Origin of the sequence: Asanoa siamensis, assembly GCF_016862555.1 — a bacterium.
Lineage (GTDB): Bacteria > Actinomycetota > Actinomycetes > Mycobacteriales > Micromonosporaceae > Asanoa > Asanoa siamensis.
This window is the reverse complement of record NZ_BONE01000035.1, coordinates 1-88,627: the sequence shown is the minus strand read 5'-3', so window position 1 is coordinate 88,627 and position 88,627 is coordinate 1. Positions and strand designations below refer to the sequence as shown.

Sequence of the window (88,627 nt, the reverse complement as noted above, 5' to 3'; positions counted from 1 at the left end):
CTGCCGGGCGCCGACCTCGCCGACGAAGAGCTGACGGTCAAGGTGCTGCCGATGCAGCAGGACGAGTTCCGCTGTGCGCGCTGTTTCCTTGTCCACCACCGCAGTCAGCTCGCCTTCGAGCGCAACGGCGACCTGATCTGCCGGGAATGCGCCTGACCGGGGATCGACAACCCAGGGCGGCGGCCCACGCGGTCGCCGCCGCCGACTTCGACCTGCGGGCGTGGCCGCGACCTGCTTGACTCGTAATGGACGAGACCGAGCTGGAGGGTACGGATGAGCCACGCCGAGCGGTCCACGGGCGAGCCGGACTCCGCGGCGCAGGAGTCCACGCCCGCGGCCGACGTTCCGGCCGAACCGCCCAGCAACGACGAGCTCGGCGACACGGTCGCCAAGCTCACCGCCGACGACCTCGAGCCCGGGCAGCGCAACAGGCTGCTCGGCCGGCTGATCAGCCAGGTCCGCGCCCGTGGCGTCGGTGACCTGTTCAACCCGCGCGCGGCCCTGCGATGGATCGCCGACGCGGTCGACGACGTCGCCCCCTACCTGCCGGTGCGCGACCTCGAGACGCTCCGCAAGCACCATCCCGGCCTCGACGACGACAAGCTCGCCGAACGCCTCGTCCGCAACGCCAGCCTGGGCACCGCCGGGGTCGGCGCCGCGGGCGGCGGGGTCGCCGCGATCGAGTGGGCCGCGACCCCGACCCTGCTGACGGCGCCGGTGCTGCTGGCCGCCGAGACCGTGACCGTCGTGGCCATCGAGATCAAGCTGATCGGCGAGCTGCACGAGGTCTACGGGCAGCCGGTGCCCGGCAACGGCGCGCAGCGCGCCATCCCCCTGGCCATGGCCTGGTCACAGCAGCGCGGGGTCAACCCGATGGTGCCGGGCGTCGGCATCGGCGCGGTGCTCGGCACCGCCGCCCGCAAGGAGATGCGCGACCGGCTGCTGCGCCGGTTCGGCCGCAACCTGACCACGCTCGGCCCGTTCCTGACGGGGGCGGCGGTCGCCAGCTACCTCAACCGGCGGGCCACGAAGTCGCTCGGCGACCAGGTGATCGACGACCTCAAGAAGCGCCGCCGCAAGATCATCGAGGGAGAGGCGCGCTGACCCTCGCCTTGTCGATGGCGGCCGCCAGCTTGACCGGGTCGCGGGAGCTGACCAGCCAGTACGGGGTCGGGTCGGCCGGATCGTCGATGATCACCTGGACGGCGCCGGAGACCCACGGCCGCTGCACGACGAACGCCAGCTCGTGGCTCCCGACGCCGAGCAGCTCGCGCTTGCCGGCCGCGTCCAGGGGCACCGCGTCGGTGACGAACGTCAGCGGGATGTGCGCGTCGTCGACGACGAGCTCCCCGCCGCGGACGGCGACCAGGATCCGGCCGGCCCGCCAGAGCCCGAACAGGGCGAGCGGGACCAGCACCACGAACGGGAGCCAGGCCCGCACGCCGGGCGCGCCCATCCACAGCTCGAACGCCAGGAGCAGCGCGACCGCCAACCCGCACAGCCACAGCCACCAGGGGAGCCGTAACCGCTCGGCGTAGTCATCGGTAGCCACGATGTCCGAGGGTACGGCGCGCCGTACGCTCGGCACCCGGCAGGATAGGAGGGACCGCTCCCCGCGGGCCCAGACAGAAAGCTGACACCGTGACCGACGCCGCCGTCCGGGTGGCCGTGCGCCAGCTCGACCCGGACCTCCCGCTCCCGACGTACGCCCACCCAGGTGACGCGGGCGCCGACCTGTCGGCGGCCGCCGACGTCGAGATCCCACCCGGTGGCCGGGCGCTGGTGCCGACCGGCGTCGCCATCGCGCTGCCGGACGGTTTCGTCGGCCTGGTGCACCCGCGTTCCGGCCTGGCGACGCGGCTGGGCGTGACGGTGCTCAACGCGCCCGGCACGGTCGACGCGGGCTACCGCGGCGAGATCTTGGTCAACCTGGTCAACCACGACCCGTCGGCGCCGGCGAAGATCTCGCGGGGCGACCGCATCGCCCAGCTTGTCGTGCAGCGCGTCGAGCGGGCACACTTCCACGTCGTCGAGGAACTGCCCGGGTCCGTCCGTGGATCGGGCGGGCACGGCTCCACCGGCGGGGTGGCGACAGCTCCGGCGGCAACGGGTGAAAGGCGGGCGGACTGATGTTCTCGCGAGGTGGATCCGGGCGGCACGCCCGCGACGACCGCGGCCGGTCCGAGCGTCCGGCCCGGGGCAGCGCGGCGGTCCCCCAGCCGGACGACCGGCGCCACGGCCCCTACGACGTCTCCGAGGCACCGTCCGGTGTGGAGCGGCTCGACCTGGGCAGCCTGCAGATCCCGGCCGTGCCCGAGGTCGAGATCCGCGTCCAGGCCAACCCCGACGGTGCCGTGCAGCAGGTGGTGCTGGTCAACGGCGACAACGCGCTGCAGGTCGGCGTGTTCGCCGCGCCGCGGTCCGAGGGCATCTGGGACGAGGTGCGCGAGGAGATCCGCAAGTCGCTGTTCAGCGAGGGTGTCGCGGCGCAGGAGTCCCAGGGGGAATATGGCGTCGAGTTGCGCGCCCGGGTGCGCACCGCCGACGGCCTGACCGACCTGCGGTTCCTCGGCATCGACGGCCCGCGCTGGATGGTCCGCGGCGTGTTCCAGGGCCCGGCCGCGACCGACCCCGGCCAGGCGGGCGTGCTGGTGGAGTGCCTGCACGGCCTGGTGGTCGACCGCGGCCAGGAGGCCCGGCCGGTGCGTGAGCCACTGCCGCTGCGGCTGCCCAAGGACGCCACCGACCAGGTGCACGACGAGCAGGAAGCGGCCGCCGCGCAGCCGCCGCTCGCGCCGCCGACCAACGGGTCCGGCCCGGGCGGTGCCGGCCCGGCACCGCGCCGCCGGCCCTCGCCCCGGCCACGCTGAGCGATCGACGCCGCTCTCCGCGTCGACGGGCTCGGCGCGGGGAGATGCGTGACGGCGGTCACGCGTACGCTGAAGGTGGCGCGCGTCCTGCCGGGGGCGTCGAGGAGAGTGAGCCCGAAGGCCATGGCCATCGACCAGAGCCGCACGTCGCTGCGGCGGTTCCTGCAGCGACTGACGGCTGACGAGGAGACCCTGGAGGCCGAGAGCCTCCAGCGGGAAAGCGCGAAGTCCGGCTGCATGCCGGCCGGGCTGTGCATGCGGGGGCAGGTCGTGACGCTCACCGGGCGTCTCAAGACCGTCGTCTACACCCCGCGCACCAACCTTCCCACGCTCGAGGCCGACCTCTACGACGGCAGTGACGTGGTGACGCTGGTGTGGCTGGGCCGGCGGCACATCGCGGGGATCGAGCCGGGGCGACAGTTGAGCGCGCGTGGTCGCGTCGCGGTGCGGGATGACCGTAAAGTCATCTACAACCCGTACTACGAGCTGGAAGCCACCAGATGACGTCTCCGCCACGTGCCGCCGACGAGTCCACCCGCGACCCCGACGGCGAGGAGCCGCTGCCGCCCTTCGGCGAGATGGTGTCGCAGCAGCTCGGCGGCTGGCGCGGCCTCGTCGAGTCCAGCGTCCCGGTCGTGGTGTTCGTCGTCGTCAACATCATCTGGGAGCTCAACCCGGCGCTGATCGCCTCGGTCGGCGTCGCGCTGGTCATCGGCGCGGTCCGGCTGGCCCAGAAGCGCCCGGTCCGGCACGCCGTCAACGGCCTGTTCGGCATCGGCCTGGGCGCGATCATCGCCTGGCGCACGGGCGAGGCCCGCGACTTCTACCTGCCGGGCATCATCCAGAGCTACGTCTTCGCCCTGGCCCTGTTGATCTCCGCCGCGGTGCGCCAGCCACTGGTGGGCTGGGGCTGGTCGGTGATCATGGCCGGCGGCAAGTCCGACTGGCGCCAGGACCGCCGCCTGATGCGCACGTTCATCTGGCTCACGGTCGTCTGGGCGGTGGTCTGGATCCTCAAGGTCAGCGCGCAGGCCTGGCTCTGGTGGGACAAGCAGGACGACCTGCTCGGCATCGCCCGCCTGGTCCTCGGCACGCCGCCCTACGTGCTGCTGGCCCTGTTCACGGTGGCGGTGGTCCGCCGCGTGACCCGCGACCGCCCACCGGCGCCCGCGGTCGAGAACGCCTGACCGGACGCCCTGACCTGGCCTCGCTTTCCGGCGGGACGCGGCGGCGGACTCCCGGAGCCGCTGGAAAGATCAGGGTCGACTCACGGAGCCGCTGGAAAGATCAGGGTCTTTGCTCGGGTCCGCGTTGGTCGCGGGCCGCTCCTCCCGCGAGGGACCGCTTCGCTTGCCAGGTCCGTCGCGTGGCGCGCTCCGGGCGTGTCGCGCCGGCGGCGGGTCCGTGCGCGGGAGCGTACACGCGAAATCATGTACGTACATGCTTTCGCATGTACGGCTTGGCGGAGACCTGTGCGGGGCCGCAGGCGGTTCGGCTCGTTCCGGGGCGGCGGATCTGGGAGCACGATCGACGAGACACCAGGCCGGCCCGGACCCGCCACCGGCCGCAGGCCCGCGTCTGCGAGGTGACCCCAGACGAAGCGTGCCAAGCCGCGGTCGAACCCGCTAGCCGACCGCGCGGCGGTCCGCCGCGTCCGGGCCCAGGATCACCGCGCGGACCGCGTCCTCGACCTCGGCCGTACACACGAAGATCAGCTCGTCGCCCGCCTCCAGCGGGTCGTCCGGCGTCGGCACCAGGACCCGGCGGCCCCGCAGGATCGCCACCAGGGCCGAGTCGCGGGGGAGCGGCACGTTGCGCACCGGCAGGCCCACGTAGGGCGCCGTCGGGGGCAGGGTGATCTCCACCAGGTTGGCCTCGCCCTGGCGGAACGTCATCAGCCGGACCAGGTCGCCGACCGTGACCGCCTCCTCGACCAGCGCGGCCATCAGCCGCGGCTTGCTGACCGAGACGTCGACGCCCCACTGCTCGGTGAACAGCCACTCGTTCTCGGCGCGGTTGACCCGGGCGACCACCCGCGGCACCGCGAACTCGGTCTTGGCGAGCAGCGAGACGACCAGGTTGACCTTGTCGTCGCCGGTCGCGGCGACCACCACGTCGCAGCTCGCGACGTTGGACTCCTCGAGGCTGGCCAGCTCGCAGGCGTCGGCCAGGATCCACTCCGCGGCCGGCACCCGCTCCGGGCGCAGCATCTTCGGCGACCGCTCGATGAGCATCACCTCGTGGCCGTTGCCGACGAGCTCGGCGGCGATCGAGCGGCCCACGTTGCCCGCCCCGGCGATGGCGACCCGCATGGTCAGTGCCCCCCTTCCGGAGCGGCGGCGGCGACGTCGGTCACCGACCGGGCGATGTCGTCGGTGACCAGCATGAAGAGCTGGTCACCCTCCTGGATCACGGTCGAGGCCGTGGGCAGGGTGCCGATCCCGAACCGCATCAGGTACGCGGTCCGGGCCCCGACCGCGTCCTCCACGGAGCGCAGCAGGCGGCCGATCCAGTCCTTGTGCACCGGCACCTCGATGATCGAGACGGTGCTGGTCGGGTCCCGGAAGATCTCGACGTGCCCCTCGGGGATCAGGTGCCGGATCATCCGGTCGGCGGTCCACCGGACGGTGGCCACCGTCGGGATGCCGAGGCGCTCGTACACCTCGGCGCGTTTCTGGTCGTAGATCCGGGCCGCGACCCGGGTCACGCCGAAGGTCTCGCGGGCCAGCCGGGCCGAGATGATGTTGGAGTTGTCACCGCTGGAGACGGCGGCGAACGCGTCGGCCCGCTCGATGCCCGCGTCCCGCAGCACCTCGCGGTCGAAGCCCACCCCGGCGACCGTGATGCCGCCGAACTCCGGGCCCAGCCGGCGGAAGGCGTCGGGGTTCTGGTCGATCACGGAGACCGAGTGGCCCCGCTCCTCGAGGGTGTGCGCGAGCGTCGAGCCGACGCGACCACAGCCCATGATCACGACGTGCACCGGTGACACCCCTTCCACGGCGGATTACGGCCGATTGACCGTACCGCCTGCATCAGAAATACCGTGCGGGCCTACCGGGCGATGACGCTTTCCTGACGGCCGTACCCTTACCCGTTGTGGCCAGACCCACCTCGGTGATGAAGCGTCTGCTGCTGGGGAGACCGTTCCGCTCCGACCGGCTGCAGCACACGCTGTTACCCAAGCGCATCGCCCTGCCGGTGTTCGCCTCCGACGCGCTCTCCTCGGTGGCCTACGCGCCGGACGAGATCCTGCTGACCCTCTCGATCGCCGGCGCCTCGGCCTACGTGTTCTCGCCGTGGGTGGCACTCGCCGTGGTCGTGGTGATGCTGACCGTGGTCGCCAGCTACCGCCAGAACGTGCACGCCTACCCGTCCGGCGGCGGCGACTACGAGGTGGCCACCGTCAACCTGGGCCCGAAGTTCGGCATCGGGGTGGCCAGCGCGCTGCTGGTCGACTACGTGCTGACCGTGGCCGTGTCGGTCTCGTCGGGCGTGGCCAACCTCGGGTCCGTGGTGCCGTGGGTGGCCACGCACAAGATCGCCGTCGCGGTCGGCGCTGTCATCCTGCTCACCGCGGTCAACCTGCGCGGCCTGCGGGAGTCGGGCACGGCGTTCGCGATCCCGACGTACGGCTTCATGATCGTCATCATCGGCATGCTCCTGACCGGTTTCTTCCGGATATTCGTCCTGGGTGACGATCTCCGGGCGCCCAGCGCGGGGTTGACCATCGCGGCCGAGCACGACGTGACCGGCTTCGCGATGGTCTTCTTGCTGTTACGGACGTTCTCGTCCGGCGCGGCGGCCCTGACCGGTGTCGAGGCCATCTCCAACGGCGTGCCGGCGTTCAAGCCCCCGAAGAGCCGCAACGCGGCGACCACCCTGCTGCTCCTCGGCACCGCGGCGGTCAGCATGCTGGTCGGCATCGTCTACCTGTCCCGCCTGACGCACCTGCAGTTCATGGAGGACCCGGCACGGCAGATCGTCGGCGGCACCGGCGAGTACGTGCAGAAGACCGTCACCACCCAGCTCGGCGAGACCGTGTTCGGCTCCGGCTCGATCCTGCTGTACGTGGTGGCCGGCGCCACGGCCCTGATCCTCTTCCTGGCGGCGAACACCGCGTTCAACGGCTTCCCGGTGCTCGGCTCGATCCTGGCCCAGGACCGCTATCTGCCCCGGCAGCTGCACACCCGGGGCGACCGGCTGGCGTTCTCCAACGGCATCATCTTCCTGGCCGTCTGTGCGGTCGTGCTGATCGTCGCGTTCCAGGCCGAGGTGACCCGGCTGATCCAGCTCTACATCGTGGGCGTGTTCGTCTCGTTCACGCTCTCGCAGAGCGGCATGATCCGGCACTGGAACCGGCTGCTGCCCCGGGAGCGCGATCCCGAGGCCCGGCGCCGCATGCACCGGGCCCGGGCGATCAACACCTTCGGCGCCTTCCTGACCGGCACCGTCCTGGTCATCGTCCTGATCACGAAGTTCCTGCTCGGTGCCTGGATCGCGATCGCCGCGATGCTGGTGATCTACGTGGTGATGCTGGCCATCCGGTCGCACTACGACCGGGTCGCGCGGGAGCTGGCCCCCGAGGAGGGCCGGCCCATGCTGCCGGCCCGCAACCACGCCGTCGTGCTGGTCTCCAAGGTGCACCTGCCGACGCTGCGCGCCGTCGCGTACGCCCAGGCGACCCGCCCCGACACGCTGACCGCGGTGACCGTCAACGTCGACGACAAGGACACCCGGGCCGTGCAGGCGGAGTGGGAGCGGCGGGACGTGCCGGTGCCGCTGACCGTGATCGACTCGCCCTACCGGGAGATCACCCGGCCGATCATCGACTTCGTCAAGCGGGTCCGCCGGGACTCGCCGCGCGACGTGGTCACGGTCTTCATCCCGGAGTACGTCGTGGGCCACTGGTGGGAGAACCTGCTGCACAACCAGAGCGCGCTGCGGCTCAAGGGCCGGCTGCTGTTCGAGCCCGGAGTGATGGTCACCAGCGTGCCGTGGCAGCTCGCGTCGAGCCAGACGCGCAACCTGGAGCGGATGGACGCGACCCTGATCCGGACACCGGCCCGCGGCCCCCGCAACCGGGGTGGCCACAAGCACGGCGGGCCGCCGCCGAGTGCCCCGCCGGCCCAGCCCGGCTCCGGCACGCCGGCCGACAGCCCCGGCGTCGGCAGCGACACCGCGGAGCGATCATGAGCGAGGAGCGGGTCGCGGTCGACCAGGAAGAGCTGATCACGGTCACCGTCGGCGCCCCGGCGCACGGTGGGCACTGCGTCGCGCGGCTCGACGGCCAGGTCGTCTTCGTCCGGCACGCGCTGCCGGGCGAGCGGGTCACCGCGGTGGTCACCGAGGTGCACAGTGGATACCTGCGGGCCGACGCGGTCGAGATCCTCGAGCCGTCGCCGGACCGGGTCACGCCGCCCTGCCCATACGCCGGGCCCGGCCGCTGCGGCGGCTGCGACCTGCAGCACGTGACCCCGGCCGGCCAGCTCGACTGGAAGACCGCGGTGCTCCGCGAGCAGCTCACCCGGCTCGGCCGGCTGGCGCCCGACGAGGTCGACGCGCTCGGCGTCGCGGTCACCGCCCTGCCCGGCGGGCCGACGGGCTGGCGCAGCCGCGTCCGCTACGCGGTGGACGCGGCCGGCCGCCCCGGCCTGCTCAAGCACCGCTCGCACGAGGTCGTGCCGATCGACCGCTGCCTGATCGCGCGTCCGGAGATCCAGGCGCTGCCGGTGCTGCGCCAGTCGTGGCCCACCGCCGAGTCCGTGGAGACCGTGGCCTCCTCCGCCGGCGACGTCGTCGTGGTCGAGCATCCGGGTGCGGAACCCGGCACGGTGCGTGAGCGGGCGCTCGGTCGCACGTGGACGCTCGGTGCCGAGACGTTCTGGCAGGTGCACCCCGCGGCGGCCGAGACGCTGGTCGGCGCGGCGCTGGAGATGGTCGCGCCGCGGCCGGGCGAGCGCGCCTGGGACCTCTACGGCGGTGCCGGGCTGTTCGCCGCGGCGCTGGCCGAACGGGTCGGGCCGGACGGCCGGGTCACCATCGTCGAGTCGGCCCCGGACGGTGTGCGGGCGGCGCGGGAGAACCTCACGGACCTGCCCTGGGTCGAGGTCGTGGCCGCCCGGGTCGAGACCGCGTTGGCCCGCCGGCGGGTCGCCGGGCCCGTCGACATCGTGGTGCTCGACCCGCCGCGCAGTGGCGCGGGAGCCCGGGTGGTCGAGGCGCTGGTCGCGTCCGGCGCCCGCGCGGTCGGTTACGTGGCGTGCGACCCGGCCTCGTTCGCCCGCGACGTGCGCACGTTCCGCGACCACGGTTGGCGGCTGGCGGAACTGCGCGGCTACGACTGTTTCCCGATGACGCACCATCTCGAATGCGTCGGCCTGCTGGTCCCGAATTAGTTTTCGGAATATGTTTCCGTAATTGACCCCCGATCGGGGGTCATCGCTGTGCCGCGATGACCCGCCGACCCGGAGTGGGGACCGGGCTGCCCTCCGATTCCTGGCCGGACGCGCGGGACGCCGCACGCCGGTCACGGAGCCGGATCCAGCCGATGACGAGCAGGATCAGCGGGAGCAACGGCAACGCGATGATCGCCACGACGATCAGCGCGATCAGTTGTCCCACGGCGTACTTTCCGGAAACGCGCGAGGAACCTGACATGTGGGCATACCTTTTGGGGAGGGAAATCTCTGCCGCCATCGTACGTCTCCGCACGCTTGTGCCCTATTTATCACGCGCCGGAATTTATCCGCCTTCGCGGCCGGCCGTGACCCATCGATCATGGCCTTAGCGTGCGGTTTCGAAGATCCTTGCCGCGAAATATCGCGATGTGGCCGGCCGACCAGCCCGAAAAAGTGTCGCGGTCCCGTCAGCAAGACTTGCCCGATCGGCCTGCCAGGCCACCCGTTCGGGGGGACGGTGGGCGCCCCGTGCCGATGGTCCCGTGCACGGGAGTCGTTCGCGAGAACTCCTCCGGTCACCGAGCGCGCCCGGCCGAGCGCGCACCGTCCACAAGGCGGAGACGCGGCTACCCAGCGTGATCGTGACATCCGCTGCGCGCTTTGCGGAAAGGGAGATTCGGTGAAGACGATCTCGGATCGGGGTGCGGCAGGTGCGTACCCGATTACACTTGCCGGTCATGAGCGTTGAAGAGGGTCGGGCCAGTCTGTTGTCCGCCATCCGCGGCCCGCAGGACCTCAAACGGCTCTCCCACGAGGAGTTGGTCCTGCTCGCGGCCGAGATCCGGGACTTCCTGGTCGCGAAGGTCTCCCGCACCGGTGGACATCTCGGCCCCAACCTCGGCGTCGTCGAGTTGACGCTGGCGATGCACCGGGTCTTCGACTCGCCGCGCGACAAGTTCCTCTTCGACACGGGCCACCAGTCCTACGTTCACAAGATCGTTACGGGCCGGCAGGCCGGCTTCGACCAGCTCCGCCAGCGGGGTGGCCTCTCGGGCTACCCGAGCCAGGCCGAGAGCGAGCACGACCTCATCGAGAACTCGCACGCGTCGACGGCGCTGAGCTACGCCGACGGCATGGCCAAGGCCTACGCGCTGCGCGGCGAGGACCGCAACGTGGTCGCCGTGGTCGGCGACGGCGCACTGACCGGCGGCATGTGCTGGGAGGCGCTCAACAACATCGCCGCCGCCCGCAACCCGCTGGTCATCGTGGTCAACGACAACCAGCGCTCCTACGCGCCGACGATCGGCGGCCTCGCCGACCACCTCTCCTCGCTGCGGCTCAACCCCGGCTACGAGAAGGTGCTCGACCTCGTCAAGGAGTCGCTGGGCTCGACCCCGCTGGTCGGCAAGCCGCTCTACGAGGTTTTGCACGCGGTGAAGAAGGGCATCAAGGATGCCGTGGCGCCGCAGGCCATGTTCGAGGATCTCGGCATCAAATACGTCGGGCCGGTCGACGGCCACGACACCGTCGCCGTGGAATCCGCGCTGCGCCGCGCCAAGGGCTTCCGCGGCCCGGTCATCGTGCACGCGGTGACCCGCAAGGGCTACGGCTACCGGCCCGCGGAAGAGGACGACGCCGACTGCCTGCACGGCCCGAGCAGCGCGTTCGACGTCGAGACCGGCAAGCTGCTGGCGGCGCCGAGCGTCAAGTGGACCCACGTCTTCGCCGAGGAGCTGGTCGCGGTCGCCGACGAGCGGCCCGACATCGTCGGCATCACCGCCGCGATGGCCGAGCCGACCGGCATCGCGTCGCTCGCCCGCAAGCACCCCGACCGCGTCTACGACGTCGGCATCGCCGAGCAACACGCGGCCACCTCGGCGGCCGGCCTCGCGCTGGGCGGCCTGCACCCGGTGGTCGCGGTCTACGCGACCTTCCTCAACCGCGCGTTCGACCAGGTGCTGCTCGACGTCGCGATGCACAAGCTGCCCGTGACCTTCGTGCTCGACCGCGCCGGCATCACCGGTCCCGACGGGCCGAGTCACTACGGCATCTGGGACATGTCGGTCTTCGGTGTCGTGCCGGGCCTCCGCCTGGCCGCCCCGCGTGACGCCGCCACCCTGCGCGAGGAGCTGCGCGAGGCCGTGGCCGTCGACGACGGGCCGACGATCCTGCGCTTCCCGACCGGGTCCGTCGCCGCCGACCTGCCGGCGGTCCGCCGCATCGGCCAGGTCGACGTGCTCACCGAGAGCCGCCAGAAAGACGTGCTGCTGGTCGCGGTCGGCGCCTTCGGGCACCTCGGCGTCGAGGTCGCGACCCGGCTCGCCGAGCAGGGCTACGGCGTGACCGTGGTCGACCCGCGCTGGGTCCGCCCGGTCGCCCCCGAGCTCGTCACGCTGGCCGCCGGGCACCGCCTGGTCGTCACCGTCGAGGACGGCGTGCGCGACGGCGGCGTCGGCGACGCCCTGGCCAAGGCCATGCGCGACGCCGACGTCCGGGTCCCGCTGCGCGACCTGGGCGTGCCCGCCGCCTGGCACCCGCAGGGCAACCGCGCCCAGATCCTGGCCGACATCGGCCTCACCGCCCAGGACGTGGCCCGCGAGGTCACCGGCTGGGTGTCCCGGCTCGACGACACCACCGAGCCGCTGAGCGCGGCCGCGCCCGAGCCGGCGCGGCGGGACAACGTCACCTCCTAGGCCCTGGGATGTCGCAGCGGCCGGGCGAGTGGGTGGTGATCGACCTCGGCACCGCCCACGGCACGGTCGACGAGGAGCGGCTGCTTCCCGACCCTCGCGCCCGCGGCCGTTCCTGGCGCCGGCGCCTCGCCGCGGCGACCGCCGGCCTCGTGCTCGTCTGCGGCGGCGCCGCCACGGCCAGCCCGCCGTTCCGGCCCACCGCGGCCGTGCCGGTCGAGGCCGGCTCCAGCGTCTCCGTGGCGGGCGACCTGCTGGTGGTCGCCGATCCGGCACCACCGGCCGGCATCGCACCGACCAGCTCGGCCGGTGGCACGGCCGGCGGCGACGCGGTCGAGGGCCTGGTCGAGCTGCGCGGCTACGACCTGCCGGCCGGCACCCAGCGGTGGCGGCTGCGGCTGCCCGCCGCGATGTCGCAGTCGGCGAGCCGGGTCGGCGACCTGGTGCTGGTGGCCTCCCGCGACTCGATCCGCCGGCAGACCGGCACCACCGCGATCGACGCGGCCACCGGCGCGGTGCGGTGGAGCCGCGACGACGCGCTGCTGACCGTGCCGGGCGTCGAGACCGGCCTCGCCGTCGAGGAGGTGCGCAGCGCCAGCGGCGCCGGGCGCCGGGTGGCCGGGCGGATCGACGCGGTCGATCTCACCACCGGCCGCAGCCGCTGGCACACCCGGGTGCCGTCGACCGCGGTCGCGCACGTCGTGGCCGGCGACCGGCCGCTGGCCGTGCTCGTGCTCGACTCCGGCCGCACCGAGGTGCGTGACCTGGCCGGCGGCGCGCTGCTGCGGGCCGGCTCGCTGCCGCCCGCGGACTACGCGCCCGACAACCCGCGCCTCGTGGCCGACGCGTTCGTGCTCCGCCACCCCGACAGCCGGCTGGGGCAGCGGTCGGCACTCAGCGCCTACAACCTCGACGACGTCGGCCTCGAGTGGAGCCGGCCCGACCGCGCCCGCGACGTCCGCTGGGCCGACTGCGACGGCAAGCTGTGCGGGCGTACGCCCGAGGGGATCTGGACCCTCGACCTCGACAACGGCGGGCTGGCCTTCGCGACCGGCGACGGCCTGCCCTGGCTGCCCGTCCGGGGCAGCGCCGACCAGCTCGTCTTCCGGCTGCTGCCGGACGAGCGGGTGGCGGTGGCCAGCGGCGGCACCACCACGTCGCCGCGACCGCTCGGCACGCTGCCGGCCGGCAGCCGCGACTGCCGCGCCGGCGAAACGGCGCTGGTCTGCCGCGGCGGCGACGGCCACGAGCTGGCGATCTACTCCCTTCCGTCGCCGTAGGACAGCCATGCAGCCGGCGGGCACCATCGACCTCGGCCCGGTCGCCGACCGGCCGGCCGATCCGGACGAGCGCGAGCTGCCCCGCCGGCGACCGTTCGGCGCCCTCGTCGGCGTGCTGGTCGCAGTGTCCCTGACGCTGGGCGGCTCGCTGGTGCCGGCGCCACCGCTGACCGCCACGGCCACCCAGCTCGGCGGCGTCGGCTCCTCGTTCGCGGTCGCCGGTGACCGGCTCTACGTCGTGCGCCGGGTCAGCGACGCGGCCGGCTCGCTGACCGCGGTGCGGCTGCCGGGCGGGGAGGAGCTGTGGACGTCCCCGTACGCGCCGACCGGCGAGCGGATCATCCGCGTCGACACGGCTGGCCCGGTCGTGCTGATCTCCGGCGGCGAGACCACCGGGCGGATCCGCCGGACCGACGCGTACGACGCCGGGACCGGCGAGCGGCTCTGGTGGGTGCCGGCCGAGCTCGTGGTCGACGCGGCGGCGGGCACCGGCTACGCGAGCACGGCCGACCCGCCCCGGCTGCGGGCGCTGGACCTGGCGACCGGGCGGGCGCTGTGGTCGGCGGAGCCGGGTGACCGGTTCACCTTCACCGCCGTCGGCGGCCCCGCGCCGGCCGCCGGGCGGATACCGCCCCGGGACGCGCCGAAGTCCGAGACCGACGCGGTGGGCGGCGCCGGCGGGGCCACCGTGGCCACGGGCGCGGCCGGGTCCGGCGGCCGGCTCGCGCTGTTCGTCCGGTCGGGGCGGGTCGAGCTGCGCGACGCCCGCACCGGCGCCGTGCTCCGGCAGGCCAACCCGCTCGGTGCCGAGGCGCTACCGCTCGCGGGCCTGAGCGTCGGCGGCGTTCTCGTGTTCTGGTACGCCGAACGCGGCGGCACCGGCCTCGCCGGCCTCGACCCGGGCACCCTCGACGTGCGCTGGCGGATGCCGTACGACATCGACGGCGGCGGCATCGGCCGGTGCCTGGCCCTGGTCTGCCTGAGCAGCCACGGCGACGTGCTGGCCGTGGACCCGGCCACCGGCGAGCCGCGCTGGCGCGTACCCGGGGTCAGTTATGTGGTCGAAGCGCGGGGGCAGCTGATCGGACTCGGTGCCGTGCCCGGCGGGCTGGGCCCGGTGCGCTCCGTCGACCCCGCCACCGGCGCCGAGGTCGCCGACCTGCACGGCTGGCGGACCGGCGCGCGCGGCGACTCCGTGGTCACCCGGATCCCGATCGGCGCCCAGCACACGATCATCGGCCTGCTCGGCCCGCCCTCCGGCGCGCTGCGCCCGCTCGGCACCGCACCCGAGGTGCTGCTCACCTGCCAGTCCGGCCCCAGCGCCATCGTCTGCCGCACGGCCACGGGCACACTGCGGATCTGGGCCGTACGCGCGGAGCGCTAGCTTTGCTCACACGGACTTGACGTGGGGTGAGGGAGGCTTTCGCCGTGCGGGTGCTGGTGGTGGAGGACGAGCGCAACCTGGCCGACGCGATCGCGCGCGGGTTGCGACGGCACGGGCTGGCCGTCGACGTCGCCTACGACGGCACGGCGGGCCACGAGATGGCGTTCGTGACCAGGTACGACGTGGTCGTGCTGGACCGCGACCTGCCCGGCGTGCACGGCGACCAGATCTGCGCCGACCTGGTGTCCTCCGGGGCGCTGACCCGGGTGCTGATGCTGACGGCGAGTGGCACCGTCGCCGACCGGGTCGACGGGCTGCAGCTCGGCGCCGACGACTACCTGCCCAAGCCGTTCGCCTTCGACGAGCTGGTCGCCCGCGTGCGTGCGCTCGGCCGGCGGGCCACGCCGCCCGCGCCGCCGGTGCTCGCGATCGCCGACCTGGTGCTCGACCCGGCCCGCCGGGTGGCCACCCGGGCCGGGGCGGCGGTCGACCTGACCCGCAAGGAGTTCGGCGTGCTCGAGGAGCTGCTCAAGGCGCGCGGCGCGGTGGTGTCCAGCGAGGAGCTGCTGGAGCGGGTCTGGGACGCCAACACGGATCCCTTCACGACGACGGTCCGGGTGACGGTTATGACGCTGCGCAAGAAGCTGGGCGAGCCGCCCTTGATCGAGACGGTGGTCGGCGCCGGTTACCGGATGCCGGGGGAGCTGGTGTCATGACGGTTTATGCGGCCGACCGGCAGCGCGGGCCCCGACCGACGTTGCGGTTGCGGCTCACCCTGCTCAACGGCGTCGTCGTGGTGGCGACCGGGCTCGTCCTGATCCTGCTCGCCTGGGTGCTGGTCGGCGACGCCATCCACCCCGCCGACCAGCTCCAGCCGGGCGCGTTCGTCGACCTGGCCGACGGGCGCCGGCTCGACGCGGCCGCCTGGCAGGCCCAGGTGGTCGACTCCGCCTCGCGTGAGCTGCTCGTCAAGGGCCTGCTGGCGCTGCTGGTGACCAGCCTGGTCGGCATCGTGGCGGCCTACGCGGTGGCCGGGCGGGCGCTGCGCCCGCTGCACCGCGTCACCGCGACCGCCCGCCGGTTGAGCGAGCAGACGCTCGACCAGCGCATCCGCTACACGGGCGCCGACGACGAGATCGCCGAGCTCGCCCGTACGTTCGACGCGATGCTCGACCGCCTCGGCGCGGCCTTCGACGCGCAGAAGCGGTTCGTCGCCAACGCCTCGCACGAGTTGCGCACGCCGCTGGCCGTGATGCGCACCGAGATCGACGTGACGCTGGCCGACGACGAGGCCGACGCGACCGAGTTCCGCCGGATGGCCACCGTCGTGCGGGACGCCTCGGAGCGGGCCAACGGGCTGGTCGACGCCCTGCTGGTGCTGGCCCGCAGCGAGGGGCAGCGGGGCCGGCGGCTGGGTCGCAAGGTCCCGGCGGACCTGGCCGACGGGCTGCGCGCCGCGCTGTCGGCGATGCGCGGCGAGGTCGACCGGCTCGGGCTCGTCGTGGAGACCGACCTCGCACCGGCCCCGGTGGTGGGCGACCCCGGCCTGCTCGAGCGGCTCGCCGGCAACCTCGTCGAGAACGCGGTGCGCTACAACCACCTGCACGGCCGGCTCTGGGCCCGCGCCGGCACCGAGGGCGACCAGGTGTTCCTGGTGGTCGGCAACACCGGCTTCGAGGTGGACGCCGGCGACGTGCCGGGGCTGTTCGAGCCGTTCCGCCGGGGCGGCCGCGAGCGCACCGGGGCCCGCGGGTCGGGGCTGGGCCTGTCGATCGTGCGCGCGGTGTGCGACGCGCACGGCGGCAGCGTGACGGCGACACCGCAGGAGGACGGCGGTCTCGAGGTGCGGGTGACCCTGCCGGCGGCGAGCGTCACGCCCGTCGCCGCGGGCTCGGCCACCGTCGGTGACGCGAAACCGCGTTGATCCGCGGGGTCGCCTCTGCCACGGTGACCGCCATGACCAACCGCATCCATCACGTCAACGTCGACAGCCACGACCCGTACGCCCTGGCCGGCTGGTGGTCCGACGTGCTCGGCTACCCACGCTCCGAAGACGACTTCCCGGGCGATCCGGAGGCGCTGCTGATCGCGCCGGAAGGCGCCGGCCCGAGCGTGCTGTTCTGCCGCGTCCCCGACGACAAGACCACCAAGAACCGCCTGCACTTCGACCTCCAGCCGACCGACCACGGCCGTGACGCGGAGGTCGAGCGCCTGCTCGGCATCGGTGCCACCCTGGTCGGCGACCACCGCCGCCCCGACGGCACGGGCTGGGTCACGCTGGCCGACCCGGAGGGCAACGAGTTCTGCGTGGAGCGCAGCGCGGCCGAGCGGGCGGCGAGTTGACCTGGTCACGATCGAGGCAAGAGTTGTGTCCCGTGGCTGACGCAGGGTGCGCGGCGGGTGCACAGGGTCGCTACGATCCGGCAGTCCACCTGTGACCCCCGGGGAGCCGTGATGTCCGACCCTTACTCGCAGCCGCCGCCCTACGGCTCCCAGCCGCCTTACGGCGACCAGCCGCAGCCGCCCTACGGCCAGCAGCCCGGCTACGGCCAGCAGCAGCCGCAGTACGGGCAGCAGCCCAACTACGGCGAGCAGCCGCCGCAGTACGGCCAGCCGTACGGCGACCAGCCGCCCGGGCAGACCTACGGCCAGCCGCAGCCGGGCACCTACGGGCAGCCGCCGCAGCAGCCCACCTACGGCCAGCAGCCCGGTTACGGCCAGCAGCCCGGTTACGGCCAGCCCGGCTACGGGCAGCAGCCCGGCTACGGCGACTACGGCCAGCAGCAGCCGTCCTCGGGCGCGCCCTACGGCCAGCCGCCGTCCTCGCCGGCGCCCTACGGGCAGCAGCCCGGTTACCCGCAGCCCGGTTACGGCCAGCCGCCGCAGCAGCCGACCTACGGTGAGCAGCCGTTCGGCGGCCCGCCGATGCCGCCGACCGCGCCGCCGAAGAAGAGCCGCGCCGGCCGCATCGTGCTCATCGTGCTCGCGGTCGTGCTGGTGCTCTGTGTCGGCGGTGGCGTCGGGCTCTTCTTCCTGCTCAAGGACGACGTGGGCGACGTCGTCACGGCGGCGAACACCCGCGTGGTCGCGCCCGCGACGCTGGGCGGCAAGCCGAAGATCAGCGACCCGTCGTTGCAGGGCGTGGTCGACAGCATGAAGAACGAGCTCAACACCGACCTGCCCGACACGAGCAGCACGGCGGCCGCGTTCTACGGCGACCTGAAGAGCGGCGACCTGATCATGCTGGTGGCGGCGTCCGGCCTGGTCACCGATCCCAAGCAGGAGCTCGACGAGGCGTTCGGCGGCGTCGGCCAGGGCGGCTTCACGATGAAGAACGTGAAGGACGTCGACCCGGGCCCGCTGGGCGGCGAGGCCCGCTGCGCCGACGCCACGATCAGCGACAGCGGCGCCGAGGTGCCGATGGGCATCTGCGCCTGGGCCGACAAGGGCAGCGTCGGCATGATCGGCATCTACAAGACCGACGGCACCAACGCCTACAAGAGCTTCGTGGCCATGCGCGGCGAGGTCGAGAAGCAGTAGTGCGACGACGCGAAGGGCCCCGGGGGATTCCCCGGGGCCCTTCGTCGTCCGTCAGAGCCGGCCCGTGGCCGCCAGGTGCGGCGTGATGCCGCCCAGGTGGAACGGCCAGCCCGCGCCCAGCACCAGGCACAGGTCGATGTCCTTGGCGTCGGCGACCACGCCGTCGGCCAGCATGAGCTTGACCTCCTCGGCGATCGCGTCGAGGGCCCGGTCGCGCACCTGTTCGGCCGTCAGCGGGGCGTCGCCGACCTCGAGCAGCGCGACCACCGACTCGTCGATGTTGCCCTCGCGGTCGGTCAGCGACTTCCCGCTCTCGACGATCCGGCCCAGGTTGGCGCTGACGCCGAACCGGTCCGGGAACGCCGCGTGCATGGTCTTCGACACGTGCAGCGCGACCGCCGGCCCGACCATCGTGAGCAGCGCGAGCGGCCGCATCGGCAGGCCCAGCGGGTCGAGGGCGGTGTTGGCCACCTCGACCGGGGTGCCGGCGTCGATCGCCGCGTAGATCTCGCCGAGGAACCGGGTCAGCAGCCGGTTGACCACGAACGACGGGGCGTCCTTGACCAGCACGCAGGACTTGCGCAACTGCCTGCCGACCGCGAACGCCGTGGCCAGCGCCGGGTCGTCGGTCTTGCCGGCCCGGACGATCTCGACCAGCGGCATCACCGACACCGGGTTGAAGAAGTGGAAGCCGACGACCCGCTCCGGGTGCTCGAGGTCGGCGGCCATCTCCGTGACCGACAGCGACGAGGTGTTGGTGGCCAGCACCGCCTCGGGCGAGACGACCTTCTCCAGCTCGGCGAAGACCTGCTTCTTGACGGCCAGGTCCTCGAACACCGCCTCGATGACGAAGTCGGCGTCGGCGAACACGGCCTTGTCGACCGAGCCGCTGACGAGACCGTGCAGCTTGGCCGCCGTGCCCTCGTCGATCCGGCCCTTGCCCCGCAGCTTGTCGATCTCGCCGTGCACGTAGGCGACGCCCTTGTCGACCCGCTCTTGGTCGAGGTCGGTGAGCACCACCGGCACCTCAAGGCGGCGGGCGAACAGCAGCGCCATCTGCCCGGCCATCAGCCCGGCGCCGACGACGCCGACCTTGGTGACATCGCGGGCCAGCGCCTTGTCCGGCGCGCCGGCCGGCTTCTTCGCGCGGCGCTGCACGAGGTCGAACGCGTACAGGCTGTTGCGCAGCTGCGGGCCGGTGACCAGGTCGCCGAGCGCCTCGTCCTCGGCGGCGGTGCCGGTCGCGAAGTCGGCGTCCTTGGCCAGCGCCAGCAGCTCCAGCGCCTTCTCGGCCGAGGCCACCGCGCCGTGCAGCTTCTCGTCGAGCTGCAGCTTCGCGAAGTAGAGCACGCCGTCCCACATGTCGCGGTCGATCTCCGGCCGCTCGACGGTGATCTCGCCCGCGACCACGCCGGCCGCCCACTCGAGCGAGCGCTCCAGGAAGTCGGCCGGCTCCAGCAGCACGTCGGCGATGCCCAGCTCGCGGGCCTGCGCCGGGCGCAGCGTCTTCTGGGTGAGCGGGTTCTGGATGATCACCTGGGCGGCGGGCGCGATGCCGATCAGGTTGGGCAGGAGCTGCGTGCCGCCCCAGGCCGGCACGAGGCCGAGCGAGACCTCGGGCAGCGCGAGCGCGTTGGCCCCGCCCGAGAGCGTGCGGTAGTGGCAGTGCAGCGCCACCTCCAGGCCGCCGCCCATCGCGACGCCGTTGACGAACGCGAACGTCGGGATCGCCGACTCGCGCAGGCGGTTGAACACGCGGTGCCCGTACCGGCCGAGCTCGACCGCCTGTTCCCTTGATTTGATCATCGGCATCCCGGTGATGTCGGCGCCGACCGAGAAGATGTACGGCTTGCCGGTGATCGCGATAAACGCGGGCTCCAGGGCCGTGGCCGCCGTGATCGCCTCGTCGAGGCTGGCCAGGCCGCCCGGGCCGAAGCTGTTGGGCTTGGTGTGGTCGAGCCCGTTGTCGAGCGTGATCAGGGCGGCCTTGTGCCCGTTGACGGTGACGGCGCGTACCAGCGCCTTGGTCACGACCTCGCTGCTCACTTGGCGCCCTCCCAGGCCGGGTTCTCCCAGATGACCGAGCCGCCCATGCCGATGCCGATGCACATGGCGGTGATGCCGTACCGCACCTCGGGGTGCTCCGCGAACTGGCGCGCGAGCTGCGTCATCAGCCGCACGCCGGACGAGGCCAGCGGGTGGCCGACGGCGATCGCGCCGCCCCACGGGTTGACCCGCGGGTCGTCGTCGGCGATGCCGAAGTGATCGAGGAACGCCAGCACCTGCACGGCGAACGCCTCGTTGAGCTCGAACAGCCCGATGTCCTCGATGGACAGCCCGGCGATCCGCAGCGCCTTCTCGGTCGCCGGGATCGGGCCGACGCCCATGACCTCCGGCTCGACGCCGACGAAGCCGTACGAGACGAGCCGCATGGCCACCGGCAGGCCGAGCTCGCGGGCGGTCTCCTCGGCGGCGATGATGCTCGCGGTCGCGCCGTCGTTGAGGCCGGCCGAGTTGCCGGCGGTGACCCGGCCGTGCGGGCGGAACGGGGTCTTCAGCGTGGCGAGCTTGGCCAGGCTGGTGTCGCGCGGCGCCTCGTCCACGGTGGCCAGACCCCAGCCGTTCTCCGGGTCGCGGATCGCCACCGGCACGAGGTCGTCCTGCAGCTTGCCGTTCGCGTACGCCTTGGCCGTCCTGACCTGGCTCGCCAGGCCGAACGCGTCCGCACGCTCCCTGGTGACCGCCGGCAGCCGGTCGTGCAGGTTCTCGGCGGTCTTGCCCATCACCAGCGCGGACGGGTCGACGAGCTTCTCGGCGAGGATGCGCGGGTTGGGGTCGACGCCCTCGCCCATGGGGTGGCGGCCCATGTGCTCGACGCCGCCGGCGACCGCGACGTCGTAGGCGCCCATCGCGATGCCGCCCGCGACGGTGGTCACCGCGGTCATCGCGCCCGCGCACATGCGGTCGATGGCGAAGCCGGGCACGGTCTTGGGCAGGCCGGCCAGCAGTGCGGCGGTGCGGCCGATGGTCAGGCCCTGGTCGCCGATCTGGGTGGTCGCGGCGATCGCGACCTCCTCCACCCTTTCCGGTGGCAGCGACGGGTTGCGGCGGAGCAGCTCGCGGATGCAGCGGATGACGAGGTCGTCGGCGCGGGTGTGCGCGTACATGCCACCCGCCTTTCCGAACGGGGTGCGAATGCCGTCGACGAACACGACGTCGCGGACAGATCGGGGCACGGGTCGGGCCTCCTCCAGAACGGGGTACTGACCAGTATGCTACTCATGAGTAACCTCGCGCGGAGCGTGGAGTGGGACACAAGCACGCGGTTGGTAGGGTCCTGCCCATGAAGGTCTTGATCGCGGGTGGCGCGGGTTTCATCGGCAGCACGGTCGCGTCGGCGTGCCTCGACGCCGGGATCACCCCGGTCGTCCTGGACAGCCTGGTGACGGGCCGCGCGGAATACGTCCGCGACCGGATCTTCTACGAGGGTGACATCGCCGACGGCGCTCTCATCGACCGGATCTTCGCCGATCACCCGGACATCTCGGCTGTCGTGCACGCCGCCGCGCTGATCGTGGTGCCGGAGTCGGTGTCATCGCCGCTCCGCTACTACCGGGAGAACGTCGCCAAGTCGCTCGACCTGATCGCGCACGTGACCCGCAACGGCTGCGAGCGCTACCTGTTCTCGTCGTCGGCCTCGATCTACGCGCCGGGCGCCGACTTCACCGTCGACGAGTCGTCGGCGCTGCGCCCCGAGTCGCCGTACGCCCGGACCAAGGCCGTCATGGAGTGGGTCCTCGAGGACGCCACCAACGCGTACGACCTGCGGGTCATCTCGCTGCGCTACTTCAACCCGATCGGCGCCGACCCGAAGATGCGCACGGGCCTGCAGCACGCGAAGCCGACCCACCTGCTCGGCCGCCTGATCACGGCGCTGGAGCAGGACGAGGAGTTCCAGATCACGGGCACCGACTGGCCGACCCGCGACGGCAGCGGCATCCGCGACTTCATCCACGTCTGGGACCTGGCCCGCGCCCACGTCGAGGCCCTGCGCCGTTTCGACCAGGTGCTGCCGGCGGGCGGTGACCGTCGCTACGACGTGCTGAACCTGGGCTCGGGCACGGGCACGACGGTCCGCGAGTTCGTCGACGCCTTCCGCCGGGTCGCCGACCGCCCCCTGCGGGTGGCGGAGGCCCCGTCCCGCCCGGGCGACGTGGTCGGCTCCTACACCCGCACCGACAAGGCCGCGGCGGCCCTGGACTGGTCCTGCGACTACACGGTCGAGGACGGCATCCGCCACTCCCTCGAGTGGTCGACCCACCGCTCGGCCGTACTCGGCGAGTAGCCCGGGTGGTCGGTCGGTCCGGCGTCAGGCCGGCTTCGGGTCGGTCAGCGCGTTGGCCAGGTCGGTCGAGAGCAGGCCGACCTGCCAGGCGCGGGCGCCGTAGCCGCGCAGCGTGGCCGAGACCGTCTCCGGGGTGACATCTTCCGGCGGGGTCCAGGCCAGGCGGCGGATCGAGTCCGGGGTGATCAGGTTTTCGGGCGGCAGCCGGTGGGCGCCCGCCGTCGTCGTGACCACCTCGCGGCAGCGGGCCAGCCGGGCTGCCGCCACCGGGTCGCGTTCCGCCCAGCGGTGCGGCGGGGGCGGGCCGTCGATCGGCGGGTTGGTCGGCAGCGCGTCGTCGGGCAGGCCGCGGGCCGTGTCGAGGGCGTCGAGCCAGACCCGGGCCAGCCGGCGCACCGAGCGGCCGCCGAAGCCCGGCAGCGTGAGCAGGGTGCGCTCGTCCTTCGGGTCGATCTCGGCCGCCGCGATGATCGCCGAGTCCGGCAGCACCCGGCCGGGGGCCGAGTCGCGGCGGGCGGCGATGTCGTCGCGGGCGTACCAGATCGCCCGGACCCGCGCCTGCGCCCGTGCCCCGCGGATGCGGTGGATGCCGGACGTGCGGCGCCACGGGTCGGGGCGGCTGCGCGGCGGCTGGGCGCCCCAGGCCACCAGCGCGGCGAACTCCTCGGCCGCCCAGTCCTGCTTGCCCTGGGCGACCAGCTCGGCCGCCAGCGCGTCGCGGAGGTCGACGAGCAGCTCCACGTCGAGGGCGGCGTAGCTCAGCCACGACTCCGGCAGCGGGCGGCTCGACCAGTCGGCGGCCGAGTGGTGCTTCTCCAGGGCGTACCCGAGAAGCTGCTCCGTCAGGGCCGCCAGGCCCACGCGTTCGAAGCCCGCCAGCCGGCCGGCCAGCTCGGTGTCGAACAGCCGGCGTGGACGCAGGCCCAGGTCGCTCAGGCACGGCAGGTCCTGGCTGGCCGCGTGCAGCACCCACTCGGCGTCGGCGATCGCGGCGTCGAGCGTGCGCAGGTCGCCCAGCGGCAGCGGGTCGATCAGCACGGTGCCGGAGCCGCCGCGGCGGAGCTGGACCAGGTAGGCCCGTTGGCTGTAGCGGTAGCCGGAGGCGCGCTCGGCGTCGATGGCCACGGGGCCGGTGCCGGCCGCGAAGCGGGCGACGGCGTCGGCCAGGTCGTCGGGCGACTCCACGGGCGCGGGAGTGCCCTCCCGGGGCGCGGTGAGCAGCTGCGCGGCGGGGCTGTCCGCGAGGGGCGCGGAGGCCGCCGGGCCGTCGGGGGAGCCGGTGGAGGGGCCGTCCGCTTCGGGGGAGGTGGGCGACTCGTCCCCCGCTCGGCGTGCGGCCCGACGGCGCAGGGGTGGTTCGTCGGTCACCTGCCAACCCTAGTAGGCGCGCCGTCACGCATCGGACAGCCGGGTCGGCGCGTCGGGAGGTGCGGTACGGTCTCGCGGGGGCCCAGTCCGGTGCGACGGGAGGGAGCGGCAATGTCCGCCGGGGACGAGCGCACAACCTGGCCCGAAACTTCACCCGGGTACGGCGACCCGCCGGCACCCCAACAGCGGGTCGTTCCCGCGGACGGGCCGATCTACCGGCCGTCCGAGCGGCCGGCCCCGCCCTATGCCCCACCAGGGCCGCGAGGTCCGGCCGAGCCGCCGCCCGCTGCCTACGGGACGCTGTGGGCACCGCCGCCACCCGAGTTCGCACCGCCACCATCCGAGTTCGCACCGCCGGCGCCGCGCGCGCCGATGGACGCCGCGCCGTCGCGGCCGGTGCCGACCCACCCCGCTCCGCGGCTCGAGCCCGTCGTGCCCTTCGAACCGGGCGTGCCGTTCGGCCCCGGAGTGGTCGGCCCTCCGCCGGTGGACACCCGCAAAGGTGAAAAGCGCGGCTGGGCCTTCGGTCTCTCGCTCGGCCTGATCGTGCTCCTGGCCGGGGTCGCGGCCTGGCAGGCGGTCCGCATCGACCAGCTCGGCGACCGGCTCACCGCGAGCGAGCGCGTCCGCGACGAGCAGCAGACCCGCACCGCCGGCCAGCTCGAGGAGCTCGACGGCCGGGCCACCGAGCTCGAGCAGCGGGCCGGCGCGGCCTTCGACCCGGAGGCGATCTCCACCGCCGCGCTGCCCAGCGTCCTGCGGGTCGACGCCGGCAACGTCAGCGGCACCGCGTTCGCGGTCGGCAAGCCGGCCGGCGGGGGGAAGACAAACCTGATCACCAACTTCCACGTGGTCGAGGACGTCTACGACGGCGGTGGCCGGCAGGTGTTCCTGGAGCGGTCCGGCAAGCGGTACGCGGCCCAGATCATCGCCGTGAACCGCGACCGGGACGTGGCCCACCTGCGGTCGAACACCAAGCTCAACGGCCTGGTGACCGCCAAGGGCGACGTCAAATCGGGCCAGCAGATCGTGGTCGTCGGCGCCCCGCTGGGCCTGAGCGACTCGGTGACCACCGGCGTCGTGAGCGCGGTCCGCGAGCTGCCGGACAGCAACGGCCCGCTGATCCAGTTCGACGCGCCCATCAACCCGGGCAACTCCGGCGGCCCGGTGATCAACTCGGCCAAGCAGGTGGTCGGCATCGCGACGGCCAAGGCCGAGAACGCGGAGGGCATCGGCCTGGCCGTTCCGATCAAGGTCGCCTGCGACAACTTCAAGATCTGCTGAACGGCGTCGGGCACGGCGAGAGCGGAGATCGCCTCGTGACACGATGGGGGCGATGACGACGACGACCCACACCGACTCCGCCCTCGTCCGCGCCGCCCGGGGCGAGGCCGTGCCGCACACGCCCGTCTGGTTCATGCGGCAGGCCGGCCGTTCGCTCCCCGAATACCGGGAGCTGCGCGCGGGCATCGGCATGCTGGACACCATCCGCCGGCCGGACCTGGTCACGGAGATCACCCTGCAGCCGGTACGCCGGCACGGTGTCGACGCCGCGGTCCTGTTCAGCGACATCGTGGTGCCCATCGCGGCCGCCGGGGTCGACGTCGACATCGTGGCCGGCACCGGCCCGGTCGTCGCGGAGCCGATCCGCACCACCGCGGACGTGGCCCGGCTGCGCCGCCTCGAGCCCACCGACGTGGACCACGTCGCCGAGGCTGTCCGGCTGACCACCGCGGAGCTCGGCGACACCCCGCTGATCGGCTTCGCGGGCGCGCCGTTCACGCTGGCCAGCTACCTCGTCGAAGGCGGCCCGTCGCGGAACCACCTCAAGACCAAGGCGCTGATGTACGGCGACCCGGACACGTGGCACGCCCTGCTCGACCGGCTGGCCGACAACGCGCTGACGTTCCTGCGCGTCCAGGTCGGCGCCGGCGCCGCGGCGGTCCAGCTCTTCGACTCGTGGATCGGCGCGCTGTCCGAGGCCGACTACCGCCGCTTCGTGCTCCCGCACTCCGCGAAGGTGCTGCGGGGCCTGGACGACGCGGGCGTGCCCCGGATCCACTTCGGCGTCGGCACCGGTGAGCTGCTCGGCGCCATCGGCGAGGCGGGCGCCGACGTGGTCGGGGTCGACTGGCGGACCCCGCTCGACGTCGCCACCGGCCGGATCGGCCCCGACAAGGCCGTGCAGGGCAACCTCGACCCGGCCACGCTGTTCGCGCCGTGGGAGGTCGTCGAAGCCGAGGTGCGCCGGGTGCTCGAGCAGGGCCGGGCCGCGCCGGGGCACATCTTCAACCTTGGCCACGGGGTGCCTCCGGAGACCGACCCGACGGTGCTGACCCGGGTCACCGCGTTGGTCCACGAGCTCACCGCGAGCTAACTGTCGCATTTCGGGGGCAATGTCGGTTCAGGCGAGCCGATCATGGCCGGGCGCCCGGCGTGCCCTACCCCCATCGCGCCCCACGGAATGCATAGGCTGCGGTCATGGCTCCGACAGCGGTTCCCGACGTCTTCGCGAACGCCGTCGCCAGCCTTCGCGCCGCGACCCCCCGCGCCGAGATCGTGCTCGAGGAGGTCGGCGCACCCCAGCGGCTCGCGCCCTTCACGTTCGCCCTGAGCGCCTCGGTGACCAGGCCCGACGACGACGAGATGGCCACCGGCCGGCTGATCCTGCTGCACGACCCGGCCGGCCACGAGGCCTGGGAGGGCACGATGCGGCTGGTCACCTATGTGACCGCCGAGGTCGACGTCGACATGGCCGCCGACCCGCTGCTGCCGACGGTCGGCTGGACCTGGCTCACCGACGCGCTGGACGCGCAGGACGCGCACTACCGGGCGATCGGCGGCACGGTCACCCAGACCATGTCGACCCGGTTCGGCGACCTCGCCGGCCCGCCCACGGCCGCCGACATCGAGATCCGGGCGAGCTGGACCCCGACCGACGAGGATCTGGGCGCCCACCTGCTGGCCTGGTCGACGCTGCTGGCCTCGACCGCGGGCCTGCCCCCGCCGGGAGTGACGGCGCTCCCTGCCCGCCGCACCGCCTGACCGAGCGCCGAACGGTCCGCCATAGGGTGGACGCCATGGCGCACGGGTGGCGGGTCGCGGTGATCGGCGGCGGGATCGCGGGGCTGTCCGCCGCGCTCCGGATCCACGACGCGGCGCCGGACGTCCACGTCACCGTCTTCGAGCAGGGCCCCGCGCTCGGCGGCAAGCTGCGCACCGGCGAGCTGGCCGGGTCGCCGGTCGAGCTGGGTGCCGAGGCGTTCCTGGTGCGCGACGCCGCCACCGGCGCGGACTCGCCCGCGGTCACGCTGGCCCGCCGCGTCGGGCTCGGCGACGACCTGGTCAACCCCGCGGTCGGCGCGGCCGCGCTCGCGGTCGACGGCAAGCTGGTGCCGATGCCGCGCGGCACGCTGACCGGCGTGCCCGGCGACGTCGACGCGCTCGCCGGGGTCGCCCGCGTCGAGCCCGACCACGACCTGGACGCGGGCCACCCGCTGCTCGCCGAGGGCGAGGACGTCGCCGTCGGCGAGCTGGTCCGCCGCCGGCTCGGCGACCAGGTCGTCGACCGGCTGGTCGACCCGATGCTCGGCGGCGTCTACGCGGGGCGCGCGGACACGCTCTCCCTGGCCGCCACCATGCCGGCGCTGGCGCGGCAGGCGCGGGTCGAGGGCACGCTCACAGGCGCCGTGAAGGCGGCCCAGGCCGCGTTCCCCCGGGTGCCGGGCGGCGCCGTCTTCGCCACCGTGCGCGGCGGCGTGAGCCGGCTCGTCGCGGCCACGGCCGCCGCCGGCGGCGCCGAGATCCGGCTGGGCGCCACGGTCCGCGCGCTGGCCCCCGCGCCCGCGGGCTGGCGGCTGACGGTCGGGCCGACCCGCGACCCCGAGCACCTGACCGTCGACGCCGTGGTGCTGGCCGTGCCCGCCCGCCCGGCGGCGCGCCTGCTCGCCGGCGTCGACCCGACCGCCGCGACCGGTGTCGGCGCGCTCGACTACGCCAGCGTGGCGCTGGTGACGCTCGCCCTGCCCCGGCCCGAGCTGCCGGCGCTGTCGGGCTTCCTGGTGCCGGCCGAGAACGGCACTGCGATCAAGGCCGCCACCTTCTTCTCCACCAAGTGGGCCCACCAGGCGCGGGCGGACGGCGTCGCGCTGGTGCGCGCGTCGGTCGGGCGCTACGGCGACGAGCACGTGCTGCAGCGCGACGACGCCGAGCTGGTCGGCATCGTCCACAGGGAACTGTCCAACCTGGTCGACCACAGCCTGCCCAGGCCGGTGGAGACCAGGGTGCAGCGCTGGGGCGGGGCGCTGCCGCAGTACGCGCCCGGCCACCTCGACCGGGTCGCCACGGCCCGGGCCGCGCTGCGCCGGGGAGCGCCGACGGTCGCGCTGGCGGGCGCCGGCTACGACGGGGTCGGCATCCCGATCTGCGTACGCTCGGGTGAGGCCGCCGCCGACGCCGTGCTCGCCGCCCTGCGGGATCGCGCACAGACCGCCTGAGAGGATTGTTCGCATGACGGACCAGACCAACGCCGCCCGGATCCGGGAGCTCAACGACACCATCCGCTACACCATGTGGTCGGTGTTCCGGGTCTCCGAGCCGCTGCGAGCGGCCCGCACCGAGCTGGCGGCCGAGGTCGACGGCCTGTTCGCCGAGCTGCTGGCCAAGGACGTGATCGTCCGCGGCACCTACGACGTCTCGGGCCTGCGCGCCGACGCCGACGTGCTGATCTGGTGGCACGCCGCGGGAAGCGACGCGTTGCAGGAGGCGTACGCCCGGTTCCGGCGCACCGGCCTCGGCCGGCACCTGACGCCGGTCTGGTCGCAGATGGCGCTGCACCGGCCCGCCGAGTTCAACAAGAGCCACCTGCCGGCGTTCCTGGCGGGCGAGGACGCCCGCGCGTACGTCTGCGTTTATCCGTTCGTGCGCTCCTACGAGTGGTACCTGCTGCCCGACGAGGAGCGCCGCGACATGCTCGCCGAGCACGGCCGGCAGGCGCGCGGCTTCCCGGACGTGCGGGCCAACACTGTCGCGTCGTTCGCGCTCGGCGACTACGAGTGGATCCTCGCCTTCGAGGCCGACGAGCTGCACCGGATCGTCGACCTGATGCGCGAGCTGCGGGCGTCGCGGGCGCGCCGGCACGTCCGCGAGGAGGTCCCGTTCTACACGGGCCGCCGGCGCAGCGTGGCGGAGCTGGTCGAGGCCCTGCCGTAAGGCCTGTCAGGGCTGATAGGGAGGCGCGACGCCCCAGCCCCAGTGCGGCACCGGGGCGTGCTCGACGGGGGTCGCGCCCGGTTGCGAGTTGGCCATCGCGATCCGGGTGCCCCACTCGAGATAGCCGACCAGCGCCGCCCGGAACTCCGGGTCGGCCGGCAGCGCGGCGTCGTCGGCGGCGAGGCTCATCAGCGACGCGAACCGGTAGCGGTGCTCGGGTGTGATGCCCAGGTTCCGGTGGTGCGCGAGCATGTTCTCGTAGCCGCCGAGCTGCTCGGTGTAGTCGGACGGCCCGCCGAAGACCTCCGACCACCAGGTGGTCACGTGCTCGCGGTGCGCCCGCGTCACGCCGCCCGGGAAGAACGGGCTGAGCAGGTCGTCCCGCTCGACCCGGTCGTAGAACGCGTTGATCATCGCAGCGATCGCGGGTCGGCCACCGGCCCACTCGTACAACGTCGGGGTGGTCATGATCGCAACGTTATGCCGCCCGCGCCATCGGCACGTGCGGGATGCCGTCCTCGACGAACCCCGCGCCGCTGATCGCGTAGCCGTAGCGGCCGTAGAAGCCCGCCAGGTGGCTCTGGGCGTCGAGCACCGACGGCCGGGCGCCGACGATCTCCAGAGCCGTGTCCATCAGCCGCCCCGCCACGCCGGCGCCGCGGGCCTCCTTGCCGACCACCACCCGGCCGACCCGCATCACGCCGTCCGGCTCGGCGAGCACCCGCAGGTAGCCGACGGGCAGGCCGGCGCGGGCGACCCAGACGTGCCGGGTCGCCGGTTCGAGGTCACGCCCGTCCACGTCGAGGTACGGCGACTCCTGCTCGACGACGAACACGGCGCACCGCAGTTCGAGCAGGCGGTACAGCGTGGTCGTGTCGAGATCGGCGAAGGACGCCACCCGTAGCTCGTCAGTCTCCGGCCGCATGGCTCCCGAGCATAGTTAGCCCGGGTGCGCGCCCACCGTGTCGGTGATCTTCGCGCCGTCGGCGCCCGCGGACACGCGGGAGCAGTGGGCGCAGCAGAAGAATCGGCCACCCACCTCGACGCCGTGCCCGACGATCTTGACGCCGCAGTGCTCGCAGATCGGCGCGAGCCGCTGGATGGCGCATTCGAACGAGTCGAAGACGTGCCGGTCGCCGCTGACCGTGCTGATCTCGAAGGAAAGCCAGTAGTCGTTGCCGCAGGTCTCACACACCGCCATGGTGTCCGCCCCCAATCGCTTACCCGCAGCCTTACCCGGAGATATGGGGGCCTGCAACCGGAACGCCCGATCTGAGCGGAATTCGCGTCTCATGAACAGCCCGTTACGCCCGGTGTGTCGTCCGGCCATGTCACGGTTCCGCCAGGGAAGCTCCATGAGGTTGTGTCCTTACCGGGAGGAGCCGACATGATCAAGAGAAGCAAGTTGTTCGGCAGCAAGACCCGCGTGACGTTCTCCCTGCCCAAAGACGCCCCGGTCGGGCAGGTCAGCGTCGTGGGGTGCTTCAACGACTGGGAGCCCGGCCGGCACGAGCTCCAGCCGCGGCGGGACGGCACCCGCACGGTGACGCTCACGCTCGACCCGGGCGAGTACACGTTCCGTTACCTCGCCACCGGTGGCGTCTGGCTCGACGACGAGCAGGCCGACCGGATCGACGGGCAGGGCGGCCGGATCGTGCTCGACCGGCGCTGAACCACATCGGTCACCCCGGCATTAACCTCTTCGGATGACCGCCGATGAGATCGTCGTACCCCCGGCTCTCGTAGCCGCCCAGGTCCGGTTCCGCGGCGACGCGGGCCGGGCCTGGGTGGACGGCGTCGCCCGCACGGCGGCGGAGTTCCTCGACCGCTGGCGGTTGCGGCGCGACGGCCCGACCCGCAGCGGTGTGGCAGGCCTCGTGCTCCCGGTTATCACCGCCGACGGCACCCGCGCGGTGCTCAAGCTCCAGGACACCGACCCCGACCATCCCGGCGAGGGTCTCGCGCTGCGCACCTGGCACGGTGACGGGGCCGCGCGGCTGCTCCGCGAGGACCCGGAGACCTGGACGCTGCTGATCGAGCGCCTCGACCCCGACCGCGACCTGCGCTCCGTCGACGACGACGAGGCGGCCGTACGGGTGATCGCCCTGCTGCTCAACCGCCTGAACGCGCACACCGCGCCGCCGGAGATCCCGCGGCTGGCCGACAAGGCCGCCCTGATGATCGAGGACACCCCCGGCGCGGCGGCGCGGCTCGCCGATCCGGCCGAGGGCGCGGTGCTGCGCCGGTGGGCGGCGATGCTCGCCGAGGTGGCGGGCGACGCCGGCGACCGGCTGCTGCACTGGGACCTGCACTACGAGAACGTGCTCGCCGCGGACCGCGAGCCGTGGCTGGCGATCGACCCCAAGCCGCTGGCCGGTGACCCCGGCTTCGAGCTGTGGCCCGCGCTGTGGAACCGGTGGGACACCGCGGCGCCGGAACGCAGGGTCCGGCGCCGGTTCGACCTCATGACCGAGGTGATGGGCCTCGACCGGCAGCGGGCCGCCGCCTGGACGGTCGGCCGTACGCTGCAGAACGCGCTCTGGTCGATCGAGGACGGCGAACGCGCCCTCGACCCCGTCGAGCTGACGATCGCCGCGGTCGTTACGCGGCGGGGATGAGCCGCATGCTCACCGAGTTGATGCAGTAGCGGGCGTCCTTGGGGGTGAACCCCTCGCCGTCGAAGCGGTGGCCGAGGTGGGAGTCGCAGTGCGCGCACCGCACCTCGACGCGGACCATGCCGAGCGACCGGTCCTCGATGTAGCGGATCGCGCCGGGGATCGCCTCGTCGAACGACGGCCACCCGCAGTGCGAGTCGAACTTCGTGCCGCTCTCGAACAGCGCCGCGCCGCAGGCCCGGCACACGTAGGTGCCCGGCGTCTTCGTGTCGGTGTATTCACCGGTGAACGCCCGCTCGGTGCCGTGCTGGCGCAGCACGCGGAACTCCTCCGGGTTGAGCCGGACGCGCCACTCCTCCTCGGTCCTGGGCAGCTCGTCAGTGGGGATTTCGGCCACGGGGGAGGGCTTGTCGGGTGCCATGCGTCAACCGTACGACCCCTCTCCCGAAAGAGCCGATTACCAAGGTGTGACCTCGTCGTTGAGGAGTGCATGCGTACCCCGGCCCGAGCGGCCAGCGGTCAGACGGAGCACCTCCCCGGCGACCCGCTGTGCTTCCGGCCGACCTGGCGGCAGGCGCTGGGGCGGGGCATGTGGGTGGGCCTGCTGGTCACCGGCGCGCTCGCGCTGACCGGCCTGTCGGCGCTGCTCGCACCGGTGGTGGCGCACTGGCTGACCGGGGTCGAGCCGCACCGCACGGTGCCGGCGGAGATCTGGTGGGTGCTGGTGCTGCCCGTGCCCGCCGGCGGCCTGCTCGCGGTGCTGCTGCGCCACCGGGTCGGCGTCGACCTCGACGCCGTCGGGGTGTGGGCGGTGCCCGGCTCGCTGAACGCCTCGGCGCCGTGGCACCGGGTGGTCGAGGTGCGGATGGAGCGCCGCGGCCGCCGCACGGTGGTCGCGCTGCCGCTGGTGGACGGCTCGATCGTCCGGCTCCGGGCGCCGTACGACGGGCACCTGCTCGGGCGCGACCCGGAGTTCGAGCGCAAGCAGTTCCGGATCCGGTTGCTCTGGGAGACCCACCGGTACGGCTGACCCTGGCCGGGTGATCCGCACCCGGCCGCTTGGGCGTTTTCGGACATTGCGCCGTACGCTCCCCCAAATGCTCCTTTCGGCACGAATTCCCCGGACGACAGGAACAGGACGATGACCATCAAACGACGGTTGGCCAGCGCTGCCCTGCCGGCCGCCGGCCTCGCGGTCGTGGCCGGCGCGCTCGCTCTCAGCGGCCAGGCGGCCAGTGCCGCGGCCCTGGGCGGCGGCGCAGGACCCGGCGACACGGGCGACGCGGCCGCGGCCGCCACCGGCCGGGCGCAGCAGGCCGCCGACCAGGCGGGCGACGCCGCCGACCGGGTGCTCGCCGCGGTCGCCGACGGACCGGCCGCCGACGGTGCGGCGCCGGCCGAGGACGAGGGCGCCCGATCGAAGGGCCCGTCGGACCTGCCGGCGGCGGCGAAGTTCGGCAGCGGCGTCTCGCACATCGCCAGCGGCGGCAACGCCGGGATCCTCAACGGCACCCAGGTGGTCGTGCCGATCCAGGTGCCCGTGAACGTCTGCGGCAACAGCCTCGCCGTGCTCGGCGGCGCGGCGGCCTCCTGCGGCGACGACGACGAGGAGCAGCCGCCCCCACCGCGGGACGAGGAACCGCCACCGCCGACCGACCCGGACAAGCCGGCGCCGAAGCCGCGGCCGGCCGTGCCGCCGGCCGCGCAGCCCGAGCTCCCGAAGACCGGCCTGCCGGTCGGCTCGATCGCCGGCATCGGCGGCGTGCTCACCGCGGGCGGCGCCGCGATGCAACTCGTCGGCGTCCGCTCGGGCCGCTACGTCGGCCGTCACCGCCGCGGGCCGCGCCCGTCCTGACCGCGATCAGGCCCCCTCGCTCCGTCGACGCGCGAGCGAGGGGGCCTCGCTGTTTCCAGTGCTTTGCTCTGCACCCATATCCGCACCACCCCCGCTGACCTGCGGTGCGTATCTGGGTGCAGAGCAAAGCGTCCGGGTGCGGGGGCCGGTGCGGTCCGGTCGGACGGCATAGGGTCGACGGCATGCCGTCGAAGAAGGCCGCCGCGCTCGAGGTCGAGGTCGCTGGGCGCGCCGTGCGACTCAGCAGCCCGGACCGCGTGATCTTTCCGCGGGCCGGCTACACCAAGCAGGACGTGTTCGACTACTACCTGGCCGTCGGTGACGGCATCATGCGGGCGCTCGACCACCGGCCCACCACGCTCCAGCGGTTCCCGGACGGGATCGACGGCGAGGCGTTCTACCAGAAGCGGCTGCCGGCCCGCGGCACGCCCGACTGGCTCAACGGCGCCGAGATCACCTTCCCGAGCGGGCGCAAGGCGACCGAGCTCTGCCCGATCGACCTCGCCCACGTCGCCTGGGCCGCGCAGATGAACACGGTCGTCTTCCACGCCTGGCCCGTGCGGGACGCCGACGCCGACCACCCCGACGAGCTGCGGATCGACCTCGACCCGCAGCCCGGCACCGACTTCGGTGACGCGGCCGAGGCGGCCGGCGAGCTGCGGGCGGTCCTCGAGGAGATCGGCGCGACCGGCTGGCCCAAGACCTCCGGCGGCCGCGGCGTGCACGTCTACCTGCGGATCCAGCCACGGTGGACGTTCGTCGAGGTGCGCCGGGCGACGATCGCGCTGGCCCGGGCGCTGGAGCGGCGCCGGCCCGACCTCGTCACCACGAGCTGGTGGAAGGAGGAGCGGGGCGAGCGGGTGTTCGTCGACTTCAACCAGATGGCCCGGGACCGCACGATCGCCTGCGCGTACTCGCTGCGGGCCAACGCCCGGGCCACCGCCTCGACCCCGCTGACCTGGGCCGAGCTGCCCGACGTCGAGCCCGACGACTTCGACCTGCGTACGCTGCCCAAGCGGTTCGCGGAGATCGGCGACCCGCACGCGGGGATCGACGACCACCCGTTCGACATCACGCCGCTGTTGGAGTGGTCGGCGGCCGACGAGCGCGAGGGCCGCGGCGGCGACATGCCCTATCCGCCCGACCACCCGAAGATGCCGGGCGAGCCGCCGCGCGTGCAGCCGAGCAAGAAGAACCCGGCCAACTGGACGACCGATTAGAGGGTCAGCTTCATGCCCTCGTGGGTCGCGGCGAAGCCGAGCGACTCGTAGAACCGGCGTGCGTCGGTGCGGCGCTTGTCGGTGGTGAGCTGCACCAGCGTGCAGCCGGCCGCGCGGGCCTCGGCGACCGCCCACTCGATCATGCGGCGGCCCAGGCCGGCCCCGCGGTGCGCGGCGGCGACGCGGACGCCCTCGATCTCCAGGCGCTGCGCGCCGCGGCGGGTGAGGGACGGGATCAGGATGAGCTGCATCGTGCCCACGATCTCTCCGGCGCTCTCGGCGACGACGACCGTGTTGCGCGGGTCGCCGTCGAGGGCGTCGAACGCCTGCCAGTAGGCCGCGTCGACCTCCTCGGCGACCGTCTCGCGTCCGGCACCGATCGGATCGTCTGCCAGAAGAGCGACAATCGCCGGGACATCGGCCCGCAAAGCGGAACGAAAGATCACGTCAGTCACGCGGAGCAGCCTCGCACATGGCGCGGCGGGTGCATGATGACCCCTCATGAAGGCCTTGCTGCTGCCGTTCAAGGCGATCTACCGCGGACTGGTCTACTTCGCCAACTCGCCGCGGACGCTGATGCTGTCGTACGCCCTGATGATCGTGATCGCCGCGGCGCTCTACAGCATCTTCGAGAAGGTCGACGTCGGCGACTCGCTCTGGTGGGCGGTGGTCACCGCGTCGACCGTGGGGTACGGCGACATCTCGCCGGACACCTGGCAGGCCCGCGCCATCGCGGTCGTGCTCATCTCCACGATGGTGCTGCTGGTGATCCCGCTGATCACGGCGCACTTCGCCAGCAGGCTGATCGTCGACACCGACGCGTTCCGGCACGACGAGCAGGAGGAGCTCAAGCACAACCTGCGCGCCGTGCGCCGGATGCTGGAGGAGATGGCCGCCCGGGACGCCCCTATTGCGCCGGGCAGCGCTTCCCCTCGGGCGGAAGCGTCTGATTGAGGATGTAGGCGTCGACCGCCTCGGTGATGCACCCGGTCTGCGGGTAGGCGGTGTGGCCCTCACCCTCCCAGGTCAACAGCCGTCCGACGCCGAGCATGGTGGCCAGGGCGGGTGCCTGCGCGTACGGCGTCGCCGGGTCACCGGTCGTGCCCACCACCAGGATCGGCGCCGAGCCGGTCGCCGGACCGGTCGGGTAGGGGTCGTGCCCGCCCGGCCACTCGGCGCACGGCAGCATGCCGACGGCTAGCGGCGCCCCGAACAGCGGGATCTGCGTGCGCCACTGGCCCTGCAGCGCGCGGATCTGCGCGGCGTCGGGCAGCGTCGCCTGGTCGGCGCAGTTGACGGCGATGTTGGCGTCGAACAGGTTGGAGTAGGTGCCGTCGGGCTCGCGCTCCGCGTAGCTGTCGGCGAGCTGGAACACCTGGGCCGGGTTGCCGCCCTCCAGCGACTTGATCGCGCTGGCCAGCGCCTGCCAGCCCGATTGGGTGTAGAGCGACGAGATCACCGCGTAGAACACCCAGCCCGAGGTCGCCTCGCGGCCGCCCGCGCCGGTGACGGGGGAGACCTCGGCCTTGTCGATGGCCGCGTTCACCGCCGCCTTCGCGTCGGGCGCGATCGGGCACTTGTCGGGTGTCGCCGTGCACCACTTCGCGAAGTTGTCGAAGGCCAGCGCGAAGCCTTTCGCCTGGCTCTCCGAGCCGGCGACGAAGTTCTGCTTCGGGTCGACCGCGCCGTCGAGCACGAGCGCCCGCACGTTCTGCGGATAGAGCTGGGCGTACGTCGCGCCGAGCAGCGTGCCGTAGGAGTAACCCAGGTAGGTCATCTTCTGGTCGCCCACCGCGGCGCGGATCGCGTCCATGTCGCGGGCGGTCTGCACGGTCGAGAAGAGCTTGAGCTTGTCGCCGTATTTCGCGCCGCAGTCGCGGCCGATGCTCTTGTTGAGGTCGACCAGGCCGTCGAACTGTGCTTGCGTCTCCGGGTCGGGCACGTAGCCGAAGCTCTCGTCGAGTCGCGCGTCGCTGATGCACTCGACCGGGCTGGACCGGGCGACACCACGCGGGTCGAAGCCCACGATGTCGAACCGGTCGGTCACCTCTTCCGGGATGCCCTGGAACGCCGAGCCGAACGAGAGGTAGACGGCCAGGTTGACGCCGGAGGCGCCAGGGCCGCCGGGGTTGACCAGCAGCGAGCCGATCCGGTCGTGCTGCTTGTCGGAGCGCACCCGGATCAGCGCGATGTCGAACGTCTGCCCGTTGCCGGCATCGGCCCAGTCCTGCGGCACCTTGATCGTGGCGCAGTCGTAGCTCATCCCGCGCGCGCCGCGGCCGATCAGCTGGTTGGGGATGCTGTCGCAGTTGCGCCAGTCGGGCTGGCCGGACGCGGCCGGCGCGGGCTGGCCGGCGGGCGGCACGTTGTTGCCCGAGTTGGGCGCGACGACCGGCACGGTGCAGCCGGCCAGCACGAGCAGGCCGGCGAGGAGGCCGAGGGCGATCAGACGGAGGCGCACTTCGTTAAACTCCCGTGCCGGCGGCCGGGTCGCCACCCAGCACCTGGTCGACGTCGAAGCGGACAGGACGGTCGAGCTGGTCGTAGCCGCACGAGCGCGGGTCGCGGTCGGGGCGCCAGCGGACGAACTGGGCGGTGTGCCGGAAGCGGTCGCCCTCCATCGCGTCGTAGCCGACCTCGACCACCAGGTCGGGGCGCAGCGGCTCCCATGCCAGGTTTTTCCCGCCCGTCCACCGGCTCACCCCGCCGGGGCGGCGCTGGCCGGTCGCGCTCGTCGGGCCGACCTGCTGCTCGTCGCTGTCGGCGTCGATCCACGGGTGCTCGGCCGGCTCGCGGTGGTCGGCGAGCTCGTCGAGGAGCTCCGCACGGCGGGCCATGCTGAAGGACGACGAGACGCCGACGTGGTGCAGCACGCCCTCCTCGTCGTAGAGGCCGAGTAGCAGCGAGCCGACCACGGGGCCCGATTTGTGCCAGCGGAAACCGGCGACCACGGCGTCGGCCGTACGCGCGTGCTTGATCTTGAACATCAACCGCTTGTTGGGCTCGTACGCGATGTCGGCCGGCTTGGCGATCAGCCCGTCGAGCCCGGCGCCCTCGAAGATCTCGAACCAGCGCCGCGCGGTCTCGATGTCGTGCGTGGTCGGCGTGACGTGCACCGGCGACTTGACCCCGGCCAGCGCCTGCTCGAGCCTGGCCCGGCGGGTCGCGTAGGGCTGGTCGACCAGCGCCTCGTCACCGAGCGCCAGCAGGTCGAAGGCCACGAAGTCGGCCGGCGTCTCCTGTGCCAGCAGCTTGACCCGCGACGCGGCCGGGTGGATGCGCTGCGTCAGCCAGTCCCACTCGAGCTTGGGCTGCTGCCCCTGCGCCCGGTGGATGACCACGATCTCGCCGTCGACCGCGCACCGCTCGGGTAGCTGCGCCTTCGCCTGCTCGACGACCTCGGGGAAGTAGCGGGTCAGGGTCTTGCCGCCCCGGCTGGCCAGCTCGACCTCGTCGCCGTCGCGGAACACGATGCACCGGAACCCGTCCCATTTGGGCTCGTAGCTCATGCCCTCGGCCTCGGGGATCGCCGGCACGCTCTTGGCGAGCATCGGCTCGACCGGCGGGTTGATCGGCAGGTCCATCTCACAGAGTCTTCCAGACGCGCGTATCGAAAGAAGTCCCAGCCGCCGCTTTCAGCTCACCACGACGGCCGCCACCCAGGTGATCGCGATGAACAGCGCCGCCCCCAACTCGACGAGCATCGCCAGGCCGGCCGCCTTGATCGCGTGCTTCGTCGACGGCCAGGCCAGCTTGCTGTCGCCGAGGCGGGCGATCTCCGCGAGCCAGACGCCGGCGACGAAACCGATGACGAGGCCGACGACGGGGATCAGGAAGAAGCCGACGATCGCGAGGACGCCGCCGAGGAGCAGGGTCCGGTTGGGTACGCCGCTGCGTTTCAGGTTGCGGCCCGGCCAGGCGTACTTGACGAAGATGCCGACCGCCGCGATGAGGGTGACGAGCGCGAGCAGGCCCCAGCGGGTCGCGCCCTCACCCGCGAAGATCGCCCAGGCGACGGCGGACGTCCAGCACAGCAGCAGCCCGGGCAGGAACGGGATGACCACGCCGAACACGCCGACCACCATGGCCACGGCGCACAGGATCGTGACGTTCGTCGGCGTATCGGTCAGATCCATTCGGGCACTGTCTCAGAGTACGAACGCATCGGTCCAGAGCTGACCCGACCGACCCGACAGCGCGTCGAGGAGCGCGACCGCCTGCTGGTCGGTCAGCGCGGCGACGAAGTCGACGATCGCCCGCCCGCGCGCCCGGGCCGCACGGTCCGGCGTGCCGGGCGGCAACTCGGCCTCGGCGAGCTCGACCAGGTCGTGCAGGCGCTGCGGCAGCCGGGCCTCCTCGGCCGGGTCGACGATCCAGGCCAGCAGGGCCTCGACCAGGGTGCCCAGCAGCCGAGCCTGGCCGCGCTGGTGCAGGGCCAGGTCGGGCCGGTCCAGCACGAAGCGGTGGTGGATCAGCTTGAGCACCTGCACCTCGTGCCACTGCGGCCGGTCGAGCAACACGTGGCCGGAGCGGACCGCCGGGCTGTCGGTGAGCCGGATCGCGTCGACGAGGCGGCGGGTCCACCGCCCGGAGAACCGGGCGACATATTGCTCCGCCGCGACGGAGCCGTCGAACTGGTCGGCCAGCAGCCCGTCGACGAGGTCGTGCCGGACCTGCTCGACGGCCTCCGCGAACGCCTCGTCGTCGGTGACCCAGCGGTCGCGGCGGTGCAGCCGGCGGCGCAGCTTCTCGATCGCGGCACCGGCCTGCCGGCTGCTCCCGTCCAGCGCGGCGTCGGAGAGCCCACCGAGCCGCTTGGCCTCGCGCTGCCAGCCGATCAGCTCGGCCGCGACGGTGCCCTGCTGGAGCACGCCGACGCGGTGGAAGTCCTCGACGTCGTGGATGGCGTACGCGATGTCGTCGGCGGTGTCCATGATGGACGCCTCGACGGTCTGCTGCCAGTCGGGGATCTTCCCGGCGAACGGTGCGCGGGCCTGCCGCAGGTCGTCGACCTCGGTGGTGTAGGCCCCGAACTTGGCCGAACCGCTCTCGGGCGCCCAACTCGGCGCGGACGCACCGCGCGGGGGAGGCGACATGCGCCGCGGGTGCGGGTCGGGGTAGCCGAGCCGGGTCCACGGGTACTTGACGATCGCCGCACGGACCGCGGCGGTCAGGTTGAGCCCGATGGTCGCGGCGCCACGGATCTCGGTGCTGGTCACGATGCGGTACGACTGGGCGTTGCCCTCGAACCCGTCGGGGAGCCCGAGCCGCTCCCGGGCCAGCCGGTCGAGCACGGCCTCGCCGAGGTGCCCGAACGGCGGGTGGCCCAGGTCGTGGGCGAGCGCGGCGGCCTCGACGACGTCGGGATCGCAGCCACCGAGCTTGTCGAGCAGGTTCCGGTTGGCGGGGTCGGCGGTGAGTCGCTCGGCGATGGCCCGGGCGACCTGGGCGACCTTGAGGCTGTGGGTGAGCCGGTTGTGCACGAGCAGCCCGGAGCCGCCCGGGCTGATCACCTGGGTGACCCCACCGAGCCGGGCGAAGAAGGGCGAGGTGACGATCCGGTCGCGATCGGCGCGAAAGGGGCTGGCGGCCAGATCCCCGGGCCCGGTGGGCCCGGTATCGAACAGCCGCCGGGCACGAGGGTCGACCGGCTCCGACATGATCCGACGCTAGCGCACGCCGGCTTTGGCGAGGTAAACGAGGCCGGGCCCACGCGCGAGCCGCCGCCTGGCGATGATCGCGTAGCCGTTGCGCTCGTAGAGCCGGATGTTGTCGTGACTCTCGGCGCCGGTGAACAACTCGAACCGTTCGGCCCGCGGGTGGGCGGCCTCGACGGCCCCGAGCATCAGCCGGCCGAGCCCGCGCCCGCGAAGATCCGGCACGACGGCTAGGCGGCCGATGTGGCAGGTGTCGTCCTCGTCGACCCGCCCCCGCCCGACGACGACCATGCGCCCGTTCGGGTCGCGCCCGACCAGGACGGTCGTGGGCCCGCCGATGACCGCCGCCAACTCGGCCAGGGTCTCGGTGAGCACGGGCAGATGCGGGTCGTCGTAGCGCTGGGCTTCGGAGAGAAACGCGGCCCGCTGCACGGTCCACGCCTCGCCGGCATCGCCGTCGCGGGCCGGTCGGATATCGATCTTCATCGGGCCAGTGCAGCGGCGCCCACCATGCGGGCCGTCCACACCGTGCCGCCGTCCCGACATGCGGGAGCGCGGGACTCGGTGACCTCGGGAGTGGGCACTGTGGACCGTTCGCTAACCTCTGCGAATATTTACCGCTGTCTACTGCCGGTGGGTCCTGGACGGGGTGCCGGTGGAGGGGGAACAAGCGTGAACAGCAGAATTCGCAGGGGGTTGGCCGTTGTCAGTGCCGTCGTGGCGCTCGCCGCGGGTGGGGTGCTCGGTGTCGCCGGGCCCGCGTCGGCCGCGCCGGCCACGTGCAACCTGCACGGCTACTGGTGGTCCTCCAAGTGGAACAAGGACCTGTCCGTGCCGGTCTACCGCAACTCGAGCGGCGTCTGGGTCCGGGGCTGCCAGTTGCGGCAGGGTGACGGGCCCACCCCGGCCGGCACCGGCAGCGCGATCTGGGGGCTCCAGCAGGCCCTGAACATGTGCTACGGCGAGAAGCTGACCCAGGACCGGGACTTCGGCGCACTCACCAAGGCCGCCCTCATCCGGGCTCAGCGGCGCGAGGGCATCTCCGCCGACGGGATCTACGGGCCGCAGACCGCTGACCACCTGGCGTTCCCGGTGTTGTCCGGAGACTTCGTCACCACTCCCTGCCGCAGCTTCTACTGATCGCCGGCCGGGTCGGTCCCGATCAGGGGCCGACCCGCGCCCGGCCGGCGGGCGCATGGGGCACGTCACATCGACCACGGCACTTTGAACGTGTTCAAATGATCTCGTGGTCGTGCTGCTGAACCTCGTCGACGCGCTCGCCATGCTCGTGCTGGTGCCGCTGGCGTTGCGTCTGGTCGGCGCGCCCGTCGCCGTCCGGCGGGTCTGGCCGTGGGTCGCCCTGCCCGCCGCCGTCGCCCTCTGGCTGCCGCGCGGCACCGGCGCCGCCCTGCTCGCCGTCCCCTACCTCGCCCTGACGGTCGTCCTCGCCGCCGGCGCCGTGCGCGGGCTGCGCCGGTTCGCCGCCGCCGACGTCGCCGTGGCGACCGGGCTGGCCGCGCCCGTCGTCGCCGCGTCCGCCCTCGTCGCGGAGCGGGCCGGGCACCGGCTCCTCGGCTTTCCGCTGGAGACGCTCGCGCTCACCGTGCCGCACCTGCACTACGCCGGCCTCGTCGCGGCCGTGGTCGCCGCCCTCGTCTGCCGCGCGACCGGCGACTCGATGCTCGGCCGCGCGGCCGCCTGGTGCGTCCCCGCCGGCACCGGCACCGTGCTGGTCGGCTACTTCCTCAGCGACGAGGTCGAACTCGTCGGCGCCGGCCTGCTGACCCTCGGCATGTGGCTCGTCGCCGGGCTGACCGTCACCCGGATCCGGACGACCGCACCGCGCCGGGTCCGCGTGCTGTTCACGATCTCGTCCGGCATGCTGGTGGTCACCATGCTGCTGGCCCTCGACTGGGCGGCCGGGCACGTGTTCCCGGTGCCGCACCTGTCGATCCCCTGGATGGTGGCGACGCACGGGCTGCTCAACGCGGTCGGTTTCGCGTTGTGCGCGCTGCTCGCCTGGCGACGGACGGAGATTCCGCGATGACCGCTTACACGTACGCCGAAGTGGGCGCGACCGAGACCGGACCCCTGCCCGCCGGGTACGGGCACCTGCGCTACCGCACCGCGATCGGGCACGACGTGTTCGCGGTCGCCGCGCGGGCGGTGCTGACCTGGCGGATGCACCGGGCCGCCGGGATCCGGGTCGAGACGGCTTCGGAGCGGGCCGCGCCGGGCGTCGACGTGACGATGCACATCGGGCCGCTGCGCGCGCCCTGCCGGATCGTCTGGGTCGCCGACGAGCCGGGCCGCGCCGGCTGGGCCTACGGCACGCTGCCGGGGCATCCCGCCCGCGGCGAGGAGGCGTTCGTGGTCACCCAGGACGCCGACGGCACCACCTGGTTCGAGGTGACCGCGTTCAGCGTGCCGGCCGGCCGGCTGATGAAGGCGGCGGGGCCAGGAGCGAAGCTCTTCCAGCGGGCGTACGCGGTCTGGTGCGCGCGGGCGCTGAAACGCCTGGTCCGCTAGAACCTGGCGAACGAGCGGATCGGCATCCTCGGGCCGAACTTGGGGGCCATCAGCCCGCTGGCCTCCATCAGCATGCAGACCCGGCCGCGGTGGCCGCGGAACGGTTCGAGCAGCTCGAGCATCCGGGCGTCGGTGCCGCGGGCCTCACCCGCGAGGCTCCAGGCGACCGTGTTGGGGATGTGGAAGTCGCCGACGCTGACCGCGTCCGCGTCGCCGTACGCGATCCGGACCACCTCGGCCGCCGTCCAGACGCCGATCCCGGTGATCGACCGCATCCGGGTCGTGGCCTCGGCGGCGGTCGTGCAGCGCTCGATCGCGGCGGCCGCGGCGGCGGCCCGGCGCAGCGTGTCGGCCCGCTTCTGCTCCACGCCGAACGGGTGGAAGACCCAGTAGGGCTGGGCCGCGATCACCTCCGGCAGCGGCGGCAGCGTCAGCCCGTCGACCGGACCCGGCGCCGGGGTGCCGAACTTCCGGACCGTCGCCGCGTAGCCGCGGTACGCCTCCTTGCCGGTCACCTTCTGCTCGAAGATCGCCCGCATCAGCCGGGGGAAGACGATGCCGGTCGCCGGGATCCGCCGGCCCCGGTGCACCCGGGCGAGCTCGCGGACCACCGGGTGGGCGGCGGCGAGTTCGGCGAACCCGGCCAGGTCGTCGCGCAGCCCCGCGACCGCGTCGGCCTGCTCCACGACCCACGCCTGACCCGGCCCGTACCCGGTGGCGGTCAGCTCCCGGCCCTGTCGACGGAGGGAGAGCGTGGCCGGGCCGGCCGGCGTGTGCGTCGCCCACCAGAACGTGTCGCCGTCGAACCGGGCGCACGGGTCCCAGCGGCTCATCGGGATCGGACCGACCGAGCCACCGAAGTGGTAGCCCTCCGGAACGCTCATCACCCGCCGCACGTGGTCAACCTAGCTCAGTCGCCTGGGTCCGGGCGGGGCCCGAACATGCCGACCGGTGGCGGGGCGGACGGCGTCGCGTCCGCGTCGGTGACGACCGTCTCACCGCCCTTGAACCGGGTGAGGTCGTCGCCGGTGAGCAACCGGCCCGGAAACCAGTCGCCGGCCACCCGCCGGGCGATGTCCGCGGTCGGCAGCGGTGTGTTGGCCGCCGTCAGCACCAGGTTGCCGAACCGCCGGCCGCGCAGCACCGACCCGTCGGCCACCAGCGCGACCTCGGCGAACACCTCGGCCACCGTCGCGACCTGGGCCTTGGCCAGCTCCAGCGGCGGGCCGTCGGTCATGTTGACCAGGTAGCGCCCGTCGGGGTGCAGCACCCGGGCCGCCTCCCGGACGAACTCGACGGAACGGACACTCGCGGGGGTACGCGCGCCCGCGAACACGTCGACGATCACCACGTCGAACTCGTCGTCGTGGGCCTTCCGCAGCTCGGTGCGGGCGTCGCCGATCCGGACCTTGAGCTTGGGGTCGGGCCGCCAGGGCAGCCGCTCGCGGACGAAGTCGATCAGCTTGGCGTCGGCGTCGACCACCCGCTGCCGGCTGCCGGGCCGGGTGGCGGCCACGTACCGGGCGATCGTCAGCGCCCCGCCGCCGAGGTGCAGCACCCGCAGCGGCATCCGCGGCGGCGCGGTCAGGTCGAGCGACGTGGCGATCCGGCGCACGTACTCGAACTCGAGATAGGTCGGGTCGTCGAGATCCACGTGCGACTGCGGGGCACCGTCGACCAGCAACGTGTACGCGTTCGGCCGGTCGTGGTCGGGCACGAGCTCGGCCACCCCCGAGCCGATCCGCGCGACCACCCGTCGCTGCTGTCCCCGCTGCCGACCCATGCCGTCCAACCTAATCTGCGGGACGACCCCTCCGAACGGGGCGCGGGGAGCGTGTAACCAGACATGGCGGCAGAAGACTCGTTCCGCGACTACGTCGCGGCGCGGCTGGCGGGGTTGTCCCGTGCCGCCTACCTGCTGACGGGGGACCGGCATCTCGCGGAAGATCTGGTGCAGCAGGCGCTCGTCCAGGTCGCCAGCCGGTGGGAGCGGATCTCCGCCGGCGGCGACCCGGACCCGTACGTCCGCCGGGTCCTCTACCACCAGCACGTCTCCTGGTGGCGGCGGCGCCGGCTGGTGGACCGGCCGCACGCGGACCCGCCCGACGTCGTCGTCGCCGACCGGGTCCCGGACAAGGACACCGAGCTGACCGTACGACAGGCGCTGCGCCGGCTGACCCCGCGCCAGCGGGCCGTGCTGGTGCTGCGCTACTTCGAGGACCTGACCGAGGTGCAGACGGCCGAGGTGCTCGGCTGCTCGGTCGGGACCGTCAAGAGCAACACCCGGGACGCGCTGGCCAGGCTCCGGGCCACCGCTCCCGAGCTGGAATACCTCCGGGGGGCGCGATGAACGGGCGGATGCTCCAGGAGATCGCCGACGAGATGCCGCCGGCCCGGCTGCCGGACGACCTGTGGCGGGCCGGGCGCCGGCTGCGGCAGCGGCGCCGGTTCGGCTACGCGGTGGCGGCCGTCGTCGTGCTGGTGCTCGCGCTGGCCGTGCCGACGGTGGCGGGGCACCGACGGGCCGCGGTCGAGCCGGCGGACCGGCCCGGTGCGGTGCCGTCCCGGGTCGAGCAACCCCACCTCTGGCAGGCCGCGGTCGGGCAGTGGCCGGCCGGCGCGGGCGGGCCCGCGGCCCTGGTGTTCTTCACCGCGCGAACCCGCTACTTCGAGAGCACCGGGGTGACGGTCGGCCGCAACGGCAGCTACCGGCTGATCTACCAGGACATCGGCGAGGAGAACGGCCTGCTCACGCCCGACGGGCGCTACTACGTGCGTCCGGGCCTGCGGATGCTCGACCTGACCACCGGGGCGCAGCGGCGGCTGGCCGACGTGGCCGACCGGTCCCGGCCGCTCGCCTTCTCGCCCGACGGCTCGGAGCTGCTGGTCGGCATCGTCAACGACGACGAGGGGATCGTCTACGGCGACGACGCGATTCCCGACAGCGACCCCGAGAAGCCGGACGACCTGATCGCGGTGGACATGCGGACCGGCGCACAGCGCTACGTCGCGGTCGGCCGGATGAACAGCTACACGACCGCGGCCTGGTCGCCGGACGGCACCAGGATCGCGGTGGAGGGGCCGGTCGGGCGCGGCGACGTCGGGCGCCGGCTGTCCGTGATGGACGCCCGTACCGGTGAGCCGATCTCGACGACCGACAACTTCGCGCCCGACCGCCGGCTGGCCGGGCGCGCGGCGTGGACCCCGGACGGCGGGCTCATCGCGCTGCTCGCCTTCGAGGGCTGCACCGAGCGCTGCGACCTGGCCGCCGAGAACGCGCGGCGGTGGCGGCTGGAACTGGCCGATCCCACCAGCGGCAGCATCGTCACCCTGCCGGTGCCGATCGACGGTGCGCCGGGCGAGGTCGTCGGCTGGCGGGACGGGCGCGACGCGGTGCTCACCTACGCGCCCGACCGGGACGACCCGCGCCGGTGGACGCTGGCGGCCCTGCGGCCGAACGGGGAGATCGACACGCTGGTCGACACCCCGCCGGGCGTCTCCGACCTGGAGGTTCCGGACGGCCTGCTGCGCTCCGGCGCCTTCGGCGGGCCGCCCGCCGAGCCGTCGATCTGGGCGGCGCCCGCCTGGGCGTACGCGATCGCCCTGGCGCCGGTCCTGCTGGTGCTCGCGATCGTCCGCCGGCGCCGTCAGCGGGCCCGGGTGTAGCGGAGCAGCAGCAGGTCGTCGGCGAGCAGCGTGTGGTGCAGCCGCAGCGCCACCGGGCCGCCCTCGCGGTGCGGGCCGGCGGTGATCCGGCCGGCCTTCGGGCCGGTCAGCAGCGGCGAGACGGTCAGGCACAGCTCGTCGACGAGGTCGGCGGCGGTGAGCGTGCCGAACAGGTGCGGGCCGCCCTCGCAGAGGATCTGGTCGAGGCCGCGCGCGCGCAGCGCCGCCAACCCGGCGGTGATGTCGACCTCGCGCTCGCCGACGCGGACGACGTCGGCCACGTCCTGCAGGCCCGGCGGCGCGGTCGCCGCCTGCGTGGTGAGCACCACGGGCCGCACCGGCGCCTGCGCGAAGACGGGCGACGCGGGATCGACGGCCAGGCTGGCACTGACCACGGCGAGCGTCGGCGCCTCCGGCAGCCCGTGCGCGCGGCGCCAGGCCCGGCGCGGCTCGTCCAGCGTGACCGCGCCGTAGCCCTCGTGCCGCAGCGTGCCCGCGCCGACCAGCAGGCCGTCGCAGACCTTGCGCAGGATGCCGAAGACGCGCTTGTCGGCCGGCCCGGACAGCCCGGCGGAGTAGCCCTCGACCTCGACGGCGCCATCGACGCTGGTCACGAAATTGACACGAAGCGTGGGGCCTTCGGAGCGCCCGTACCAGCGGGTCAGCTCGTCGTCGTCAAGCTCCGCACCCGCCTGCTGAGCTGCGTCGACACTCCACAGGGCCCGGATCGGCGGCGGGCTCATCCGGCGATCGCGGTGCGGATTGCGGGACGGTGCGCGGGGGTACGGTGCTGACAGTCGCAGCTCATCCGGCAACCCTATCGAGGACGCCACTGATGCCCCGGCAGATCTACCAGCTCAAGGTGACGCTGGCCGACGTGCTGCCCACGGTGTGGCGGCGGGTCGAGCTGCCGGCCGCGTACACGCTGGACAGGGTGCACCGGGTGATCCAGCACGCGATGGGCTGGCAGGACTACCACCTGCACTCGTTCGAGGTCGACGGCGTGCAGTACGGCGACCCGGACCCCGACGGCGAGCTGGCCCTGCGCGACGAGCTGGACGTGCGGCTGGACGCGGTGGCGCACAAGGGCACGCGGCTGCTCTACACCTACGACTTCGGCGACTGGTGGGAGCACGACCTGGTGGTCGAGGACGTCTTCGCGGCCGAGCCGGACGAGCGCTACCCGCGGTGTGTGGCGGGCGAACGGGCGTGCCCGCCGGAGGACGTCGGCGGCGCGTTCGGCTACGCCGACCTGCTGGTCGCCCTCCGGGACACCCAGCACCCGCAGCACGCGGAGCTGCGCAGCCTGGTGATCCGCGGCTTCGACCCCGAGGCGTTCGACCCGGGCCGGGCGACGACGCTGCTCCGCCGCCTCGCCTGACTCCGGTGGAGCCCGTCGATATGGGCGTCAGGTCCGAAGATCGCCCGTAGCGTGGGTGCGGTGAACGATGCGTCCGTGACCCGCCGGCGGCTGCTGGCCGGCGTCGGCTCGGCCGTGGTCGCGGGTCTCGCGGGCTGCGGTGCCAGCACGGCCGAGACGGCCCCGCGACAGCCGGCGAGCCCGACACCCACCTTCGACGAGGCCGCGCTGCGCCGCAAGATCTCCAGCCTGCTCGTGGTCGGCTTCCGGGGCGAGGCGGTCGACGACAACGACTGGATCGTGCGGGCGGTCCGGAACGGCCTCGGCGGGGTCATCCTGTTCGACCGGGACCTGGCGACGGACGGCCCGCGCAACATCACCTCGCCCGCCCAGGTGACCGCGCTGGTCCGCAGCCTGAAGCAGGCCTCACCGGGTCGGCTCATCGTCTCGATCGACCAGGAGGGCGGCCGGGTCGCCCGCCTCAACCCGGGCAACGGCTTCCCCGCGACCAAGTCCGAGGCCGAGATCGGGGCACAGAACTCGCCGCCCGCGACCCGGGCCTGGGCACAGCAGATCGTCGACAGCCTGCGGTCGATCGGCGCCAACCTGAACTACGCACCGGTCGTCGACCTGGACCTGAACCCGAACAACCCGGCGATCGGCCAGCTCGGCCGCAGCTTCTCCGCCGATGTCGGCGTGGTCGTGACCAACGCGACCGAGGAGATCCAGGTCCACCGCGCCGGCGCCGTGAAGACGTCGATCAAGCACTTCCCGGGCTTCGGCACGGCGACGGGCAACACCGATTTCGACGTGGTCGACGTCAGCCGCACCTGGCGGCGCACTGAGCTCTTGCCATTCCAGCAGCTGATCCGCAACGGCATGGCGGACTCCGTACTCGTGGCGCACCTGATCAACACGCAACTCGACCCGCGCCTGCCGACCTCGCTGTCGCGGGCGGTGGTCACGGACCTGCTCCGCGGCCAACTCGGCTTCCAGGGCCCGACCGTCAGCGACGACATGCAGGCCGCCGCGATCCTCAACCGGTACGGCCAGAACGAGGCGGTCACCCTGGGCCTGCAGGCGGGCCTCGACCTGCTCGTGTTCGCGAACCAGCAGGTCTACAACCCGAACATCGTCGAGGAGACCCTCGACAACGTCGTCAACCTCGTCCGCGACGGCCGCGTCACGCAGGCCCAGATCGACCAGGCGGTGGCCCGCGTCGACACCCTGCGCCCGTGATCCTCAGTTCAGACGGTGCGAGGAGAAGTCGACGGAGCGGGTGCCGAGGCGCTCCTCGACGTCGCCCGGCTGCTGGAGGCCGGCCGCGAACGCGCCTTCCGCCCACCGGCGGTAGCGCTCGCCGCCCAGCCGGGCAGCGAAGGCGGCCGACTGCGGCGGGAACTCGCCGTCGTCGGGAAGGGTGATGGCGTCGACCCAGCCCTTCATCTCGGCCACCGCGCCACGGTCGAACGTCGACACCCGGGCGGCGAACGCGGTGACGAACTCGTCGAGGTCGGCATCCGGGACGGCGCGGTTGACGTAGCCGTACCGCTCGGCGAGGTCGCCGTCGAAGTCCTGCGCGCCCATCAGGATCTCCAGGGCCCGCCCGCGACCGACGAGACGCGGCAGCCGGGCCGGAGCCCCGCCACCCGGCGGGACGCTGCCCGCGCCCATCTCGAACTGGCCGATCAGGGTGCGCTCCCGGCTCGCGAACCGGATGTCGGTGGCCAGCAGGAACTCGCTGCCGGCCCCGCGCGCCCGACCGCGGATCTTGCTGATCGTCAGGACGGGCAGCCTGCTCAGGCGCACCATGACGTCGACGAAGGGCTGCTGACCGGTGACCGGCGGCGGCTGGTCGGCCAGGGCGGCCAGGTCGTCGGCCAGATCCCAGTGCGCGATGAAGTAGTCGGAGTTGGCGCTCTCGAACACGATGACGACGAGATCGGGGTCGCGCTCCGCCGCGTCGAGCAGGGCGCGCATCTCGATGATCATCTGCGCGCCGAAGACGTTGACCGGCGGATTGTCGAACGAGGCGCGCCAGAACGCCGGCGACTCCCTGGTGATGGTCAGTTGCCCCACGTGGATCACCTTCCACGGCATCGGGTACGGGCCCGGAACCCCGACCGTAACCGATGCGGCTCACGGCCCGGGCGTCAATGCCCGCTTGCGGGCGACTTCGACGAGCGTGCAGCCGAGGGCGGTGAGCGCGAGGCCGCCGACAGCGGCGATCAGCCAGGGCCGTGGGGGCCGGCCCCACTCCTGTGACGCCAGGTCGAGCAGGTTGCGCCGGCGGCCGGTGGTCATCGCGGATCCCCCCAGAGATAGCGGCAGCGCAACCGTCACAAGCCGCGCCGCGTACGCCTTCCCCCGCCGGCGGGAATCCGCCTCCCTCGCCCGGGGGAGGCCTAGGATGCGCGCGTGACGTTCACCGCGCGGGCCGCCTGGGCCGACACGCCGGCACCGGTGCGGGAGGCCGTCGCCGGGGCGCTCGGCGCCGCGATCGTCGGCCACACGGACCTGCACGGCGGCATGTCACCCGGCCCCGCCGTGGCCCTGCGCCTCGCCGACGGACGGCAGGTCTTCGTCAAGGCCGTGTCCGCCGACGTACGTGCCCACAACCACCGGATGATCCTGCAGGAGTCCGAGGTCCTGGACGCCCTGCCGCCCACGGTGCCGGCGCCCCGCCGGCTCGCCACCGTCACGCACGGGCCGTGGGTCGCGATGGCCACCACCTGGGCGCCCGGCGTCACGGAACGGCAGTGGACCGACGCGACGTCCGCCTCGACAACACGGCCGTCGACGCGGGATCCGCGGTGCTGCTCGACTGGGCGTACGCGGCGGCCGGCGCCCCGTGGATCGACCTCGCGCAGCAGGCCGCGGACGTCGTCGCCACCGGTCAGGTCCTCGGCCCGGAAGCGTCGACGGAGCGGGCTCACCGGCTGTTGCGGGCGCTGCCGCCGGAGGCGTCCAGGTTCGTCGTGGGCCTCGCGGGGATGTGGAGCATCCGCGCCGCGACGATCCAGGACGCGACGATGCCGGGCATCGCCGGCTGGCGGCGCGCGCGGGCGGCCGCGCTGCGTCCGTTGGTGACGAGGTGATCGCCGAGCATCGCCGCGTACCCGCCCCAAAAGGGTGAAACTCTCTTTCATCTCATCTGTCACCCTCCCGCGAGTCGGCTGGGAGCTGGTCGTACTGATGTTGCAAGATGCGAGTCGTGGTAGTGGGAGCGATGGGTGAGCAGAGTGCGGTCGGTCGGGTGCTCGGCACCTCCGACGCCACTCCGCTGCAGTTCTGGACGGCGGTCTCGCCGGGCAGCTACCTGCAGCTCGACGACGTCGTGGTGACGACCCGTGAGCTGCCCGATCGCCCGCCCGTGCGGATCGCCGGCGTGGTGACCCAGGTGCGCGCCCGGCACGAGGGCGCGGTCTTCGACTCCGACGTCTTCTCGATCGCCGACGGCACGCTGCCCGCCCAGGTGCAGGAGGCGGCCGAGATCACCGTCACCCGGGTCGACCCCGAGCTCTACGTCCCGCCCGCGCCGGGCGCGATGGTGCACCGGGCCACCGGCGACCTGCGGGCCGCGGCGCTGCACTTCGACCGGATGGAACGGCAGATCCCGATGGGTACGGGACGCGACGGCATCCCGGTCTACCTCAACGCCGACTTCCTCGACGGCACCCGCGGCGCGCACGTGTCGATCTCCGGCATCTCCGGCGTCGCCACGAAGACCAGCTTCGCGACGTTCCTGCTCTACTCGGTGTTCAACTCGGGTGCGCTCGGTGGCGACGCCGTCAACGCCAAGGCGCTCATCTTCAACGTCAAGGGCGAGGACCTGCTCTTCCTCGACCACCCCAACGTCAAGCTCGACGACCGGACGACGGCCGCCTACGCCGGGCTCGGCCTGCCGGCCAAGCCGTTCGACGACGTGCGGGTCTACGCGCCGCCGCGGCTGGGCGACGCGTCCGGCACGCCCGACGTGAGCAGTCGGCTCTCCGGCGTCGACAGCTTCTACTGGACGCTCGAGGAGTTCTGCGGCGGCGGTCTGCTGCCCTACGTCTTCGCCGACGCCGACGACGAGCGGCAGCAATACACCATGGTGGTGCACGCGGTGACCGCCCATCTGGCCCGGCACGCGGTGCCGGCCGACGGTGGGGTCGCGATCGACGGCACCCGGCTCAGCTCCTACGCCGACCTGGTCGACTTCGTCGTCGCGCAACTCTCCGACGACGAGACCCGGCACGGCTGGACGGGCAGCGCGGTCGGGCTCGGCACCATCAACGCGTTCGCCCGCCGGCTGATCGCCAGCAAGCGCGACCTCGGCCGGTTGATCCGCGGCGACCTGGCCACCCGGCGGCCGCACCAGATCAACACCGACGAGAGCGCCCAGGTCACCGTCGTCGACCTGCACAACCTGCCCGACCGCGCGCAGCGGTTCGTGGTCGGCGTGACGCTCAAGAAGGAGTTCGAGCGCAAGGAGAAGAAGGGCACCGCCAAGCCGCTGCTCTTCGTGGTCCTCGACGAGCTCAACAAATACGCGCCGCGCGAGGGCTCGTCGCCCATCAAGGAGGTGCTGCTCGACATCGCCGAGCGCGGCCGCTCGCTCGGCGTGATCCTGGTCGGCGCGCAGCAGACGGCGAGCGAGGTCGAGCGCCGGATCGTCACGAACTCGGCCGTACGGGTGGTCGGCCGGCTCGACCCCGCCGAGGCGTCGCGCCCGGAGTACGGCTTCCTGCCGCCCGCCCAGCGGCAGCGGGTGCTGCTCGCCAAGCCCGGCACCATGTTCGTCAACCAGCCCGACATCCCGGTGCCGCTCTGTCTAGAGTTCCCGTTCCCGTCGTGGGCGACCCGGCACTCCGAGGCGGGCGCGGCGCCGACCGGCTCGCTGCGCTCGGTCACCCAGTCGGCCGACCCGTTCGCGGTGGTCGGCTCGCGGTCGGGCGCGCTGTCCGACGACGACATCCCGTTCTAGGAGGTCCATCCCGTGCGCGTCCTGCACACCTCCGACTGGCACGTCGGCAAGGTCCTCAAGGGACAGTCGAGGGCCGAGGAGCACGTCGCGGTGCTCGCGCAGGTGGTCGAGATCGCCCGCGCGGAGAAACCCGACCTGGTGATCGTGGCCGGTGACCTGTACGACACCGCGACCCCGACGCCCGACTCGACCAGGCTGGTCACCCGCGCGCTGTCGGCCCTGCGCCGCACCGGCGCCGACGTGGTGGCGATCGGCGGCAACCACGACAACGGCGCGGCGCTCGACGCGCTGCGGCCGTGGGCCGACGCGGCCGGCATCACGCTGCGCGGCAGCGTCCGGGAAAATCCCGCCGAGCACGTCATCGAGGGCACGACCGCCGGCGGCGAGCGGTGGCGGCTGGTCGCCCTGCCGTTCCTGTCCCAGCGGTACGCGGTCCGCGCGGTCGAGATGTACGACCTGACCGCCGCCGAGGCGACCCAGACGTACGCCGACCACCTGTCGCGGCTGCTCGGCAAGCTCACGGAAGGCTTCGGGGAGCCGGGCGTGGTCAACCTGGTGACCGCGCACGTGACGGTCGTCGGCGCGAGCCAGGGCGGCGGGGAGCGCGAGGCGCAGACCGTGCTGGGCTACGCCGTGCCGGCCACCGTGTTCCCGACCACCACCCACTACGTCGCGCTCGGCCACCTGCACAGGGCGCAGACGGTGCTCGGCCCCTGCCCGGTGCGCTACAGCGGCAGCCCGCTGGCGATCGACTTCGGCGAGGCCGAGAACGTGCCCGCCGTGTCGATCGTCGACGTCGGTGCGAAGGCGGCGGCCAAGGTCCGCGAGGTGCCGGTGACGGCCGCAGTGCCCCTGCGCACGCTGCGCGGCACGCTGGAGCAGCTCGCCACGGTCGATCCCGGCGAGGCGTGGCTGCGGGTCTACGTGCGCGAGACGCCGCGGGCGGGGCTGCGCGAGGAGGTGCAGGAACTGCTGCCGCGGGCGCTGGAGGTGCGGATCGACCCGGACCTGGTCGCGTCTGCGCCGGGGCCACGGGCCGAGGAACGGGCCGGCCGCTCACCACGCGAGCTGTTCGCCGACTACCTCGAATCCCGGGGCGTCGAGGACGACGGCGTACGGGACCTGTTCGACGAGCTTTACGAGGAGGCGTCGGCGTGAGGGAGCTTGCGACCGAACCAGGTGGCTCAGCGACCCAGGGCTCCTGCTCGATCTCACGAAGTGAGGTCGAGGCATGAGACCCCTTCGGTTGGACATGGCGGGGTTCACCGTCTTCCGGGACGAGACGACCGTCGACTTCACCGATGCCGACTTCTTCGCGCTCGTCGGGCCGACCGGTGCCGGCAAGTCCACTGTGCTCGACGCGATCTGTTTCGCGCTCTACGGTCAGGTGCCGCGGTGGGGAAGCAGCCGGGGCATCGCGAACGCGCTGTCGCCGTCGGCGACCGAGGCCCGGGTCCGGCTGGTCTTCGAGTCCGGCGGCGCCCGCTACGTGGCCACGCGGGTCGTCCGCCGGGACAGCCGCGGCAACGTGAAGACCGGCGGCGCCGGGCTGCAGCAGATGCCCGACAACTTCGACGTGTCCAAACTCGACACCGGGATGACGCCCGAGGACCTGGGTGACGTGCTGGCCGGCACGCCCGCCGAGATGGACGAGGCGGTGCTGCACGCGGTCGGGCTGCCGTACGAGCAGTTCACGAGCTGCGTGATCCTCCCGCAGGGCCAGTTCGCCGACTTCCTGCACGCCAAGCCGGCCACCCGCCAGCAGATCCTGGTCAACCTGCTCGGGCTGCACGTCTACGAGGACATCCAGCGCCGCGCCACCGCCCGCGCGCAGCAGGCCGACGCCGACCTGCGCGCGGTCGACCAGCTCCTGGCCGGCCTCGACGACACCTCCGACGAGGCGCTCGCGGCGGCCGCCGAGCGGGTCGACGCGATGCTGGCCCTGGCGACCCGGGTCACCGAGGGGATGCCCGCGCTCGCCGAGGCGCAGCGGCTGGCGGCCGAGGTCACCGCGGGGCTCGCCGCCCTCGACGACGAGATCGCGCTGCTCGACCGGGTCCGCCCGCCGCGCGGCGTCACGGAGCTGGCCGAGGCGGCGACGACCGCCCGGGAGGCGGCCACCACGGCCGCCGAGGCGGTCACAGCCGCCGAGGACCGCGAGGAGAAGCTGCGCGGCGAGTTGGCCGCGGCCGGCGACCCGGCGGCGCTGCGCCTGCTGCTGCGCGCGCACGAGGAGCACGACGCGGTGACCGCCGAGGCGGCGTCGCTCCAGGACGGACTGTCGAGCGCGGTCGCCGAGCACCGGTCCGCGGCGGCGGCGCTGGAGAAGGCCCGCGCCCAGGCCCTGCGAACGGCCGCCGAGCTGGAGGCGGCCCGGCGGGCCTACCAGGACGCGCAGGCGGCCGACCGGGCCGGCGCGCTGCGGGTGCACCTGCACGCCGGCGCGCCCTGCCCGGTCTGCGAACAGCCCGTGTCGACCGTGCCCGCCGTGCCGTCGTCGTCCGCGGTGCCGGCGGCGGAGAAGGCCGGCCACGCCGCCAAGGCCGCCGACGAGAAGGCGCAGGCCCAGGTCGCCGAGCGGGAGAAGGCGGCGCGCGCACTGGAACGTACCCTCGACCGGGCCCGCGCCCAGCACGAGCAGCTCGTGGTCCGGCTGGCGGCCCTCGACGAGCAGCTCGCCACCTCGCCGGGTGTCGCCGCGCTGCGCCGTGAGCTGGCGACGCTGGCGTCGCTGCAGAAGACGCTCGACGGCGCGGTCGCCGCGCTGAAGTCGGCCCGCGAGCAGGCGCGCACGGCCAACGCCGGCCGCGCCGCGGCGGAGCAGCGGCTGACCCGCGGGTGGACGGAGTTCGACGCGACCCGCGACGCGGTGGCCCGGTTCGGCCCGCCGGCCGCGGCCCGTGAGGACCTGGCCGCGTCCTGGTCGGCACTGTCCGGCTGGTCGTCGTCCGAAGTGGACAACCGACGGTCGGCCCGGTCCGCGCTGGCGGCCGGCGCCGCCGAGGCCGCGGCTACGGTCGCCGCGGCGCGGGAGCGGCTCGACGCGGCGTTCGTCGAGGCCGGCCTGCCGGCACCCGACGACCACGTCCGGGCGGCCACGGTGGCGGTCGAGCGCGCGACGGCGGCGCACGACCGGGTCGAGGAGCGCCGCGCGCAGGCGCAGGGTCTGCTCGACAAGCGGTCCGCGCACGAGCGCGACGGCCAGGTGGCCAAGTCGCTGGCCGGTCACCTGCGGGCCAACAACTTCGAGCGCTGGCTGCTGGAGGAGGCGCTCGACCTGCTGGTCGAGGGCGCGTCGCGGATCCTGCGGGAGCTGTCGGGCGGGCAGTACGACCTGGTGCACGAGAAGGGCGAGTTCTCGGTCGTCGACCACCACGACGCCGGGCTGCGGCGCGGTGTCCGGACGCTCTCGGGCGGGGAGACGTTCCAGGCGTCGCTGGCACTCGCGCTGGCGCTGGCCGAGCAGCTGGCCGGGATGTCGACGTCGGCGGCCAGCCTGGAGTCGATCCTGCTGGACGAGGGCTTCGGGACGCTGGACGCGGCGACGCTGGACACCGTGGCGGCGACGCTGGAGGGCCTGGCGGCCCGCGGCGACCGGATGGTCGGGGTGGTCACCCACGTGGGTGCGCTGGCCGAGCGGGTGCCGGTGCGGTTCGACGTGACCAAGGACGCCCGCACGGCGCACATCACCCGGAGCGGGATATGACCAGCTATTTCGTCGACAACTGGGATCCGTCGTACGGTGCCTCGTTCGAGGCCTCCAGTGCGCCGGCCACCCAGAGCAGCGCGCAGGTCAACACCGACGTCGAGCTGCCGGCCGCCGCCTGGCGACCGCTGACGGCGCCGCCGACGGTCCGCGCACCCGACGTGGTGCTGCTGGTCGACGGTGTGCGCCGGATCGACGCGAGCCTGTGGACGCGGGAGGAGGACGGCACGTCGCATCCGGGCCTGGCGGCCTCGTACGCGGCGGGTGTGGTCCGTTGTGACCTGCGCGCGGGAGCGGCGTCGCTGGCCGGTGCCCTGGTCGAGCGCGGCCTGTTCACGACGTCACCGACGGCGCAGGACATCACGGCGGGCTCGGTCCGCTACGGCGTACGCCAGATCTCCGGCGCCCCCGACCCGGCCCGGCTGATCCCGGCGGTGCAGGGCCCGCTGACGGCGCTGGAGGTGGCGGTCTCCACCCAGGTCCGCGGCGAGTCGCAGGAGCTGCTGGTGGTCGACGGCCCGCTGCGCAACCGCCGGCAGCTCACCCGCACGATCGGCTACGTCAAGACGCAGCAGAGCCAGTATCTGGACGCGACCCTGACCGCGGTGGTCACGGCGCTGCGCCCGGGCGAACGCTCACCGGTGTTCCTGATGGGCACGGCCTGGGGCGGCTACACCTGGTACCTGCGCCTGCCCGGCCCGACCGGCGCACCGTGGGCGGGCATCGTGCGCGTGGAGTGCTCGACGGAGCTGCCGTCGCAGGAGGCGATCGAGCTGGCGGACCTGTCGCTGGTCACGCTGCCGAGATTCGCCTCGACGCCCTACAAGGACCCGCGCGCACCCCAGAACCTGATCCCGATCGCGGGTCTGGAACGCCGCCTCCGCGCCCTACTCGGCGACTCCCGCCTGCTGCACCGCGCCCTCACCCTCGCCGCCGCCCGCAGCGCGGTACCGGTGGGGGCGTAACCGTGCGAAACTGGACGTGGAGGTGAGCAATGACGGTGGCAACTCTCGACTGGGTCAGCCTAGGGCCGCTGAGCGAGGAGGACTTCTTCCAGCTCGGCGAGACCCCTGCCCGCATTGAACTCATCGACGGGAGTCTTCTGGTGAGCCCCGCGCCTTCAAAACGCCACCAACACCTGAGCGTCCAGCTCGTGGTGGCCTTCAACGCCGCGGTGGAGGCCGGTGGGCTGGTCCTGTACGAAACGATCAACCTTCGTCTCAAGACCGACCGGATCGTGATACCGGATCTTGTCGTGGCCGACACAGACCTCGACGGCACGGTGGTCGAAGCCCGTGAGGTGCGGCTGGTGTGTGAGATCGTCTCGCCCAGCAACGCGGTCGCCGACCGAGTGACCAAGATGAATCTCTATGCCGAGGCCGGCATTCCCACCTACCTACTCGTCGAGGGCGACACCTCCGAGCTGTTGCTGCGAGTCTTCCGGCTCGAGGGTGAGCACTACGTGCTCAGCGCGGAAGCCCGGAGCGGTCAGGTGTTGCACCTGGACGATCCGGTCTCCGTAGATCTTGATGTTGATCGTCTTCAGCGACGTTCGCCGCGCGGCCGAAGTGGAGTTCCGGGTCCGTGACGCGGTCGGCGCGGAGGAGTTTGACGTCCGTGTGGTAGTGCATCGAGGTCAGCCACGGTAGGCGGTCGCCCTGGCGGGGGAGGTGGTCGATGACCCGGCGGATGTAACCCGCGTCGAAGTCCAGGAACGGGCGCGTCGGCATCGTCGGGTCCGCCGGCTCCGGGCGGCAGATCTCGTAGCCGTGCTTGTCCATGTGGGCCAGCAGCAGGCAGAAGTGCTCGCAGAGCAGGCCCACCTTGAGCGTCCACGACGAGTTCGTGTAGCCCACGATGAACGCGAAGTTCGGCACCCCCGACAGCATCATGCCCTTGTAGGCGATCGTGTCGTTGACGCGGACCGGCACGCCGTCGACGGTCAGGGTGATGCCGCCCAGCGCCTGCACGTTGAGGCCCGTGGCGGTGACGATCACGTCGGCGGGCAGGTGGCGCCCGGAGGCCAGCAGGATGCCGTCCGCCGTGAAGCGGTCGATGTGGTCCGTGACCATCTCCGCCGTGCCGGCGCGGATCGCCGCGAACAGGTCGCCGTCGGGCACCAGGCAGAGGCGTTGGTCCCACGGGTTGTACGGCGGCCGGAAATGCTCGTCGACCGGGTAGCCCGGCGGCAGGCTGCGGGCGTTGAGCCGGCGGATCAACCGGCGGGCCCGGTCGGGGTGCCGCTGGCAGAAGCGCCAGATCCAGCGCTGCATCGTGATGTTCTTGCGCCGCGTCCAGGCGTACCCGCGCTTCGGGCCGAGGTATTTCTTCAGTGCGTTGCCGATCGCGTCCTTCGTGGGCATCGACATGATGTAGGTCGGCGTGCGCTGCAGCATCGTCACGTGCGCGGCGGTGCCGGCCATCGCGGGCACGATCGTCACGGCGGTCGCGCCGCTGCCGATCACCACGACCCGCTTGCCCTGCCAGTCAAGGTCTTCCGGCCAGTGTTGCGGGTGGACGATCGTACCCTCGAAGCTGTCCTGCCCTTCGAACCGTGGCGCGAAGCCCGCGTCGTAGCGGTAGTAGCCGCCGGCGCAGAACAGCCAGCGCGCCGTGAACGCCGTCGCACCGGCGGGACCGTCCACGTCGACCGACCACAATGCTGTCGATGAGTCGAACGACGCCCCGCGTACCCGATGGTGGTAGCGGATGTGCGGGTCCAGGCCGTTCTCGGTCGCGGTCTCCCGCAGGTAGGCCAGGATCCGCGGCGCCGACGCGATCGCCTCCTGGTCGAGCCACGGCTTGAACGCGTAGCCGAACGTGTGCAGGTCGGAGTCGGAGCGCGTCCCGGGATAGCGGAACAGGTCCCAGGTGCCGCCGGACGCGCCGCGCCCCTCGAGGATCACGAACGTCTTGCCGGGCACCTCCGTCTTGAGGTACCGACCGGCCCCGATGCCGGAGATCCCGGCGCCGACGATCAGGACATCGACATGCTCCACCGCCATTTGTTCATGTTCTGCCGTGGGTCGCACCCGGAGCGAGGACGATCTGCACCGTTGTCGGCTCTGGTGTGGTGCGAACTGCACCCGCTAGCGTCAGGCCATGTCCTGGGAACCCCCATCACCCCGCGTACGGGAGTTGATCCGCCAGGGCGCCGAGGTCGCGCTGAACCCGCGCCCCGAGTGGCTCGCCGAGATCGACGCGGCGACGCTGGCCGGCGAGGCCCGGCGGCCGATCGCGAGCGACCCGGTGCTCGCCGCCGCGACCCGCCGCACCAACCGGTCCAACCTGCTGTTCTGGGCGGCCGCCAACGTCCGGGCGCCCGGCCAGCCCGTGCCCGCCAACGACGAGGCGGCGCCGCTGGCGATCGCCCGCGACCTCGTGCGCCGCGGGCTCGACGAGTCGGCGCTGGACGCCTACCGGGTCGGCGAGGCGGTCGCGGCCCGGCTCTGGGTGCGGATCGCCTGCTCGCTGACCACCGACACGGCGGAGTTGCGGGAGGTCCTCGACGTCTCGCTGCGCTCGATCGCCGCGTTCGTCGACGCGACGGTCACCGCGATCTCGTTGCGGATGCGGGCGGAACGGGCGGCATTGACCAGCGGTACGCACGCGGAACGGCGCGAGACCGTGAGCCTGCTGCTGGACGGGGCGCCGGTGCTGGGGGCGGAGAGCCGCCTCGGGTACGCCCTGGACCGCACCCACACCGCGGCGGTCGTCTGGACCGACGACCCGGACGCCGACCCTCGGCAACTCGACCGGGCCGCGGACGCGCTGGCCGCCGCGGCCGGCCCGGACCGCCCGCTGAGCGTCATCGCCAGCGCCGCGACCCGGTGGGTCTGGGTGCACGGCCGGCCGGCGTCGGTCGCCCTGGACCGGCTGCCGGCGGTGCGGGTGGCCCTCGGCGCGCCGGCGTCCGGTGTGGACGGTTTCCGGCGCAGTCACCAGGACGCCCTGACGACCCAGCGCTTGCTGGTGCGGCTGGGCTCGACGCGCCGGCTGGCCGGGTTCGCCGAGGTGGAACTGGTCGCGCTGGTCACGCAGGACGCGGCCGGCGCCGACCGGTTCGTCACGCGTACGCTCGGCGACCTGGAGACCGCGCCGGCGGAGATCCGGGACGCCGTGCGGACGTTCATCGCCGAGCAGTGCAACGCGTCGCGCGCCGCGGCGCGCCTCTTCACCCACCGCAACACGTTGCTGCGCCGGCTGGCCCGGGCCGACCGCCTGCTGCCGGCGCCGCTCGCGGGCCGCGCCGTGGACGTCGGCGCGGCCCTCGAGATCCTGCACTGGCGCGGTTAGGCCCGCCAGCCGTCCCGGTAGGTGACGGCGGTGAGCGCGACCTCGTCGTGCAGGCCGCCGTCGACCCGGCCGACCTCGACCCGCGCCGGCCGGTCGACCAGCACGCAGACGTCCGTGGCCGGCCACCACCAGCCGCACGAGCGGGTGAGTGTGGACCACGCGGCGAACTGGTCGGTCGTCTCGCTGCTCCAGGTGGCGAGGCCGAGGCGGTGCAGGGTGTCGTAGTAGCCGATCCAGCACGCGTCCTGCTGGCCGTACCAGGAGACCGGCACGTCCGGGCCCAGCGCCGACCGGACCGGTTGCCGGAAACCCTTGCCCAGACTGCGATGCAGGGCTCCGCGTACGCCCCGGTGCAGCACGACGGCCAGCGGCACGCCGCGGGCCAGCGCGTCCAGCGGTGGCAGTTCGGGCCAGGGATCCTTCTTCTTGCCCGGCTGGCGGGCCGGCGACAGTTCCGGGTCGGCGTGGCTGACGCCGGCGCTGAGCGCCGCCCGCAACCGGGACGCTTCGGTGGCCACGTCGCCGGCGAGGGCCGGTGGGCCCACCGGGTCGCGGATCCAGCGGTAGAGGTCGTCCAGGGTGGGCCAGTCCCGGACCAGGGCGAGTGCCTTGGCGGGGGAGGAGACCCACTCGAACCGGGGTCGCGGTCGGGAGATCCGGGCGTAGATCGCGGCCATCGAGCGTTCCGCTGCTTCCCGGTCGGCGGGTCGGGTCGAGAGCCCGTGATCGAGCCACTCCCGCCGGATGTCCACCGCTGACTGCCAAACTGGCACGGCGTCACGCCGCCGCGCGGGCGCGGTCATCGCGCCAGGGCGTCGCCGCCCTTTCGGTTGGTGATCATCCGTACATGGTGCCACAGGCCGGCACGCCTGGCCCACCGTTGGTACTGTTCCGAGATCTCGCCGTCCCCCCACGCGGAGTTCCAATGATCATTTTCGGTGTCTCGGTCTTCTACATCTTCGGCCTGATCGGCACCGGGCAGTTCCACTGTCCGCACTGCGGCGGCGACCGCGAATACGAGCACCGCACCGCGCGGCGCTTCTTCACGCTCTTCTTCCTGCCGGTGATCCCGCTCGACAAGGTCGGCGAGGTGGTGCGCTGCAAGACGTGCCGCACCAAGTTCGACCCGATCGTGCTGACCCGCGCGACGACGGCGCAGCTCACCCACGCGCTCCCGGCGGGCATGCGCGCCGCGGCGGCGGTCGTGCTGCGCGCCGGCGGTGTCTCCGAGGCCTCGGCCCGGGCGGCGGTCGACGCGGTCCGCGAGGCCGGCGCCACCGACTACGACCTGGCCCACGTGCCGACCGACGCGGCCCAGCCGGCCGAGTTCGCGGTGGAGCCGTTGCGCGCCCTGGCCGCCAACTTCACCCAGGACGCGTGCGAGCGCCAACTCGCCAACGCGGTCCGCATCGCCCTCGCCGACGGCCCCCTCAGCCAGCCGGAGCGCGACGCCATCCACTGGATCGCCGAGCAGCTCCGGATGACGCCGGCCCACGCGACCGGCGTCATCGCGACCGTGGAGCAGTCGATCCCCCGCAGCTAGATCGGCGGGACCGGCGTCAGACGTCGACCACCTCGACGACGCGGGTGGTCGGTGCGGCCGCGCCGATCCGCTCCCGGTGGGCGAGGCGGTCCGGGTCGGTCATGAAGGACTCGAGGCCGGCCCGGGACGTGAAGCGGATCAGGTGCACCTCGGTCGTCCCGTCGGTCGACCGGGTGCGGCGTTCCAGCGCGCCGCCGTGCCGGCCGAGCAGCGCCAGCACCGCGTCCTCGTAGCGCCGGCCCGCCTCGGCATCGGAAGCCATCTCGACGACCGCGGCCAGCAGCAGCCCGTCACCGGGGCGCTCCAGCCAGACCGACTCCGGCCAGCCGGGCTGGTCGGCCGGCTGGCGGTGCGACTCGACGAAGCCGTGCCGGGCGTAGAAGCGGGCCGCGGGGTCGTTGCCGGCCAGGTAGGCCAGCCGCACCGGACGGCCGCCCGCGGCCTCGACCAGGGCGGTCAACAGGGCCGAGCCCGCGCCGTGGCCCTGCGCCGCCGGCCGCACGTACAGCCGCCAGATGATCGGGATCTCGCCGGACAGGTCGAGGTTGCCGATGCCGAGCAGGTCGTCGCCGTCGGCCGCGACGAGGACCGTGGTGTTCGCGATGGCGCGTTCGGTCGCCTCGGCGGACCACCACGTCGCCAGGCCGTACGCGACGTAGTCGGCGCCCGCGAACGCGTACGTCGAGGGCCAGGTCTCGTGCCCGATGGCCACGATTCCGGCGACGTCGCCCGGGCCGGCCGTTCTGATCTCCATGAGGCACAAGCCTCTCAGAACAGCAGCCCGCCCGTCGCGCGGATGTTCTGTCCCGTGAGCCACCCGGCCTCGGGTGTGGTCAGGAACGACACGACCGCGGCCACGTCGTCGGGCCGGCCGAGCCGCCCGAGCGCGCTCCACCGCGCCGACAGCTCCAGCTCCTCCGCGCTGTTGTTGGCCCGCAGCAGGTCGGTGTCGGTGGCACCCGGCGACACCGTGTTGACCGTGATCCCGCGCGGGCCGAGCTCGCGCGCCGCGACCGCGGTGACCTGCTCCAGCGCGCCCTTGCTGGCGCAGTAGAGGACGTTCCCGGGCGCGGGCGACACGGTGTTGAGGGTCGAGATGTTGACGATCCGGCCGCCGTCGCGCATGAGCGCCGCGGCGCGGCCGATCGCCAGCAGCGGCACCTTCGTGTTGGCGGTCATCGCCCGGTCGAACTCCTCGGACGTGACGTCCGCGATGGCCGCCGGCACGATGACGGCCGCGTTGTTGACGAGGATGTCGAGTCCATCCTGGACCGGCCCGAACATGGCGTCCAAACAGGACAGTGAGGTCTGGTCGGCGCGCACGGCGACGGTGCCGGGCCAGCGGGCCACCACCTCGTCGGCCGCCACCTTGTCCCGTGCGTAGGTGAACACGACCCGGTGGCCGGCAGCGGCCAGCCGGTCGACGACGGCCCGGCCGATGCCGCGGGAGCCGCCGGTGACGAGTGCGGTGGAGGTCATGCCGGGCACGCTACGCGCCGGGCAGCGGCCGGTATTGAACGATTGCGCACAGCTGTGCCGGTGTCAGCCCGGCCATCGCGCGCGCGGAGCGGCTGAAGTGCGGCTGGTCGGCGTAACCGGCCGCCGCGGCAGCGAGCGACGGGCGGAGACCGTCGCCGAGCAGCGTCAGCGCGGTCTGGAACCGCGTCACCCGCGACACCGCGCCCGGCGAGAGCCCGACCTCCCGGCGGAACCCGACCTCCAGCGCGCGTCGGCTCACGCCCAGGCGGGACGCGAGTAGGCCCACCGGGACGGGCGGCCCGCACAGGCGCTGCCAGGCGGCGGCGACGAGGGTCGACGGCGCGCCCTCACCCAACCGGGCCAGCAGCGCGGCGTCCAGCAGGGCGAAGCGGGCGCGCCAGGACGGCGCCTCGGCCAGCCGGGCGGCCAGCGGGTCGGCCCGCGGCCCGAGCACGTCGTGCCAGTCCACGGTCTGGTCCGCGAGCGCGCTCATCGGCAGTCCGAACAGGACGGACACGCCGGCCGGGGTCAGCCCGACGGAGACGCCGCGGCCCCAGGTGGTCGGGCCGTCCACGGTCGCCCGCGCCCGCGGCCCGCTGAACAGGGCGAACGGGCCGTCGAAGGCGAGGACGAGGGTGGTCGAGGGCAGCGGCAGGAGGCGGTGCGCGACGGGCGCGCCGGTGTGCGAGGAGAACCCGCCGTAGCCCAGCACCAGGCCCCGCAGCCGGGGGTCCGGCCGGCCGGGCGTCGCGCGGCACGCCCCGGCGGACGGTCGCAGCGGCACCGAATGGATCAGCGGCACCGACCCATCATCGCGAACCGTCCAGTGCGTACGCCACCGCCGAGCCGAGGTTGTCGGCCATGCCCTCGGCCCAGGTCCGGGCGTACGCGCGGGTGTCCAGGTCGAGGCCACCGCCCGGCCACGCCGGCACGTACGACCGCATCCAGGCCGCGCTCGCCAGCGTGCGCAGCTTCCGCGCGGACGCGGCCAGCCGGACCGCCCGCTCGGTCGCGCCGTGCCGCGCGGCGAGGTCGGACAGCGCCTCCAGGAAGAGCGACGCGCCCGCCTCGTCCTGGTTGGCGGCAGCGGCCCGCAGGCCGGACTCCAGGCAGGCGGTCGCGCTCTCCGGGTCGCCCTTGGCCAGGGTCGTGACGGCCAGGCTGTAGAGCGCCACGACCTCACCCAGGTAGTCGTTGGTCTTGCGGGCGACCCGCAGCCCGTCGCTGAACTGGGCGGTGGCGGACGCGTAGTCGCCCGTCGCCAGCGGCACCAGGCCCAGCCGGGCGTAGTAGAGCGAGATCATCCATTCCTCGCCCAGCCGCTCGCTGATCTCCTTGGTCTCCTCGAGCAGCTCGCGGGCGAGGTCGTACTCGCCGCGGGCGATGGCGAGCTGGCCCAGCATGCCGGCCGCCCGCGCGGTCGCGTCGTCGTCACCCAGCTCGCGCAGCAGCGGCAGCGCCCGTTCGAGCTGGGCCCGCCCGTGCGCCGGTTGCCCGGTCATCACCGAGATCGCGCCGTCGCCGAAGAGCACGTGGGCGTACGCCCGGGGCGAGAGCTCGTCGGCGCGGGCCAGGACCTGCTTGATGTTGCGCGCGCCCTCGTCGGTGTGGCCGCGCAGCCACCACAGGACCCAGATGATCCAGCCGAACCGCACCGCCTCCTCGAGCTGGCCGGTCTCGATGAACCAGGCGATCGCGGCGCGGATGTTGTCGTGCTCGAGCTCGAGCTCGGCGGCCGCCTGCGGGTTGGTCGACGTGCGGCCGAGCGGCGGGGAGGTGCGCTCCGCGAAGTCCAGGTAGTGGTGGGCGTGCCGGTCGTGGGTGTCCTGCCAGTCGCCGACGTCGTGCAGCCGCTCCAGCGCGAACTCGCGGATGATCCCGAGCATCGTGAAGCGCGGCTCGTGGTCGCCGGGCTCCTGCGTGACCAGGCTGCTCTCGATCAGCGACGAGAGCGCGTCGAGCCCCTCGTAGCGCTCCGGCACGCCGGCCACCGCGCGGGCGGCGTCCAGGTCGAACCCGCCGGCGAAGACACCGAGCCGGGCGAACAGCTCCTGCTCGCCGGGCGGGAGGAGCTGGTAGCTCCAGGCGATCGCGTCGCGCAGCGTGCGCTGCCGGGCGGGCAGGTCGCGGGCGCCGCCGGTGAGCGTGCCGAGCCGGCTGGCCAGCCGGTCCAGCAGTGCCCGCGGGGTCAGCACGCGCACCTTCGCGGCGGCGAGCTCGATCGCCAGCGGCAGCCCGTCGAGCCGGCGGACGATCTCGGCGATCGCGGCGGCCTCGCCGGCCCCGACCGCGAAGTCCGCCTTCGCGGCACGGGCCCGCTCGACGAACAGCCGGGCGGCGCCGTCGCGGCGGACGGCGACCACCGGGTCCTCCGTGGGGCGGGGCACCGGCAGCGGCGGCACGTCGAACACGTGCTCGCCGGTCAGTCGCAGCGGAACCCGGCTGGTGGCCAGGATCATGACGCCGGGAGCGGCGTCGAGCACCGCGGCGAGCGCGGGCGAGGCGTCCGCGAGGTGCTCCATGTTGTCGACGACCAGCAGCAAAGAGCGGTTGCGCAGGTACGTGACGACGTCGTCGAGGGGCGGCCGGTTGGGAATGGTCCGCAGCCCGAGCGACTGGGCCAGCGCGGCGGGCACCAGCGCCGGGTCGGTGACGCCGGACAGGTCGGCGAACCGCACCCCGTCGGCGAACGTGCCGCGCAGCTCCGAGCCCAGCTCCATGGCGAGGCGGGTCTTGCCGACACCGCCGGGCCCGGTCAGCGTGACGAGCCGGACGTCGTCGCTGGTCAGCAGCGTGCGCAGGGTGCGCTGCTCGATGCGCCGGCCGAGCAGCGGGTTGGGCGGCACGGGCAGCTCGTCGCGGGGGCCCACGTCGGGCTCGACGTCCGCGCTGGGCCGCGGGTTGAACCGCTCGGTGAGCAGCAGCGCGATGTCCTCGCTGACCACCCGGCGCAGCTCGTCGGCGGTGCGGAACTGCCGGTAGCTGACTCGGGCGTCGTCGCGGACGCGGTCGAGCATCGCGGTGAGCCGGGGGTCACGGTTGGGGGCGGGGGTCTTGACGTAGACGAGCTTGGGGAGGTGCGCGGCGACCTGGAACTCCTCGGCTATGCCGGAGACCTCGGCGCCCTGCCCGACCCAGCCGTAGCTCTCCCAGTAGACGCCGACGAAGAGCTGGCTCTGCTCGATGTAGGCCCGGTAGACGTCGCGGGGATTGTGCGGCCGCGCGCCCAGCTCGAACATGACGGGCACCAGCCGCATCCGGGCTATCGCGTCCCGGACGGCCAGGCGCTCAGGCTCCAGCTCCTCCAGGGTCGACGAGACAAACACGCGCAACCGGTGGTCCGGCGTGTGGATCACACTGTGCGACCCACTGGCCGGCTCCCCAGAGCTTGCCATGAAAAACCATCACATCCCCCCGTACGGCCAACGAAGGTACCTGCCGGCCGCAGCGCTGCGTAGGGCGGGTCCCACAGATTGCGACGTTCATTTCGTGAGAGCGCTCCCATAACGGTTTGGGAACGCTCCCAGCGACCGGTATTGACGGACACGAAACTGCTCGGCAATCTCGTGGGAGCGCTCCCGGCGGACCGTGAAATCGACGTACCCGGGTTTCGCCGACCACCCACCGCACCTTCATCTCCGACCTGAGAGGGGTCCTGGATGAGCGTCATCCGGCGCCGCACCAGGCTGGTCGCACTCGCCGCCGCATCCACCGTCGTGCTCGGCGTCGCTGCCTGTGGCAGCGACGAGGGCACCGGCGACACCGCCGGCGGCAAGCCCGACAAGCTGGTCATCGAGACCTTCGGCGAGTTCGGCTACGACGAGCTGGTCAAGCAGTACGAGAAGGACACCGGCATCAAGATCGAGCTGCGCAAGACGGCGCAGCTCAACGAATACCGCCCCAAGATCGTGCGGAGCCTGGCGACCGGCAAGGGCATCGCCGACGTCGTCGCGCTCGAGGAGGGCATCCTCAACGAGTTCAAGATCAACCCGACGAACTGGGCCGACCTCACGCCGCTGGTGGCCGACCACAGCAAGGAATACCTGCCCTGGAAGTGGGAGCTCGGCAAGGCCGCCGACGGGCGCCTGATCGGCCTGCCCACCGACGTCGGCAGCCTCGCGGTCTGCTACCGCAGCGACCTGTTCAAGGCGGCCGGCCTGCCGACCGAGCGTGACCAGGTCACCGCGCTCTGGCCCGACTGGGACGCGTTCATCGAGACCGGCAAGAAGTACCGCGACAAGACCGGCAAGGGCATGCTCGACTCGGTCACCACCGCGGCCAGCGCGATCACCTTCCAGGTCGGCGGCGACATCTTCTACGACAAGGAAGACAACGTCGTCGCGGACAAGAGCGCGGCCGTGAAGCAGGCGTGGGACACCTCGCTGAAGATGGTCGACGCCAACATCACCGCCAAGACCGCCACGTGGTCGCCGGAGTGGAGCGCGGGCTTCAAGCAGGGCACGTTCGCCGCGACGTTCTGTCCTTCGTGGATGCTCGGCATCGTGCAGGACAACTCGGGCCCCGAGAACAAGGGCAAGTGGGACGTCGCCGGTGTGCCCGGCAAGTCCGGCAACTGGGGTGGCTCGTGGCTGGCCGTGCCCGAACGGGGGAAGCACAAGACCGAAGCCGCGAAGCTGGCCGAGTGGCTGACCAGCGCGACGAGCCAGGTGTCGGCGTTCAAGCTCAAAGGCCCACTGCCGACCAACCTCGAGGCGCTGCAGAACCCGGAGTTCCAGTCCTACACGAACCCGTACTTCACCGACGCGCCGACCGGCAAGATCTTCGGCGGCAGCGTCGAGGGCATCCAGCCCGTCCACCTCGGCCCCAAGCACCAGGCCGTGAAGGAGCAGGCGATGGAGCCGGCGCTACGGGCGTACGAGAACGGTGAGGCCAACGCGGCCGCCGCCTGGGACCAGTTCATCAAGGACGCCGCCACGCAGGGCGCCTTCTGACGGAACGACCCCGGAAGGGCCCCTTGCGACAAGGGGCCCTTCCGCACGGTCGGAGAAAGGACCCAGATGGCACTCGCCACGCCCGCGCGCCCGGCGCCGTCCCCACCGGCGAAGCCACACCGGCACCGTTCGACCCGCGGGGCCAAGCGCGCCCGTTGGGACATGAAGTACTCGCCGTACCTCTACATCGCACCGTTCTTCGTGGTCTTCGGCATCTTCGGGTTCTATCCGATGCTGCGGACGGCCTGGATGTCACTGCACGACTGGGACCTGATCGGTGAGCACACCTTCATCGGGTTCGACAACTACGCTGCCCTGCTCCAGGACGAGTACTTCTGGAACTCGGTCGTCAACACGCTCGGCATCTTCGTGGTCGCCACGGTGCCGCAGTTGGCCCTGGCGCTGTTCCTGGCGAACCTGCTCAACCGCACCCAGCTCCGGGGCAAGACGCTGTTCCGGATGGCCATCTTCGTCCCGAACATCACCTCGGTGGCCGCGGTCGCGATCGTCTTCGCCATGATCTTCCAGCGCGACTTCGGCGTCGCCAACTGGTTGCTCAGCCTCGTCGGCGTCGATCCGATCGACTGGGACGCGCAACGGTGGAGCTCGTGGATCGCGATCGCGTTCATGGTCGACTGGCGGTGGACGGGCTACAACGCGCTGATCCTGCTGGCCGGCATGCAGGCGATCCCGCGCGACCTCTACGAGGCGGCCGCGCTCGACGGCGCCAACCAATGGCGCCAGTTCTGGCGGATCACCCTGCCGATGCTCACGCCGACGTTCGTGTTCGTCGTGCTGCTCTCCACGTTCGGCGGGCTGCAGCTGTTCACCGAACCGCTGGTGTTCGGCAACGGCAACATGCGCGGTGGGACGCAACGGGAGTTCCAGACGGTCGCGATGTACATGTACGAGAAGGGCATCAACAGCCTCAACACCGCCGGGTACGGCGCCGCGATCGCCTGGGCGCTGTTCGTGCTCATCGGCATCATCGCCGCCATCAACCTGGCCGTCGTCCGCCGTACCGTGAAATGAGGGAGCGCACGATGGTCGCGGCCTCCGCCCGCCTCTGGAAGACCAGCCCCCTGACCTACATCGCGCTGGTCATCGGCGTTCTCGCGTCGATCTACCCGTTCTACTACATGTTCGTCATCGCCACCCGCAGCCTGGACGCCATCAACTCCGTGCCGCCGCCGATCACCCCCGGCGACGCCTTCGGGGCCAACTTCCAGCGGGTGCTCGACAACGACGCCGCCAACTTCGTCAAGGGCATCGTCAACTCGGTCATCGTGTCCACAGTGGTCACCGTCGCGGTGGTGCTGACCGGCACGCTGGCCGGCTTCGCGTTCGCCAAGCTGCGGTTCCGTGGCCGCGGCGCGCTGCTGCTGCTGACCATCGTGACGATGATGGTGCCGACCCAGCTCGGCCTGATCCCGCTCTGGGGCATGATGCAGGAGCTGAACTGGTACGACACCCTCTACGCGGTCACGGTGCCGTTCCTCGTCAGCGCGTTCGGCGTGTTCATGATGCGGCAGTACGCCACGCAGGCGGTGTCCGACGAGCTGATCGAGGCGGCCCGCGTCGACGGCTGCAGCACGCTGCGCATCTACTGGAACGTCGTGCTGCCCGCGCTGCGCCCGGCCGCCGCGGTGCTCGGGCTGCTCACCTTCATGGACACCTGGAACCAGTTCCTCTGGCCGTACGCGGTGCTGACCAACGACAACCCGACGTTGCAGGTCTCGCTCGCGTTCCTGTCCTACGCCTACTACACCGACTACGCACAGGTCTTCGCGGCGACCGCCGTCGGGACCGTACCCCTGCTGCTCGTGTTCGTGTTCTTCGGCCGTCAGATCATCGGCGGCATCATGGAAGGTGCCGTCAAGTCGTGACGATCGCGTTCCCGCCCGGGTTCCTCTGGGGTGCCGCCACCGCGGCCTACCAGATCGAGGGGGCGGCCACCGAGGACGGACGGACACCGTCCATCTGGGACACCTTCAGCCACACCCCGGGGCGCACGGTCGGCGGTGACACCGGCGACGTCGCCTGCGACCACTACCACCGGTTCCGCGACGACGTGAAGCTGATGGCCGACCTGGGGCTGCGGTCGTACCGGTTCTCGCTGTCCTGGCCCCGGATCCAGCCGCGGGGCAGCGGACCCGCCAGCCAACGCGGGCTGGACTTCTACCGCGGTCTCGTCGACGAGTTGCTCGACAACGGGATCGAGCCGTGGGTGACGCTCTACCACTGGGACCTGCCGCAGGAGTTGGAGGACGCCGGCGGCTGGCCGGCGCGGGACACGGCGCTGCGGTTCGCCGACTACGCGGCGCTCGCCCACGAGGCGTTGGGTGACCGGGTCCGGTTCTGGACCACGTTCAACGAGCCCTGGTGCTCGGCGTTCCTGGGCTACGGCTCGGGGGTGCACGCGCCGGGGCGGACGGACGGTGCCGAGGCGGTGCGGGCGGCGCACCACCTGCTGCTCGGGCACGGGCTGGCGTTGCGGTCGGTGGGCCAGGCGGGGATCACGCTGAACCTGTACGCGGTGTCGCCGGCGTCGCAGGCGCCCGCGGACGTCGACGCGGCACGGCGGATCGACGGGCTGGCGAACCGGTTCTTCCTCGACCCGCTGTTGCGCGGCGCGTACCCGGCGGATGTGGTTTCTGATCTGGCAGATGTGACCGATATGTCCCACGTGCGCGATGGGGATCTGGCGATCATCTCCACGCCGCCGGCCATGCTGGGCGTCAACTACTACAGCCGGCACGTCGTGGCCGGCGGTGGTGCGTCCTCGTCGGGGGCGACGTCGTGGCCGGGCAGTGGGGATGTCCGGTTTGTCACCCGAGGCGTTCCGGTCACCGATATGAACTGGGAGATCGACGCGCCGGGCCTGGTGGAGACGCTGACCCGGTTGCGCGACGAGTACCCGGCGGTGCCGCTCTACGTCACCGAGAACGGGGCCGCGTTCGTCGACGCGGTGGTCGACGGGGAGGTGGTCGATCCCGATCGGGTCGCCTATTTCGACGCCCACCTGCGCGCCTGCCACCAGGCGATCACGGCCGGGGTGCCCCTGCGGGGCTACTTCGCCTGGTCGCTGATGGATAATTTCGAATGGGCGTGGGGCTACACGAAGCGTTTCGGCCTGATTCATGTCGATTATGCGACCCAGCTCCGCACCCCGAAAAGCAGCGCCAGGTGGTACGCCGAAGTGATCCGACGTAACGGACTGGCCGCAGAATAGGCGCGGCGCACCGAAACGCCGGCCAGCCGCCGGCGGAGGAGCGAAACGATGACTACCCAGCGCACCCGGTCCCTCGGCCGACCCACCCTCGACGCGGTCGCCGCGCGGGCCGGGGTCGGCCGGGGCACCGTCTCCCGGGTGGTCAACGGCTCACCACAGGTCAGCCCGGAGGCCCGGGCGGCGGTGCAGGCGGCGATCGCCGAGCTCGGCTACGTCCCCAACCGCGCGGCCCGGGCCCTGGTCACCCAGCGCACCGACTCGGTCGCCCTGGTCGTCTCGGAGTCGGAGGAGCGGGTCTTCGGCGAGCCGTTCTTCGCCGCGATAGTGCGCGGCGTCAGCTCGGGCCTGCTCGACACGTCGATGCAGCTGTGGCTCGCGATGGCGCAGTCGCCGGCCGAGCGGGAGCGGATCGAGCACCACCTGACCAACCAGCACATCGACGGCGTGCTGCTGCTCTCGCTGCACGACGCCGACCCGCTGCCGACGCTGCTGGAGCAGCGCGGCCTGCCGACGGTGCTGGGCGGCCGGCCGGCGCGGATGCTGGAGCCGGGGGCGCAGCAGGCCTACTACGTCGACGTCGACAACGCGGGCGGGGCCCGGCAGGCCGTCGAGTACCTGTTCGGCCGCGGCCGCCGCACGGTGGCGACGATCGCGGGCCCCCAGGACATGGGCGCCGGCGTGACGAGGCTGGCGGGCTACCGCCAGGCGGTCGAGGCGACGGGCGCGCGGGTGGCGGAGAACCTGATCGCGTACGGCGACTTCAGCGAGGCGAGTGGCACGGCGGCGATGCGCCGGCTGCTGGAGGAGACACCCGACCTCGACGCGGTCTTCGCGGCGTCGGACCTGATGGCCTTCGGCGCGCTGCGCGCGCTGCAGGAGGCGGGCTGCCGGGTCCCGGACGACGTGGCGGTGGTGGGTTTCGACGACGCCCCGATCGCCCGGCAGTCGAACCCGCCGCTGACGACGGTGCACCAGCCGATCGAGGAGATGGGCCGGGAAATGGCCCGCTTGCTGGTGGCCCGCATCCGCCGCGCGGACATCCCGCAGCCCTACGTCCTGCTGGACACGTCGCTGGTGGAGCGCGCGAGCGCCTAGGGCACGACCGTGACGGCCCGGAAGTCGTAGCCGTCCTGCCCGGGCGCTTCCCACTCGAGCCGCACCACCTGCCCGGGCGCGAGGGCCCGGTAGCCGGCCATCTCGATCTGGCTGAAATGCACCCAACACCCACCAGGCGTATCCGGCGAGTCGACCACACCCCACCCTTCCTCGACCCGCCACTCCCGCGTGCTGCCCGTCGTGGTCCCGGTGCGCCGATCGTCCGTCACGCGACGATCGTAGGAACAGGTCGTGGGCTAGACGGGGCCGGCCACCGGGATGTCCAGCGCCAGCGGCTCGGTGGCCTGGAGGCGCTCACCCGGTGTGGCCTCGGCCGCGAGCACGTAGTGCTCGCCGCGCAGCACGAACAGCCGGAGCACGGGGGAGTCGGCCTCGGTCTCGGTCTCGGTCTCGACGAGAAGGTAGGCCGGAATCCCGGCCATCGCGTAAAGCTGCATCTTGAGGACCCGGTCGGCGATCGCGTTGCTCGGCGAGACGATCTCGCCCACGAGGCGCACCTCGGCGGCCTCGACGATCGAACCGTCCTCGTCGGTGTCCGCGACCACGAGATCAGGGATCACGACGCGGTTGGCCTTGAGGCGTAGGTTGACCGCCTCGTACACGGTGAGGCCGGCGGGCTCCGCGGTCACGTCCAGCATCGCGGCGAGCTTGCGGCTCACGCGCTGGTGGCGCTTGCTCGGGGCCGGACTCACGAGCAGACTCCCGTCGAACAGCTCGATGCGCTGGAGGGTCTTGCCTAGATCGAAGTACTCGTCCTCGGTCCACGGACCGACATGTTCTAGGGATGCCGCCGTCACAGCTGACCACCTCCTCGCCTGCTCGTCGCCCGGCCCTATTTTCGCACGCGTCGCGGATCGCTACGGGACACAGACGACCTCAGCTCGCCCGTGAAAAGCGGAGGGCGGTGGCGAGGCCGCGGATGATCTCGGCCTCGGTCGTGTCGGGCGGGCCTTCCGCCGGGGCGTGTTCGGTGATCGCCGCGCCGACCACGGTGTCCAGGGTCGCGAGCAGGGTGGCCAGGCGGTCAGGGGTGACGCCGGCGGGTTCCGGGTAGCCGACCGAGGCGAACGACGCCGGGTCGAGGACGTCCAGGTCGATGTGTACGTAGACCGGGCCCGACAATCCCTCGACCGCTGACTCCAGGTCGGCGACGCCGTGGGCGCGGATGCCCGTGTGGGCCAGGTATTCGTGCTCGGTGCGGTCGCCCGCCCGGACGCCGGCGAGGATCACCTGTGGCGGGCGGAGCGGGTCGGCCGGGACCAGCGGCGCCGGGCCGTCGCCGAGCAGCGTGCGCAGCACCATGCCGTGGAACGAGCCCGACGGCAGCGTACGCGGTGTGTAGAGGTCCGGATGCGCGTCGAACCAGAGCACCGTGAGGTCGTCCCCGTAGCGGGCGTGGGCCGCGGTGATCGGGGCCAGGTCCACCCCGCACTCGCCGCCGGCCGTGAAGACCTGGCCCTCGATCGTGGCCAGGGCCGCCTCGGTCGCCCGCAGGTTGGCCACCAGCACGTCGAGCGCCTTCACGCCCTGGTCGAACTCGCCCGGGTCGTCCCGCACCGGCACGGTGACGACCCGGTCAGCCGGCAGGAGCGCCGCCGTGCGGTGCGCCCCCACCGACAGGCGCCGCGCCGACGGCGCGCTCGAGCCCTGCCACTGCGGCACACAGAGCGCCGTCGTCAGGAAGCCTGCGGGCGCGCCCGGGTGGGTCACCGCTGGGCGCGCCATTCGTCGGCCAGGATCGCGAAGTCCAGCTCCGTGCTCCACTCGCCCTTGACGAGTTCGTTGTGCACCAGCCGGGCCTCCTGGCGCAGGCCCAGGCGGCGCAGGACCTTGGCCGACGGCTCGTTGCGTTCGTCGATGCGGCCGATCACGCGGTGCAGGCCCAGGTCGTCGAAGGCCAGGCCGAGCAGGGCGCGGGACGCTTCCGTCGCGTACCCGTTGCCCTCGAAGTCGGGGTTGACCACGTAGCCGATCTCGCCGCCGCGGTGCAGGCGGCTGTGGAAGAAGAGCACCACGTCGCCGACGAGCTGGCCCGTCGCCGCCAGCTCGATGCCCAGCGTCAGCGCCTGGCCCTCGTCGGTCAGCGACGTCGTCGCCCACATCCCGGCCAGGCGGTCGGCGATCACCTCGGGGGTCATCGGCTCGAACGGCACGTACCGGCACACGTCGGGCCGGCTGCGGTAGGCCAGCAGGGCGTCGGTGTCGGCGGTCGTGAGCGGGCGCAGCAGCAGGCGCTCGGTGCGTACGGGGTAGGTCGGGTGCAGTTCCAACACGTCGCCCATCGTGCCAATCATGAGCGCGGCTCGCACACCCGATTATCGTGGCCGGCCATGTGCGAGTCGGCCGGCGGTTTGGCAGACTGCCGGTCGTCGAAAGGGTGTCGCCGATGCATGTGCCCGCCAACGAGACCATGGTGCCGCTGCTGCCGTGCGTGGCGCCCGACGAGACCCTCGCGTTCTGGCGGGCGCTCGGCTTCGAGGTGACCTGGGACCAGCGCCGGCCGTACCTCTATCTCGCCTTCGCCTGGCGGTCGGTCGACATCCACTACGGGCGGGCGGCCAAGGGCGTCGACCCCGCCGAGGAGACCACCGGCGGTTGCCTCGTGATGGTCGACGAGGTCGCGCCCTATCACGCCGCCTTCGTCGGGAAGATGCGCGGCGCGTACGGGAAGGTGCTGGCCAAGGGCCTGCCCCGGATCACCCGGTACCGGCCGGGGGCCTCGCGGTTCACGATCATGGATCCGTCCGGCAACTCGGTCGTCTTCATCCAGCGCGACGAGCCGGCCGAGTTGGAGTACGGCGGCTCGACGGAGCTGACCGGCCTCGCCAAGGTCCTCGACAACGCCCGGATCCTGCGGGAGTTCAAGGAGGACGACCTGGCCGCCTTCCGCGCGCTCAACTCCGGCCTGCGCCGGCACGGCGAGACCGCGCCGGCGCGCGACCGGGCCCTGGCGCTCGCCCAGTTGGTGGAGCTCGCCACCGCCCTGGGCCGGCCTACCGATGAGTGGGCCCGACGGCTGCGGGAGCTCACCCTGACCGACGACGAGCGCCGAGCGGTCAGGGCGTCCGTCGCGGACCCGGAGCTCCTCGACCTCTAGGCCAGCGACCACTTCCGCAACTCGCGGCGGGCCAGCGAGGCGCGGTGCACCTCGTCGGGCCCGTCGGCCAGGCGCAGCGTGCGGGCCGACGTCCAGAGCGCCGCCAGCGGCGTGTCCTGGCTGACGCCCGCGGCTCCGTGGGCCTGGATCGCCTTGTCGATCACCCACTCGGCCATCGCCGGAGTCGCGATCTTGATCGCCTGGATCTCGGTGTGCGCGCCCTTGTTGCCGACGGTGTCCATCAACCACGCGGTCTTGAGCACCAGCAGCCGGGCCTGCTCGATCCGGACCCGCGACTCGGCGATCCAGTCGCGCACCACGCCCTGCTCGGCCAGCGGCTTGCCGAACGCCTCGCGCGCCGCGACCCGGCCGCAGAGCAGCTCGAGCGCCCGCTCCGCCATGCCGATCAGGCGCATGCAGTGGTGGATCCGGCCGGGGCCGAGCCGGGCCTGGGCGATGCCGAAGCCGTCACCCTCCGCGGCGATCAGGTTCTCCGCGGGTACGCGTACCCCTTCGAAGCTGATCTCGGCGTGCCCACCGTGCGAGCCGTCGGTGAAGCCGAAGACCGTCATCCCCCGGTGCACGGTCACGCCGGGCGTGTCGCGGGGCACGAGGATCATGCTCTGCTGCTTGTGCCGCTCGGCGGACGGATCCGTCTTGCCCATCACGATGAAGATCTCGCAGCGCGGGTCCATCGCACCGGAGGACCACCACTTGCGCCCGTCGATCACGTACGAGTCGCCGTCGCGGCGGATGGTCGTGGCGATGTTGGTCGCGTCGGAGGAGGCCACGTCGGGCTCGGTCATGCAGAACGCCGACCGGATCGTGCCTTCCAGCAACGGGCTGAGCCAGCGTGCCTGCTGCTCGGGCGAGCCGAACTCGCCGAGAAGCTCCATGTTGCCGGTGTCGGGGGCGGCGCAGTTGAGCGCCTCCGGCGCGATGTGCGGACTGCGACCGAGCAGCTCGGCCAGCGGCGCGTACTGCAGGTTGGTCAGGCCCGCGCCGTGCGTGCCCGGCAGGAACAGGTTCCACAGGCCGCGCCGGCGGGCCTCCGCCTTGAGCTCGTCCATCAGGGGCGGCCGGGTCCACGGGTTCTCGGCCCGCTCGACCTGGGCCGCGAAGACCGGCTCGGCCGGGTAGACGTGCTCGGTCAGGAAGTCGTTGACCGCCTCGTGCAGTTCCCCGGTGCGTTGATCGAAGCCGAAGTCCATCAGCCCTCCACGGATGCGAGTGCGGCAAGCCCGTACGCGGTGAGCGGAGCGGCCATGTCGGCGAACCGCTCGAAGCCCTCGCCCACGGTCTGGCCGAGCGTGTATCGGTAGTAGATCCCCTCGGAGATCACGGCGAGCTTGAAGCAGCCGAGCGCCACGTGCCAGTCGAGCGGGCCGACGTCGACGCCGCCCGCGGCCACGTAGCGGGCGATCAGGTCGGCGCCGCTCGGGAAGCCGGCGCGCGGGCCGAGCCCGGTGGAGACGACGCCGGCGGCACCCGCGGCGGCGGGACCGCCGAGCACGTCCCAGTAGGTCAGCAGCAGGCCCAGATCGGCGAGCGGGTCGCCGAGCGTGGCCATCTCCCAGTCGAGCACGGCCCGGATCGCGCTGCCGTCGGTCGCGACGATGAGGTTGTCGAGCCGGTAGTCGCCGTGCACGATCGCGCCCGGCCCCGCCGTCACCGGGATGGTCGCGGCGAGCCTGTCGCGTAGTGCGTCCACATCGGGCAGTGGCCGGCTGCGGGACCTGTCGAGCTGGCCGCTCCACCGCTTGACCTGGCGGGCCAGGAAGCCGTCGGGCCGGCCGAAGTCGCCCAGCCCCACGTCGTCGGGCTTGACCGAGTGCAGGGCGGCGAGAGTGTCCATCATGGCGTACGCGAGGTCGCGGCGGCGTTCCGCGCCCAGCGGGTCGGTCTGCGCCTTGTCACGGAACACAGCGCCGTCGACGCGGCGCATGAGATAGAACGGCGCGCCGATGACCGTCTCGTCAGGACAGAACCGGACCGTCTCGGGTACGGGCACCGGCGTCGCCGCCAGCGCCGAGATCACCCGGAACTCGCGGCCCATGTCGTGCGCGGTGGCCAGCACGTGGCCCAGCGGTGGGCGGCGCAGCACCAGCTCCTCGCCGCCGGCGGTCAGGTAGTAGGTGAGGTTGGAGCGCCCGCCGGGGATCAGCGACGCGGACACCGGGGTGCCCAGGTAGCCGGACAGACTACGCAGATCGAGCCCAGCCGGCCCCTCCTCGGTCATCTGAACAGTTGAGGGCACGCCGTTCACGGTGTCAAGCCGAGCTTGTATCTGCGGGGACACGCCTCGGCAACAGGGACGAAATGGTCAACCCGCAGGCTTGACCCAACGCGAACGAGGGGGGACGGGATGTTGTTGCGGGTGCGGGTGACCCTTCCCGACCGGCCCGGGGCGCTCGGCCAGGTGGCGCGCACGCTCGGCGTCGCCGGTGCCGACATCGTCCAGGTCGTCGTGCTGGAACGGTTGGGTGGCCGGGCCGTCGACGACTTCACCGTCGTGTGGCCGGGCGGCAACAGGTTGGATCGGCTGCACGCGGGGCTCGGTGCGATCCCCGGCGTGCACATCGACGGCATCTGGCGGGCGATCGGCGCGCCCACCAGCGGCGGTCACGACTCCGAGCTGCTCGCCCAGCTCGCCGCGAACCCCGCGGACGGCCTGGCCACCCTGGTCGACGCCGTGCCGGGGTTGCTCGCCGCGGACTGGGCGGCCGCCGCGGTCGTACCCGCGGACTGGGCCGCCCGGTCCGGTGCGGCCCCGGCGGTCGCCTGCGCGAGCTGGCGGGCGCCGGAGTCGCCGGGGCTGCCGGAGGTCACGCCGCTGCGGGCCCGACCGATGGAAGGCCCGGACGGCACCCGGTACGCGGTGGCGCCGTTCGGTCGGGCCGGCCTGGTGCTGGTCGTCGCCCGGGGCCCCGGCGAGGACATGCCGGCCGCCGCGTTCCACGTCAGCGAGGTCGACCGGGTGGCCCAGCTCGTCCGGGCCGCCGCCGTGATCCTCGGCGACCGGCTCGACCTGGTCACCGCGCCGCCGGTCGCGGCGGCCTGAGACACGAAGGAGGACGGGCATGACGTTGTGGCGGATCCGCGCGACGGTCGACGACCGTCCGGGTTTCCTCTCCGTCCTGACCGCGAGCCTCGCGCTCAAGGCGGTCAACATCCTCGCCGTGCAGGTGCACACCACCGAGGCCGGCGCGGTCGACGAGTTCCTGGTCGACGCGCCGCACCCGATGACCGAGGCCGACCTGCGGGCCGCGGTCGAGCGGGGCCGGGGCCGCGAGGCCTGGATCGCGCCGGCCGAGGCGCAGGGCCTGGCCGACCAGCCGACCCGGGTGCTCGGCCTGGCCGCCCGGCTGGTCCGCGATCCCGACGCGCTCGGCGATGCGCTGCGGACCCTGCTCGACGCCGACACGGTGAGCTGGCGGCCGGCCGGGCCGGCGGCGCCCGGCATGCGGGCACACGCGATGGCGCTGCCGGACCCGACCGGCGGCCATTACGACGTGCGGCGCGCGGCGCCCGACCTGACCCCGGCCGAGTACGCGCGGGCGCAGGCCCTGGTCGACGTCGCGGCCGCGGCGGCACAGCGGGCCTCCGAGACCGCGACGCTGCTGCTGCCCGACGGCGCGGAACTGGTGCTGCGCCCGGCGGCCCCGGACGACGGGCCGGCCGTGACGGCGATGCACGAGCGCTGCTCGCCGGACACGCGGCGGCGCCGCTACCTGACCGCGGCCGACGTGCCGGGGCCGGCGCAGCTCGCCCGGCTGCTCGACCCGACGCGGGTGCGGACGCTGCTCGCCGTGGCGCCGGGAGCTGGCTCTGTCGTCGGAATGGCCACTGTGGTCGTGGAGGGCTCGCTGGCGGAGCTGTCGGTGGTCGTCGAGGACGGCTGGCAGCGGCGCGGCGTCGGCACCGCCCTGGTGCGGCGGGCCTTCGCGCACGCCGAGCGGCTCGGCTGCGCCGCTGTGCTGGCCCACACGGCCGCCGACAACCCGGGCATGGTGCGGACGCTGCTGCGGCTCGGCCACGCCGTGCCGGTGCGGCGCGACGGGGCGGTCGCGAGCGTGACCGTGCCGCTGCGGGATCGGACTACGGCGTCGGGCTGACGCCGGCACAGGCTCCGACGGACGGTCCCGACGAGGGGCCGGGCCGCCGGGGGTAGGGGATGGGTCCGGGTCCCTTCCCGTGGGACGGCGGGAAGGGACCCTCCTCGCGGGCGCGATGCCGGTTCGGCGTCGCGCCCGCGGGTGTGTCAGGGCATGAAAAGGGGGCGGATGCGCCCACATCCGCCCCCTCGTGTCCTCCGCTGCGCGTAGTCGCGCGCGGCTCCACGGACAGCGACGAGTTTAGTGCCCGATTACACCGTCTCGTCCCGGCCGAAAGGCCATAAGCGCTGGTACCGGAGTGCGGAACGGGAGGCCGGTGAGGCCGATGGGAAAACCGGGCGCGGCGAGCTTCCAGCCGGAGATAGCCTTCCAAGGATGACGACGTTGACCGGCGCGTACGTGGTTCTCCGTCCGGCGACCGACGCCGACATAGCGCCCCTCGCCGTGATCCGGTCGGCCCCCGAGGTCACCCTCTGGTGGGGTCCCGAGGAGGACTATCCCGCGGCCGTGGCCGAGGACATCGACCGCACCTTCGTCGTGGAGGTCGACGGGCGCATCATCGGCGCCGTGCAGACCTACGAGGAGGAGGACCCCATGTACCGGCACGCGGGCATGGACATCTACCTCGAGCCGACCGCGCACGGCAAGGGCATCGGCACCGACGCCGTCCGCACGATGGCCAAGCACCTCATCCGCACCGTGGGCCACCACCGGCTGGTGATCGACCCCGCCGCGGCCAACACGGCGGCCGTCCGGGCGTACGAGAAGGTGGGTTTCCGCAAGGTCGGCGTGCTGCGCGCCTACGAGCGCGGGCCCGACGGCACCTTCCACGACGGCCTGCTGCTCGACCTCCTGGCCGAAGACCTCGCCGACTGACCGCGTGCGTGGTTTTGACCAGGCAGTGCACCTTGTGGTGAAGTGCGCGGCGTGAGCGACGCGTGGACCGGCCCTGTTCTGGTCACCGGCACCGACAACGGTGTGGGGAAGACCATCGCGACCGCGGCGGTGGCGGTCGCGGCCCAGGCCGCCGGGTTGCGCGTCGCCGTGGTCAAGCCGGGGCAGACGGGCCTGCCCGACGGCCGTCCGTCCGACGTGGACATGGTGCGCGCGCTGGCGGCGCCGGCGACCGCCCGCCTGCTCGCGAGCTATCCCGAGCCCCTCTCGCCGCTGGCCGCCGCCAGGATCGCCCAGGTGGAGCCGCTGGAGCTCTACGCGGTGGTCGACGCCGTGCGCGAGGAGGCCGGCAAGCACGACGTGGTGCTGGTCGACGGCGCCGGCGGGTTGCTCGTGCCGATGGGGCTGCGCCCGTCCGGCGAGCCGTGGACCGTCGCCGACCTCGCCGTCTCGCTGGACGCGCCGGCCGTCGTCGTGGCCCGCGCCGGGTCCGGCACGCTCAACCACATCGCGCTCACGCTCGAGGCGCTGCACCGGCGCGCCGTGACGGCCGGGGTCGTGCTCGGGGCGTGGCCCGCCGAGCCGGAGCTCGCGCACTGGTCCAACCTCTCGGACCTCGTCGACAACCTGGTCGGCGTGCTGCCCGACGGCGCGGGCTCGATGGAGCCGGGCGTGTTCGGCCGTTCCGCGCCCGGCTGGCTCACGCCGACCCTGCACGGGGTGCTCGACGACTGGCGCGCCTGGGCGGAGAACATCGACTGATGACCGATCTCGTTGACGCGTTCGTCCGGCTGCACGCCCGCCTGGGTCCGGTGCCGCTGACACCGGAGATCGTCCTGCACCAGGCCGACGAGCCGATCGGGCTGTGGGAGCTGACCGAGGGCCAGTTCCGCAGCGAGCAGCCACCGCCGTTCTGGGCGTTCGCCTGGGCCGGCGGCCAGGCGCTGGCCCGCTACGTGCTGGACCACCCGGAGGTCGTGGCCGGCCGCCGGGTGCTCGACGTGGCGTGCGGCTCGGGCCTGGTCGGCATCGCGGCGGCGAAGGCCGGGGCGGCGTCGGTGCGGGCCGTCGACATCGACCCGCTGGCGATCGCCGCCGTCGGTGTCAACGCGGCGGCCAACGGCGTCGACGTCACGGCCGAACGGGCCGACATCCTCGACGGGCCCGCCGACGCCGACGTGGTGCTGGCCGGCGACGTCTTCTACAGCCAGGCGTTCGCGACCCGGATGTTCGGCTTCCTCCGCCGGGCCCGCAAGGCCGGCGCCGACGCGTACGCGGGCGATCCCGGTCGTGCCTTCCGGCCGGGCGCGGCGGGCACCGAGGTCGCGTCCTACGCGGTGCCGACCACCATGGCCCTGGAGAGCGTCACGACGAAGCGGACCTCGGTCTGGCGCCTGCCCTAGTTGGTCTTGTCGGGTTCCCAGCGGGTCGGGTCGCGGGTCAGCCCGAGCAGGTAGGTGACCGAGCAGGTCAGCGCTTCCGCCAGGTCGGGCAGCTTGCCCAGGTCGAGCCGGCGGCCGTTCTCCATGGCGCTGACCGTGCGGTTGGTCAACGGCAGCCCGCGCCTGGCCAGCAGGGTGGCGAGGTCGGTCTGGGTGAGGTCGAGTTGCCGCCGGCGCTCGCGGATGCGGCGGGCACAGATCCAGGCCCGCTCCGCGGTGCGGTCACTCGACAGGTCGTCCGGCGCGTCCACGCGATCGCCGCCTTCCACGACGGAGGTTGGCGGCTCCCTAGTTTTCGCGGCATCGGCGAGTGCCGCAAGCGGTGACCGGGCTGGTCATCCGTGCGGGTGAACGGGTGCCCGGACGACACAGTGGAGCGCTCTTGAGCGATCCACCGCGCCCGGCTTATGCTGGCCGAAACGGTCGACATGATCGCTTTTGCCCGGTGAGACCCCCCGACCACCAACCGCGCTGCCCCGTGGATGTCCCGCCAGAGAGACCGAGGTGCAGCAGCGCTCATGGATATCGACGCGGCCCGGACCATCGCCGACACCGTCCTCGGTGCGGGCCCGGTGCTCCGTCCCTACCGGGCCGCCGGTCACCGCGATCCCAGCCGCTGGCGGTGCGGGGTGCTGATGCCGGCCGACCGCGCGGCCGACGACGAGTCGCTGTCCGCCGTCGCGCAGACCGAGTGCCTGGTCGAGGCCGCGGGTCACGTCCGGGTCCGGGTGCTGCTGCGGTTCCTGCAGGTACGGCGCCGCACCGTCTACCGCTGGCTCCCGGAACAGGGCCGGTTCAAGGCGGTGGGCTCGCTCGACGTCGACGGCACCGCGATCGCCTCGTGGGACGAGCCGGTCGAGCACGAGATGTGCTTCGAGGTCGACGACGTGACGCTGCGCGGCGCCGGCGCCCGGCACACGGTCCGGGTCCCCGGCGGCTTCGACCGCACCGAGTTGCACGACTCCCGCGGCGCGCTGGTCGGCCAGATGGTCCGGCAGCGCCGGCCGCTGTGCGCGATGCTCAACGTCAGCGCCCAGCCGGTGCCGGCGCCGCGACCCGCGCTGCGGCTGCGGGTTTGGGTGGAGAACCGCACCCGGGCCGGCGCCGACGGCGACGAGGTCGCGCTGACCACCGCGCTGGTGGCCAGCCACCTGATCCTGTCCGTCGAGGGCGGCGCGTTCGTGTCCATGGTGGACCCGCCCGGCTGGGCGACGGAGGCGGCCGAGTCGTGCGCCAACGTCGGCCTGTGGCCGGTGCTCGCCGGCCCGCCCGGCCGGCACGACACGCTGCTGGCCACCCCGCGAATCCTCGCCGACCACCCGGGCGACCTGCCCGACAGCGCGGTCGACGAGCTGCTCCGCCTGCGCGACCTCGCCGGCTGACGGTGCGGCCGGGTCTGCGTCGCTACCGCGACCTGTTCCGCACGCCCGGGTTCGTCCGGATCGCGGTGCCGTCGCTCGTCGGCCGCCTGCCGATCGGCATGCTCACGCTGCTGTTCGTGCTGGTCGTCGCGGCCGGCACCGGCTCGTACGGCGCGGCCGGCCTGGCCACCGCGGCCAACTCGGCCCTGACCGCGCTGGTCGGCCCGTTCCTCGGCCGGCTCGCCGACCGGGGCCGGGCCGCCGCCGTGCTGGCCTGGTGCGGCCCGGCGCAGGCGGCGCTGCTGGTCGTGCTGGTGGTCGCGCTGCGCGGCGGCGCCCCGGCCTGGGTGGCGATCGTGCTGGCCGGGCTCGCCGGGGCGGTCAACCCGCCGATCGATCCCGTCACGCGGGCGGTGCTGCCGCGCATCGCGCCGGAACCCGAGCAGGTGCGCACCGCGTACGCGCTGGACGCGATCGCCGTCGAGCTGACCTACGTGATCGGGCCGGCGGTGGTCGGGCTGATCACCGCGTTCGCCGACGCGTACGCGGCGACGCTCGTCGCGGCCGCGGTGACCGCCGCCGGCTCGATCGGCCTCGCGACGGCGCGGCCGGTCCGCCAGGGCTGGCCCGCCCCCGCGCCGGGCCGGCGCCGGACCAGCCCCGTGCGGTCGGCCGGGATGCTGGTCGTGCTCACGGTCGCGGGCCTCGGCTCGGTCGCATACGGGATGCTGGAGGTCGCGATCCCGGCCCACGCGGCGGTCGAGGGCCACGCCGACGAGGCCGGGCTGCTGATCGCGGTGTGGAGCATCGGCTCGATCGTCGGCGGCCTCTGGTACGTCAGCCGGACGTTCCGCACCCCGCCCTGGCGCCAGTACGGGATCCTCATGCTCCTCAACGTCGTCGGGTTCGGCGTGCTCCTGCTCCAGCAGAACCTCTGGTCGCTCGCGGTGCTGCTGGTCTTCGCCGGGCTGTTCGTCGCGCCGACCACGACGCTGGAGTTCACGCTGGTCGCCCAGCTCGCGCCGGAGGAGGCCCGGGCGGAGGCGTTCACCTGGGTGAACACGTCGGTCTACCTGGGCTTCGCGGGTGGCTCGGCGCTGGCCGGCACGGCGCTGTCGCCGGTGCTCGGCACCCCGCACGGGCTGACCGTCGCGGGCGCCTGCGCGGTCGGCGTGGTCGCGGTCGGCGCCCTGCTCGCCTGGGCGGGCCGCGGCGCGCTGCGGCCCCGGGTCGCCGACGACTTCGCCGATCAGGCCCGGCGGCCGGGGTGAAACGCGCAGAATCGGCGGTATGGAGCTCGCCGCCGCCTACCGTCGTGCCGTGGCCGGGTTCGGAGACCAGGTGGCCCGGATCCGCCCCGACCAGTGGTCCGCGCCGACGCCGTGCCGGGACTGGACGGTCCGCGACCTGGTCAACCACCTGGTCTACGAGGACCGCTGGTCGGTGCCGCTGGTCAACGGGGCCAGCCTCGGCTCGGTCGGCGACCGGTTCGAGGGCGACCTGCTCGGCGCCGACCCGGTCACGGCTGCCCGCGACGCGGCGGCCGAGTCGATCGCCGCGGTGAGCGCGCCGGGCGCGCTGTCCCGCACGGTCGAGCTGTCGTTCGGGATGACACCGGCCGACGAGTACGTGCGGCAGCTGCTCGCCGACCACGTCGTACACGGCTGGGACCTCGCCGCGGCCCTCGGCGCCGACCGGGCCCTCGACGCGGACCTGGTCCGCGAGGTGGCCGACTGGTTCCCCGCCAACGAGGCCGGTTACCGCGACAGCGGGGCGATCGCCGCGGCGGTCGACGTGCCGGCGACGGCCGGCCCGCAGGACCGGCTGATCGCGGCGTTCGGGCGAAATCCGGGCTGGGGTCCGACCGGCGTAGCCTGACCGCGTGCGCGCCGTTCTCTACGAGGCTTTCGGCTCTCCTCCGGTGGTCCGGGAGGTGCCCGACCCGACCCCGCCGCCCGGTGGGGCCGTGCTGCGGGTGTCGGTGACCGGGCTGTGCCGCAGCGACTGGCACGGCTGGCGCGGGCACGACCCCGACATCGTGCCGCCGCACGTGCCGGGCCACGAGTTCGTCGGCGTGATCACCGAGGTCGGCGCGGGCGTCACCCGGTGGCGGGCCGGCGATCGCGTCACGGTGCCGTTCATCTGCGCCTGCGGCCGCTGCCCGAGCTGCCTGGCCGGTGACCAGCAGGTCTGCGAGCACCAGAGCCAGCCGGGCTTCACAAGGTGGGGCTCGTTCGCCGAGTACGTGGCCGTCGAGCACGCCGACGTCAACGTGGTCCAGTTGCCCGACGAGGTCAGCGACGCCGCGGCGGTCAGTCTCGGCTGCCGGTTCGGCACCGCCTTCCGCGCGGTCGTCCACCAGGGCCGGGTCGCGCCGGGCGAGTGGGTCGTCGTGCACGGCTGCGGCGGCGTGGGCCTGTCGGCCGTGATGGTCGCCGCGGCCGCCGGTGCCCGGGTGCTCGCCGTCGACATCTCGCCGCGCGCCCTGGAACTGGCCGCCCGCGCCGGCGCCGCGGAGGTCTTCGACGCCTCGGCCGTCCCCGGCGGCCCGGCCGACGTGGCCGCCGCGATCCGCGAGCGCACGGGCGGCGGTGCCCACGTGTCGCTGGACGCCCTCGGCTCGTCGGTCACCTGTGTCACCTCGATCGAGTGCCTGCGGCGCCGTGGCCGGCACGTCCAGGTGGGCCTGCTGCCGGCGGTGACGGGCCGGCCGGCGTTGCCGATGGACAGGGTCATCGCGTACGAGCTCGAGCTGCTCGGCAGCCACGGGATGCCGGCACACGCGTACCCGGAGCTGCTCCGGCTCGTCCAGGCCGGCGCCGTGCGGCCCGCGGAGCTGGTCACCGACCACCTGACCCTCGACGAGGCGCCGGCCGCGCTGATGTCGATGGTGCGCGCCCCGGTCAACGGCATCCGGCTCATCCGGCCCTGACGGTCGGGCATCCGACCGTCGCGAGTTGATCTCACGTGTGTCGTGCCCATGATCGCTGGCGCGCCCCGCTGATACTGGGTCCATGATGGGCAAGTCGCACGCGCTCTCCGGAGCTGTCGGTTGGTTGGGCGGATGCGCGGGGGTGGTCGCGGCCGGCCACTCGGTCGCGCCACTGTCGATCGTGGCCGGTGCCGCCGTCTCAGCGGGGTTCGCGCTGCTGCCCGACATCGACCACCCGGGCTCCACGGTGTCCCGCACCCTCGGGCCGATCACCCGGATGATCTCCCGGGGCGTCTCGGACGCCGCCGCCGCGTTCGGCAAGGCCACCTGTGACCACTGTGAACGCCAGCGCGGCCAGGGTGGACACCGGCTCGTCACGCACACCGTGCCGTTCGCGCTCGCGATCGCCGCGGCTGCCGCGCTGGCCGGCGAGCTGTGGGGCGTGACCACCAGCATCGTCATCGTCGGCTTCGCGGTCTGGCTGGCCACGCACAGCGCCCTGCGGCCGCACCTGCGCTCGGAGATCGTCGACGCGCTGATCCCGGGCCAGGTGCGCGGGCGGCGGGCGCGCAAGTACACGGCGGCGCTCGGGTCGGTCATCGCCGCCGTCGTGTGTGCGCTCGCCGTGCGCGAGGTCGCGGAGCCGGGCGCCACCTGGTGGTGGGTCGGCCTCGCGGCGGGGTGGGGAACGCTGGCCCACTCGCTGGGCGACTCGCTCACCCACTGGGGCAGCCCGCTGCTCTGGCCCGCGAGGGTGCGCGGCTGCACCTGGCGCACGGTGGGCACGCCGCGGTTCATGCGGTTCCGCGCCGGCGGCCCGGTCGAGCGCTGGCTGATGGTGCCGGCGATGGGCCTGTTCGGCCTGGCGGCGGCCTATCTGCTGCTGGCCCCGGTGGCCCGCGGCTATCTGGGGTAGCGCGCCCCGTTGAAGTTGACCCGCAGCGTGTAGACCGACGTGGTGGCCGTGATGAACAGGTGGTTGAGCCGCGGCCCACCGAAGGTCAGGTTGCTGACGATCTCGGGCACCAGCAGCTTGCCGAGCAGGTCGCCCTCGGGGGAGAAGCAGTGCAGGCCGTCGTGCGCGGCGGCCCAGACCCGGCCCTTGGCGTCGACCCGCAGCCCGTCGAACGACCCGTTGTCGCAGGTGGCGAAGACCTCGCCGCCCATCAGGTTGGTGCTCTCGGCGACGCTGAACCGGCGGATGTGCTTGCGCCGCGTGTCGGCGATGTAGATGGTCTGCTCGTCGGCGCTGAACGCGAGCCCGTTGGGGCGCTCGAAGTCGTCGGCCACCATCCGCACCTCACCGTTGTGCGGGTCGGTGCGGTAGACGTGGCAGCCGTCGAGCTCGGGCTCGGCCTGGTGGCCCTCGTAGTCGGTGGTGATGCCGTAGCTCGGGTCGGTGAACCAGATCGAGCCGTCGGCCCGCTCGACGACGTCGTTGGGGCTGTTGAAGCGCTTGCCCCGGTAGCGCTCGGCGAGCACCGTGATCGACCCGTCGGCCTCGG

Annotated in this window: 93 protein-coding genes and 1 pseudogene; 58 read left to right on the top strand and 36 right to left on the bottom strand. The window is 73.1% G+C overall.

Annotation, left to right across the window (positions count from 1 at the left end):
* Positions 1-156 (top strand): DUF4193 family protein (locus tag Asi02nite_RS21930; protein WP_203715760.1); only part of this gene is annotated, 156 nt, incomplete at its 5' end.
* A 117-nt stretch (positions 157-273) separates the two neighbouring features.
* Positions 274-1,104 carry a hypothetical protein gene (locus tag Asi02nite_RS21925; RefSeq protein WP_203715751.1) on the top strand — a complete coding sequence of 277 codons (831 nt, stop codon included), beginning with the start codon at positions 274-276 and terminating at the stop codon, positions 1,102-1,104.
* On the opposite strand, the gene Asi02nite_RS21920 is transcribed toward Asi02nite_RS21925, so the two are convergent.
* The gene (locus tag Asi02nite_RS21920; RefSeq protein WP_239126898.1) at positions 1,082-1,552 is read right to left on the bottom strand and encodes a DUF3093 domain-containing protein; all 471 of its coding nucleotides are present in this window, start codon (positions 1,550-1,552) and stop codon (positions 1,082-1,084) included. The two genes, Asi02nite_RS21925 and Asi02nite_RS21920, sit on opposite strands and share 23 nt — an antisense overlap.
* A gap of 89 nt (positions 1,553-1,641) precedes the next feature.
* Here Asi02nite_RS21920 and dut point away from each other — a divergent pair, with 89 nt between their 5' ends.
* The 4 genes from dut (at position 1,642) to Asi02nite_RS21900 (ending at position 4,057) form a co-directional block, all read left to right on the top strand.
* Positions 1,642-2,130: a dUTP diphosphatase gene (gene dut, locus Asi02nite_RS21915; RefSeq protein ID WP_203715750.1), complete on the top strand. Its 489-nt coding sequence runs from the start codon at positions 1,642-1,644 to the stop codon at positions 2,128-2,130.
* Positions 2,130-2,870, top strand: coding sequence for a DUF3710 domain-containing protein (locus Asi02nite_RS21910; protein ID WP_373312309.1), 741 nt, complete (start codon positions 2,130-2,132; stop codon positions 2,868-2,870). Before dut ends, Asi02nite_RS21910 begins: the two co-directional genes overlap by 1 nt.
* A gap of 123 nt (positions 2,871-2,993) precedes the next feature.
* Positions 2,994-3,374 carry an OB-fold nucleic acid binding domain-containing protein gene (locus tag Asi02nite_RS21905; protein WP_203715757.1) on the top strand — a complete coding sequence of 127 codons (381 nt, stop codon included), beginning with the start codon at positions 2,994-2,996 and terminating at the stop codon, positions 3,372-3,374.
* Positions 3,371-4,057 (top strand): DUF3159 domain-containing protein, encoded by a 687-nt coding sequence (locus Asi02nite_RS21900; RefSeq protein WP_203715749.1) that lies wholly within the window; start codon positions 3,371-3,373, stop codon positions 4,055-4,057. The genes Asi02nite_RS21905 and Asi02nite_RS21900 overlap by 4 nt, the downstream gene beginning before the upstream one ends.
* Positions 4,058-4,495: 438 nt before the next feature.
* On the opposite strand, the gene Asi02nite_RS21895 is transcribed toward Asi02nite_RS21900, so the two are convergent.
* Together Asi02nite_RS21895 and Asi02nite_RS21890 are read right to left on the bottom strand one after the other, a co-directional pair.
* Entirely contained in the window at positions 4,496-5,188 is a 693-nt protein-coding gene (locus Asi02nite_RS21895) for a potassium channel family protein (protein ID WP_203715756.1), read from the bottom strand.
* The gene (locus tag Asi02nite_RS21890; protein WP_373312308.1) at positions 5,185-5,859 is read right to left on the bottom strand and encodes a potassium channel family protein; all 675 of its coding nucleotides are present in this window, start codon (positions 5,857-5,859) and stop codon (positions 5,185-5,187) included. The genes Asi02nite_RS21895 and Asi02nite_RS21890 overlap by 4 nt, the downstream gene beginning before the upstream one ends.
* Before the next feature lie 107 nt (positions 5,860-5,966).
* Between Asi02nite_RS21890 and Asi02nite_RS21885 the strand changes: the two genes are divergently transcribed.
* Together Asi02nite_RS21885 and Asi02nite_RS21880 are read left to right on the top strand one after the other, a co-directional pair.
* On the top strand, positions 5,967-8,063 hold the full coding sequence (locus Asi02nite_RS21885; RefSeq protein WP_203715747.1) for an APC family permease: 2,097 nt from the start codon (positions 5,967-5,969) through the stop codon (positions 8,061-8,063).
* Positions 8,060-9,265, top strand: a complete 1,206-nt coding sequence (locus Asi02nite_RS21880) for a class I SAM-dependent RNA methyltransferase (protein WP_203715746.1) — start codon at positions 8,060-8,062, stop codon at positions 9,263-9,265. The genes Asi02nite_RS21885 and Asi02nite_RS21880 overlap by 4 nt, the downstream gene beginning before the upstream one ends.
* A gap of 40 nt (positions 9,266-9,305) precedes the next feature.
* Here the strand turns inward: Asi02nite_RS21880 and Asi02nite_RS21875 are convergent, their stop codons facing one another.
* Positions 9,306-9,527, bottom strand: a complete 222-nt coding sequence (locus Asi02nite_RS21875) for a hypothetical protein (RefSeq protein WP_203715745.1) — start codon at positions 9,525-9,527, stop codon at positions 9,306-9,308.
* Positions 9,528-10,005: 478 nt separating this feature from the next.
* Here Asi02nite_RS21875 and dxs point away from each other — a divergent pair, with 478 nt between their 5' ends.
* The 7 genes from dxs to Asi02nite_RS21840 all read left to right on the top strand — a co-directional run bounded on the left by dxs (position 10,006) and on the right by Asi02nite_RS21840 (position 18,162).
* Positions 10,006-11,961 carry a 1-deoxy-D-xylulose-5-phosphate synthase gene (gene dxs / locus Asi02nite_RS21870; RefSeq protein ID WP_203715744.1) on the top strand — a complete coding sequence of 652 codons (1,956 nt, stop codon included), beginning with the start codon at positions 10,006-10,008 and terminating at the stop codon, positions 11,959-11,961.
* Between the two features lie 8 nt (positions 11,962-11,969).
* Positions 11,970-13,238, top strand: a complete 1,269-nt coding sequence (locus Asi02nite_RS21865) for an outer membrane protein assembly factor BamB family protein (protein WP_203715743.1) — start codon at positions 11,970-11,972, stop codon at positions 13,236-13,238.
* 7 nt (positions 13,239-13,245) lie between these two features.
* Entirely contained in the window at positions 13,246-14,622 is a 1,377-nt protein-coding gene (locus Asi02nite_RS21860; protein WP_203715742.1) for an outer membrane protein assembly factor BamB family protein, read from the top strand.
* A gap of 44 nt (positions 14,623-14,666) precedes the next feature.
* Positions 14,667-15,338 (top strand): response regulator transcription factor, encoded by a 672-nt coding sequence (locus Asi02nite_RS21855; RefSeq protein WP_203715755.1) that lies wholly within the window; start codon positions 14,667-14,669, stop codon positions 15,336-15,338.
* Positions 15,335-16,546: a sensor histidine kinase gene (locus Asi02nite_RS21850; protein ID WP_203715741.1), complete on the top strand. Its 1,212-nt coding sequence runs from the start codon at positions 15,335-15,337 to the stop codon at positions 16,544-16,546. Before Asi02nite_RS21855 ends, Asi02nite_RS21850 begins: the two co-directional genes overlap by 4 nt.
* 32 nt (positions 16,547-16,578) lie before the next feature.
* Positions 16,579-16,965, top strand: coding sequence for a VOC family protein (locus Asi02nite_RS21845; protein ID WP_203715740.1), 387 nt, complete (start codon positions 16,579-16,581; stop codon positions 16,963-16,965).
* A gap of 111 nt (positions 16,966-17,076) precedes the next feature.
* Entirely contained in the window at positions 17,077-18,162 is a 1,086-nt protein-coding gene (locus tag Asi02nite_RS21840) for a hypothetical protein (RefSeq protein WP_203715739.1), read from the top strand.
* A 51-nt stretch (positions 18,163-18,213) separates the two neighbouring features.
* On the opposite strand, the gene Asi02nite_RS21835 is transcribed toward Asi02nite_RS21840, so the two are convergent.
* Both Asi02nite_RS21835 and Asi02nite_RS21830 read right to left on the bottom strand, forming a co-directional pair.
* Complete coding sequence (locus tag Asi02nite_RS21835) at positions 18,214-20,208, bottom strand: 3-hydroxyacyl-CoA dehydrogenase NAD-binding domain-containing protein (protein WP_203715738.1); 1,995 nt, start codon at positions 20,206-20,208, stop codon at positions 18,214-18,216.
* On the bottom strand, positions 20,205-21,398 hold the full coding sequence (locus Asi02nite_RS21830; protein WP_203715737.1) for a thiolase family protein: 1,194 nt from the start codon (positions 21,396-21,398) through the stop codon (positions 20,205-20,207). The genes Asi02nite_RS21835 and Asi02nite_RS21830 overlap by 4 nt, the downstream gene beginning before the upstream one ends.
* 107 nt (positions 21,399-21,505) lie before the next feature.
* On the opposite strand from Asi02nite_RS21830, the gene galE reads away from it, so the two are divergent.
* Entirely contained in the window at positions 21,506-22,507 is a 1,002-nt protein-coding gene (gene galE, locus Asi02nite_RS21825) for a UDP-glucose 4-epimerase GalE (protein WP_203715736.1), read from the top strand.
* A gap of 24 nt (positions 22,508-22,531) precedes the next feature.
* Here the strand turns inward: galE and Asi02nite_RS21820 are convergent, their stop codons facing one another.
* Positions 22,532-23,875 carry a ribonuclease D gene (locus Asi02nite_RS21820; protein ID WP_203715735.1) on the bottom strand — a complete coding sequence of 448 codons (1,344 nt, stop codon included), beginning with the start codon at positions 23,873-23,875 and terminating at the stop codon, positions 22,532-22,534.
* 111 nt (positions 23,876-23,986) lie between these two features.
* On the opposite strand from Asi02nite_RS21820, the gene Asi02nite_RS21815 reads away from it, so the two are divergent.
* From Asi02nite_RS21815 to hemQ, 5 genes are all read left to right on the top strand, one after another.
* Positions 23,987-25,159: a S1C family serine protease gene (locus tag Asi02nite_RS21815; RefSeq protein ID WP_203715734.1), complete on the top strand. Its 1,173-nt coding sequence runs from the start codon at positions 23,987-23,989 to the stop codon at positions 25,157-25,159.
* 43 nt (positions 25,160-25,202) lie between these two features.
* Positions 25,203-26,252 (top strand): uroporphyrinogen decarboxylase, encoded by a 1,050-nt coding sequence (gene hemE, locus Asi02nite_RS21810; RefSeq protein ID WP_203715733.1) that lies wholly within the window; start codon positions 25,203-25,205, stop codon positions 26,250-26,252.
* Positions 26,253-26,356: 104 nt separating this feature from the next.
* Positions 26,357-26,920 carry a DUF3000 domain-containing protein gene (locus Asi02nite_RS21805; protein WP_203715732.1) on the top strand — a complete coding sequence of 188 codons (564 nt, stop codon included), beginning with the start codon at positions 26,357-26,359 and terminating at the stop codon, positions 26,918-26,920.
* A gap of 35 nt (positions 26,921-26,955) precedes the next feature.
* Positions 26,956-28,371, top strand: coding sequence for a protoporphyrinogen oxidase (gene hemG, locus Asi02nite_RS21800; RefSeq protein WP_203715731.1), 1,416 nt, complete (start codon positions 26,956-26,958; stop codon positions 28,369-28,371).
* A gap of 13 nt (positions 28,372-28,384) precedes the next feature.
* Entirely contained in the window at positions 28,385-29,086 is a 702-nt protein-coding gene (gene hemQ, locus Asi02nite_RS21795) for a hydrogen peroxide-dependent heme synthase (protein ID WP_203715730.1), read from the top strand.
* 6 nt (positions 29,087-29,092) lie between these two features.
* Here hemQ and Asi02nite_RS21790 read toward each other — a convergent pair whose 3' ends face one another.
* From Asi02nite_RS21790 to Asi02nite_RS21780, 3 genes are read right to left on the bottom strand one after another with little or no spacing between them, the layout of a single operon-like run.
* The gene (locus tag Asi02nite_RS21790; RefSeq protein ID WP_203715729.1) at positions 29,093-29,554 is read right to left on the bottom strand and encodes a group II truncated hemoglobin; all 462 of its coding nucleotides are present in this window, start codon (positions 29,552-29,554) and stop codon (positions 29,093-29,095) included.
* 10 nt (positions 29,555-29,564) lie between these two features.
* Positions 29,565-30,011, bottom strand: a complete 447-nt coding sequence (locus Asi02nite_RS21785; protein ID WP_203715728.1) for a GNAT family N-acetyltransferase — start codon at positions 30,009-30,011, stop codon at positions 29,565-29,567.
* A gap of 15 nt (positions 30,012-30,026) precedes the next feature.
* Positions 30,027-30,287 (bottom strand): metallothionein, encoded by a 261-nt coding sequence (locus tag Asi02nite_RS21780; RefSeq protein WP_203715727.1) that lies wholly within the window; start codon positions 30,285-30,287, stop codon positions 30,027-30,029.
* 186 nt (positions 30,288-30,473) lie between these two features.
* On the opposite strand from Asi02nite_RS21780, the gene Asi02nite_RS21775 reads away from it, so the two are divergent.
* Both Asi02nite_RS21775 and Asi02nite_RS21770 read left to right on the top strand, forming a co-directional pair.
* A complete protein-coding gene (locus tag Asi02nite_RS21775) occupies positions 30,474-30,758 on the top strand; it encodes an isoamylase early set domain-containing protein (RefSeq protein WP_203715726.1) in 285 nt (94 codons plus the stop codon).
* A 34-nt stretch (positions 30,759-30,792) separates the two neighbouring features.
* Complete coding sequence (locus Asi02nite_RS21770; RefSeq protein WP_203715725.1) at positions 30,793-31,704, top strand: aminoglycoside phosphotransferase family protein; 912 nt, start codon at positions 30,793-30,795, stop codon at positions 31,702-31,704.
* On the opposite strand, the gene msrB is transcribed toward Asi02nite_RS21770, so the two are convergent.
* Positions 31,688-32,122, bottom strand: a complete 435-nt coding sequence (gene msrB / locus Asi02nite_RS21765) for a peptide-methionine (R)-S-oxide reductase MsrB (protein WP_203715724.1) — start codon at positions 32,120-32,122, stop codon at positions 31,688-31,690. The genes Asi02nite_RS21770 and msrB overlap by 17 nt on opposite strands.
* Positions 32,123-32,191: 69 nt before the next feature.
* On the opposite strand from msrB, the gene Asi02nite_RS21760 reads away from it, so the two are divergent.
* The 3 genes from Asi02nite_RS21760 (at position 32,192) to ligD (ending at position 34,776) form a co-directional block, all read left to right on the top strand.
* Positions 32,192-32,731, top strand: a complete 540-nt coding sequence (locus Asi02nite_RS21760) for a hypothetical protein (RefSeq protein ID WP_203715723.1) — start codon at positions 32,192-32,194, stop codon at positions 32,729-32,731.
* 111 nt (positions 32,732-32,842) lie between these two features.
* The gene (locus Asi02nite_RS21755) at positions 32,843-33,556 is read left to right on the top strand and encodes a chaplin family protein (protein WP_203715722.1); all 714 of its coding nucleotides are present in this window, start codon (positions 32,843-32,845) and stop codon (positions 33,554-33,556) included.
* 182 nt (positions 33,557-33,738) lie between these two features.
* Positions 33,739-34,776: a non-homologous end-joining DNA ligase gene (ligD, locus tag Asi02nite_RS21750; RefSeq protein ID WP_203715721.1), complete on the top strand. Its 1,038-nt coding sequence runs from the start codon at positions 33,739-33,741 to the stop codon at positions 34,774-34,776.
* Here ligD and Asi02nite_RS21745 read toward each other — a convergent pair.
* Positions 34,773-35,231, bottom strand: coding sequence for a GNAT family N-acetyltransferase (locus tag Asi02nite_RS21745; RefSeq protein ID WP_203715720.1), 459 nt, complete (start codon positions 35,229-35,231; stop codon positions 34,773-34,775). The two genes, ligD and Asi02nite_RS21745, sit on opposite strands and share 4 nt — an antisense overlap.
* 46 nt (positions 35,232-35,277) lie before the next feature.
* Between Asi02nite_RS21745 and Asi02nite_RS21740 the strand changes: the two genes are divergently transcribed.
* Positions 35,278-35,730 carry a potassium channel family protein gene (locus Asi02nite_RS21740; RefSeq protein ID WP_203715719.1) on the top strand — a complete coding sequence of 151 codons (453 nt, stop codon included), beginning with the start codon at positions 35,278-35,280 and terminating at the stop codon, positions 35,728-35,730.
* Here the strand turns inward: Asi02nite_RS21740 and Asi02nite_RS21735 are convergent.
* Genes Asi02nite_RS21735 through Asi02nite_RS21715 form a run of 5 tightly spaced genes read right to left on the bottom strand, consistent with a single transcriptional unit; the run spans position 35,684 to position 40,919 of the window.
* Positions 35,684-37,237: an alpha/beta hydrolase gene (locus tag Asi02nite_RS21735; RefSeq protein WP_203715718.1), complete on the bottom strand. Its 1,554-nt coding sequence runs from the start codon at positions 37,235-37,237 to the stop codon at positions 35,684-35,686. The genes Asi02nite_RS21740 and Asi02nite_RS21735 overlap by 47 nt on opposite strands.
* Positions 37,238-37,241: 4 nt before the next feature.
* Complete coding sequence (locus tag Asi02nite_RS21730) at positions 37,242-38,360, bottom strand: ATP-dependent DNA ligase (protein WP_203715717.1); 1,119 nt, start codon at positions 38,358-38,360, stop codon at positions 37,242-37,244.
* Positions 38,361-38,411: 51 nt separating this feature from the next.
* On the bottom strand, positions 38,412-38,912 hold the full coding sequence (locus Asi02nite_RS21725; RefSeq protein ID WP_203715716.1) for a DUF456 domain-containing protein: 501 nt from the start codon (positions 38,910-38,912) through the stop codon (positions 38,412-38,414).
* Between the two features lie 12 nt (positions 38,913-38,924).
* Positions 38,925-40,436: a deoxyguanosinetriphosphate triphosphohydrolase family protein gene (locus Asi02nite_RS21720; protein WP_203715715.1), complete on the bottom strand. Its 1,512-nt coding sequence runs from the start codon at positions 40,434-40,436 to the stop codon at positions 38,925-38,927.
* 9 nt (positions 40,437-40,445) lie between these two features.
* The gene (locus Asi02nite_RS21715; RefSeq protein WP_203715714.1) at positions 40,446-40,919 is read right to left on the bottom strand and encodes a GNAT family N-acetyltransferase; all 474 of its coding nucleotides are present in this window, start codon (positions 40,917-40,919) and stop codon (positions 40,446-40,448) included.
* A 210-nt stretch (positions 40,920-41,129) separates the two neighbouring features.
* Here Asi02nite_RS21715 and Asi02nite_RS21710 point away from each other — a divergent pair, with 210 nt between their 5' ends.
* The 3 genes from Asi02nite_RS21710 to Asi02nite_RS21700 all read left to right on the top strand — a co-directional run bounded on the left by Asi02nite_RS21710 (position 41,130) and on the right by Asi02nite_RS21700 (position 42,962).
* Positions 41,130-41,573 carry a peptidoglycan-binding domain-containing protein gene (locus Asi02nite_RS21710; protein ID WP_203715713.1) on the top strand — a complete coding sequence of 148 codons (444 nt, stop codon included), beginning with the start codon at positions 41,130-41,132 and terminating at the stop codon, positions 41,571-41,573.
* Between the two features lie 106 nt (positions 41,574-41,679).
* Positions 41,680-42,480: a YndJ family protein gene (locus tag Asi02nite_RS21705; RefSeq protein ID WP_203715712.1), complete on the top strand. Its 801-nt coding sequence runs from the start codon at positions 41,680-41,682 to the stop codon at positions 42,478-42,480.
* A complete protein-coding gene (locus Asi02nite_RS21700; protein ID WP_203715711.1) occupies positions 42,477-42,962 on the top strand; it encodes a DUF1990 domain-containing protein in 486 nt (161 codons plus the stop codon). The genes Asi02nite_RS21705 and Asi02nite_RS21700 overlap by 4 nt, the downstream gene beginning before the upstream one ends.
* Here the strand turns inward: Asi02nite_RS21700 and Asi02nite_RS21695 are convergent.
* Positions 42,959-43,846 (bottom strand): DNA-3-methyladenine glycosylase family protein, encoded by an 888-nt coding sequence (locus Asi02nite_RS21695; RefSeq protein WP_203715754.1) that lies wholly within the window; start codon positions 43,844-43,846, stop codon positions 42,959-42,961. The two genes, Asi02nite_RS21700 and Asi02nite_RS21695, sit on opposite strands and share 4 nt — an antisense overlap.
* 26 nt (positions 43,847-43,872) lie before the next feature.
* Positions 43,873-44,745, bottom strand: a complete 873-nt coding sequence (locus Asi02nite_RS21690) for a spermidine synthase (protein ID WP_203715710.1) — start codon at positions 44,743-44,745, stop codon at positions 43,873-43,875.
* Between the two features lie 63 nt (positions 44,746-44,808).
* Between Asi02nite_RS21690 and Asi02nite_RS21685 the strand changes: the two genes are divergently transcribed.
* A complete protein-coding gene (locus tag Asi02nite_RS21685) occupies positions 44,809-45,312 on the top strand; it encodes a SigE family RNA polymerase sigma factor (RefSeq protein WP_203715709.1) in 504 nt (167 codons plus the stop codon).
* An 8-nt stretch (positions 45,313-45,320) separates the two neighbouring features.
* Positions 45,321-46,628, top strand: a complete 1,308-nt coding sequence (locus Asi02nite_RS21680) for a TolB family protein (RefSeq protein WP_203715708.1) — start codon at positions 45,321-45,323, stop codon at positions 46,626-46,628.
* Here the strand turns inward: Asi02nite_RS21680 and Asi02nite_RS21675 are convergent.
* Entirely contained in the window at positions 46,610-47,371 is a 762-nt protein-coding gene (locus Asi02nite_RS21675) for a pyrimidine reductase family protein (RefSeq protein ID WP_203715707.1), read from the bottom strand. The two genes, Asi02nite_RS21680 and Asi02nite_RS21675, sit on opposite strands and share 19 nt — an antisense overlap.
* Before the next feature lie 92 nt (positions 47,372-47,463).
* Between Asi02nite_RS21675 and Asi02nite_RS21670 the strand changes: the two genes are divergently transcribed.
* Complete coding sequence (locus tag Asi02nite_RS21670) at positions 47,464-48,009, top strand: plasmid pRiA4b ORF-3 family protein (protein ID WP_203715706.1); 546 nt, start codon at positions 47,464-47,466, stop codon at positions 48,007-48,009.
* Positions 48,010-48,069: 60 nt separating this feature from the next.
* Positions 48,070-49,227: a glycoside hydrolase family 3 N-terminal domain-containing protein gene (locus tag Asi02nite_RS21665; protein WP_239126894.1), complete on the top strand. Its 1,158-nt coding sequence runs from the start codon at positions 48,070-48,072 to the stop codon at positions 49,225-49,227.
* A gap of 3 nt (positions 49,228-49,230) precedes the next feature.
* On the opposite strand, the gene Asi02nite_RS21660 is transcribed toward Asi02nite_RS21665, so the two are convergent.
* Together Asi02nite_RS21660 and Asi02nite_RS21655 are read right to left on the bottom strand one after the other, a co-directional pair.
* On the bottom strand, positions 49,231-50,067 hold the full coding sequence (locus Asi02nite_RS21660) for an enoyl-CoA hydratase/isomerase family protein (protein WP_239126893.1): 837 nt from the start codon (positions 50,065-50,067) through the stop codon (positions 49,231-49,233).
* Positions 50,068-50,127: 60 nt separating this feature from the next.
* Positions 50,128-50,292 carry a hypothetical protein gene (locus tag Asi02nite_RS21655; RefSeq protein WP_203715704.1) on the bottom strand — a complete coding sequence of 55 codons (165 nt, stop codon included), beginning with the start codon at positions 50,290-50,292 and terminating at the stop codon, positions 50,128-50,130.
* Positions 50,293-50,747: 455 nt separating this feature from the next.
* Here Asi02nite_RS21655 and Asi02nite_RS21650 point away from each other — a divergent pair, with 455 nt between their 5' ends.
* From Asi02nite_RS21650 to Asi02nite_RS21625, 6 genes and pseudogenes are all read left to right on the top strand, one after another.
* Positions 50,748-51,086 (top strand): hypothetical protein, encoded by a 339-nt coding sequence (locus tag Asi02nite_RS21650; RefSeq protein WP_203715702.1) that lies wholly within the window; start codon positions 50,748-50,750, stop codon positions 51,084-51,086.
* A 131-nt stretch (positions 51,087-51,217) separates the two neighbouring features.
* Positions 51,218-52,957, top strand: coding sequence for an ATP-binding protein (locus Asi02nite_RS21645; protein ID WP_203715697.1), 1,740 nt, complete (start codon positions 51,218-51,220; stop codon positions 52,955-52,957).
* Positions 52,958-52,969: 12 nt separating this feature from the next.
* Entirely contained in the window at positions 52,970-54,115 is a 1,146-nt protein-coding gene (locus tag Asi02nite_RS21640) for an exonuclease SbcCD subunit D (RefSeq protein ID WP_203715696.1), read from the top strand.
* A gap of 73 nt (positions 54,116-54,188) precedes the next feature.
* Positions 54,189-56,663: an AAA family ATPase gene (locus Asi02nite_RS21635; RefSeq protein WP_203715690.1), complete on the top strand. Its 2,475-nt coding sequence runs from the start codon at positions 54,189-54,191 to the stop codon at positions 56,661-56,663.
* Entirely contained in the window at positions 56,660-57,628 is a 969-nt protein-coding gene (locus tag Asi02nite_RS21630; protein WP_203715688.1) for a hypothetical protein, read from the top strand. The genes Asi02nite_RS21635 and Asi02nite_RS21630 overlap by 4 nt, the downstream gene beginning before the upstream one ends.
* A gap of 29 nt (positions 57,629-57,657) precedes the next feature.
* Positions 57,658-58,122 (top strand): annotated as a pseudogene (locus Asi02nite_RS21625) (Uma2 family endonuclease); the annotation flags it as partial.
* A 7-nt stretch (positions 58,123-58,129) separates the two neighbouring features.
* Here Asi02nite_RS21625 and Asi02nite_RS21620 read toward each other — a convergent pair.
* Positions 58,130-59,668 (bottom strand): flavin-containing monooxygenase, encoded by a 1,539-nt coding sequence (locus tag Asi02nite_RS21620; protein ID WP_203715686.1) that lies wholly within the window; start codon positions 59,666-59,668, stop codon positions 58,130-58,132.
* 97 nt (positions 59,669-59,765) lie between these two features.
* On the opposite strand from Asi02nite_RS21620, the gene Asi02nite_RS21615 reads away from it, so the two are divergent.
* Complete coding sequence (locus tag Asi02nite_RS21615; RefSeq protein ID WP_203715684.1) at positions 59,766-60,959, top strand: PucR family transcriptional regulator; 1,194 nt, start codon at positions 59,766-59,768, stop codon at positions 60,957-60,959.
* Here the strand turns inward: Asi02nite_RS21615 and Asi02nite_RS21610 are convergent.
* Positions 60,956-61,711, bottom strand: a complete 756-nt coding sequence (locus Asi02nite_RS21610; RefSeq protein ID WP_239126892.1) for a DUF6745 domain-containing protein — start codon at positions 61,709-61,711, stop codon at positions 60,956-60,958. The genes Asi02nite_RS21615 and Asi02nite_RS21610 overlap by 4 nt on opposite strands.
* Positions 61,712-61,884: 173 nt before the next feature.
* Between Asi02nite_RS21610 and Asi02nite_RS21605 the strand changes: the two genes are divergently transcribed.
* Positions 61,885-62,502: a TerB family tellurite resistance protein gene (locus Asi02nite_RS21605; protein WP_203715681.1), complete on the top strand. Its 618-nt coding sequence runs from the start codon at positions 61,885-61,887 to the stop codon at positions 62,500-62,502.
* A 16-nt stretch (positions 62,503-62,518) separates the two neighbouring features.
* Here the strand turns inward: Asi02nite_RS21605 and Asi02nite_RS21600 are convergent, their stop codons facing one another.
* From Asi02nite_RS21600 to Asi02nite_RS21585, 4 genes are read right to left on the bottom strand one after another with little or no spacing between them, the layout of a single operon-like run.
* Complete coding sequence (locus Asi02nite_RS21600; RefSeq protein WP_203715679.1) at positions 62,519-63,256, bottom strand: GNAT family N-acetyltransferase; 738 nt, start codon at positions 63,254-63,256, stop codon at positions 62,519-62,521.
* A 14-nt stretch (positions 63,257-63,270) separates the two neighbouring features.
* Entirely contained in the window at positions 63,271-63,981 is a 711-nt protein-coding gene (locus Asi02nite_RS21595) for an SDR family oxidoreductase (protein ID WP_203715677.1), read from the bottom strand.
* 10 nt (positions 63,982-63,991) lie between these two features.
* Positions 63,992-64,783: an AraC family transcriptional regulator gene (locus Asi02nite_RS21590; RefSeq protein ID WP_203715675.1), complete on the bottom strand. Its 792-nt coding sequence runs from the start codon at positions 64,781-64,783 to the stop codon at positions 63,992-63,994.
* Between the two features lie 7 nt (positions 64,784-64,790).
* Positions 64,791-67,376, bottom strand: coding sequence for a DUF4062 domain-containing protein (locus tag Asi02nite_RS21585; RefSeq protein ID WP_203715674.1), 2,586 nt, complete (start codon positions 67,374-67,376; stop codon positions 64,791-64,793).
* A 264-nt stretch (positions 67,377-67,640) separates the two neighbouring features.
* Here Asi02nite_RS21585 and Asi02nite_RS21580 point away from each other — a divergent pair, with 264 nt between their 5' ends.
* The 5 genes from Asi02nite_RS21580 to Asi02nite_RS21560 all read left to right on the top strand — a co-directional run bounded on the left by Asi02nite_RS21580 (position 67,641) and on the right by Asi02nite_RS21560 (position 73,260).
* A complete protein-coding gene (locus Asi02nite_RS21580) occupies positions 67,641-68,933 on the top strand; it encodes an ABC transporter substrate-binding protein (protein ID WP_203715673.1) in 1,293 nt (430 codons plus the stop codon).
* Positions 68,934-68,999: 66 nt separating this feature from the next.
* Complete coding sequence (locus Asi02nite_RS21575; RefSeq protein WP_203715672.1) at positions 69,000-69,965, top strand: carbohydrate ABC transporter permease; 966 nt, start codon at positions 69,000-69,002, stop codon at positions 69,963-69,965.
* An 11-nt stretch (positions 69,966-69,976) separates the two neighbouring features.
* Positions 69,977-70,819, top strand: a complete 843-nt coding sequence (locus Asi02nite_RS21570; protein ID WP_203715671.1) for a carbohydrate ABC transporter permease — start codon at positions 69,977-69,979, stop codon at positions 70,817-70,819.
* The gene (locus Asi02nite_RS21565) at positions 70,816-72,165 is read left to right on the top strand and encodes a GH1 family beta-glucosidase (protein WP_239126891.1); all 1,350 of its coding nucleotides are present in this window, start codon (positions 70,816-70,818) and stop codon (positions 72,163-72,165) included. The genes Asi02nite_RS21570 and Asi02nite_RS21565 overlap by 4 nt, the downstream gene beginning before the upstream one ends.
* A 48-nt stretch (positions 72,166-72,213) precedes the next feature.
* Entirely contained in the window at positions 72,214-73,260 is a 1,047-nt protein-coding gene (locus Asi02nite_RS21560; protein ID WP_203715670.1) for a LacI family DNA-binding transcriptional regulator, read from the top strand.
* Here the strand turns inward: Asi02nite_RS21560 and Asi02nite_RS21555 are convergent.
* The 4 genes from Asi02nite_RS21555 to Asi02nite_RS21540 all read right to left on the bottom strand — a co-directional run bounded on the left by Asi02nite_RS21555 (position 73,257) and on the right by Asi02nite_RS21540 (position 75,563).
* A complete protein-coding gene (locus tag Asi02nite_RS21555) occupies positions 73,257-73,490 on the bottom strand; it encodes a cold-shock protein (protein WP_203715668.1) in 234 nt (77 codons plus the stop codon). The two genes, Asi02nite_RS21560 and Asi02nite_RS21555, sit on opposite strands and share 4 nt — an antisense overlap.
* Positions 73,491-73,517: 27 nt before the next feature.
* Positions 73,518-74,078: a Uma2 family endonuclease gene (locus tag Asi02nite_RS21550; protein ID WP_203715666.1), complete on the bottom strand. Its 561-nt coding sequence runs from the start codon at positions 74,076-74,078 to the stop codon at positions 73,518-73,520.
* A gap of 79 nt (positions 74,079-74,157) precedes the next feature.
* Positions 74,158-75,006 carry an arginase family protein gene (locus Asi02nite_RS21545; protein WP_203715664.1) on the bottom strand — a complete coding sequence of 283 codons (849 nt, stop codon included), beginning with the start codon at positions 75,004-75,006 and terminating at the stop codon, positions 74,158-74,160.
* Entirely contained in the window at positions 74,988-75,563 is a 576-nt protein-coding gene (locus tag Asi02nite_RS21540; protein WP_203715662.1) for a GNAT family N-acetyltransferase, read from the bottom strand. Before Asi02nite_RS21540 ends, Asi02nite_RS21545 begins: the two co-directional genes overlap by 19 nt.
* A 104-nt stretch (positions 75,564-75,667) precedes the next feature.
* On the opposite strand from Asi02nite_RS21540, the gene Asi02nite_RS21535 reads away from it, so the two are divergent.
* Complete coding sequence (locus Asi02nite_RS21535; RefSeq protein ID WP_203715661.1) at positions 75,668-76,378, top strand: DUF8817 family protein; 711 nt, start codon at positions 75,668-75,670, stop codon at positions 76,376-76,378.
* Here Asi02nite_RS21535 and Asi02nite_RS21530 read toward each other — a convergent pair.
* Both Asi02nite_RS21530 and Asi02nite_RS21525 read right to left on the bottom strand, forming a co-directional pair.
* Positions 76,375-77,589: an acyl-CoA dehydrogenase family protein gene (locus tag Asi02nite_RS21530; protein ID WP_203715660.1), complete on the bottom strand. Its 1,215-nt coding sequence runs from the start codon at positions 77,587-77,589 to the stop codon at positions 76,375-76,377. The two genes, Asi02nite_RS21535 and Asi02nite_RS21530, sit on opposite strands and share 4 nt — an antisense overlap.
* Positions 77,589-78,617 (bottom strand): phosphotransferase family protein, encoded by a 1,029-nt coding sequence (locus Asi02nite_RS21525; protein ID WP_203715654.1) that lies wholly within the window; start codon positions 78,615-78,617, stop codon positions 77,589-77,591. The genes Asi02nite_RS21530 and Asi02nite_RS21525 overlap by 1 nt, the downstream gene beginning before the upstream one ends.
* Before the next feature lie 126 nt (positions 78,618-78,743).
* Here Asi02nite_RS21525 and Asi02nite_RS21520 point away from each other — a divergent pair, with 126 nt between their 5' ends.
* The 5 genes from Asi02nite_RS21520 (at position 78,744) to Asi02nite_RS21500 (ending at position 82,790) form a co-directional block, all read left to right on the top strand.
* Positions 78,744-79,439 (top strand): ACT domain-containing protein, encoded by a 696-nt coding sequence (locus Asi02nite_RS21520; RefSeq protein WP_203715653.1) that lies wholly within the window; start codon positions 78,744-78,746, stop codon positions 79,437-79,439.
* A gap of 19 nt (positions 79,440-79,458) precedes the next feature.
* Positions 79,459-80,493: a GNAT family N-acetyltransferase gene (locus Asi02nite_RS21515; protein ID WP_203715652.1), complete on the top strand. Its 1,035-nt coding sequence runs from the start codon at positions 79,459-79,461 to the stop codon at positions 80,491-80,493.
* Positions 80,494-80,868: 375 nt separating this feature from the next.
* Complete coding sequence (locus Asi02nite_RS21510) at positions 80,869-81,369, top strand: GNAT family N-acetyltransferase (protein WP_203715651.1); 501 nt, start codon at positions 80,869-80,871, stop codon at positions 81,367-81,369.
* A 42-nt stretch (positions 81,370-81,411) separates the two neighbouring features.
* Positions 81,412-82,149 carry a dethiobiotin synthase gene (bioD, locus tag Asi02nite_RS21505; RefSeq protein WP_203715650.1) on the top strand — a complete coding sequence of 246 codons (738 nt, stop codon included), beginning with the start codon at positions 81,412-81,414 and terminating at the stop codon, positions 82,147-82,149.
* A complete protein-coding gene (locus tag Asi02nite_RS21500; RefSeq protein WP_203715648.1) occupies positions 82,149-82,790 on the top strand; it encodes a class I SAM-dependent methyltransferase in 642 nt (213 codons plus the stop codon). Before bioD ends, Asi02nite_RS21500 begins: the two co-directional genes overlap by 1 nt.
* Here Asi02nite_RS21500 and Asi02nite_RS21495 read toward each other — a convergent pair.
* On the bottom strand, positions 82,787-83,080 hold the full coding sequence (locus tag Asi02nite_RS21495; RefSeq protein WP_203715646.1) for a helix-turn-helix domain-containing protein: 294 nt from the start codon (positions 83,078-83,080) through the stop codon (positions 82,787-82,789). The genes Asi02nite_RS21500 and Asi02nite_RS21495 overlap by 4 nt on opposite strands.
* 267 nt (positions 83,081-83,347) lie before the next feature.
* On the opposite strand from Asi02nite_RS21495, the gene Asi02nite_RS21490 reads away from it, so the two are divergent.
* The 5 genes from Asi02nite_RS21490 (at position 83,348) to Asi02nite_RS21470 (ending at position 88,038) form a co-directional block, all read left to right on the top strand.
* The gene (locus Asi02nite_RS21490; RefSeq protein WP_203715645.1) at positions 83,348-84,211 is read left to right on the top strand and encodes a hypothetical protein; all 864 of its coding nucleotides are present in this window, start codon (positions 83,348-83,350) and stop codon (positions 84,209-84,211) included.
* 2 nt (positions 84,212-84,213) lie between these two features.
* Complete coding sequence (locus Asi02nite_RS21485; RefSeq protein WP_203715644.1) at positions 84,214-85,461, top strand: MFS transporter; 1,248 nt, start codon at positions 84,214-84,216, stop codon at positions 85,459-85,461.
* Positions 85,462-85,480: 19 nt separating this feature from the next.
* Entirely contained in the window at positions 85,481-86,068 is a 588-nt protein-coding gene (locus Asi02nite_RS21480; RefSeq protein WP_203715643.1) for a TIGR03086 family metal-binding protein, read from the top strand.
* Positions 86,069-86,072: 4 nt separating this feature from the next.
* Entirely contained in the window at positions 86,073-87,122 is a 1,050-nt protein-coding gene (locus tag Asi02nite_RS21475) for a zinc-dependent alcohol dehydrogenase family protein (protein WP_203715642.1), read from the top strand.
* Between the two features lie 82 nt (positions 87,123-87,204).
* Positions 87,205-88,038 (top strand): metal-dependent hydrolase, encoded by an 834-nt coding sequence (locus Asi02nite_RS21470; RefSeq protein ID WP_203715640.1) that lies wholly within the window; start codon positions 87,205-87,207, stop codon positions 88,036-88,038.
* Here Asi02nite_RS21470 and Asi02nite_RS21465 read toward each other — a convergent pair.
* A partial coding sequence (locus tag Asi02nite_RS21465; RefSeq protein ID WP_203715638.1) for an SMP-30/gluconolactonase/LRE family protein occupies positions 88,026-88,627 on the bottom strand: 602 nt, incomplete at its 5' end. The two genes, Asi02nite_RS21470 and Asi02nite_RS21465, sit on opposite strands and share 13 nt — an antisense overlap.

Bases quoted from the DNA above. Each gene is read 5' to 3' on its own strand.
- Asi02nite_RS21925 (WP_203715751.1), top strand. From the start codon at position 274: ATGAGCCACGCCGAGCGGTCCACGGGCGAGCCGGACTCCGCGGCGCAG.
- Asi02nite_RS21910 (WP_373312309.1), top strand. From the start codon at position 2,130: ATGTTCTCGCGAGGTGGATCCGGGCGGCACGCCCGCGACGACCGCGGC.
- Asi02nite_RS21905 (WP_203715757.1), top strand. From the start codon at position 2,994: ATGGCCATCGACCAGAGCCGCACGTCGCTGCGGCGGTTCCTGCAGCGA.
- Asi02nite_RS21900 (WP_203715749.1), top strand. From the start codon at position 3,371: ATGACGTCTCCGCCACGTGCCGCCGACGAGTCCACCCGCGACCCCGAC.
- Asi02nite_RS21880 (WP_203715746.1), top strand. From the start codon at position 8,060: ATGAGCGAGGAGCGGGTCGCGGTCGACCAGGAAGAGCTGATCACGGTC.
- Asi02nite_RS21875 (WP_203715745.1), bottom strand. From the start codon at position 9,527: ATGTCAGGTTCCTCGCGCGTTTCCGGAAAGTACGCCGTGGGACAACTG.
- dxs (WP_203715744.1), top strand. From the start codon at position 10,006: ATGAGCGTTGAAGAGGGTCGGGCCAGTCTGTTGTCCGCCATCCGCGGC.
- Asi02nite_RS21865 (WP_203715743.1), top strand. From the start codon at position 11,970: ATGTCGCAGCGGCCGGGCGAGTGGGTGGTGATCGACCTCGGCACCGCC.
- Asi02nite_RS21860 (WP_203715742.1), top strand. From the start codon at position 13,246: ATGCAGCCGGCGGGCACCATCGACCTCGGCCCGGTCGCCGACCGGCCG.
- Asi02nite_RS21850 (WP_203715741.1), top strand. From the start codon at position 15,335: ATGACGGTTTATGCGGCCGACCGGCAGCGCGGGCCCCGACCGACGTTG.
- Asi02nite_RS21845 (WP_203715740.1), top strand. From the start codon at position 16,579: ATGACCAACCGCATCCATCACGTCAACGTCGACAGCCACGACCCGTAC.
- Asi02nite_RS21840 (WP_203715739.1), top strand. From the start codon at position 17,077: ATGTCCGACCCTTACTCGCAGCCGCCGCCCTACGGCTCCCAGCCGCCT.
- galE (WP_203715736.1), top strand. From the start codon at position 21,506: ATGAAGGTCTTGATCGCGGGTGGCGCGGGTTTCATCGGCAGCACGGTC.
- Asi02nite_RS21815 (WP_203715734.1), top strand. From the start codon at position 23,987: ATGTCCGCCGGGGACGAGCGCACAACCTGGCCCGAAACTTCACCCGGG.
- hemE (WP_203715733.1), top strand. From the start codon at position 25,203: ATGGGGGCGATGACGACGACGACCCACACCGACTCCGCCCTCGTCCGC.
- Asi02nite_RS21805 (WP_203715732.1), top strand. From the start codon at position 26,357: ATGGCTCCGACAGCGGTTCCCGACGTCTTCGCGAACGCCGTCGCCAGC.
- hemG (WP_203715731.1), top strand. From the start codon at position 26,956: ATGGCGCACGGGTGGCGGGTCGCGGTGATCGGCGGCGGGATCGCGGGG.
- hemQ (WP_203715730.1), top strand. From the start codon at position 28,385: ATGACGGACCAGACCAACGCCGCCCGGATCCGGGAGCTCAACGACACC.
- Asi02nite_RS21790 (WP_203715729.1), bottom strand. From the start codon at position 29,554: ATGACCACCCCGACGTTGTACGAGTGGGCCGGTGGCCGACCCGCGATC.
- Asi02nite_RS21785 (WP_203715728.1), bottom strand. From the start codon at position 30,011: ATGCGGCCGGAGACTGACGAGCTACGGGTGGCGTCCTTCGCCGATCTC.
- Asi02nite_RS21780 (WP_203715727.1), bottom strand. From the start codon at position 30,287: ATGGCGGTGTGTGAGACCTGCGGCAACGACTACTGGCTTTCCTTCGAG.
- Asi02nite_RS21775 (WP_203715726.1), top strand. From the start codon at position 30,474: ATGATCAAGAGAAGCAAGTTGTTCGGCAGCAAGACCCGCGTGACGTTC.
- Asi02nite_RS21770 (WP_203715725.1), top strand. From the start codon at position 30,793: ATGACCGCCGATGAGATCGTCGTACCCCCGGCTCTCGTAGCCGCCCAG.
- msrB (WP_203715724.1), bottom strand. From the start codon at position 32,122: ATGGCACCCGACAAGCCCTCCCCCGTGGCCGAAATCCCCACTGACGAG.
- Asi02nite_RS21760 (WP_203715723.1), top strand. From the start codon at position 32,192: ATGCGTACCCCGGCCCGAGCGGCCAGCGGTCAGACGGAGCACCTCCCC.
- Asi02nite_RS21755 (WP_203715722.1), top strand. From the start codon at position 32,843: ATGACCATCAAACGACGGTTGGCCAGCGCTGCCCTGCCGGCCGCCGGC.
- ligD (WP_203715721.1), top strand. From the start codon at position 33,739: ATGCCGTCGAAGAAGGCCGCCGCGCTCGAGGTCGAGGTCGCTGGGCGC.
- Asi02nite_RS21740 (WP_203715719.1), top strand. From the start codon at position 35,278: ATGAAGGCCTTGCTGCTGCCGTTCAAGGCGATCTACCGCGGACTGGTC.
- Asi02nite_RS21730 (WP_203715717.1), bottom strand. From the start codon at position 38,360: ATGGACCTGCCGATCAACCCGCCGGTCGAGCCGATGCTCGCCAAGAGC.
- Asi02nite_RS21725 (WP_203715716.1), bottom strand. From the start codon at position 38,912: ATGGATCTGACCGATACGCCGACGAACGTCACGATCCTGTGCGCCGTG.
- Asi02nite_RS21720 (WP_203715715.1), bottom strand. From the start codon at position 40,436: ATGTCGGAGCCGGTCGACCCTCGTGCCCGGCGGCTGTTCGATACCGGG.
- Asi02nite_RS21715 (WP_203715714.1), bottom strand. From the start codon at position 40,919: ATGAAGATCGATATCCGACCGGCCCGCGACGGCGATGCCGGCGAGGCG.
- Asi02nite_RS21700 (WP_203715711.1), top strand. From the start codon at position 42,477: ATGACCGCTTACACGTACGCCGAAGTGGGCGCGACCGAGACCGGACCC.
- Asi02nite_RS21695 (WP_203715754.1), bottom strand. From the start codon at position 43,846: ATGAGCGTTCCGGAGGGCTACCACTTCGGTGGCTCGGTCGGTCCGATC.
- Asi02nite_RS21690 (WP_203715710.1), bottom strand. From the start codon at position 44,745: ATGGGTCGGCAGCGGGGACAGCAGCGACGGGTGGTCGCGCGGATCGGC.
- Asi02nite_RS21685 (WP_203715709.1), top strand. From the start codon at position 44,809: ATGGCGGCAGAAGACTCGTTCCGCGACTACGTCGCGGCGCGGCTGGCG.
- Asi02nite_RS21680 (WP_203715708.1), top strand. From the start codon at position 45,321: ATGCTCCAGGAGATCGCCGACGAGATGCCGCCGGCCCGGCTGCCGGAC.
- Asi02nite_RS21675 (WP_203715707.1), bottom strand. From the start codon at position 47,371: ATGAGCCCGCCGCCGATCCGGGCCCTGTGGAGTGTCGACGCAGCTCAG.
- Asi02nite_RS21670 (WP_203715706.1), top strand. From the start codon at position 47,464: ATGCCCCGGCAGATCTACCAGCTCAAGGTGACGCTGGCCGACGTGCTG.
- Asi02nite_RS21655 (WP_203715704.1), bottom strand. From the start codon at position 50,292: ATGACCACCGGCCGCCGGCGCAACCTGCTCGACCTGGCGTCACAGGAG.
- Asi02nite_RS21645 (WP_203715697.1), top strand. From the start codon at position 51,218: ATGGGTGAGCAGAGTGCGGTCGGTCGGGTGCTCGGCACCTCCGACGCC.
- Asi02nite_RS21635 (WP_203715690.1), top strand. From the start codon at position 54,189: ATGAGACCCCTTCGGTTGGACATGGCGGGGTTCACCGTCTTCCGGGAC.
- Asi02nite_RS21630 (WP_203715688.1), top strand. From the start codon at position 56,660: ATGACCAGCTATTTCGTCGACAACTGGGATCCGTCGTACGGTGCCTCG.
- Asi02nite_RS21620 (WP_203715686.1), bottom strand. From the start codon at position 59,668: ATGGCGGTGGAGCATGTCGATGTCCTGATCGTCGGCGCCGGGATCTCC.
- Asi02nite_RS21615 (WP_203715684.1), top strand. From the start codon at position 59,766: ATGTCCTGGGAACCCCCATCACCCCGCGTACGGGAGTTGATCCGCCAG.
- Asi02nite_RS21605 (WP_203715681.1), top strand. From the start codon at position 61,885: ATGATCATTTTCGGTGTCTCGGTCTTCTACATCTTCGGCCTGATCGGC.
- Asi02nite_RS21600 (WP_203715679.1), bottom strand. From the start codon at position 63,256: ATGGAGATCAGAACGGCCGGCCCGGGCGACGTCGCCGGAATCGTGGCC.
- Asi02nite_RS21595 (WP_203715677.1), bottom strand. From the start codon at position 63,981: ATGACCTCCACCGCACTCGTCACCGGCGGCTCCCGCGGCATCGGCCGG.
- Asi02nite_RS21585 (WP_203715674.1), bottom strand. From the start codon at position 67,376: ATGGCAAGCTCTGGGGAGCCGGCCAGTGGGTCGCACAGTGTGATCCAC.
- Asi02nite_RS21580 (WP_203715673.1), top strand. From the start codon at position 67,641: ATGAGCGTCATCCGGCGCCGCACCAGGCTGGTCGCACTCGCCGCCGCA.
- Asi02nite_RS21575 (WP_203715672.1), top strand. From the start codon at position 69,000: ATGGCACTCGCCACGCCCGCGCGCCCGGCGCCGTCCCCACCGGCGAAG.
- Asi02nite_RS21570 (WP_203715671.1), top strand. From the start codon at position 69,977: ATGGTCGCGGCCTCCGCCCGCCTCTGGAAGACCAGCCCCCTGACCTAC.
- Asi02nite_RS21560 (WP_203715670.1), top strand. From the start codon at position 72,214: ATGACTACCCAGCGCACCCGGTCCCTCGGCCGACCCACCCTCGACGCG.
- Asi02nite_RS21545 (WP_203715664.1), bottom strand. From the start codon at position 75,006: ATGGCGCGCCCAGCGGTGACCCACCCGGGCGCGCCCGCAGGCTTCCTG.
- Asi02nite_RS21540 (WP_203715662.1), bottom strand. From the start codon at position 75,563: ATGGGCGACGTGTTGGAACTGCACCCGACCTACCCCGTACGCACCGAG.
- Asi02nite_RS21535 (WP_203715661.1), top strand. From the start codon at position 75,668: ATGCATGTGCCCGCCAACGAGACCATGGTGCCGCTGCTGCCGTGCGTG.
- Asi02nite_RS21530 (WP_203715660.1), bottom strand. From the start codon at position 77,589: ATGGACTTCGGCTTCGATCAACGCACCGGGGAACTGCACGAGGCGGTC.
- Asi02nite_RS21525 (WP_203715654.1), bottom strand. From the start codon at position 78,617: ATGACCGAGGAGGGGCCGGCTGGGCTCGATCTGCGTAGTCTGTCCGGC.
- Asi02nite_RS21520 (WP_203715653.1), top strand. From the start codon at position 78,744: ATGTTGTTGCGGGTGCGGGTGACCCTTCCCGACCGGCCCGGGGCGCTC.
- Asi02nite_RS21515 (WP_203715652.1), top strand. From the start codon at position 79,459: ATGACGTTGTGGCGGATCCGCGCGACGGTCGACGACCGTCCGGGTTTC.
- Asi02nite_RS21510 (WP_203715651.1), top strand. From the start codon at position 80,869: ATGACGACGTTGACCGGCGCGTACGTGGTTCTCCGTCCGGCGACCGAC.
- Asi02nite_RS21500 (WP_203715648.1), top strand. From the start codon at position 82,149: ATGACCGATCTCGTTGACGCGTTCGTCCGGCTGCACGCCCGCCTGGGT.
- Asi02nite_RS21490 (WP_203715645.1), top strand. From the start codon at position 83,348: ATGGATATCGACGCGGCCCGGACCATCGCCGACACCGTCCTCGGTGCG.
- Asi02nite_RS21480 (WP_203715643.1), top strand. From the start codon at position 85,481: ATGGAGCTCGCCGCCGCCTACCGTCGTGCCGTGGCCGGGTTCGGAGAC.
- Asi02nite_RS21470 (WP_203715640.1), top strand. From the start codon at position 87,205: ATGATGGGCAAGTCGCACGCGCTCTCCGGAGCTGTCGGTTGGTTGGGC.